Source organism: Enterococcus sp. DIV1375a (assembly GCF_051712205.1).
GTDB lineage: Bacteria > Bacillota > Bacilli > Lactobacillales > Enterococcaceae > Enterococcus > Enterococcus faecalis.
The window spans coordinates 1,661,620-1,776,962 of record NZ_JBIOOM010000001.1 but is presented as its reverse complement, the minus strand read 5'-3'; the positions used below and the strand labels follow the sequence as shown (position 1 = coordinate 1,776,962).

Genomic DNA, 115,343 nt, shown 5'->3' with positions numbered 1-115,343 from the left:
TGCCACCAACACCTGGTCGGGGGTTTAATACACCGATTTATCGAAGCGTTCATAGAGGAGAACTTTTTTCAACGGGAAATACCAACTTAAAAATTGCGAATGAAAATACGGGGGCTGCGCAAACATTTTTAAACACACGAGGAGCAAGTAGTGGTTATGCAATTAACAATTTTCCTTTAGAATTTGCAGATGTTGACAATGATCCAAATACGTATAACTCTAGTCGGGCTTATATTGATTTAAATGGTGCAAAAGAGATTGCTTGGGCGGGCTTATTTTGGAGTGCCTCTAGATATAAAGGCCCTGCTTACGGAACAAATCTTTCTGATGAAGAAATTAGTGCACCAGTTCAATTTACAACACCAAATGGAACCGTACAGCGTGTTTCGCCCCAAAGGTACCATCGTATCGATCAAGATGCAACAAACCCAGGACAACGTTTCGGATACAATAATACTGGATTTTCTAATTATGCAGATGTAACTTCAATTTTACAAGGGGATAAAAGTGCGACAGGAAGTTATACGTTAGCAGATATTCCTATGACAAGTAGTTTAAATGGTCAATATCAATATTATAACTTTAGTGGTTGGAGTTTGTTTGTTGTTACAAAGGATCAGGCAAGTAAGTCAAGAGCTTTTAGTATTTACTATGGAGCACGTGGCAATGCTGCTGGAACTAATAATGAATTTACTATGAGCAACTTTTTAACAGCAAAACAAGGAAAGCTTGATCCAATTGTGACCTGGTTTACTGTTCAAGGAGATAAATACTGGACTGGAGACAACGCACAAATTAAAAATAGCGCAGGAACTTGGGTAAATATTTCGAACACGCTCAATCCAGTTAACAATGCTATGAACGCAACTGTGACAGATAACGATGAACATATGGTAGACAAGTATCCAGGGAAATTTGCGCCGGATCATCCTAATTTTTTAGATATTGATATCGATCGTATGGCAATTCCCGAAGGTGTTTTAAATGCTGGACAAAACCAAATTAATTTTAGAACAACAAGTAGTGGTGACGATTATTCTACGAATGCGATTGGTTTTGCTGTAAACGCAGAAACACCTGAATTTGAAATTAAGAAAGAAATTGTGGAACCAAAAGAAACTTACAAAGTTGGTGAAACAATCACGTATCGTGTCTCACTAAAAAATACAAAAGCTGATTCAGAAGCGATAAATTCAGTTTCGAAGGATGCACTAGATGGTCGCTTAAATTATTTGCCAGGCTCTTTAAAAATTATTAGTGGACCAAATTCTGGTGAAAAAACGGATGCTTCAGGCGATGATCAAGCAGAATATGATGCAACCAATAAACAAATTATAGTCCGTGTTGGCAATGGTGCAACTGCTACACAAGGAGGTAGCTACAAAGCTGATACAGCTGAAACAATTTACGAATTTAAAGCGCAGATAAATGAACGAGCAAAAGCAAATGAATTAGTGCCTAATAGCGCAACCGTTGAGGCAGTAGATATTTTAACATCTGCAAAAGTCAACGAAACTTCTAATATAGTAGAAGCAAAAATTGCGGACGAACAAGTAACTGGCAAATTAACCGCAACAAAAACCGTTAATAACGCCAAACCCAAACTAGGGGAAGCAATCGAATACACCATTAGCTTCCGCAACACTGTCGAAAATGGCGTCTTAAACAAAGTGGTTGTCACAGACCAACTACCAAAAGGACTAACGTATGTCAAAGATAGCCTAACAAGTGTCGGTGATGAACCCAAGCCAACCAGCTTGAAAGAAGCCAACGGCACAATCACAGCGGAATACCCAAGTATCACCGATACGAAAGAGCGGAGTATTCGTTTCAAAGTGATCGTTAACGAAGAAGCCAAAGCAGGCGAAACAATTCTCAACAAAGCCAAAGTAGATGACACAGTTAATCCGCCCGAAGAACCAGAGGTGCCTGTGGTACCAGAAGCGAACGCAGGCAAATTAACCGCAACAAAAACCGTTAATAACGCCAAACCCAAACTAGGGGAAGAAATCGAATATACCATCAGCTTCCGCAACACCATCGAAAATGGCGTCCTAAACAAAGTGGTTATCACAGACCAACTACCAAAAGGATTGACGTATGTCAAAGATAGCCTAACAAGTGTCGGTGATGAACCAAAACCAACCAGCTTGAAAGAAGCCAACGGCACAATCACAGCGGAATACCCAAGTCTCACCGATACGAAAGAACGGAGTATTCGTTTCAAAGTGATCGTTAATGAAGAAGCCAAAGCGGGCGAAACAATTCTCAACAAAGCCAAAGTAGATGACACAGTTAATCCGCCCGAAGAACCAGAGGTGCCTGTGGTACCAGAAGCGAACGCAGGCAAACTAACCGCAACAAAAACCGTTAATAACGCTAAACCAAAACTAGGCGAAACTATCGAGTACACCATTAGCTTCCGCAACACTGTCGAAAATGGCGTCTTAAACAAAGTGGTTATCACAGACCAACTACCAAAAGGACTGACGTATGTCAAAGATAGCCTAACAAGTGTCGGCGATGAACCAAAACCGATCAGCTTGAAAGAAGCCAACGGCACAATCACAGCGGAATACCCAAGTCTCACCGATACAAAAGAGCGGAGTATTCGTTTCAAAGTGATCGTTAACGAAGAAGCGAAGGCAGGCGAAACAATTCTCAATAAAGCCAAAGTAGATGACACAGTTAATCCACCCGAAGAACCAGAGGTGCCTATTACACCCGAAGAACCAGCGAAAAATAAAAAGGAAACAAAAAAAGTTGTTACAGACCAGAACAAACCTACAAAAAATAGTAAAAATGAAATTGCCATAAACAAGAAAGAAACGTCTAAATCATCCTATTTACCAAAAACAGGAGAAAAAGTCCAAAAAATATTTGCATATCTGGGTGTAGGACTGATCTTAATTGTATTAATTCTCTATGTTATAAAGAGAAACAAAGAAAAAGAGGAGTAAACAAAATCGATTGTTTTAGAACGACTAATTAGCTGAAAATTTAAGAGTTGGCAACATAAGTCAAAATGACCTATGTCGCCAACTCTTTTTGATTTATAACAAGAAACCCAACATATTATTAACAATATGAATAGCCATAACAAATACAAGTGAACGATTTGATTTTAAGTAAGCTGCAGATAATAAAATAGCTCCTGGCAGATAAATGAGAAAATCAAGGGGCTGTTGTGTGTGCATAAAGGTGAATAAAAAAATTGAAATTATAGTCGCACTGGCTATACCAATTGTTTCCGATAAACAATTCATTAATACTTGCCGAAAAACTAGTTCTTCAGCAATTGGCCCCACGATTGCTAAGAAAAATAGAGTAACAAGCAATGGGACTTGTGCACCAAATGAGAGAACATCTTGTTGATTAGCAATTGGATTATTACTCATGATTTTTTGAATAATAACATCGACTAAAAAAATCAGCCCCACCCATAAGAAAATGCTAAAAATACGCCAAAGAGTCTCTTCTTTAAAATAGTCGAACCCAGCAACGATTTCTTTCCAAAATAAAACTATTCCCACAATAGCAGTAATAGTTAAACCTGTTACGAGATTTGCAAAAGATGATTCTACTAAATTATTATCAAATAACAGTGAAATAGCTAATAATAATAAAGAACCAGCTTGCATTAAAACTGTGAAAAAATATACCACAATTAAACTAATTGCTCTAGTGTTTTTACGGATAAAATTCAAAAATAGTCCTTCTCAAAAATAATTAGATAATATCCTTTGTGAAAATAACAAGTTCTCAGCTTTTATACAACAAATACGCACTAGCGAAACCGCTTTATGAGTGAGATTTATCCAATTATTTTTTAAGTTCTTAAATAGTTATTAAAAAATATCAGATAAACGTTTTCACAAAGAACGGTCAATTCGGTAAATTTTTACCTTAAAATGATACAAAATCTATAATTTGTTTCTCAAATCCTATAATTTGTTCCTTAAAAAGATATTATGAAAACGCTATTATATTTATGAAAGGAGCGAAATGAATGAAGAAGAAAAACGGGTTTTTTCAAAATGTATGGCGTTATAAGGCCTTAATTCTTATGGCGTTACCAGGATTTATCTGGTTTATATTTTTCTTCTATATACCAGTCTTAGCCAATGTGGTCGCATTTAAAGATTTTCATATTTCACCAGATGGTTTCTTAGCTAGTCTAAGAGAAAGTCCTTGGGTTGGTTTTGAAAACTTTAAATTTTTATTTGCGTCAAAAGATGCTTGGTTAATTACTAGAAATACCATTTTGTACAATGTCGTCTTTTTAGCCTTTAACTTATTCTTCGCGATTGCTTTTGCTATTATTATGAGTGAATTAAGAAATCGTCGCTTGGTTAAAGTTTATCACACGATGTCATTGCTACCATATTTCTTATCTTGGATGGTTATTAACTATTTTGTTTATGCCTTTTTAAGTCCAGATAAAGGGATTTTGAATCAATGGATTACTGGTAATGGCGGCACAATGATTAACTGGTATGCAGATCCACGTTGGTGGCCAGTAATTTTTGTCTTCCTAAATGTTTGGAAGAGTCTAGGATACAACAGTATTATCTACTATGCTTCTGTGATGGGGATTGATCCGACATACTATGAAGCAGCGATGGTAGATGGTGCCAACAAATGGCAACAAATAAAAAATGTTACGATTCCACAAATTTTACCAATGATGTCTGTTTTATTAATTTTAAACATCGGCGGTATCTTCAGAGCAGACTTTGGTTTGTTCTACATCGTACCAAGAAATTCAGGTGCGCTTTACAACGTGACAAGTGTGTTAGATACCTATATTTACAATGGCTTAACGGCTACTGGTGATGTAGGCATGACGGCAGCTGCAGCGTTATATCAATCTGTCGTTGGGGCATGTTTATTATTAATTGCGAATTTAGTTGTTCGTCGAATTGAACCAGATTCAGCACTATTTTAGGAGGAAGGATTATGAAAAAGAAAAAAGTCACTAGCGTTAACGTTCGATCCTTCAACCCGACAGCGAATTTGATTTTCAATATTGTCATTGCTATTTTTGCTATTTCCTGTGTGGTTCCGTTTTTCTTTGTTATTATGATTTCATTGACAAGTGAAGGATCATTAGCAGCAAACGGCTACCGGTTTTGGCCAAAAGAATTTTCATTGGAGGCCTATCGTTACATTTTCCAAGGGGCAATGAGTCAACGCATTATTCATGCCTTAGGGGTAACGGTCTTCATTACGGTGACAGGGACGATTGTCAATGCAACAATGACGTCATTATATGCCTATGTCATTTCTCGTTCCAACTTTCCATTTAAAAAATTCTTTACATTGTTTGCTTTAATTACAATGTTATTTTCACCAGGGATGGTTGCGAACTATTTAGTAATGACAAACTTATTGCAATTGAAAGATACAATTTGGGCGTTAATTTTGCCTTTAGCTTTAGGACCATTTAATATTTTAGTGATGCGAACGTTTTTCAAGAAAACCGTGCCTGACAGTATTATTGAATCGGCACGTATTGATGGCGCAAGTGAAATGCGCATTTTTGTCAGCATTGTGCTACCACTAGCAGTTCCAGGGATTGCCACAATTAGTTTATTTGCGGCTTTGGGTTATTGGAACGATTGGTTCAATGCATTACTTTACATTCAAAAAGATACCTTGGTACCATTACAGTATTTATTGATGAAAATTCAAAACAACTTAGAGTTCTTATCAAGAAGTACGGATATGGGTGCAGCAGCACAAGAAGGGTTAGGCGTTCTACCAAGTGAATCGGCTCGAATGGCGATTGTTGTCTTATCTACGTTACCAATTGCGTTAACTTACCCATTCTTCCAAAAATATTTCGTGGGTGGTTTAACAATCGGCGGCGTGAAAGAATAAAATTGTACAGGAGGAAATAAGGAATGAAAAAATGGCAAAAAGGATTAGCCGTAGCTGGCGCAGCAGCTTTAGCTGTAGGACTAAGCGCGTGCGGTAAATCTTCAAAAGATGCAGCGTCAAAAGGTGATGATAGTACACCAACGTTATTAATGTATCGTGTTGGGGACAAACCAGATAATTATGACCAATTAATCGATAATGCGAATAAAATTATCGAGAAAAAAATTGGGGCAAAATTAAAAATGGAATTTGTTGGTTGGGGCGATTGGGACCAAAAAATGTCAACAATTGTTGCTTCTGGTGAAAGCTATGATATTTCATTAGCACAAAATTATGCAACGAATGCACAAAAAGGCGCCTATGCTGATTTAACTGATTTAGCACCTAAATATGCAAAAGAAGCCTATGATCAATTGCCAGATAACTATATTAAAGGAAATACGATCAATGGAAAACTGTATGCGTTCCCAATTTTAGGTAACTCTTACGGTCAACAAGTTTTAACTTTTAATAAAGAATATGTCGATAAATACAATTTAGATATTAGTAAAGTCGATGGTAGTTATGAAAGTGCAACGGAAGTTCTAAAAGAATTCCATAAAAAAGAACCAAATATTGCTGCTTTTGCTATCGGCCAAACATTTTTTGCAACAGGTAATTATGACTTCCCTATTGGTAACCAATATCCATTTGCAGTAAAAACAACTGATACTGGTTCACCAAAAATTATTAACCAATATGCCGACAAAGACATGATTAATAACTTAAAAGTCTTACATCAATGGTATAAAGATGGCTTGATTCCAACAGATGCTGCTACAAGTACAACACCATATGACTTAAATACCAATACTTGGTTCATGCGTCAAGAAACACAAGGTCCTATGGATTATGGTGATACAATCTTAACACAAGCTGCTGGCAAACCACTTGTTTCTCGTCCACTAACAGAACCATTAAAAACAACAGCACAAGCGCAAATGGCTAACTATGTTGTTGCAAATACGTCTAAAAACAAAGAAAAAGCTGTTGAATTGCTAGGTTTATTAAACAGCAATCCAGAATTGCTAAACGGACTTGTTTATGGTGAAGAAGGCAAACAATATGAAAAAGTTGGCGATGATCGTGTGAAATTATTGAAAGATTACACACCAACAACTCATTTGAGTGCTTGGAACACAGGAAACAACTTAATCATTTGGCCAGAAGAATCTGTCACTGAAGACATGGTTAAAGAACGTGATAAGAGCATCGAAGAAGCAAAAGATTCACCAATTCTTGGTTTTACTTTTGTAAATGATAAAGTGAAAACTGAAATCACTAACGTTGCTACAGTTATGAACCGTTACGCAGCAAGCTTAAATACAGGAACTGTTGATCCAGAAGAAACACTTCCAAAATTAATGGATGACCTAAAAACAGCTGGCTGGGATAAAGTTCAAAAAGAAATGCAAACACAATTAGACGAATATATCCAATCTCAAAAATAATCACAGGAGGCTGAGGCATTAGTTGAGCGCTTTTGGCTCAGCCTTTTACATAATAGAAAGGAAGAGGAAGATGGAAAGTACAGGGATTCAGCGGTTGTTTTACCTTTCCTGGACAGTAATCAAACTAAATTTACTGTTTGTTTTATTTAGTTTAGCTGGAGGGATTATTTTTGGTGTTGGTCCAGCACTCCAAATGATGACTGATTTCATTTTGGAAGAGGGCATGAATTATCAAGCAATCACCGTTAAACGAGCATTTGAATCATGGAAAGCACATTTTAAAAGAAGTAACTGTTATTTTTTACTTTTTCTCTTCACTTTAGGATTTGTTTTTTATAATATTTATTTAGCCGTTCAATTTACCGGAATAATGTGGTTAATTATTACATTTATTTTATTTTTTGTTTCCCTAATACTCGTTATTTTTTACATTTATATGCTACTATATGAAGGAAGCTATTTTATCTCAACTATTGATTTAATGAAGCTTTCATTTATCAGTATCTTTTTAAACCTCGGTGTATTTTTTAAAGTCTTATTCGGTGTAATTAGTATCGTTGCTTTAACTTGGAAAATGAAAGGACTGCTACTATTTGCTTCGTTTGCCTTAATTATGATGTGGTGTGCCTATGTCACGCGTAAAAATCGCCAGTTTATTGATGGAAAGTTGGAACAAAATGAAGCGAATCTTCAAAAAACTGTTTAAAAAAAAATATTTATTAAATCGATTAGTACAAAAATACAGTCTACTGTTAACAAGTATTATTTTGTTAACGGTGGCTGCTTTGTGCGTTTATGTTACTTATACAATTAACTTATCAATTGATTCACAAAAAAATAATGCCATTTCCCAAATTGACAGCTATGTAACGAATAAAAATAATGCGGCGACAAATATGATTAATGAATTAGCTGGCTCTGCAAGTAAAATTGAAAACATGCGAAAATATATGGAACTTTCTCCTCCTGAGTATTTTGACTATACTTACAGTCAATGGTCGGAAGATCGGGTCAGTACCCACTTTGGAAATAATTTAAGTACATTATTTAGCACCTTTCCTGACTTAGAAGAAGTGATTATTCGCTTAGATGAATTTGATCAGGTTTTGTTCGCCAATCGCACAGCTACAAATGGGAAAAAAATGGATATGTCATCAATTAAAAAACATGGCTTTCAACTAATGCGAATTATCTCCGATCCTTATACAGGACAACCACTGGGAGAATTGTACACTGTGTTTTCAAGTCAAGAATTGCTAGGCAACCAAGCAGACTTATTGAAAAAATCAGGTATTAATGCGTTTATCTATGATAGTGCTGGAAATCAAATTTTTTCTGAAAAAGCACAATTTACCAAAGAAGAAGAGCGGCAACTAGATAAAAGAATGCACACCGATAGTGACATTCAACAGGTTTTTCATAATCGCTACGATATTACGGAAATAGAAAGCAGTGGCCGGAGTACCATTCTCTTATTAACAAGCCGCCGAGTCTTATTTCAGCAATTGTTTATGAATTATGCGGCCATTTTAGGGATTGGGTTACTTTTGATTGTTATTTTATTAGTGGGCTTAAACCGCCTGTTTAAACGCTATTCTCAACAAGTCCAATTAATTTTAGAAGCGACACGAGCCATTGGCGATGGCAATTTAAAAGAACGAATTGACACGAATCAAGTTCAGGAAGAGTTGAATGATATTGCTTCCGCGATTAATTTTATGGTAGACAGTTTAGATCAATACATTCACGATATTTATACTTTAGAAATTAAGCAACGCGATGCTCACATGAGAGCGTTACAGTCGCAAATTAATCCTCATTTTCTTTATAATACGTTGGAATATATTCGTATGTATGCCTTGAGTCGGCAACAAGAAGAACTAGCTGATGTTGTCTATGCTTTTTCAACGTTACTTAGGAATAATATTAACCAAGAAAAAACCACGACCTTGGCAGAGGAAATCTCATTTTGCGAAAAATATGTGTATTTGTATCAAATGCGTTATCCCGACCAATTTGCCTATAAGTTCGAAATAGAAGAAACAATTGCTGATGTTGAAATTCCTAAGTTCATCATTCAGCCGCTTGTCGAAAATTATTTTGTGCATGGAATTGACTATCAACGACAAGACAATGCTATCAAGGTCCACGCCTACCGAGAAGGCGAAAAAATTATTGTGGCTGTTGTGGATAATGGAAAAGGAATTACCGCCAATCGGTTAGAGGAAATTCGCGAACGTTTAAATCAAACAGAAATAGAAACGGAACAATCCATTGGATTAAGAAATGTTCATGAACGTTTACAACGCTTTTTTGGGGAGAGTTATGGTTTAACCATTGAAGGGAAAGAAGGAGAAGGGACGACAATTCGTCTTTCGTTTGTAGCATAAGGGGTGAAAAGATGTATCGAGTGATGTTTGTTGATGATGAATATATGATTTTAGAAGGCTTAAAATGGATTATTCCTTGGCAAGAGTTAGGCTTTGAAATTGTTAAAACAGCGCGTAGTGCGCAAGAAGCATTGGCTTTTTTAGAAACAGAATCCATTGATGTTTTATTAACAGATATTACGATGCCGGAAATGAGTGGGATCGAATTAATTGAGCAAGCAAAGAAAAAAGGACATCAATTTATTAGTTTAATTTTATCAGGTTATCAAGAGTTTGATTACGTCAAAAAAGGCATGGCTTTGCAGGTCCAAGATTATCTTTTGAAACCAGTCAATAAGCAAGAACTATTAGCCAATATCCAAAGAATCAAAACAGAATTGGACCAACAAAAAAAATCCCATGCTCGCGTGCGTCTATATTTAGAAAATGGCTTGATGCGTTGGCTTAATGATGAAATCAGCGAAGGGGAATACGAAGAGTTAATGCAGCAATTTACGACTATAAAACCAGGTGATTTTACCGTTTTATTGGTTGAAGCTGAGATGCCATTTTTAGAAACAATCAAGGAACTATTTATGAAAAAAGGTCAACTGTTATTCATTGAAAGTTGGATGAGTACGTACCACCAATTGTTACTTATCTATAAAGGGGCTAGACAAGAAGCGTTCTTATTTATTCGTGAAATTGAAGCGATTCTAGCTGGTCAAGGTCAGATTTTTGTAGGGGAATCTGTCAATGAATGGGAAACGGTTTATGAAAGTTATGAGAAAGTAAAACAGTTGCAAGCAATTGAAACGTTCTATCAAGAATTTCTGCCAAATAATCAAAAAGAACAAATGAATCGTTCGGCAGAAGATTTTACTTTTCTAGCGTTTAACCAAGCCTTGATGATTGGGGATATGCAGACCATTCAACGGGAATTAGATGCCATTTTCAATCAGTTAAGTCAACAACACGCTACGCCAGAATATGTACGCTATGTAGTCTTCTTACTTTTTTCAGATATTTCCCGTCAGTATCCAACTGTGTTAGAAGAAAACTATGAAAAAATCGTGGAAGAAATTCGAGCTAGCAACAATCTTAATACACTGTATGCGTTAATGCAGCAAGTCTTGGCAGAAGTGAAAAATAAACCTAAAATAAAAAAATATTCAGAAAGTGTTAGCCAAGCTGTAGAAAGAATTGAACAAGGCTATTTAGAAGAATTAAACTTAAAAACGGTGGCGGATGAGCTTCATTTGAATCCTAGTTATTTAGGCCAAATTTTCAAAAAAGAAACCAAGCGGAGTTTTTCTCAATATTTGAATCAAGTGCGTACCAAGCATGCCCAGAAATTATTATTGTACACGGATGATACAATCAACGAAATTTCAGAAAAAGTAGGATTTAACAATACCAACTATTTTTCAAAAATGTTTAAAAAATTAAATGGAATTACCCCAAAAGAATTTCGAGAGCAATACCAATCAAATTACGCAGGTGTCGAAGAATAAAAAGAAAGATGTTCAATTTTTATGAACATCTTTCTTTTTATTATTTTTCTGTACTTAATGAAAACGGTCGTTCTGCTGTGTTTTGTGGATTCGGGACAATCCCTAATTGATAATCTAAAGTCCCGCCGTTTAATAGTTCTTGATGAGTAAAATAAGGCGTAGTATGTTTTTCTTGGTTTAACTGAATTTCATGAATAAATTGTTGTTGGACTTTGTTTGGTGATGTCTGAATGGTTAATTGTTTACCATTTGACAGTTTTACTTCCGCCGTCTGGACTAAAGGCATCCCGATTACATATTCACCAGTTCCTGGTGTGACGGGATAAAAGCCTAAGCTATTAAAAATATACCAAGCAGACATGCTACCATTGTCTTCATCACCTGGATAGCCAGTTGGTGAAGCATCAAATGTTTGCATTAGTTGTTTTAAAAGTGGTTGAGCCATCTCTGGTTTGCCGATGTAGCTGAATAGAAACGGATAATGGAAACTTGGTTGATTTGAGATGGCTAATTGACCAAAATCAATTGCCGCCATTTCACTCATTTCATGAATTTCAAAACCATAGCCTTCAACGTTAAAGTTAGGCGCTTGATTGCAGAGCTGAATTAATTTTTTTTCGAAAGCTAACTCGCTACCATATAGCTTAATCAAACCTGCAAAATCTTGATAAACCGCAAAACTTGATTGCCAAGCACTTCCTTCGGCGTAATCTTTGCCCCAACGAATATCTAAAAAGTCAGGACGGAAATTGCCTTCAGTATCCTTTGCTTGCATAAAGCCAGTTTCAGGATTAAAAAGTTGTTGATAATTCAAGGCTTGTTGACGATAAAACGTTGCGGTCTCTGAATCATTCAGTGTTTTTGCAACTTGCGAAATACAGAAATCGCTGTACGCATAGTCTAAGGTATGATTGACAGATTCATGATAGGTTGAAGGAACATAGCCATATTTTAGATAATCCAGAGTTCCTTGACGTCCATAATTTTCTCGTTCGCTTTGTTGTGTGGCGCCTTTTTTCATCGCTTCTAGGAACTGAGACATCAAGTCAGGACGAATCTTTTTCACGGCGGCATCAGCAATGACAGCGTCAATCAAGGTGCCGGGCATTAAACCACGCTCATCTGGAGATAACCATTTTGGCAAGAAACCTGTTTCGTTGTAACTATTTAAAAAGCCTTCTAGCATCTCTTCGTATTTTTCTTGAGCAATTAGTGAGAACAATGGGTAGACCGTTTTATAAGTATCCCAAAAGCCATTATTGGTATATAGTACACCAGGACGAACCGTTTGCGAGAACGTATCATAATGAATCGGCTGCTGATTTTCGTCCAATTCATAAAAGGTTTGCGGAAATAGGAATGTTCGATACAGTGTATGATAAAACGTTTTAGTATGTTCAGGATTTTCATGCGTTACTTTAAGGCGATCGAAATAATTATGCCAATCTGCGATTCCTTGTTGCAGCATCTCAGTAGAACGCAAAGAGATTTCTCGCGCTAAATTTAACTGCGCTTGTTTTTCAGAAATAAATGAACTACTAAAATGAACAACTTGTTGAGCAATATTTCCAAAAGAAAGAAGGATTTTGCCATCTTCACCTGAAGAAGGGGCAAACCATTTGGTTAAAGGCTGTTCAAAATGAAGCACAAAATAAAAACTAAAATCTGGATCTTCACAACCAGAATAGTTGATGACTTTTACAGCCACTTGATGGTCATCTAATTGTTTTACTTGATAACGTCCAGGCAGAGTTAGCAGTAAGTGATTATCTTTTTGTTGATAATCAATGGTTAAGATACCACCATACATGCTTGGGATTAATTGAGAAGTTATTTGATAGCGTAATTGAGTTAAGTTAATTTCGACAGGAGAAAAAAGGCTTTCTTCTGGACGATAAGAACTTTGGGCATGGAATAAAGAAAGTTCCGACAATGAACCACTGACAGGGGTCATTAATAAATGGCTAAAATCACCCATCCAAGGACTTGGTTGATGCGTTACTCGATAGCCTTGAAATGTTCGATCTTCTGGATGAAACCACCAGCTGCCTTTTTGGTCAGTTGTTTGCGGGGCGTAAAAATTCATCCCAAATGGCACGCCAGTATAGGGTAGACAATTCCCATTTGAAAAACTATGTTGGTTGGCAGTTCCGTGTCGCGTATCAATCGCTTGAATATTCATGAAAGTAGCTCCTTTGTTTTAAATGATATATCATATAGGCTGATTATAGCACAAAAAACGAGAAATGAAAGCGTATTTATTTGCTTTTTTATTTATTTTTAACGAATTGGTATATTCAATTTGGAAAGGGAATTGACAAGCATGTTACAATGGATAAGGAATCGATATTGGAGTGATTGTTATTTATTTTCTTAGTACAAAAAGTCAGCAATTTTTTGCGTATGTTTGGGCCATTTTCCCAGTCATCTCCTTTTTTTTGGTTAGTTTTTATACATTGGATTTTTTATTTTCCCCAAGCTATTTAATTATGGTGCCTGTATTTACTATTATGTTTAAAATTAACTATAAAAAAGATTATTCGTTTGTAGCGCTGCTCAAAATGAGTATCAGGCAATTTGTGATCAGTTTTTTAGCATTTATAGCCAGTAGTTCCTTTAGCTGGTCTATTATTTTAAATAGTAGTGTGACATTTTTAATTGTTTATTTATTTTATTCATCTGCGACACCGATGCGGTATCATAGTTATTTGATGATGTTTACGTTTTGTCAGTTAATCCAGGTTAAAGGAAATACATTTTTGATGCAATCTCAAGTTGTGGCCTTTTTAATTGGTCTTTTTTTATTGGCTTTAACATTAAACGCTTGGTGGCAAACAGGATTAAGTCAGCTAACCAGCTTAAAGAGTAGAGGCCATGTTCGCTTTTTTAAAAGCATTCAATTAAATATGAAACAACAAAAATTGGCGGTTATTAATTTCTGGCACGACTTACAACAGACTTTTTTTGGGATCACAAGTTTCAAACAATTTTTAGAAAGTCCTGACGAAAGTGTGCAACGATTTCGTTTAGCTATTCGTATGAGTTTCACCATTACGCTGAGTTTTATTTTAATGTGGAGTGTAGGAGGCATTAAAATAATTTGGATTCCGATGAATGTTTTTCTACTCTTGCATCCAGTGAAAGCAGAAATGAACACGCGTATTAAGACACGTTTTTGGGGGACTCTTTTAGGATGTTTCCTTAGTCTGTTTGTTGTCAATTGGCTTCAATTGCCACTGACACACCTCGTTGTTTCTAGTTTGATTGGCATTTTTGTTTATGCCCTAAAACCAGGAACCGTGTTACAAGTGACAATGGCAACGATTTTTGGGTTATGTTTGGCAACAATTAGTTTACGAGGGATGTACGCTGCAGAGTTGCGGGTCTCTTTTGTATTATTGGCAATTTTTGTTGTTTGCTTAATTGATTTAGGTTTATTTGTTTATCAGCGTATCTTACGTTTTTAAAAAGTGTGGCACAAAGGGTTATTTACCCGTTGTGCCACACTTTTTAATTTTCTAAATTCGTTAATTTTTCCAAGTAATGATTTTCTATTTGCGGAAAATCTATTTTTTCTGGTGCTGCATCAGGGGTTTCAACTACTTGCTTCAAGCGGTTGAGAACAATTGACCAACCAGCGATATCTTTATGGCGAGGTGTTGTAAAATTTTCTGGGAGAGATTCTGAAAAGACTAACAGGGTCTGATGAGGTGCTTGTTCTTTTAAGTCAAAATAGATGATACCAGTATCCCAAGTCACGCCCAGATATTTTTCCTCTGCATAATCAGTGAAAGGCATTGTTTCTTCAAAATCGGGCAGAATAAACCGCCAAAACCCGTTAACACCTAATTCACCAATCTCTAATTCTGGAAACCATTGTTTTAGCTTGTCTGTCTCAGTGAGGTAGCGCCAAATCGTTTGAGGGCTGGCTGAAATTGCCCGTTCTGTACCAAAATAAATCGTCTGGTTTTCTAAGCGAAAGGTATCTTTCATTTTGTTTCTCTCCTTTATTTATTATTCATGAAGTTCTAAAGGTAGTCCATCTGGATCAAAAAAGAAGGTCATTTTTTCACCCGTAAAATCATCTACTCGTAGCGGTTCTGTTTCAATTCCTTGCTCATTTAAAAAAGCAATCACTTCTTCAATATGTTCAACTTTAAAAGCTAAATGACGTAATCCTAAAGCTTCAGGATAAGAGGGGCGAGCGGGAAATTGATCAGAAATGAAAATTTCCAATTCTTGGCTGCCTAATTTTAAATCTAATTTAATATCGTTTTTTTCGGGACGATGATTTTCGCGAAGAACTTCAAAGCCCAACTTTTCGACATAAAAATTTTTAGTTGCTTGATAATTTGAGGCATTGATTGCCACATGATGAATTTCTTTAAAAAACATTTTTCATACTCCTTTTCGTTTTTTCCCTCTGTAGTATAGCAATAAAGAAGCAGCTAAAAAAGCGTTCTGTTTGACTCTTTAAGAAAAGACAAGGGATTTGTAAAAAAATAAAATTATTTTTTCGAAAGAAAGCGCTTGCCAAAAAAAGAATAATCGAGTATGATGTATATACAACTTAATTGTATATACAAGTTTGAGAGGAGAATGTAAAATGGGTAAGTTTCAAAGCGATGCACAACAGTTGTTGAAAGCAGTAGGAGGCAAAGAAAATATTTCAGCTGTTTCTCATTGTGCAACTCGAATGCGTTTTGTATTAAAAGATCCAAAAAAAGCGGATGTACCTGTGATTGAAGATATTCCTTCTGTAAAAGGAACCTTTACCAATGCTGGACAGTTTCAAGTAATTATTGGGAATGAAGTCCCACAATTTTATAATGATTTTTCTGCAATTTCCGGTTTAGAAGGGGTTTCAAAAGAAGAAGGGAAAGCAGCTGCCAAAAGTAATTTGAGTCCTGTTCAACGAGTTGTTTCTGTTTTAGCTGAGATTTTTACACCATTGATTCCTGCGCTTGTTATCGGGGGATTGATTTTAGGGTTCCGCAATATTTTGGAAGGGGTTCCATTTGGCTTTCTTGATGGTCAAACAATCGTGGAAGTTTCTCAATTTTGGAATGGAGTCAATTCATTCTTATGGTTAATCGGCGAAGCAATTTTCCACTTCTTGCCAGTTGGGATTACGTGGAGTATTACGAAGAAAATGGGAACCACACAAATTTTGGGGATTGTCCTAGGGATTACATTAGTCTCACCACAACTTCTGAATGCTTATTCAGTTGCGACGACTAAAGCAGCAGAAATTCCTTTCTGGGATTTTGGGTTTGCTCAAGTTAACATGATTGGTTATCAAGCGCAAGTTATCCCAGCTATGTTAGCCGGCTTCTTGCTTGCCTATCTTGAAATTTTCTTTAGAAAAGTGATTCCTCAAGCAATTTCAATGATTTTTGTCCCATTGTTTGCTTTAGTACCAACAGTATTGGCTGCACATGTCATTTTAGGACCAATCGGTTGGACGATTGGTAGTTGGGTTTCTGATATCGTAAATGCAGGATTAACGTCAACATTTAATTGGTTATTTGGCGCCGTCTTTGGCTTTATGTACGCACCATTAGTCATCACTGGGTTGCATCATATGAGTAATGCGATTGATTTACAGTTGATTGCTGACTTTCAGTCAACCAACTTATGGCCAATGATTGCTCTATCAAATATTGCACAAGGTTCAGCGGTTTTAGCAGTTATCTTTATGCATCGTGGAAACAAAAAAGAAGAACAAGTTTCGATTCCAGCGATGATTTCTTGTTACCTAGGTGTGACTGAACCAGCGATGTTTGGGATCAACTTAAAATATGTTTATCCATTTGTTGCGGGCATGATTGGTTCGGCAATGGCCGGAATGTTTGTCACTTTAATGGGCGTTCGTGCGACAAGTATCGGCGTCGGTGGCTTGCCAGGAATTTTATCTATTGTGCCACAATATTACTTGCCGTTTTTAGTCGCAATGGTGATTGCGATTATCGTACCAATGGGCTTAACTTATATTTTCAGAAAGAAAGGCATCTTTAATAAAGTCGATCCAGTTGATGAAGCAACAGGGATGTTATACAGCGAAGAAGGGTAATCGCTTTTTGAAGTTAAGAAGAATTCGTAGACATTTGTCTACGAATTCTTCTTCTTTTTATAGAAACTATTGGCTTTTTTCTCTCTTTCAGTTAGACTAAAAAGGTTGAGAAAAGGAGAGCGTAAAAATGGATATTTATTTAAAAAAAGCAATTTTACACATTATTGATCGAGAAACTGGGACGCCGGTTTTCTCTGAAAAGGAACTAGATTTAACCACTGAGTATATTCGAACGTATTTAACTGCAAAAATTTCAAAACTTTCGACTGCAAAAACAAAGACTGGAACATTGGCGGAAAATAGTTCCTTTGTTGACTCCTTACGTGGGATTCCTAGTGATTTTGTGAAGAAAAGCCAAGAAGTTACCCAACATTGGTATGATGTTTATTCAGGAAGCGAAGATGCGCCTAGTGCTGATATTTTGTTCATTTTATATGAATTAGATACGGTGTTACATGTCGCAATGATTAAATTAAACTATAAAGAAAGTTACACGCATTACGTCGACTATGAAGAAGAATCCGTTTATAACAAACTGATTATCAACCGAGCAATTTTGTCTTCAAAATCACAAAAACCAGATGAAGGGATTACGGTTGACTTAGATACATTAGCGTTTGAATTACTAGAGAAAAGATATGAATTTTCAGAAGAAAAAATCTGGTATTTCTCTGAAAAAGTGATTGAGACGCAAGCGGCACCTTCCATGGAAGAAAATATCAAAGAAATTAAAAAAGCAGTCAAACGCATTGGAAAGAAATTTAACGAAGATGAGTTTGAACTAATGGCTTCTGTAAAAGAAGCGGTATATGATAGCATTGAGGAAACGGGAACGATTGACAATGAGCAGATTGCTGAGCAAGTGTTTAAAGAAAATGTATCAGCTAAATTAGCTTACCAAGAAGAAGTGAATGAGTCGAAGTTTGTCGATAAAACACCGCCAGTCAGAGAATCTCGCGAAATTTCTGAAAAGAAATTTGGCAAACAAAAGTTAAAAATGGATAACGGTATTGAATTAATTGTTCCGTTAGATGTTTACCGCAATGGCGATTTAATTGAATTTGTTAATAATCCAGATGGTACAGTGTCCATCATGCTAAAAAATATCGAAAAAATTAGTAATCAATTATAAAGAAAAAACCGTTGGTCGCTTGCCAACGGTTTTTTCTTTATTTTAATTTTTCTAAAGCTTTTTCAGGGACTTCTTTTTCTGTCACTTCATTCCAGCTGATCACGCCTTTACGGGGATTAACTTTCAATTTTAGATAGGCTTTCATACGCAAAGGTTGATCACGGGATTCGTTTAATTCCACGGTTTTTTCTTCACCGTTTTTATTAAACGCAGATTGTTGATAGTAATAAATGGTCATTGCTTCACCAGAATTTGTTTTTTCATCTTTCTTTTCACCAGATGTTGTGATTTGTGTATAATAGGCTTCTCCACCGTAATAGTAATTATAAACGCCCCAGCTACCACCGGCTAAAATGACTATGGGAATTAATATTTTTAGTAATGTTTTCATTTTCCTCACCTCAAGGAATAGTATGCCTTTTTTTTAGGAAATTCGCCATATTTTTTTCCGTTAATTGAGTGACAATTTTGTTAGTTTTGGTACTTTCTTGAAAAATTCATCATTTTTTTAAACAAAAGACAACGTTTGTCGCTCCCTTTTTTTCACTATCATGCTACAATAAAGAAAAAAAGATGGAGGTAGAGGACAATGATGCCCTTTTATTTTGGAATCGATCCAACCTATATATTGGTAATTATTGGAATTGCGATTTCTGGTGCGGCCTCCGCATATGTTAACAGTACCTTTCGTAAATATGATCAAGTACGAAGCAGTAAACATGTTACAGGCACGCAGGCAGCACAATATATTTTACAAAAAGAACAAATTAATGATGTTGGAGTTCAGCAAATTGCGGGTGATTTAACCGACAATTATAATTCTGGAAACAAAATGTTGAGCTTATCCGAAGCCACTGCTCAATCGACATCGGTCGCGGCTATTGGCGTGGCGGCTCATGAATGCGGACATGCGGTACAAGATCATACGAACTATGTGCCTTTACGTCTTCGTGCAGCCATTGTTCCAGTTGCCAACATTGGCTCAACCATCTCCTTTCCACTAATTTTGATTGGTGTATTATTTAGTTGGAATCAAACGTTAATCAACATTGGAATTTTGGCTTTTTCATTAGCCTTGATTTTTCAATTGGTGACCTTACCGGTGGAGTTTAATGCGTCTAGACGTGCATTAAGTATTCTTTCTGAAGGTGGGTTATTAACAGAAGAAGAAGTCCCTATGGCCAGAAAAGTTCTTTTTGCAGCTGCACTTACCTACGTAGCAGCGGCGCTTTCGACCTTTTTACAACTTTTACGTTTGGTTATTTTATTTGGTGGCAATAACCGACGAGACTAAGTGCTAGTAAAGGTCTTTCTATTACGCATAAAAGTAATAATATGTTATGATTAAAGTAGAAAATAACAGAGGAGCTGAAGGAAATGAAAGCATCAACAAAAATTGGTATCGGTTTAAGCATTGCTGCAGTTGCAAGTGTCTCTGTTGCAGTCATCGCTTCTGAAAAAATTATTAAGAAGGTATCTCATGTTTCCAATCGTTATAAAGTTAAAAAGTTTGTAGACGATAAATTTGATGGAAACCAAAAATTATTATCGATTGTCGATGATTTATCCGATGATGAATTAGATTCTGTTTTAAATGTTGTTGATCGTGTGAAAGATGGCGGTTCAAAATTAGCTGAATATGGCGAAAAAGTTAAAGACAATACAGATTCTTTAAAAGAACGCTTTTTCACATTTATTGAAGATGCAATGAAGTAAAAAAGATGGCCTAGGCCATCTTTTTTTTATAAAAATAATTCTTTTGTTTCAACATAATAGCCTCTGCCACCAACTAGAACTTGATCAATTGTCTTTTGGGATGTAGTGTTCAAACGCACTAAGACTTCTGAAGGAGCGTTTAAGGTATAACCTTGGGCAAAGGTGTAATTGGTTTTTTGTAAAATTTGGTGATGGTACAGATAACAAGCTAACGCACCGTTTGATGTACCAGTGGCGGCTTCTTCATCGATGTCATAAAGGGGCGCAAAATTCCTACAAATGATATTTTCTTCAGACAAAGCAAAAAGATGCATCCCGATAACTCCGTACTTTTGACTAAGTAACTTAATTTTTTCAAAGTTTGGTTGTAAATCCTGTAATAATTGCGCATTTTTAATGGGAACCAAAATATCTTTTAGACTCGTTGACACAATCTGGATAGGAAAAGCAGTTGCCACTGCGTTTAAATCAAAGCAGCCGCTCAATTCTTCTAAAGTGAGCGTATCATAAAAAGTTGGGACAGTTTGTTCCATAAATAGTTGTTCATCGTTCGCCGTGATTGCGAGCAAACCGCTGTTCGTTTCGATTGTATATGCTGTTTGCAATAATTTATTTAAGTGCTTCATGATGGTGAAAGCGCCAATTGTCGCGTGGCCACATAAGTCGACTTCTTCTTTTGGTGTAAAATATTCAAGTCGGAAATCAGCAACCTTTGAGTCTGAAATAAAAGCAGTTTCTGCAAATCCTAGTTCTTTAGCGATGGCCATTTTTTGGGTTCTCGTTAAGGGCTGTGTCATAAAAACAACGCCTGCTTTGTTGCCACCTTCGTGGTTTTTACTAAACGCACTAGCGACATATGCGGTAATTTTCATTGGAACGCCTACTTTCTAATTGGGAATAAAAAACATACGAGTAAAAAACGGATGTACTACTTTCTTAATAACAAATAACAAAAGATTAAATCATCCATTTTTTTTAAAGATAAGCCAGTTTGTTCAAAAAACTTTTCCAAACGATAGTGTAAAGTATTTCGATGCATAAATAAATCTTTTGCAGTGGAGCTAATATTGCCTTGATTTTTCCACAAAGCGCTGATGATTGGCTGAATATCGGTGTCTTTATTTAATAAACGACGATAATACTCAACAAGTACATTTTGGCTCATGGCTTCTTTGGTAAAATAGTGGAGGGCGACATCGGTTAAACTAAAAACAGTCGTCCGACTAGAGGAATTAAGTTCTTCTGAAAAAATACGTTGTTCTTCATGGAAACAACGCCGGAGAATGTCTTCAGAGGAATAAAAATTGCCAACAAATACAGCGCTAGTGCAATCAAAGTCTGTATCTAATGTTAAAAAGATCCCTTGAATTTCTTCTTGTTGAAAGGTATTTTTTGACTGTTCTTCAACTAAAATATACATATTATTACTTGGACTGAAACAATCAACTGTATCTGGAAACATCTTTGTTAAATTAAATTGCCATTCAGCTTGTAATTCTTTTGTGACATTCGTCTGAATTTGCAACATACGAAAGGTCCCTTCGGCAGGTAATTTTGCCTGTTGAAATAAGTAACTGAACCAAGGATGGTTACCAGTAATGGTTGGGTTTTCAGAAATCGGGAAAAGCGCTTCCAACAAATGCTGTTCTTTAATACTTAAGAAAGCTTTATTCACAATGAAAAATTGGTCGTCAACAGGAATTGAATAGGTGGCTTCGGAACCAATTGTTTTTGATAAATAGCCTTTGGGATAAAGCTGAGATAAATTTTCAATAATCATAGACACACCTCACTGATTTATTGTACCATGAAGCAAGACAGAAGTTTAGTGGGAAAAAGCCGAAAGGTGGAAATTAATTGGGAAAAAAAGAAACAACGTTAACACAAGAAGAAAAAGAAATTTTTATGCGAGAAGCCATTGCAGAAGCGAAAAAAGCAGAAGGTTTGGCTGAGGTGCCTATTGGAGCTGTAATTGTTCGGCAAGGGGAAATTATTGGCCGCGGGCATAATCTGAGAGAAGCACGGCAAGAAGCAACGGCGCATGCAGAAATGTATGCAATCCAAGAAGCGTGTCGCGGGATAGAAAATTGGCGTCTAGAAGAAACCCAATTATTTGTAACTTTAGAGCCTTGTCCAATGTGTAGTGGGGCGATGCTTTTAGCACGAATTCCAGAAGTTTATTATGGCGCAACTGATCCTAAAGCAGGCACTGCTGGGACTTTGATGAATTTATTAGAAGATGAACGCTTCAATCATGTGGCCTATGTCGAAGCAGGCGTTTTAGAAGAAGAGTGTCGCTTATTGCTAGTTCAGTTCTTTAAAAAGTTACGGGCAAAGAAAAAAGAAGAGAAACTTTTAAAAAATCAAAAGAAAGACTAGTCAAAAGAATAAAAATACGTTATACTAGGTTTTGCCGAAAGGCTAGGACAATGGCGGGCTAGTGAATTGTGTCAGATCCGGAAGGAAGCAGCACTAAGCAAGTGCCGCCATGTGTCTGAATTATAGTTGATACCAAAGGCTTTAAGCCTTTTTTTATTTGTTTTGAATTAAAAAGGGGCAATATTACTTGCCATATTTATTTAGAACTTCTATAAGATTTGTTTTAACTTTTTTTGTTACATGAGTATAAATTTTTAAAGTTGTGTCCGTGTCAACGTGGCCTACACGTTCCATTATTGTTTTAGCGGGTACATTTAATTCTGCAAGTAATGAAATATGTGAATATCTAAAAATATGGCTTGATATAGTTTTGTTTATTTTTACCTAGCCTTTCATTAGCTTTCTTTAGAGAGGCATTAAATGAATTCACTTGAATTGGTTTGCCCGTTTTGCCAACAAATAGATAATTTGTTGGCTCTTTGAATTTTATTTCTTTTTCTAAAATTAACTCTTCGATTATTTCGACTGCTCCGTAAATACCACTAGCATTATGGTATTTGTGGAGCAGTATACATAAAAAACATAAGTAATATGTTCTACTCTCTAAGGGAAGCATGCGCTCAGCTACATTTGGTAAGATACATTCGGGAGTATGGATATTGTTAAAATGACAATGGATTATTTTTTGCTGCGCATTCAAATATCTAAAAATTATGTTGTTGCATTAGACTTTGAATATGGAGTTTTAGCAAATGTTTCAGATGGTTATAAGTTCAGGTTTCGAAAATGGAACAAATATAGAAACAATTTTGAACGCTATGCGCCTAGCTAAACCAGTATGATGTAACATTAGAATTATTGGATGATTGTAGGTGGTATCTCAATTTGTCAATCCACATCCACTAGATGGCAAAGTAGACTTAACAGTTTTATTTGTAATAGTTATACAGATACTGATAAACTAGAATCTAATAAAGTATTGATAGATACAGAAACCGAAAAAACATCGAATTCCTATATAAAAGTTGGTGATATAATCAAAATGAAATTTAATATTGATGTATAGGTTACTGGTAAATTTATTCCAGAGTAGATAAAAGAGAATAGTTACGAGGTACAAGAAGTAACAAAAAGTAACAAAAAGTAACAAGAGGCACGGAGTATTGCTTGAAGGTACCTTATCATAGATTGGTAAAAGTGACGTTGAATTGTTGTCAGACGTAATAACCACCTAGACAAACAATTAGAAGCAATGTTTTTGGTTGAATACGGCGTAAAATTATCCGATATTGCATATTAATGTAGTGCAGATTATAAATACTTAATTTAATTAAATGGATTAGCAAATCCTAATTCCAAGCATTGCAGCATTAAAAGTATTCCCTTAATTTTGGAATGCATATAAGCATGAAAAAATCCCAAACTTGTCTTAAGTAAATCTTAAAATTATGATATACTTTGTTGGGGAATACGGGAAGGAGTTAAAAAATTGAATAAACGTGCGAGGAAAACAACAAATAATAAAGAATTGATTTTGCTTCTTATAGGGGTTTGGAGTGCCTTTTTCTTTTTTAATATGTATATGCCGACTGTGAGAGCTGATGACTTAGTTTATGTAAATAGATTAGATAAATTAGGTTATTTTGGGGCTTCTATAGAGCATTACAAAACATGGAGTTCAAGAGTTATTATTGAACTATTTTTGATGTTCTTCTCTAAACATTTTATGTTATGGAAGTTACTAAATTCGACAATAATGACGGGAAATATAGTATTGCTATGCAAATATGTTTTCAAGAATTTATATTTCAAAAATTTGTTATTAGTTTTTTCTATATATTGTCTAATTCCGTTAACAATAATGGGGGAAACTGGTTGGATAGCTACTACTTTAAATTATCACTGGCCAGTAGCATTCGGTTTACTAGCTTTTTATCCTTTTTTTCAGCTATTAAGTGGCAAAGAAATAGATAAAAGAATATATTGGGTAAGCATTCCTTTATTAATATTCTCAGCTAATCAAGAACAAGTTAATGTATGCTTTTTTGTTTTAACAAGCCTTGTAAGTCTATATTTATTATTTAGAAGAAAGTATGATTATAAGTTATCAGCGCTTTCGGTAATAAGTTTAGTGGAATTAACTTTTTCTTTGACAGCCCCAGGAAACACATTAAGGGCTGCAAATGAAATCAATAAATGGTTTCCTGAATATAAAAATTTTAACTTTTTGAACAAGTTGGATCTTGGTATTTCATCATTTGGAAAGCCATTTTTTCTAGACACGAATATTTTATTTTTAGTACTTTTTTTTATAATATTCCTTCTATCTTATAAGAAATGTCAGAACTATTATGTACGTATACTAACTTCATTGCCTTTTTTTCTAAATCTGGTTATTTTTTTCGGTAATACAATGAAACAAAACTTTACTTATGTCAATGGAAATAAACGATCGATGATTTGGGCTAGCAGTAATCTGGACAACCATTTTACAAAACTAGGAACGAAACTATCAATTTTTTACCCTGGAACTTGGATAATTACTTTTATAATTTTAGGATTATTATTATGTTTAATTATTGGAATTTATTTAAGTTTTGATGATAAAAAAACCGCTATCTTTTTAGCGATATTGATGATAATGGGTTTTTGCTCAAGGGTAATCATGGGTTTTTCTCCTACGGTTTGGGCTTCAGGCATGCGAACATATTATATACTTTTCATTGTTGTCGCTATAATAGTCCTAACAGCCATTAAAGAAATAATGAAAAATATAAGTCCACAAAAGAAAGATTTATTGTCATTTAATTTGACCATGTTAGGTATTAGTACCTTCATATTAACGGTGATAAACAGATAAAATAATAAAGAGATCGAAACAGAAGTGTTTAACTCCGAGAACCAAGTAGGTACTGTTTAACATCTATTTGCTTTGCAAATAGTGTTTCTCAGCAATAAGAAGTAATTTCCGAAAATTGCCATAAAACACAACGAGGAACGAGTTGATGTTGCATGAAACCTACCTGGTGTTCTTTAATTTTTGGAGACCAAGTAGGTATTGTTCATCATCGAAACACTACGTTCTTCGTGATTCTCAACAATTTCGGCTTATTGTTTTCTCGCCAAAGGCTCGTCAAAGTTTTATCCTTGTAAGTTCCGAAGGACCTTCACCAAGTAGGTACGATGATTTCATCTGTTCATGCTTCACAGTGAAACATCGCAACTCTTAGAGCTGTAGCTCTTTTGAAGGCTGTACTGTGACGAGACGCATGTCGAGAAAACACCTTAGAAGTTGTTGAGATCGGAGTAACGCGTAGTGTTGCTTCTGTTCCCGTCGTTTATCAATTTTTAAGCCTGGGACAAAAATCCAAAGTGATTTTTGTCCCAGGCTCTTTATTTGGCTACTTGTCAATAAGGAATGATGAGCTGTGCAGAATCAATTCTGATTTGTCAGTTTCATAAATTATAGAGCCAATAATAACGGCTTGCTTCTTTTTAAATTTATGCCCAATCACCATTTCTAAAAACAGGAACAATCGTCCCGTCTTCTTTAATGCCGTCAATATTCATTTTGTCAGATCCTACCATAAAGTCCACATGTGTTTGGCTACGATTTAAACCAGCTGCAGCTAATTCTTCTTCGCTCATCTCCGTGCCGCCTTGTAAGTTGAAGGCATAGGCCGAACCAAAGGCTAAATGATTAGAGGCGTTTTCATCGAACAATGTATTATAAAAAATCAAACCGGATTGTGAAATTGGTGAAGGGTCGGGTACTAAAGCAACTTCTCCTAAGTGTTTGGCACCTTCATCAATAGCTAAGAGATTTTTCAATGCTTCTTCACCTTGTTCAGCTGAGAAGTCAACAACTTTTCCATCTTTAAATGTAAATTTCATGCCCGAAATGATTGTGCCAGCATAACTTAGTGGTTTTGTACTAGAGACATAACCATCAACGCGGCGACTATCTGGAGCGGTGAAAACTTCTTCTGTTGGCATATTAGCCATGAATTCTTCTCCACGCGCGTTATAACTACCAGCGCCTTCCCATAAATGGTTTTTAGGCAAACCAATCGTTAAATCTGTCCCAGGAGCTGTGTAGTGTAAAGCAGTAAATTGTTGTTCGTTTAATTCAGCCGCTTTTTCTTGTAATTTTTTATCATGGATATCCCAAGCAATGACTGGGTTTTCTTCATAAATTCGTGTTGTTTTAAAAATTTCATTCCAAAGTGCATCAACTTGTTCTTCACTTGTTGCTAATTCTGGAAAGACTTTAGCTGCCCAGCCTTCACTAGCAGCAGCTACAACAGTCCAACTTACTTTGTTGGCTTGCGTTGCTTTTCGTAGGTTGACCAATGCTTTCCCATTAGCCGCTTGGAAAGCTGCTACACGTTGTGCATCCACGCCAGCTAATGCATCAGGATTAGAAGAAACCACGCTAATTCGGCTTGCGCCTTTGGCAATCCAATCATCGGTTTGATCAATTTTATATTGAGGAACATTTTCAATACGATCAGTTGCAGCATGAGCTAAAAATTCACGTTGAATGGTTTCGTCGCTCCATTGAACAATTACTTCGGCCGCGCCTAAGCGATAAGCTTCTTCCGTAATTAAGCGGGCAAGGGGCGCTTGATCGACACTGATTTGTAAAACAACCGTATGATTGTCCTGAACATTGACACCCGTTTCAGCAATTAAACGTGCATATTTCTTTAGATTTTCATTAAAATTCTCTAAGGTCATTCGTGATTCCTCCTTCATTTTGATGGGTAATGACTGCTCATATCATAACACGGAAGAGCAGGGAACTCAACGAAATAAAGCCTTTATCAACTGTTATTTTAAGTCGGGGTAAAAGTTGTCGTGCTCCCGCTCAGTGAACTTTTGTACAAAGAGTTGTTCTAATTTTGCATAATAGAAAAATCGTGTTACAATAACCATAAGCATTTATTTGGAAGCGTTGTATATGAATGAATAAAGGGGATAGGGAATTATGGCAAGAAAAAAAACCATTACGAAAGAGCAGATTTTAACAGCTGCCTATGAAGTAGTCGCCACTGAAGGATTTTCGAAGTTCACTGCACGTAATATTGCTAATAAAATGAAATGTTCCACCCAACCGATTTATTTGGAATTTAAAAACATGGATGATTTACGCGATGCTTTATTCCAAAAAATTCATAAATACTTAGCGAAAGAAGTATTTCCAGTAAAACATACCGGGAATACAATTGTTGATTTGGCTTTAAACTATATTCATTTTGCGACAAGTGAAAGTAAGTTATACCGTGCGCTTTATTTAGAAGAATATGGTGGCGGCAAAAAAATGCAAGAATTCTCTTATCACTATTTTACTGAAGCGGTAAAAGCTGATCCTGAGTATGCTAATTTAAACGATGTTCAAATTGACTCTTTACACATGGGAACATGGGTGGTCGCTACTGGTGTGGCTGCATTGATGACTTCTGGAATTATCCATCCTTCAGAAGAACAAATCATTCATTTAATGAAAGATAGTATTGAAGCAATTCTTGAACGAGATGAACCAATTGATATTGACCTATAAAAATTAAAAAAAGTGTAACCTCATGCTGATAACTTCTGTGAGGTTACAGCAAAAGACTGTTTCTTAAAAGAACGGTCTTTTTTTGTTAAGTGTATTAATGGTAGATTATTCGCAACCATGCTACAGTAAAGAAGAGAAATAGAAAGGGGCAAAAAACATGAACCGAGTGAAAGATAAGCGTTTATGGCTAAGTATTGTAGGAATTACCGGACTAGGGCTCTTGTCGGGCTTATTTTCAGTAAATGCGAGAGAATATTATCAAGCGTTGAGATTACCAAGTTTTGCTCCGCCAGGCTGGTTATTTGGACCGGTATGGTTGGTGTTGTATATTTTTATGGGCATTACTTTTTATTTCATCTTAGTTCATCCAAATAAACAACAGAAAAAACGGATGATTACGCTATTTATTTTACAATTTATTGCGAACTTTTTCTGGACATTTTTCTTTTTTTCTTTACAAAATAATTTAGTATCTGTGATTGATATCTCTTTTTTATGGCTATTATTAATAGTTCAACAGTGGGACTACTTGCGTTATAAATTAATAACGCGTGGCTGGTTGATGATTCCTTATATTCTTTGGGTTACTTTTGCGGCAGCTTTAAATTACAGTATTTTATTTTTAAATTAGGAATATCAAAACACCAGAGAAAAATGGAAAATCGCCATTTTCTGAGCCGACCCCCAAAAGTTAGACCTAGAAATCTAACTTTTGGGGGTTTTTTTGTATGGCAAAATACAGTTTTGAATTTAAACTTAAACTTAAACTTGTTCATGACTACTTATCTGGTCAAGGAGGTCTAAGGTTTCTCGCAAAGAAGTATGGGTTTAAAGATAGTTCTCAAATAAGCAAATGGATAAATGCCTATAAAGAACTTGGTGAAGAAGGCCTACTTCGCAGTCAAAAAAATAAGAATTACTCTGTTCAATTTAAGCTAGATGCGATAGAGTTATATTTAACAACAGAGTTGTCCTATCAAGAAGTAGCTAATCTTCTAAAAATGAACAATCCATCATTGATTGCGAATTGGCTTAGAACGTATCAGAAGTTTGGTATAGAAGGACTCTCTAAACAGAAAGGACGTCCACCTACCATGCCTAAGAAGAAACAAAAGGAAAGCCAACCATTACCAAGTGAACGATCTCAAGTAGAGAAACTAGAAAAAGAAAATAGAATGTTAAAAATTGAGAATGCCTATTTAAAAGAATTGAGGAGACTGCGTTTAGAGGACGAACAAAAAATGAACGAATCGCACGAATCATTCACAGTCTCCGAAGACACTTTCGATTAAAAGATATTTTGGAAACCCTAAGGTTTCCAAAATCTACTTACATGTACTGGCAAAAACGCCTCGACAGAACAGCTTCAACACAAATCATTGAAGAAGAAATTCAAGCGATTCGTAAAAAACATCAACATTATGGCTATAGAAGGATGACCCAAGAATTGAAACGACGTGGATTTCAAGTGAATAAAAAGAAAGTCCAGCGATTAATACAAAAGTTAAAGTTACAAGTCAAAGCTTTTACTAAGAAATCCAGAAAATATAATTCCTATAAAGGAACCGTTGGTAAAATCGCTAAAAATTTGATTCGTCGCCGATTTAAAACCTCTGTTCCTCATCAAAAAATTACAACTGATACAACTGAATTTAAGTACTTTGAAGCAGATAACGCAGGCATCTTTCGTCAGAAAAAACTATACTTAGATCCATTTATGGATATGTATAATAGTGAAATTCTAAGCTATAGCCTTTCTACTCAACCAAATGGTAAAACAGTTATGGAAGGTCTGAAAGAAGCAATTTCTCAAACAAATGATTGTCCCTATCGGCGCACCTTTCACTCTGATCAAGGCTGGGCTTATCAAATGAATGTCTATATACAAACATTAAAGGACAATAATATCTTTCAAAGTATGTCTCGAAAAGGAACCTGTTTAGATAATTCTCCTATGGAGAATTTCTTCAGTATCCTAAAACAAGAAGTGTACTATGGAAAAATCTATCAAAGTCAAAATGAATTGAGAGAAGCAATTGAGAACTACATTTATTATTACAATCATCACCGAATCAAAGAAAAACTTAACTGGAAAAGCCCAGTAGAATTTCGACAATTCAATCAAAAAACTGCATAAAAAATAGAGTGGAAAAATCCACTCTATAAAAAGTCTAACTTTTTGGGGTCGCTACATTCTCTGGTGTTTTTTTTGTTTATTTTAACGTAGTTATTCTGCGGCAGTTGCTAATTTTTTCGCAAATTCTTCTAAACGTTGGATGTCGTCTTCTTCAGCGGCTAAATCAACTTTAACGCTGTCGGCGCCTTTTTTTGCCCCAATTTGAGTAAAGACTGCTTCGAAGTCGTCCACCGATTTACAAAAATCATCATAAAACGTGTCTCCTGAACCACAAACGCCGAAGATTTTTCCTGATAAATCAATCTCTTGTAAGTCTTCATAAAAGTCGACAATTTCATCAGGTAAATCGCCATCGCCATACGTATATGTAGCTACTACACAGATATCGGCCTCTTCAAAATCAGCGGCATCGACTTGCGTACACTCATCAATTTCGACCTCTAATTCTAAATCTTCAAATGCTTCTGCAACAATGTCGGCAATTTCTTCTGTATTCCCAGTCATGCTTGCATACACAATTTTAGCTAACGTCATAAACTTTCTTCCCCCTCATACAATTCTGTCACTTATTATAGCAGATGCGCATTTCTTATAAAAGACTAGCGAGTGCTTTTATTAAGGGACTTTTTGAAAATTGGTGTTTGAACAATCTTTTTTGCAAAAAATGTGATAAAATAATTTGAATGAAACAAGTTTAGGAGAGATAGTATGATTACATTAAAATCACCACGAGAAATTGAAATGATGGATGAATCAGGGGAATTATTAGCGGATGTTCACCGTCATTTACGGACGTTTATTAAACCTGGCATTACAAGCTGGGATATTGAAGTATTTGTGAGAGACTTTATTGAAAGTCATGGTGGCGTGGCGGCTCAAATTGGCTATGAAGGCTACAAATATGCTACCTGTTGTAGTATCAACGACGAAATCTGCCACGGATTTCCTCGTAAAAAAGTATTAAAAGATGGCGACCTAATCAAAGTAGATATGTGTGTCGACTTAAAAGGCGCAATCTCTGATTCATGCTGGTCTTATGTCGTGGGTGAATCAACACCTGAAATTGATCGCTTGATGGAAGTAACCAAAAAAGCGCTATATCTTGGGATTGAACAAGCACAAGTAGGAAATAGAATTGGCGACATTGGTCATGCAATTCAAACGTATGTAGAAGGAGAAGGCTACGGGGTAGTTCGCGACTTTGTAGGTCACGGTATTGGCCCAACTATCCATGAAAGTCCAATGATTCCTCACTATGGTGAAGCAGGTAAAGGACTACGTTTAAAAGAGGGAATGGTTATTACCATTGAGCCAATGGTTAACACAGGAACTTGGCGCATGAAAATGGACCCAAATGGTTGGACTGCTTATACTGAAGATGGCGGTCTAAGTTGTCAATATGAACATTCATTAGCGATTACGAAAGAAGGTCCAAGAATCTTAACGTCACAAGGCGAAGAATTGACTTATTAATAAGGAGAGTGTGTGATGAAGTTTCTCGACAACATCAAAAAGAATCAATCTTTGATGCGTTTTATTGAGACAACGCAAAGTCACATGGTCACAGCCGAAATAGGCAACAGCTCAGTGGTTGTTGCCTATTATTTATTACTCTCGCTGTTTCCATTACTGATTGCGGTAGGTAATGTCTTACCTTATTTAAGAATCGACCCTAATTCTGTGTTGCCTTATATTGCAGAGGCCATTCCGAAAGATGTTTATATGAACTTAGAACCAGCGATTCGTTCACTATTGACTCAACGTTCAGGCGGGTTGCTTTCTGTTTCCGCTTTAGCAGCATTTTGGAGTGCCAGTCAAAGCATTAATGCACTACAAAATGCGATGAATAAAGCTTTTGGTGTCGAACAAAGGAAAAATTTTATTCTCGTAAGAGTGGTCTCATTTTTAGTTATTTTGTTATTTATGGTAGCGATTGTTGGTGTAGTAGTAATTTTAGGTTTGGGTCAGTACATTATTGAATTACTGCAACCAATTTTCCACTACTCAACATCTGTGATCGATACTTTCCAAGCGTTAAAATGGCCGTTAACGACCGTTGTTTTATTAGTGATTATGTGTTTGATTTATGCGGTCGTTCCTAATCGGAAATTATCGTTACGTTCTATTTTGCCAGGGGCTATTTTTTCGACAGTCGGTTGGATGCTATTATCACAAATTTTTGGTTTGTACGTAAAATATTTTAGTTCTAGAATCGCAAGTTATCAAATCATCGGGAGTTTTATCATCTTGATGTTATGGCTGAATTTTGCTGCCACGATTATTATTTTAGGAGCAATTGTCAACGCTGTCGTTGATGAATACTTATCTGGAGATAAAGAAAAAAAACAACCAAGTTTTGAACAACGCTTGTTTAGATGGTTTAAAAAGAAAAAATAAATGGATTTCTTTAAAAAAGTCTAAACCGTTGCCAGAACACATGTTTCAGCTTGTAAATGCTTCAGTTTACGGTATAATATACCCTGAACGAGAAGAAAGTGGGTTCGACTATGTCACTATTTATTTATGAAGTTTTGATACGTTTATTTATGACATTTATCTTATCTTTGCTATTAACACCACTTGTTAAGCTTCTAGCGTTTCGGATTGGCGCCTATGATGCACCAGGAGAGCGACGAATCAATACCAAAAATATGCCTACAGCAGGAGGACTTGCAATCTATATTGCTTTTGCTAGTTCATGTTTATTGATTTTTCGTTCGATTATCCCACAAGATTATATTTGGCCGATTATTTTGGCTGGTGGAATGGTTGTTTTGACAGGCCTCATTGATGATATTAAAGAGATTACTCCAATGAAAAAAACAATCGGTATTTTGTTAGCAGCATTAGTTATTTATTTTGTTGCTGGAATTCGGATAGATTTTGTGACGTTGCCAGTCGTTGGAATGATTGATTTGCGCTGGTTTAGTTTACCACTAACTTTATTGTGGATTTTAGCGATTACGAATGCAGTAAATTTAATTGATGGTTTGGATGGTTTAGCATCAGGCGTATCCATTATTGGATTAACCACGATTGGTATTACAGGGTATTTTTTCCTACATGCTAAAACGGTCTATATTCCAATTGTTATTTTTATTTTAGTTGCGAGCATTGCGGGATTTTTCCCATACAATTTTTATCCGGCTAAAATATTTCTAGGAGATACCGGGGCGTTATTCCTCGGGTTTATGATTGCAGTAATGTCGTTACAGGGCTTGAAAAATGCTACGTTTATCACGGTAATTACGCCAATGGTGATTTTAGGTGTGCCTATTACGGATACGGTTTATGCAATTATTCGACGGCTATTGAACAAGAAGCCCATTTCCTCAGCAGATAAAATGCATTTGCATCACCGCTTGTTATCTTTAGGTTTTACCCATAAAGGGGCGGTCATGACTATTTATGCGTTAGCGTTAGTTTTTTCCTTTGTTTCTTTATTGTTCAGCTATTCAAGTACAGTAGCATCAATTTTATTAATTGTCTTTTGTTTAATTGGCTTAGAATTATTTATTGAATTAATCGGTCTAGTTGGCGAAGGACATCAACCGTTGATGTATTTGTTACGGATTTTAGGGAATCGTGAATATCGTCAGGAGCAAATGAAAAAGCGACTTGGCAAGCATTCTAAGAGAAAGTAAAGAAATCTTTAGGTTGCTTTGCGAGAGCGTAAACCTATGATATAATTCCATTAAACTTAAAAAAGTATATGTGTGAAACATATGCTTTTTTTTTAAGACGATGTTTCAGTAGTAAGGAGAAATGAGCATGCAAGAAATGGTAACAATCTCGATTGTCACTTATAATAGTCGTTACATTTTTAATGTATTAGACCAATTAAAAGCCGAACTAGGTACTAATAGTATCTATGATATTCATATCTATGACAATCATTCTGAAACAGCGTATCTTGAAAAATTAACAACATATGAACCATTTATTACTATCCATCGCGCTGAAGAAAATCAAGGGTTTGGTCATGGTCATAATCAAGTGTTATTCAATGCTTCGACAAAGTATGCAATTATTTTTAATCCCGATGTTTTGGTTACTAAAGACGTGCTTGATCGTCTATTAGACCGTATCAAAATAGATAAGAACATTGCAGTCGTTAGCCCTAAAGTGTTAAATGAAGATGGCACGACGCAATATTTAGTTCGTCAAAAATTAGATGTCTTCGATTATATGTTACGTTTTATTCCCTTTCAATTTGTAAAGAAAATTTTTGATAAACGTTTGAGTATTTATGAATGTCGCGATTTGTCGGATACAGAAACAACGAATATTAAAATGGGCTCAGGCTGTTTTATGTTGATTGATCGTGAAAAATTCGTTGAAATTGGTGGGTTCGATGAACGTTTCTTCATGTACTTCGAAGACAACGATTTATGTTTACGCTTTGGCAAAGCAGGCTATCGGATTCTCTATACGCCTTTTGAAACGGTTGTTCACATGTATGAAAAGGGCGCCCATAAAAGTCGAAAATTGTTTAAAATCTTTATGCAATCAATGGGGAAATTTTTTAACAAATGGGGCTGGAGGTTCTTTTAATGAGTCAAAGATTAGCGGTAGTCATCGTCTTATATCAAATGAAAATGGTTGATACGCCGAATTATTTGTTATTAAAAGAAGTGGTAGATCACCCCCAATTGCACTTATTTATTTATGACAACAGTCCACTTCCTCAAGAAGATGCATTATTTTTACAACAAAATGTTACTTATCGACATAATCCTGATAATCCAGGACTTGCGACCGCTTATAATGAAGCGATTGCTTTTAGTCAAGCGAATCAATGTGAATTATTGTTGCTCCTTGACCAAGACACAGAAGTGCCAGCCTCTTATTTTGATACGTTGATCATCATGCCATTAGATCCGACTGTGGCAGTCTATGTTCCAATTGTAGAAGCAAATGGACAACAAATTTCGCCAATATATAGTGATCAATATGTTGGACTTAAAGGAGCAAAGCCAACAGCAGGGATAGCCAACCAACCGTTGATGGCTATCAATTCTGGTACAGTTATTACGGCAGAAACGCTACGCTGGTTGGAAGGATTTTCGGAAGAATTTCCTTTGGACTATTTAGACCATTGGTTCTTTTATCAATTAAATCAAGCCAATAAAAAGATTGAAGTCTTACCAATCCACCTAAAACAAGAATTGTCTGTTTTAGATTATCGTACAATGAGTCCTCAACGTTATCGCTCTATTATTGAAGCAGAAACGTTATTTTATCGTCGATATGATCAAGAAAAGTTTTCCCATCATCGACGCCATTTATTTTTACGTAGTAGTAAGCAATTTTTAACTGTCAAAAATCGCCAAATTTGGCGGCAAACATTGGCAGAATTTCTCAAGTTAATGAAAGGATAATCTATGATCTCAGTTTGTATTGCGACATATAATGGAGAAAAATATCTCGCGGAACAATTAGATAGTATTCTTTTACAAGTCAGTGAAGAAGATGAACTAATTATTTCAGATGATGGTTCTACTGATCATACGTTGGAAATTTTGAGGACGTATGCAGCGAATTATCCCCAAATTCAATTGTTACAAGGTCCAGGGCAAGGAGTGATTGCTAATTTTGCATTTGCGCTTACGCATACGAATGGCGAAGTAATATTTTTAGCAGATCAAGATGATGTTTGGTTGCCAAATAAAGTAACGACGGTGACAGAATATTTTGAAGCGCACCCTGACATCCAAGTGGTTATTAGTGACTTGAAAATTGTTGATGCGGATTTACAAGTTACCAATCCCTCTTATTTTAAGTTTCGAAAAGTCAAACCAGGGTTTTGGCGAAATGCGATAAAAAGTGGCTATATTGGGGCAGGTATGGCCTTTCGTCAAGAAATGAAAAACGTCATTTTACCCATTCCGCCAGAAGTTCCTATGCATGATATGTGGATTGGCTTATTAGCTGCACGGAAGAAGCAAACGGGTCTCATTAAAGAACCATTAGTGCTTTACCGAAGACATGGAGCGAATGTCAGCCCCATTATTACCAAAACAAGTTTCCAACAAAAATTAAATTGGCGTGTGAATTTATTAAAAGCTTTACATCAGCGTTTAAAGGAACAGCGCTAAACTTTTACAGATTTGTAAAATTTACGTAAAAAACATGACAAACCCTATGCTTAATGCGATAATAGGAAAGGGTATTTGGTTTTATAGAAACTAAAAATAGAAGTTATTTAAGGAGATTGTTCATGAAAGGAATTATTTTAGCAGGCGGAAGCGGGACACGCTTATATCCGTTAACAAAAGCAACATCAAAACAATTAATGCCAATTTACGACAAACCAATGATTTATTACCCAATGTCAACGTTAATGTTGGCGGGAATTAATGAAATTTTGATTATCTCTACACCAGAAGATACACCACGTTTTGAAAGCTTATTCGGCGATGGCCATGATTTAGGCATTCATATCGAATACGCGGTGCAAGAAAGCCCAGATGGTTTGGCGCAAGCATTTATTATTGGTGAAGAATTTATTGGTGATGATAGTGTCTGCTTAGTTTTAGGGGACAATATTTATTATGGTGGTGGCTTATCAAAAATGTTGCAACGAGCGGCTTCTAAAGAGTCAGGGGCAACAGTCTTTGGTTACCATGTAAATGATCCAGAGCGTTTCGGCGTGGTAGAATTTGATGAAGAGATGCGGGCGCTTTCTATTGAAGAAAAACCAGCACAACCGAAGTCAAATTACGCAGTGACAGGTTTGTATTTTTACGACAATGAAGTGGTTGAAATTGCGAAAGGGATCAAACCGTCAGAACGTGGGGAATTAGAAATAACAGACGTTAATAAAGTCTACCTTGAAAAAAATAAACTTTCTGTTGAGGTAATGGGCCGTGGCTTTGCTTGGTTAGATACAGGCACACACGAATCCTTATTAGAAGCGTCAACATTTATTGAAACAATTGAAAAACGTCAAAATTTAAAAGTCGCTTGTTTGGAAGAAATTGCTTATCGAATGGGCTATATTACAAAAGAACAATTGGTAGAATTGGCACAACCATTGAAGAAAAATGGCTACGGCCAATACTTGCTACGTTTAGCAGCAGAATAGGAGCGAAGAAACGTGAAAGTTATTGATACAAAATTACAAGATGTCAAAATTATCGAAATGGATGTTTTCGGTGATCATCGTGGCTTTTTTACAGAAAGTTATTCCAAAGCTAAATTTGCAGAACATGGATTAGACTTTGATTTTGTCCAAGATAATCATTCATTATCAACAGAAGCAGGTGTCTTGCGTGGATTGCATTTTCAAAAAGGCGAAGCTGCGCAAACAAAACTAATTCGTGTTGTAACAGGTGCGGTATTAGATGTGATTGTTGATATTCGTAAAGGGAGTCCAACCTATGGTCAATGGGAAGGCTACATTTTATCAGAACATAATCACCGTCAGCTTTTAGTACCAAAAGGTTTTGCCCATGGTTTTGTCACTTTGACACCGAACGTGAACTTTATGTACAAGTGTGACAATTACTACAATGCGGCAGCAGACGGCGGTATTGCTTTTAACGATCCAGCGTTAGCTATTGATTGGCCAATTGCGCCAGAAAAAGCGATTACGTCAGAAAAGGATCAAAAACATCCAACCTTAAAAGAATTTGAAGCGGAAAATCCGTTTATCTATGGCGAAATTTAAGAAAAAAGTAGGAGAGTTTCAATTATGAAAAAAATCATCGTAACAGGTGGAGCTGGTTTTATCGGCTCAAATTTTGTTCATTATGTTGTAAAGAATCATCCAGAAGTTCATGTAACTGTATTAGATAAATTAACGTATGCAGGAAATGAAAAAAATCTTGAAGGTCTACCAAGTGATCGCGTGGAATTAGTCGTAGGAGATATCGCTGATGCTGAATTAGTTAATCGTTTAGTCGCTGAAACAGATGCGGTCGTTCACTATGCTGCTGAATCGCATAACGACAACTCATTAAACGACCCATTCCCATTTGTACAAACCAATCTGATTGGGACGTACACATTGATCGAAGCTTGCCGTAAAAATAATGTTCGTTACCACCATGTATCGACTGATGAAGTTTATGGCGATTTACCTTTAAGAGAAGATTTACCAGGACATGGAGAAGGCGAAGGGGAAAAATTCACTGCCGAAACGCCTTACAATCCTTCAAGTCCTTATTCTTCAACAAAAGCAGGATCTGACTTGTTAGTCAAAGCGTGGGTTCGTTCTTTCAACTTACAAGCAACAATTTCAAATTGTTCAAATAACTATGGTCCATATCAACATATTGAAAAATTTATTCCCCGTCAAATTACCAATGTCTTAAGTGGCATTACACCAAAACTTTATGGTGCTGGTAAAAATGTTCGTGACTGGATTCATACAAACGACCATTCTTCGGCTGTTTGGGCAATTTTAACAAAAGGGCAAATTGGCGAAACATATTTAATCGGAGCCGATGGTGAAGAAGACAATAAAACAGTGATGGAATTAATTTTAGAATTAATGGGACAACCTGTTGATGCCTATGAGCATGTCAACGATCGTGCAGGACATGACTTACGTTATGCGATTGATTCAACCAGATTACGCGAAGAATTAGGTTGGGAACCAGAATTCACGAATTTCCGTGAAGGCTTGGCAGAAACAATCAAGTGGTATACAGAAAATGAAGACTGGTGGCGTGCAGATAAAGAAGCTGTTGAAGCAAAATATGCACAAAATGGTCAGTAATTTTTTCTGACATGTGAGATAACAGTCGAAAGGCGATGGCAAAGTACAAAAGCTACTTTGCCCTGCCTTTTTTTCAAGAAGGAGTGAAAAAAATGATTTTAATTACTGGTGGAAATGGCCAATTGGGCACAGAATTACGTCACCTATTAGATGAACAAGGAATTGAGTATGTTTCAACGGATTCAACAGAATTAGATATTACTGATGCGGATAGTACGTTGGCAAAAGTGAAAGAAATTCAACCAAGCGTCATTTATCATTGTGCTGCTTATACAGCTGTTGATAAAGCAGAAGACGAAGGCAAGGAATTAGATGAAAAAGTGAATGTAGATGGCACACGTCATATTGCAGAAGCTGCTAAAGCAGTGGGGGCGACACTTGTTTACGTAAGTACAGATTATATTTTTGATGGAACTAAAAAAGAAGGTGTCTATGCAATTGATGATCAACCGAATCCTTTAAATGAGTATGGTCGGACGAAGTTATTAGGTGAACAAGCGGTACAAGAAATCCTGGACGACTATTATATTATTCGAACATCATGGGTATTTGGTCAATACGGTCATAACTTTGTCTTTACCATGCAAAAATTAGCGGAAACAAGAGACCAACTAACGGTAGTGGACGATCAATTTGGCCGCCCAACTTGGACAAGAACGTTAGCGGAATTTATGGCATTTGTTATTGCAGAAAAAGCGCCATTTGGTGTTTATCATTTGTCTAATGAAAACAGCTGTAGCTGGTATCAATTTGCTAAAGAAATTTTAAAAGATACTGAAGTGGAAGTACTGCCAGTGGATTCAACTCAATTTCCACAAAAGGCGCAAAGACCACAATATTCTGTCATGGATTTAAGTAAAACAGAAGCGTTAGGCTTTAAAATTCCTACTTGGCAAGAAGTCTTAGCGCAAATGTTAGAAAATGTTCAACAATAAAAACTTAACTAAAGAGTTTTTTGGTGGAGAGAAAGTGGAAAGGTGTTCTTCTATGAAAGTTCTTTTAATCATTCCTGCTTACAATGAGGAAGAAAACATTTTGCGGACGATTGCTTCCATTGAAACATTTAAACAGGAAGTTACGCATTTTCAACATGAATTGGATTATGTGGTAATCAATGATGGCTCGACAGATAGAACCAAACAAATTTTAGAAGCCAACCAAATTAATGCCATTCATTTAGTGTTGAATTTAGGTATTGGCGGGGCAGTACAGACAGGCTATAAATATGCCTTAGAAAATGAGTATGATGTGGCGGTTCAGTTTGATGGTGATGGTCAACATGATATCAATAGTTTACCTGTCTTACTGGCACCATTAGCAGAGGGTAAATGCGATTTTTCGATTGGCTCTCGTTTCCTTCCTGGAAACGAAGCGGCTTTTCAAAGTACGAAAATGCGCCGTTTTGGTATTCGTTTGTTATCTTTTTGCATTCGAATGGCTTCTGGTAAAACAATTTATGATGTGACTTCGGGGTATCGAGCGGGAAATCGGAAAGTGATTGCTTTTTTTGCAAAGCGCTATCCGACAAACTATCCCGAACCAGAATCGATTGTTCACTTAATCAAAAAACGCTTTGTGATTGTTGAAAGACCTGTCAATATGATGGAACGGCTTGGTGGTGTTTCTTCGATTCGTGCATTGGCTTCTGTGAAGTATATGCTGGAAGTCGGCTCAGCAATTCTGATTGCGGCCTTTATGAAGGAGGGAGATTGATGTTACCAACCGTGTTATGGTTTGTTTTATCTTTATTTGCAATTGGCTTTTTCTTATACATTATTCGAGGGATTAATAAAAATATTTTTCTCCTAAAAAATGCCTTGATTTGGTTATTAATCTCAATTGTTTTAATTATTTTTGCTATTTTCCCGCATGTGGCAGAATGGTTAGCAATGGCCTTTGGGTTTGAAACAACGTCAAACTTCTTATTATCAGCTGCAGTGATTGTCCTTTTAATTATGGAAATTAAAAATTCTGTGTTGATTTCAAAACACGAAAATCGCATTAAAACATTATTGCAGGAATTATCTATCATGAAATCTGAAGAAAATAAAAAAGATCGCTAATGTGTAGTGACCCTTAAAAGTTGGACCTGAAAGTCTAATTTTTAAGGGTCAGCTCAATGAATAGCGATCTTTTTTATTTAAGATTCATAATCACAATGCCGACAATAATAACCACAGCACCAATAAGGGCATTCGTTGTAATTGTCTCTTTTAGAATAAGATTTGAAGCGATTAAAATAGCGATGTTTGTACAGGCAACGCCTAAAGGAACAATGTAAGAAACATCGGAACGACTAATAATTAACATCCATAAAATAAAACTAATTAAATAACAAAATAAACCTAATAAAGAAATAAGTGAGATATTCATTGAAAAGATTGTTTGTTGGAGTTGGATGTTCAAACTGCTAGAACCTAGTTTAAATAAGACTAGACCAGCAGAAGACAGAAATACGTAAATAATAAAAAGAACCATAATTTCCCTTCTCTCAAAAATAGTTTCCGTGCAAAAAATGCAAGACCTCCATTATTGTAGCATAATCTCCTAAAAATTGGACAAGATTTTTTAATATAGCGAAATCAGTTAAATTTTTCTTTATAAAAAGGGGTCTACTATTGAAAAGCTAGGCGTTTATCGATAAAATAGAAATGTTGTTTAAAATGGCATTTTTGTATCCAAAAATTTTAGTTAAAAATAGTTTATTACGGAAGGAATAAGTATATGTTTAAAGAAACATTTTCAATTTTCAAGAATATTTTTCAGAACAAAAAATTGTTATTACAATTTTCATTTAATGATTTTAAGGCCAAGTATGCTGGTTCAGCACTAGGAATTGTCTGGGCATTTTTAACGCCATTAGTAACTGTTTTGACGTATTGGTTTGTCTTTTCTGTAGGCCTTCGTTCTAGAGCTGGCGACAATATGCCGTTCATTGTCTATTTAGTAACAGGGATGGTACCTTGGTTCTTCTTTTCAGATTCGTTATTATCAGCCACGAATGTGTTTCGTGAATATAGTTATTTAGTTAAAAAAGTCGTGTTTAATGTACAAATTTTACCAACGTCTAAAATTTTATCGAACTTGTACACCCACTTGTTTTTCATTCTAATTGGTTTTGTAATTACTACAGCTAACGGTTATTATCCAAGTTTGTACAGTTTGCAATTAATTTACTACTTAGCTTGTTTATTAGTCTTTTTAACAGCAATTACGTGGATTACTGCTTCAACACAACCATTTTTACCTGATATTATGCAATTTATCAATATCATTATGCAAACAGTTATGTGGACATTACCAATTTTATGGCAACCAACTGGAATGATTGCGACAATCTTAAAAATCAATCCATTATATTATATTGTTCAAGGATACCGCGAATCTTATTTAGGCGGTGCATGGTTCTGGGAACATTGGCAATATAGCTTATATTTCTGGGGAGTTACTATTGTTTTACTATTAATTGGCTCAACCGTGTTTAGACGCTTAAAGCCACATTTTTCAGATGTACTATAAGGAGAGAACGACATGTCAGAATATGCAATCGATATCCAACATATTACCAAAACATACAACATGTATAAAAAGCCGTCCGATCGGTTTAAAGAAGCGCTTAGTCCAACAAAAAAATCTTACCACGATTTGTTTTATGCGTTAGACGATGTCACGATGCAAATTAAAAAAGGCGAGATGATTGGTTTTGTCGGCGAAAATGGCTCTGGAAAATCAACCATGTTAAAAATTATTACAGGAGTACTAACACCAACCTCCGGGTCTATGGTGATTAATGGGAAAATTTCAGCGTTACTTGAATTAGGTTCAGGTTTTAACCCAGAATATTCAGGGTATGAAAACATTTTCTTAAATGGAATGGTCTTGGGTTTTTCCCGAGAAGAGATGGAAGAGCGTGTCCAAGATGTCATTGATTTTGCTGACATCGGCGATCATTTGTATCAACCTGTTAAAACGTACTCTAGTGGTATGTTTGTCCGCTTGGCTTTTGCGGTAGCTATTAACGTGGATCCCGATATTTTAATTGTCGATGAAGCATTGGCTGTTGGGGATTTAGAGTTTCAATTAAAATGTATGGAAAAATTTACGGAAATTAAAAATTCTGGTAAAACAATTTTATTTGTTTCTCACGATGTAAACTCCATCCGCCGTTTTTGTGACAGAACTTTTTGGTTGCAACACGGGAAAGTCGTTGAATATGGAGATACGATGGACGTGACTACCAATTACGAAAACTTTTTGAAAAAGAAATCAATTAAAACAGTTGACCGCGAAGCGACCATGAAAGATGAAACCCCAACGCCAGATATTATTGAAGTGGATCATGCGGAACTTTTAAACGCGGATTATGAACCATTAGAAATGGTAACGCAAGATGAAAAAGTGATTGTAAAAATTGAATATACTGTCAAAAACGACCAAATTAAGAAGCCTGTTTGTGGGGTCGCTATTCGAACAGTGGACAATCATTATGTCTGTGGCTTAAATACGTTGTTAGATGGCGTGCAAATTCCTTGGAAAAAAGGACGGAATGTTTTTTATTTAGAATATGAAAAAATGTCATTATTAACAGGTGAATATTATTTTGATATTGCTTTCTTTGAGGAACATGCAACAGTCCCATTAGTCTACAAAACAAAATACGTGACGATGTTTATTACCGGTCGTTATGCCGGAGAAGGAATTGTCATCTTAGATCATAAATGGAAGGATACGACAAAAGATGAAGTATGATTTTGAAATGGAAACAGACGAGAGTACCAGTGTTGGGAAAATCGTAGCACAAATCAAAGAAAATAGTGATGTCTTGGAATTTGGTCCAGGTAATGGGCGGATGACTAGCTATTTGATGGAAGAAAAAAAGTGCCGGGTCTCAATTGTTGAATTAGACAAAGAACTTTATGATCATGTCAGTCAATTTTCAACAGATGCCTTTTATGGCAATATTGATGAAAATGATTGGGTCGAATACTTTGCTGGTAAGACGTTTGATTATATCGTTTTTGCGGATGTGTTGGAACATTTAATGAATCCTCAAAGCGCCTTAGCAAAAGTCAAACCGTTTTTAAAACCAGGCGGTCAAATCTTAATCACTTTCCCTAATTTGGCGCATAATTCGGTCTTAATTGATTTATTTAATAATCGTTTAACATGGAATGAAACTGGGCTGTTAGATGCTACGCATAAATCATTCTATTTACAAGAAGGATTTGAAAAAGTTTTTGCAGAAGTTGGTTTATACATTGCCAAAGAAGATTTTACATTTAATCAAGTTGGCTACAACGAAATTCCTACGACGTATGAAGCGTTACCTGTAGAAGTACAAGCAGCTTTTAAAGCGCGTCCCTTTGGCGAAGTGTATCAGTACTTTTTTGCCTTGACTGCTGAACCTGTAGAACAGCCAGAGCGAGTGACACCTGTAAATTCATACAATGAAAAAAACGTTCATATTTTAATTAATTGCGGCGAAGAAAAAGAGACTGAGTTGGATCAACCAGTTGATTTACAAAAACCTGAAACAAAACAGTTCCAACTGAAGATACCAGAAGACGTCCAACTGATAAAATTATTCCCAAGTTTAACGGGGGCAATTGTCAAATTATCCATGACGATAGACGGCCAGACAGTCCCAGTCGCAGCCACGAATGCTTTTCTGGTACAAGAGAATGTCTATTATTTCTTAGATACGCAAGTACCTGTAATCGAAGTAACCGATGCACAAATGGCAGGCAAAGACCTGACAGTAGACATTGATTATTTCTTTGAAGGCAACTATTCAGAACGTGAAAATACCTTTATTCATGCATTGTTAGATGAAAGAAATCAATTTTTAGAAGAAATGAATAAACAGACGGAGACAGCCCCTATGCCTACTGGAAAATATAAACGAATCACGTTAACTAAATTTGATAAAATGATTAACTTAACCATCGATGATATTGCTCGCGATGTAGAAAATAACGTTTCTGTTATCAGAGGGTGGGCGTATGACAAACAAACAAATTATCCGCTAAGATTCAGTATTGCAGAAGCTAGTGAATCAGTCACTTATACGGTGGAAACAGAATATCGTCGGGATGTTATTGATATGTTTGAATTAGAAGGCGATCAAGATTATGGTTTTGTCATTACGATTAAAGATCCAGAAGATTTACCAGCCTACACGTTAAACATTGATACCAAATCAGGCCAGAAGGTTCAATACGTGGTGGAGCGTCCAAACATGGTTCAACCGGGCACGAAATTTGATCGAGCATGGCGTTCGATTCAGACACGTGGTTTGATGGGCTCAGTGAAGTGGTACTTTAAACGACAAGAAAAAGCAGAATCCCCTGTTGACGTGGAGGCAGTTTTAGCGGAAATTAAAACGTTCCAATTTCAGCCTAAAATTTCTGTCGCTGTGCCTGTTTATAATGTCGAAGAAAAATGGCTTGCAGCATGTGTCTCTTCTTTACAAAATCAGTACTATGAAAATTGGGAGTTATGTTTAGCAGATGATGCATCGCCAAGCGAACATATTAAGCCCATGCTAGAAAAATATAAAGAACTAGATCAACGAATCAAAGTTATTTATCGCGAAGAAAACGGACATATTTCAGAAGCAACTAACTCAGCTTTGTCGATTGCTACTGGCGATTTTGTTGGTTTCATGGATAACGATGATGAATTAGCGCCACAAGCATTATATGAAGTGGTCAAAGCTTTAAATACAGACCCAACGATTGATTTTCTTTATACTGATGAAGATAAAATTACAGAAAATGGTCGTCGCTTCAACGCGTTTTACAAATCGGACTGGAATCCAGAACTGATTTTAAACCATAATTACATTACACACTTTGTTGTTGTGAAACGTGATTTATTAGAAAAAGTAGGCGGATTGAACTCAGCATATAACGGCGCTCAAGACTATGATTTCGTATTACGAGCAACGGAACAAGCAACGAAAATCAAGCATATTCCTGGTATGATGTATCATTGGCGTGCCATTGAATCATCGACTGCTCTAAACCCTGAAAGCAAAGGTTACGCCTATGTAGCTGGTCAAAAAGCGGTCCAAGCGGCAACGGAACGCCGTGGCTTAAAAGCACAAGTAGAGATTGCCGAATTTTATGGTTCCTATAAAATTAACTATCTTTATGATCATGTGCCGATGGTATCATTGATTATTACGAATGATACAGAGAATATGAGTAGTTACTTACGTCAATTATTAGAAAAAACTGCCTATACAAATTATGAAATTCTATTGCCTGCACGCTTCGAGAATCAAATAAATATCCAAAATGACCGTCTTCGTTATGTTTCAACAGAAACTCGTCATGGCATGATTCAAGCTGCTAAGGGAGAATATGTGGCTTTATTAAATGCTGGATTGGTACCAACGAAAAATGATTGGTTAAAAGAGTTAATGAACATTGGTCAACAAGAGACCTCTGGTTTAGTGACTGGCCGCGTAGTTGACGCACGCTATCGCGTGGAAACGGTGGGAGTATCAGTTGATACAGACAAAGGTCGATTACTTTATCCCGAAAAAGGCACCCCTGGTAAAAGCTTAGGTTACTATTACAGAATTGCTTTACCAAGAAATATTCAAGCAGCAACTGAAGACTGCTTACTATTCAACAAACAACTTTACCTAAATTTAGAAGGAATTAACGAAAGCTTAGGAAAAGAGTGGATGGGTGTCGATTTATCGTTACAATTTGCTAGCGCTGGTAAACGAAATGTATATGTGTCCTATGCAATTTTGAAAGCAGACGAAAAAATGCAAAACCATGATAAAAAAGGATCTTATAAAGAACTTGCGGAAAAATGGACCGCGGAAACTTTAGTTGATCCCTACCGAAATCCGAAACATCTATAAGGAGAATGCACATGAATGAAGACATTAAGGTGATCTTTGATAGTATCTATCGCGACAAAACAACAAATAATTTAACCATTACAGGTTGGGCGTTGGATACAATCACTAAAGAAAGCCCAACTTTCACAATTAATAATGAAAACCAAGTGTCCGCTTATAACATTCAGCGCGTTTTACGTGAAGATGTTAATCAAATTTATCAAACAGAGCCTGCGATTGAAGCTGGCTTTGTTGTTACACTTGAAGGAATTAAACAAAAAAAAGTACTCCCTTTTCATTTTCAATCATCAGCACATGTTGTAACGGTGGATTTTCCCTTGAATAAAAAATATCCAGTGATTCCAGGGACAGAAGATAAAGTGACTCGTCTCTGGATAAAAGCCAAAAAAGGATTTAAATATATGGCTAAAAATGGTATTTCTCATACCATTCAACGAGCGAAAATTGAGAAACTGAGAAATCAAGCTTCGTACCCTAACTGGTTAGCTAGAAATGAAGTGCTAGACATAGAAGCAATGACACAAGAAATCGCAACATTTCATTATCAACCTAAAATTTCCATTGCGATGCCAGTGTATAATGTTGAAGAAAAATGGCTTCGGTTGTGCATTGATTCTATTTTGAATCAAGTCTATACTAATTGGGAATTATGTATGGCCGATGACGCCTCAACAGATCCCAATGTCAAAAAGATTTTAACAGAGTACCAGCAATTGGATGAGCGAATTCGGGTCGTCTTTCGTGAACAAAATGGTCATATTTCCGAAGCAACCAACTCTGCTTTAGCGATTGCTACCGGAGAATTTGTCGCCTTACTAGACAACGATGATGAATTAGCGATCAATGCTTTTTATGAAGTGGTTAAAGTGCTTAATGAAAACCCAGAACTGGATTTAATTTATAGTGATGAAGATAAGATTGACATGGATGGAAATCGTTCTGATCCAGCCTTTAAACCAGATTGGTCACCTGATTTACTTTTAGGAACCAATTACATTTCGCATTTAGGCGTGTATCGTCGGAGTATTCTAGAAGAAATTGGTGGCTTTCGAAAAGGTTACGAAGGTTCTCAAGACTACGATTTAGTCTTAAGATTTACTGAAAAAACGACAAAAGAACGCATCAAACATATTCCAAAAGTTCTTTACTATTGGCGGATGCTACCGACCTCAACAGCAGTGGACCAGGGTTCCAAAGGTTATGCTTTTGAAGCGGGACTAAGAGCCGTGCAAGATGCGCTTGTTCGTCGAGAAATTAATGGCCATGTAACGCATGGGGCGGCGAATGGCTTATACGATGTTTATTATGACATTGAATCTGAAAAGTTAGTCTCAATTATTATTCCAACTAAAAATGGCTATAAAGACGTACAACGTTGTGTTTCATCGATTATTGAAAAAACAACCTACCAAAATTACGAGATTATTATGGCTGACAATGGAAGTACAGATCCAAAAATGCACGAATTATATGCAGAATTTGAAAAACAATTGCCTGGCCGCTTTTTCGTTGAATCAATCGATATTCCATTCAATTTCTCAACTATTAACAATCGTGCAGCGAAAAAAGCGCACGGAGAGTATTTGTTATTTTTAAATAATGATACCGAAGTGATTACAGAGAATTGGTTAACTTTGATGGTTTCATTTGCTCAGCAAGAACGGATTGGCTGTGTAGGTGCGAAATTATTGTATCCAAATAATACGGTTCAACATGCAGGTGTTATTTTAGGATTAGGTGGTGTCGCTGGGCATGGCCATTATGGGTATCCCCATGGTGACTTAGGCTATTTTGGCCGGTTAGCTATTAATGTCAATTATTCAGCAGTAACTGCCGCATGCTTACTTATGAAAAAAGCAGATTTTGATGCAGTTGGTGGTTTTGAAGAAGCGTTTACCGTAGCTTTCAATGATGTTGATTTATGCCTGAAAGTCCAAGCTTTAGGACGTGACAATGTTTGGCTTCATGAAGCAGAGCTTTATCATTTTGAATCTCAAACTCGTGGATATGATGATAAAGGCAAAAAGAAAAAACGTTTTGAACAAGAAAAAGTGATGATGGAAGAAAAATGGGGACCTTTAATTGAAAATGATCCATTTTATAATCCTAATCTGACAAGGGATATTCCCAACTTTTCATTACGAATTGACTAGATGCAATTGCGGATGACGAAATGGAGCGAAAAGATGGAACAACAACTAACTACAAGAAAAGAAAAACAACCATTAAGCAACCAAGCTGAGCACAGCGCTCGCTTGGTTGATCATTTGTTACGCTGGCGCTATCTGCTAGCGGCAGTCATTTTTATTTTACTGGTCGCCTTTAAAGTCCATGGGAGTTCATTAAACATGTGGGATGCGTATGTTTCTGAATATGCGGATGGACAAAAAAGTTCATTAATTGCTGGTGAACCAAGAGGTGTTCGTTCGGATGAATGGCTCGTTCAAACCCCATTTAGTCTCTCTCAAACACAAACGGGTTTGAAAACACATAATGATGTGATTACGTTAAATGGGCAAGACATGGTGGTAGGCTATAATTCGCCAGCGTGGAATTTGGCCACGTTAGCGAAACCTTTTACGTGGGGCTACGTGCTGCTGGGTAAAGAATATGGATTATCTTGGTATTGGAATCTTAAATTAATTGGTTTGATTTTATTCTCTTTTGAAATTGGTTTGATCGTCACGCGGCGGAATAAATATTTAGCTTTGTTAGCAAGTGTTTGGATTCCGTTTTCTTCGGCCCTTCAATGGTGGTTTGTCTCGCCAGTTGGAGATTTAGTATTTTTTGGCTTAGGTTTTTTAGTGGGAATTTATAATTATTTCTATTATCATAGTAGTGTTCGACGTCGTGTCATTTGTGCGATAACGGCTGTTATTATGGCCTCAGGATTTGTTTTAGTTATTTATCCTGCGTTACAAGTACCACTTGGTTATTTGATTTTATTATTTTTAATTTTATTCTTTTTAGAGTTTCGTAAAAAAATTAAGTTGGATAAGTGGGATGGGGTCCTGATAGGTGGGGCACTCTTGATGACGGCGATTATTGTTGGCGGATCGCTATATGGCTCATTGGATTCCTTAAAAGCAGTAATGGATACCGCTTATCCAGGAAAACGGGTAAGTTTAGGTGGCGATATACCCAAACGAGATATTTTGTTATTTTTAACAAACTGGAAATTACCGTTTCAAGACGTTCCATATTCCAATAATTCGGAAATCAGTAGTTTTTATCATTTATTTTTTGTTATTTTGCCGCTCTCACCATTTATTTTTTATAAAAAAATAAAAGAAAACATTTACGGTTTTGTCTTATTCGTGTATTGTTTATTTAACTTAGTTTGGATGAGCGTTCAATTTCCAACAATTTTTGCTAAGTTGACATTGTGGTCTTATGTGCCAGAACAACGGGCGATGTTATCCTTTGGGTTTGCCGCTGTGTTGTTGAGTTTATGGTTCATCGATTATTTATGGAATCGTCAAGCAAAAATTCCAATGATGGCCTGGTTAGGGGCGCTAGGATTAAATGTTGTTCTGTATTTCTTTGTTTTATATACGGGCAATTTACGGTTATATGTTACACGAATGGACATCATTGGTGTCTTGGTTGTCGCTACCGTTTTAATTGTTGCTTTATTTAAACGTTGGCGCACGTTATTTGTCCTTGTCTTATTAGGAATCATTATGGTTTCTGGAGCCTTTGTAAATCCAATTTCTCGTGGCGTTTCTGCTGTCTATGGAAAAAAATTAGCGGTAGAAGTGGAAGAAATTAACAAAAAAGACCCCAACCAATTGTGGGTGGGCGAACGCTTGATGTATGGCTATTTGCCAATGTTAGGTGTGCATACCTTTAACGGTGTCGCTTTTACACCTGACTTAGAGGCTTGGAAACCATTAGATCCAAAAGGAAAAGACACATTTATTTATAATCGCTATGCGCACATCAATGTTGAAGTAGGAAATCAGACTCCTGTTTTAGAGTTGATGCAAAAAGACGCGATTATTGCTCGTTTATCTCCAGAAAAATTAAAAGAATATGGGATTAAATATGCGGTCGTTTATAAACCATTAGAACCGTTAGACACACCAACGATTCATTTTGAAAAATTATATGGACCTGATCAGAACGGGGCATATATTTATCGAATAAACGACTAGTGATTCATTCATGGAATGAGGTTTGAATATGGGAAAAGTATTGAATAGAATCGGTCGACTTATTTTATTAGTTACAATGATCGGCTCGTATACGATGTGGGTCGTAGGAATTGATGCGCCAGTCACAAAATATATGTATGCCAATAGTTCAATTTTATTATTAATAGCAGTAATACTTGTACTGCTATTAAATTGTACGAAATTAAAATTTATTGACTGGCTGACCGTAGCGTTGGCGCTAGCCACCTGGCTCTTGTTTCACTTTACGGAATCAATCCGTCATAGCACGATGCAAACAGATACAATGATTCCTTTAATTATTTTGTTGGTCCTTTGTTTTAAAGTTTGTGTCTTTGATCGTTTGGATCAAACGCTTTTATTAATTGTCTCTTTAGTTGCTTTGAGTGCGACTTTGTATCGGATGTCCGTGGAGTTGCCTCAGTTGATTCCAGTAGACGAAATTTTTAAAGAATCAAATAAACTAGAAAGTATTTGGATTAATACCAATACGATTGGTGCAACGTTGATGTTTTCAACAATGATGGCCAGTAGTTTGATCAAAGCATATAGAAATAAGGTTTTTAACCTGCTGCTTTTACCTGTATACATTGGTGGTGTTTTAGGTACATGGGTCAGTCAATCAAAAACCTCTTTTGCCATTTTAGTTGGTTTTATTCTGGTGGATAATCTTTTACCAAAACGTTTCTTGCAACGTTCGAAAGTTTGGCTGTTTGGTTTTGTCGGAGTAGCTGCATTGGGACCATTGTTATTTTACTTATGTGCGGAATCGGATACTGTTGATTTATTTACAGGAAGAGAACGAATTTGGCATGAGTTTTTTGCTAAATGGTTATCTAATCCTCAACATATTAAAGTCGGTATGGAGCCTTTTGTGGCCTCATGGAAACCGCTAGGGACACATAATGCTTTTCTATTTACGTTAAGTAATTTTGGTGTCATTGGCTATCTGATTTTATTTGGTTTTTTAGTCAGTATGATTTTATTGATTGGTTTCCGCAAAAAAACATTGGATCGTTTGCAAGTTAGTTTACTTTTAGGCTTCCTTTTAATCTGGATTCATTCATTTATGGAAGATATTTTATTAGCGCCTCATTGGATGCCGATTGTTTATAGTTTCCTTGGGCTAGCCTTCTACTTCCGGCCAGAGAAAAAACGAGGAAGACATGAAAGACCAACGACGCCTAAAAGAAGAAAACGAATGAAACAAACAAGTCCTGTTAGCAATGAAGAGCGCCCAATAACACCTGTTGACGAAGAGGGCTGGGATCAACCTGAAGAATTAAGTCGTGTCCAAAGACATCGCAGATAATTTTCATCCTATAGAACTTTCTTGTCTGCTGACATTATGGTAATATAGGGATTGCATGTTATTACAAATAATGTAATTACTGGAAGTGAAGAGAGGAAGTTTTTAATGACATCAAAAAGTGAATGGAGTAATGCAAGACGAATTGTAATTATTTTAGCAGACGTTTTGCTCTATAATTTATCAATCATCTTAGGGTTTATGGTGAAATTTGGCCGAGAAATTCCTTCATTTAACTTTGTGGCTTATGAAAAATCTGCAATTTACATTTCAATCTTTTTTATCTTTTTGAATTTGTTGTTAGGTGCGTATATTTTTTATAATCGCAAAATTAGTGACATCATTTTTGTCACGGTGATTGGTCAAATTTTAATGACTTTAACGATTATGATTGTGACATTTGCCGGACGTTGGTTTACGTTCCCGCGTTCTGTTTTAGGATATTCCTTTATAATCGGAATTATTGTTCTAAGTCTTTGGCGAATTCTTGTTTATTATCTTTACTTAAAGGTCAGCAATGAGCGAAAAGTTGTTTTACTAGGTAAAGAAAATCAAGTTATGCGGTCAATTCAAAACTTTATGTCTGATAAAAATAACAAGCATAAAGTAACGAGCGTTGTTGTCAGCAATTACTATGAAAACTTAAAAAAAATTATCGATGAAATCGATATTGTTTATATTTCAAGTAATGTTGATGAGAACGAAAAAGTAAAATTGTATCAATTAATTGTCAAACACAAGAAAAAAATCTTTTTAGATACAAGTTTTGAAAATCTAATTATGCTAAAACCAAACATGATGAACTTTGAAGATGAAAGTATTATCGAAGTCTCAAATTTTGAAATCCAACCAGAAGAGAATTTTATTAAACGTTTATTCGATATTTTAGTCTCTGTTTGCCTATTTGTGATTACCTCCCCCTTAATGCTTATTGCAGCAATTTTAGTCAAAGCAACCTCACCGGGACCAGTGATTTACAAACAAACTCGGATTACATTAGATCAACGTGAGTTCTCGATTTTAAAATTTAGAACGATGTCGGCAACAGCGGAAGCAAAATCAGGTCCAGTCTTATCTACAAGTAACGACAGTCGCGTCACTACAGTTGGTAAATACTTGCGCGCTTTACGTATTGATGAGTTGCCACAACTAATCAACGTTATTCGCGGAGATATGTCTATTGTCGGACCACGTCCTGAACGACCATTCTTTGTTAATCAATTTAATCAGGAAAACCCGAATTACTATTTACGTCACAATGTACGTGCGGGGATTACCGGCTATGCCCAAGTTTATGGGAAGTATGCTTCTGACTACAATAGTAAATTGAACTTTGATTTACTGTACATCAAGAATTATTCATTACTATTGGATATGAAAATTCTGCTTCAAACCATCAAAATTCTCTTTGATAAAGTATCATCAAGAGGATTGGATGAGTCTGAAGAACGTGAAGAATTGACGATGGATTATTGTAAAGAGAATGCTATTAGAATTTACCGTTAAAAGTTTGAGACATAAGTTATTTAAGCTTATGTCTCAAACTTTTTTTGGAAACAAGGAACGTTGAAATAATAAAAGAGCTATGCGATAATATAAACTGTTACATTCTTACATAAAATGCAACGAGGAGTGAACAAATGGAAACAGCACTTGTTTCAATTATTATGCCTATGTACAATGCAGGCAAATTTTTATCAAAATCTATTGAAAGCGTTCTGGAACAAACCTATCAGAATTGGGAATTATTACTCATTGATGATGGAAGTAAAGATGATTCTATTGATATTGCACTTGCCTTTATGGAAAAAGATTCAAGAATCTTTTTACTGAAAAATGAACAGAACATGGGCATTGCAAAGACCAGAAATAAAGGAATTGAAGCTTCAAAGGGACAATATATTGCCTTTTTAGATAGTGATGATTTATGGCTTCCTAATAAATTAGAAGTTCAAATCAAGTGGATGGAAGAAAAAAAACTTTTATTTACATGTAGTTCTTATTTTGTATGTAATGAAGGGGGCAAAATTACTCATGAGCGTAATTTTAGTGAGGGACCACAAACCTATCAAGATCTTTTAAAAACAAATACTATCGGCTGTTTAACGGTCGTGGTTGAGTCTAAGCTGCTTAAACGCCATTTAATGCCGGATTTAAAACATGAAGACTATGCTACTTGGTTAAACATTTTGAAAGAAATAAATACGGTTTATTTTATTAACGAAAAATTAGCCATTTATCGTAAGCTAACCACCTCTACATCTTCTAACAAATGGAATACAATCAGTTGGGTTTGGAAAATTTTGCGTCAAAATGAACAGTTTTCAGTTATTAAGAGTTCATTCTACTTAATGCGTTTTTTATTCTATACAACATTTAAATATGCAAAGAATGAATAGGGAGGAAAAGGAGAAGTGGAACAAACAACACAGACGCAATTAGTAGAAATTCAACAAGTTGTTTTACGCATGTCAAAATATTTTGTAGCTTTTTGTGAAGAACATAATCTAACCTGTTATTTTTGTGGAGGCGGTTGTATTGGAGCAATCCGCAGTCAAGGCTTTATTCCATGGGATGATGACTTAGATTTCTTTATGCCAAGACCAGATTATGAAAAATTAAAAGTGCTTTGGCCTAAATATGCAGATGCAGAGCGGTATCCATTGTTAGTTGCTTCAAAAACGTATAATGATCATAATTCATTTATGACAATTAGGGATGCACAGACAACGTTTATTAAAACCTATCAAGATGGATTGGCAATTCCTCATGGTATTCCTATCGATATTTTTCCTTTAGATGGTGCGCCAAAAGGAAATTTTCAAAGGAAGAAACAAAAAATTTGGGCATTAATTTATGCTTTATTCTGTTCACAAGTGGTACCAGAAAAACATGGTGGCATTTTAGCAACGGGGAGTCGAGTATTATTGAATATTTTTCCATCGAAAAAGGTTCGCTATCATATTTGGCGCTTTGCTGAAAAAAGAATGACCAAATATTCCTTTGGCTCAACTCCTTATGTCACAGAATTATGTGTCGGACCACGCTACATGGGTAATATTTATCATTTGGAAGATTTTAAATCTGCTATTTTTGTTCCGTTTGAAGATACAAAAATGCCAATACCAGTGGGCTACAAGCGCTACTTAACAGAGGTTTTTGGGGATTATATGCAATTGCCACCAGAGGAAGATCGCCAACCCCATCATGAAGCGCTAATTGTTGATACTAAGAAATCATACACAGAATATCTTAAAAAATAAATAAAAGATGAAAACAATCGATTAAAGATCTGTTTTCATCTTTTTACCATTTAAAAGTAAAAAATTGATATAGGAATGTTAAAAAAGCGTAATTGAATTTGAAATAAAGGTATGAGATAATAATTGGTGTTAGTTTTAAAATGTGAAAACAATTAGTTGAAGGTTATAGGATGCACATTTTTTTAAGGATTAATGGCGAGTATTTAAGAAAGATACATATTATTAAATATATAAGGAGAGTTTCATGAAAAAAATCATTTCAGGTATGTTAATTTGTACCGTATTATTAAATAGTTTTAGTGTGATTGCATCAGGAGAAGAGCTTGTAAAAACAGAAACAACGGGGGAGACTGGCTTGGTCACTCAAGCTACGTCAGAAAAAACGACTAATTCAACGGAGGATACATCTTCTGTTACAGAAGAAAATACCTCTGAAAGCGATAGTTCTGCTTCAAGCACAAAAGAAGAGCCTCTTGATTCTTCAACAAATAGTACAACCGAAGAACATTCTTCTGTTTCAGAAACAAGCACAACAGATGGTAAAACAGAAGCATCACAAAGCTCTGAAGTAGAAAAAAAGAACATTGACCAAGATGAAGCGGATTATCAAGAAGCAGCACGTGAAGGAACGAACCATAAAAAAGGAACATATGCTATGAAAAACGGCATTTCTTCTAGGGTAGCGCGAGCAACAGTTGCGAACGTCTATGCGAATGATCCTAATTTGCCTGGCAAGAATTTTATTGACGTTTCTAGTTGGAATGGCGACATTTCAGTAGCTGAATATCAAAAAATTAAAAGTTATGGTGTAACAGGCGTCTCGGTTAAATTGACAGAAGGAACTTGGTATGTTAACCCATATGCTGCTGGCCAAATTAGAAATGCCAAAGCTGCTGGCTTAAAAGTTTCAGCATATCACTATAGTATGTATGTCTCTGCTGCGACAGCACAAGATGAAGCAAGATATTTTGCTCAGGCGGCGGCTAACTCTGGCTTAGATAAAAATACCATAATGTTTAATGATGCGGAAGATCCAACGCTTACAAACAATGGACGAAACGCCCATGCTAATTCTATTGCATTTAACCAGCAATTAAAGGCACTGGGGTATAAAAATGATGCGTTGTATGTCGGCAAATGGTGGTTAACAGCTGGTTATATCGATACCTCCGCCTTCGGAAGAGACAGAGTATGGGTAGCGCAATATCCATATACTCCTGATAGTTCCATGCAGTGGAATAATGACCATGGTGCTTGGCAATGGTCTTCGCAAATGTATTTCCCTGGCTTAGCTAACTATGAAGGGCGTCCATTTGATATTTCCATGACCTATAGTAATTTTTTAAATATGGGTAATAGTAGTGGCCCTGACTTAAGTAAGTATTACACAACTAATCCAGGTCGAGTAATCATGAAAAATGACGATACTTTTTACCAAGATGTGGCGTTTAGAATTCCTGGTTGGCAAGTTAAAAAAAATACACTAGTTACCATTAAGGGAATTGAATATAGTTCAGCAGGAATTCCTCGATTGGTCACAGACCAAGGTTATTTAACAGCAAATAAAGATTATGTATTGGCAGCACAAAGCAATATTGATTTGTATTTTACGACAAATCCTAAAAAAGTTCGTTTGAAAAGCGATGATTATTTCTATGCTGACCCAGAATTTAAGCAAAGATTGTCTAAGGTTTCGAAGGGAACAATAGTAGAAGTTGAAGATTTAGCTTATACTCAAAGTGGTATATTTCGATTGAAAACAGCGAAAGGATATTTGACTGCAAATAAAAATATAGTTGAACAATATAAAGGATTAGAAGATATTTACTACACATCTAATCCTGGACAAGTAATTACTAGAAATGAAGATACCTATTACAAAGATGTAGAATTTAAGACAAAAGCAAATAAAGTAACTGCAGGCAGTGTTTTAACCGTAACTGCTATTGAGAAAACAAAATCAGGAATTCCTAGATTGAAGACGGCGAATGGGTATTATTTCACGGCTAACAAGAACTATGTAGTAGCTACTGGATCTTGGATTGCCAACTATCATACGGTTAATCCGGGGCAAATTATTATGAAAAATAATGATAATTTTTATGGGGATCCAGACTTCTTATATAAAGGAGCAGCTGTTTCCAAGGGAAGTTTAGTTCCTGTCGTGGGAATCGAGTACCGTGAAAATCAAGTTCCTCGTTTGATTACCCCAAATGGTTATTTAACGGCTAATAAAAGTTATGCCCAAAAAGTTGTGCCAAACATCAAAGATTATCTATATGATTATCCAGAGTATGTAGTTATGAAAACAAATGATTATTATTATCAAGATGTAAATTTCAGTAAAAAAGGTGAGTTTGTTTCCAAAGATACATTAATCAAAGTTTTAAGTGTTGATTATACCGAAAACGGATTGCCTAGATTAAAGACTGCCAAAGGTTATATAACTGCTAACAAATCATATGTTACAAAATTGGTATCAAATTCAGATAATTACTTCACTGAAAATCCGCACCAAATTATTATGCGAGTGTCAGATAAACTATATACTGATGTAGAGTTTCGTAATGCTAGCAGAACCTTATCATCTGGGACTGTCGTTCCAGTTAAGGGCATTGAGTATTCCTCTAAAGGTGTTCCTCGCTTGAAGACAGAAGAAGGATATCTTACTGCAAATAAAAACTATGTGACAGCTGCTGGAAATACCAATAACAATTACTTTGTCACTAATCCAAAAAAAGTTAAGCTCTTAATTGATGATTGCTTCTACAATAATGTTGAATTTACTAAAAAAGGACAGGCCGTTAAGAAGAATACGATTGTTGAAGTTGAAGCAATCGAATATACAAATAATGGCATACCAAGGTTAAAGACGAAACATGGGTATTTAACTGCTAATAAGTGGTATGTAGCAAAAGTTGATTAAGCTATCCGCCAATAAACAGCCTTATTGATTAAAGTAAAGAGAATATTTGAAAGGTTAAATATATATTGACATCTTTGTTGAACTTATTTTTGTACGAGTTCGACAAAGGTGTTTTTTTAAAGAGAAAAAGATTTTATTGGTCAAAAAATTTCGCTATTTATAAAGGGGCTAAAAGTGTTGTTGAAATTGATGAAAAGCATAACAATCATTTTTTATTCAATCAATATCGAAATAAAAAAAGTAATAAGATAAAACCTAAGACTATTAAAATATATAAAATACCGCCAATATTTACAGTTCGATTAAGGTCTAAGATAAATTATTGAAACTTACTGATAGTTATGAGAAAATGTAAAAGATTGAATGCAGTTTTGGCTGTATTGATGAATATATAAGTTAAACAAAATTGAAATAAAACTAGTTGTTGACTAGTTAGGGAAAGGATTTTGTATCAAATGATTACAGCTTTAATTATTGCCGGTGGAGTCGGTAAACGAATGGGGCAGGATATTCCTAAACAGTTTATTATGATTGAGGAAAAGCCAATCATTATTTACACATTGGAATCTTTTCAAAAGCATCCACTCATTGATCGAATCTTAGTTGTGTGTAAAAAAGGTTGGGAACAAACACTAGATGCCTATGCAAAAGAGTACCATATTGACAAATTACAATGGATTATCCCAGGGGGAAATTCTGGTCAAGAATCAATTAACAATGGGGTTAATTTCTTAAAAGAACATTCAAACCCAGAAGATACTATTGTTATCCATGACGGAATTCGTCCATTAGTTGATGAATTAGTTTTATCTGATGTAATTGTTAAGTGTCAAGAATACGGCAATGCAGTGACTTCGTTGCCATATAATGAACAAATTTTTGTAAAAGAAACTGAGGAAACAACTCGACAATATATTAATCGTGAAACATTACGTCGCGTGTCAACGCCACAAGCCTATAAATTTGAAAAATTAACTTGGGCTTACGAAAAAGCATTCCGTGAGAATATTGGTATTTCTGAATCGTCATATACGAATACTATGATGGTGGATTTAGGCGAAACATTGTATTTTGCTTTAGGCTCAGATAAAAACATTAAGTTAACCACACAAGATGACTTACAGTTATTTAAAGGCTTCTTGAAAATGAAAGAAGAGTAGTGGAGGGGATACCATGTTATTTACAGATGATAATTATTTATCAGACGTTGAACGAGTTTTAGAGAAGACACCAGATTGGACGAAAGTAACAAATAAATCTGTTTTTATAACTGGTGCTTCAGGCATGATTGGGACCTTTTTAATTGATGTACTTATGTACCAAAACAAAACGAGAAATGCGAATATTTCAATCTGGGCGATGGGACGAACATTGTCGCGTTTGGAAGAGCGATTTACTAGTTATTTAGAAGATCCGTTATTCCATATAGTTATCGGAGATGTGACAGAAGAAATTCAGATAGCAGAAGCATGTGACTATGTGTTGCATTGTGCTAGTAATACACATCCTAAATCATATGCCAGTGATCCAATTGGAACGATTATGACCAATATTGCTGGTACGCAGCATATTTTAGATTATGCGGTTAAAGCGAATAGTGAAAAAGTGTTATTTTTATCAACTGTTGAAATCTATGGAGAAAATCGTGGAGATGTTGATAAATTTACAGAAGACTATTGCGGTTATATTGACTGTAACACGCTACGGGCCGGTTATCCTGAAGGAAAACGAGCAAGTGAATCATTATGTCAAGCCTATATTCAAAAATATGGTATTGATGTTGTTATTCCAAGAATTAGTCGTACGTTTGGACCTACGATGTTACTTTCGGATAGTAAAGCTTCTTCTCAATTTATTATGAATGCAGTCCATAAAGAAAACATTGTGCTAAAAAGTGCAGGGACCCAACTATACTCTTATGCATACGTTGCAGATATTGCATCTGCTCTTCTGTTTTTATTAGTTAAAGGGCAAAAAGGGGAAGCTTACAATGTTTCAAACGAACATTGCGATATTACGTTACGCACTTTTGCGGAAACATTAGCCAATGTGGCTGGAACAAAAGTGATTCATGGGGAAGCCACCGCCCAAGAAAAACAAGGATTTTCTAAAGCAACAAAAGCATTACTAGACAATCAAAAAATTTACGCGTTAGGCTGGCGGCCACTGTTTGACAGTATGGAAGAACCATTAAAACATACAATTAAAATTTTAGAAGGTAGCGGAAATTGATATGCCCAAAATTAGTATTATTGTTCCTGTATACAATGTAGAAAAATATTTAGAAAAATGCGTACGCTCTATTTTAGCTCAAACGTTTACTGACTTTGAATTGATTCTTGTAGACGATGGCTCTCCAGATAGTTCCGGAGCAATGTGTGATCAGTTTGCTGAACAAGATCAACGAGTAAAAGTTATCCATAAAGAAAATGGAGGGCTCAGCGATGCTCGTAATGCTGGAATTGAAATAGCAACAGGTGAGTATTTAGGTTTCGTAGATAGTGATGATTACATTGCAGATGATATGTATGAACTATTATATACAAATATCGTAAAAGAAGATGCCGATTTATCAATCTGTGGTATTTATGATGTCTATGAGGGGAAAGAGCCAATTGTAAAAAGTTTAATACAGGGAACTTTTTCCAGAGAAGAAGCATTATTGTTAATTTTACAAGGAAATATTATCTCCGTACATGCTGTAAATAAGTTATATAAACGAAAACTCTTTGCGGATCTAAGATATCCTAAAGGAAAGTATCATGAAGATTCATTTATTATAGTAGATTTGTTGTCTGAATGTCAGAAAGTTTCTATTGATTCAACACAAAAATATTACTATTATCATCGAATGGGCAGCATTAATACAGAAACATTTTCAGATAAACAATTTGAGTTTATAGAAGCTTGGGAGAAGAATGAACTTAAATTGAAAGGTAAGGGAGCAGTTATAGAAGAAGCTGCCCATCAAAGAGTTTGTTTTGCGAATTTTTTAGTATTAGATAAAATTTTGATTAGTAATGCTTCGAAGGAAAAAGAAACGAAACAAATTGTTCGCTATCTTCGGAAAAACTTTATTTTTATTATGAAAAATAAAGTTTTTACAAAAAGTCGTAAACTATCAATGATTTTACTTATGTTTGGTCTTCCTTTTTATAAAATACCAATTAAATTGAAAAGAAAATATATAGAAAAAACAATAGATTAACAAGTTGTAATCTAAAAGTTGTTTTAAATAATTGGAGGATATGATGATTATTAATTTATCACAGCAGATGCAAAAAATAGAAAAAAGGATAGCTATACCATATATTGTTTTTTTTGAGTTAGTTCTAATTTGTCGAATGGTTAGCATTTATTCGACTTTACCAACAAAAATAGATTCATTATTTACCTTGATAATTATGCTATTGTCAGGTGTTTACTTCATATGTCACTTCTTGCCAATTTTTATAGAAAAAAAACAAAGAAGAATAGAATACTGGCTAATTGCTTTTATAGGAATTTTATTTTTAACAACATTTATTAATCATACGTATGCTTTTTCAGAGAACATTAAGTTGATCATTTGGCAATGTATCTTTTTCTTTTCCGTTTACGAAGTAGGACGTTCGAATGATAAATCTGTTTTTAAAGCTTTTGAGTATGTACTTTTAATTGTTTGGACTGCATTAGTCATCGTTGGGTTATACTTATTTTTTGCGCGAATCAGCTTTTCAAAACCAGTAGAGTCTTTGTATTACGGAATGAGAATCGGTTTTTTTGAAAATCGATTATATGGTGTTTTTGTGGAGCCTAACTATGCATGTACCATCTCATTAGTTTGTATTTTGGTTGGCGTGCGGAATTTTATTAATACCAATAGCAAATGGTTAAAAGTGGTTTGTGCAATGGTGATTTTTCTACAATTTAGTTATGTAGCATTGTCTGGATCAAGATCAGGAGTTATTCAGTTGATTTCAATGGTAATTTTCGGGATGTTCTTTACAATTTGGTTCTTTCAAAAAAATACATCCAAAGCAGTTATAAAAAAAGTTGTGCAAGCAGTATTAGTTTCTTTTTTCTGTGGTGCTATTGTTTTCGGGGGCTTACAGTTAATAGAAAAAGGGTATATTGCTGCTGCAAATTCAGTGAATATTGAAGTACCAAAAGTTTTAGATAATAAAGAAAATGAAATTCTAGGAAATAAGAAAATTACTACTAAGAGACCAGATGTTGAGGGGAAAGACGATATTTCAAATAGTCGATTTGCTCTTTGGCAAAGTGCGATAGATTTAATGAAATTAAATCCTATATTTGGCACTTCTCCAAAAGGTTTTGCAGATATAGCTAAAGATAAATTGCCTCAATCTCATATTGCTAAGACAGCTCAAACACCGCATAGTTTTTTCTTCTATTTATTAGCAGCTACAGGGATTTCAGGTACAATTGTATTTCTAATTTTCTTGCTATCTAAAATGTTTAACTCTGCTAAATTGCTGTTTAGCGTTCGAATTAAAAATTATATGGATTTTGTGTTAGATAACCAAATTGTGTTAGTCATTTTAATTTCTGGATTACTGATAACTGAAGTCATTTTAACAAGACGTTTTGCAACAGTTATCTTTTGGTTATACTTAGGTAAAATTCAGTATCGTACTGACATGGAAAATGATTTGATTAGAGGAAATGAGCAATGATGCTCATTTTTTCTACTATACAATTGATTATTATATAAGTGGGAGAGTAATATCATGCAAAAACTTACGTTAAACGAAGTTCAGGCGAAGGCTGTTGAAATATTAGTGTATATCGATAATATTTGTCGATCTAACAACTTGCATTATACATTATTTTATGGAACCTTGATTGGTGTAGAACGTCATAAAGGTTTTATTCCTTGGGATGATGATATTGATATAGTTATGCCAAGACCAGATTATGAAGTGTTAATTAAAATCCTTGAAAACGACTCTAACTATCAATTACTTTCTTTTGAAACAAGGAAACATTTTCGTTATCCTTTTGCAAAGTTAGTTGATCCTAATACTGTAGCTCATTCAAAACAATATTTTGGTGGAGAAGATAAGGACTTAGGAGTTTTTGTAGATATTTTTCCAATTGATGGCATCCCTGATAGTCAAAAGGAGAGAAATGAACTGAGAAATAAAACGGAACAGTATCGGTTAAACTTAATGGATACTTTAGGCTTAAGCTATGCGCGAAGTTTTTATCTTAGTAAGGCTTTAATAAAATTAATAACACGTTATCCTCATCATTTTAAAACAAAAAAAACAGGAAACGATCAATATTGGCGTGATTTATATCAAACGGAGGCAAAAAAAATCCCATTTGGAACAACAAATCATTGTGGTTATCTCGAATGGATTCATATAGATTGGGGTGTGTTTCCTAATGAGTGGTTTTTGGAATATGAAGATGTAGAGTTTGAAGGACATCAATTTATGGCCATTAAAAAGCGAAAACAATTTTTGACTTTACGCTATGGAGATTATATGAAAATGCCTCCGGTAGAAGAAAGAATCACTCATCATCCCTATGATTTTTACCAAAAATAAAGATTATTTATAGGCTTTTTAGAAAGAGGGCGTACTTAAATGGACCAACAATATACAGCAACTGTTGTTATGGCTACCTATAATGGAGAAAAAAACATCTTAGAACAGTTGGATTCTTTAAAAAATCAATCGAAAAAAATTGATGAAGTATTGATTTGGGATGATTGTTCTACAGATTCTACAGTTAAAATAATTGAAAAATTTATCTCTGAAAATAAATTAGGTGAAACGTGGCATTTGAAAATCAATAAGGAAAATTTAGGTTGGCGCAAAAATTTCTTTAATCTATTGAATGCTGCTACAAAAGAAATTGTTTTTACTTGTGATCAAGACGATATTTGGGATGTATCTAAAATTGAAGTGATGTGTAACGCTTTTGTAAACACTGATGTCAAAGTTTTAGTAAGCGATTATACTGAATTAGTAGAACCGGGAGGATTAGCAGAGGAATTAAAAAAAATTGATTCAGTTAAACTGCCTAATCAAAAAGAAGAACAGGTTGTATTTAATGAAAACAATTTATTTTTACGTCGACCAGGTTGTGTATATGCAATTAGAAAGAGTTTTATTGCAAACGTTAATCTATACGCATCTGAAATGGAAAATCCTGTACATGATATGGCGATGTGGGGAAGTTCTTTACTAAGTGATGGGCTCTATATCGTTAGGGAAGAATTAATTAGATGGCGTAAACATGGACAAAGTTCCTTTAAAAAAGAAATTGATTTAGCTAAGAGACAAAACCACTTTGAAGAAAGATTGAATACTTTACGCCGGAGATTACAGCGTACAAAGGCTGCAAAGAATTATTTAAATAATCAACCACATGTTGAAGAATTTGAATATAAAGACAAAGTTCTTTCAAACTTGATTAAAGAGTTGAATATGCGAGTATCTTTATTAGAACGAAAAAAAATTATTCCGATTCTATGTGCCTTTTTTAAGTATCATCATAAGTTTTATTTTAGCACAGATATGTACCATATCATGAAATATAAAATTAGAAAGTGAGCATAATGCTATGAATTCAAAAGCAAAAATGGTGGCTAAAAACCTTTATTATACTGTGGCTGCAAATTTTGCAACGTTGGGTATTTCGGTTCTCTTAAATTTATTTGTTCCTAAGTTGCTAGGCGTTACAGAATACAGTTATTGGCAACTTTATGTTTTTTATTCTTCATATGTTGGATTTCTCCACTTAGGCTGGATTGATGGTATCTATTTAAAAATCGGGGGAGAAGAATACGAAAATTTAGATAAAAGAAATCTCGGTTCTCAATTCTGGTATTTAGCGATTTTTGAATGTTGTATTTCTGCTTTTGTCATTCTTTGGGCTTACTTTTTCATGCCGAAAGAATATCAAGGGATTATTTTGATATTGACGGCCATTGTTTCAGTAATTACAATTGCAAAAACGTTTATTCTGTATGTTTTTCAGTCAACAAATCGTATTAAGGAATATGCTCAATTATCCAGAAATGATCGCTATTTATATGTCCTGTTCATTGCAATTTACTTTGCATTAGGAGGACGAGATTTTTATTGGCTAATCATTATGGATATACTTTCTAAACTGATTATTACGGTTTGGGGAATGTTTAGAGTTAAAGACATGTTGCGTGTGAACATGATGAGTTTGAAGGAAGTTACTCCTGAAATAGTTGATAATATTAACATAGGTAGTAAACTAATGCTCAGTAGTATAGCAAGTATGCTAATAATGGGAACCATTCGCTTTTTTGTTCAACAGCGTTGGACTATCGAAACCTTTGGTAAATTGTCCTTTACTTTAAGTTTATCAAATATGTTTTTAACTTTTATTAATGCTGTTGGAATTGTAATGTTTCCGTTGTTAAGACGGACAAATAAAGAGCGATTGCCGTCTTTATTTGTCACATTAAGAGGTGTTTTTGTTCCGTTGACGTATGCAATTCTGCTGTTATATGTACCCGTCAAATTTGTTTTAGGTATGTGGTTACCCGAATATAGCGAGAGTTTGAAATTTATGGGAATTCTATTTCCTATAGTTATTTATGAAGGTCGGATGTCTTTACTAATTAATACGTATTTAAAAACGTTGAGAAAAGAAAAAACAATTTTATTTGTTAACGTATTGACACTTGCCTTGTCGTTAATCCTGTCGCTGTTTGTGATTTTCGTTGTTGGGAACTTGAATTTAACTGTTGGGTTGATATTAGTAAGTTTAGCATTTCGTTGTAATTTAGCGGAAATTTTTCTATGCAAAGATATGAACGTTAAAATAGGTAATAGTACTGTATTGGAAACGTTGGTTACATTATTGTTTATCTTTAGTAATCTTTGGTTTGGCGGTAGTATTTATAGTTTCATTTCTTATGGAATTGTGTACATTATCTATTTCTTATTCATTCATAAGAGTTTTGTGAATAACGCAAAGAATTTAAAATATTTAGTAAAAGGTTGAGAAAGTTATTTTCTCTCCTTTTTTATTGAAAAAAACAAACTGTAGTCTTTGACACCTAAAAATGGTAAAATTAATGTATTATTTTAATTGGAGTGGGAAACTTGAGGAACTTTTTAATCACAGGCGGCGCCGGCTTTATCGGCTCAACCTTAGCAAATTATTATAGTAAAGACAATCAAGTTGTGGTCATTGATGATTTATCAATGGGCCAAACTGAAAATTTAAACGCATCTGAAAACATCACGTTCATTGAAGGTAGCGTGACTGATCAACAATTAATGGAAAAAGTACTACAAGAGTATCAGTTCGATTACATTTTTCACTTAGCCGCGATTGCTAGTGTAGCAGACTCAGTAGCACGTCCAGTGGAAACACACCAAGTCAATTTTGAGAGTGTGTTACAATTACTGGAATTAATTCGGAAATACCAGAAAGATTTAAAACGTTTGGTGTTTGCTTCTTCTGCAGCAGTTTACGGCGATGAGCCAACTTTACCAAAACAGGAAGAATCAGTAATTCGTCCGTTAACGCCTTATGCGGTGGATAAATTTGCTTCTGAAAAATATGTGTTAAACTATTGTCATTTATATGATGTTCCAACAAGCGCTGTTCGCTTCTTTAACGTTTACGGGCCAAACCAAAATCCTAATTCGCCTTATTCTGGCGTTATTTCGATTGTGATGGACTCTTACAAACGCTTATTAGCCAATCAAGAAGTGACATTCAATATCTTTGGTGATGGAAAACAATCTCGTGATTTTGTCTTTGTTGAGGACGTGGTTCAAGCGTTGAATCTTGTCGCTCATTCTGACCAATCACTTGGGGAAGTATATAATGTCGGAACAGGGAAAGCAACCGATTTAAATGAGTTAATTTCTTCTCTAAATGATATTATGAAAGTCACTTTACCAGTTGAATACAAAGAAGCGCGAGCTGGGGACATCAAAGATTCCTTAGCGGATATATCTAAATTACGTGCCATTGGTTATGAACCAAAATATAGTATCCAATCTGGTTTAGATAAATACGTTAATTATGAATTAAAAGATTAAGAGAATAAAAAGACCGATTTGAGACTAAATTGTTTATAAGACTTAGAGAGTAGAACATCAGTCGCTTTGATTGATGTCCTACTCTTTCTTTTCGTTTTTCCTATATTTGAACCCACCTCACTCCAATGGTACAATAAACAAGATTGGAGTGAGGGCATGACAGATATTATTGCACATCGAGGAAGTAAGGGCACCCATCCTGAAAATACGTGTATTGCTTTCAGAGAGGCTGTTCGTGTTGGTGCTGAAGGAATTGAATTAGACGTTCACCTATCTAAAGATGGTTATTTAATCGTTATGCATGATGAAACGGTGGATCGTACGACAGATGGTCATGGTGAAATTCAACAGTTAACATTAAACGAATTAAAACAACTAGACGCTGGAAGCTGGTTTCAGAAAAATCCTTCTGTTCAATGTGTTCCAACATTGGAAGATGGTTTAAATTGTCTTGTAGAAGAACAATTCAATGGTTTTTTGAATATTGAACTTAAAACGGATATTATCCATTATGAAGGAATTGAGAAAAAAGTCGTCCAACAAATGAATCAAAAAAACTGGCCGTTTCGTTATTTATATTCCAGTTTTTATTTTCCAAGTTTAGTTAAATTAAAAAAAGCTGATCCTAAGACAGAAATTGCCTTTATTTATGAATCTGCAGAGGATTTAAGTCAAGCGGGACCGGCATTTGCGCTTGTCGATAGTTTACATCCAAAATTGTCATGGGTGTTGGCTCATAAAAAAGAACTTATCACAATTGGCAAACCGCTGCGGCCATGGACTGTTAATCGGATGGAAGAAATGGAAAATTGTTTTCAGCTAAAATTGGCGGGTGTTCATACGGATTTTCCTGAAGAAGCAAAATTTGCTCGTCAAAATTGGCAAGAAGAAGGAGAAACATAATTGGAGAAAGTATTAGTTATTGTAGGACCCACCGCGGTGGGGAAAACAGCATTAAGTATTGCTTTAGCAAAAAAATTTAATGGTGAAATTATTAGCGGTGACTCCATGCAAGTTTATCGCTCGTTAGACATTGGCACCGCTAAAGTCACAGAAACAGAAAAAGAAGGGATTCCTCACTATTTAATTGATTGCCGTGAAGTCAGCGAGACTTATTCTGCTGCTGATTTTCAGAGAGAGGGTCGTCAAAAAATCAAAGAAATTACTGAAAAAGGGAAACTATCAATTATCGTTGGAGGAACAGGTTTGTATATTCAATCACTTCTTTATGATTTTCAACTAGGAAGTCGTGAGATAGATGACTCGCCTGAAATTAGAGAAACGTACAATTTATTTGCGGAAGAAAAAGGGAATCAAGCCTTATGGCAGTTATTAAAACAAAAGGATCCTCTAGCGGCTAACAGCATCCATTTTAATAATCGCAAAAAAGTGATTCGTGCGTTAGAGGTCTTTGATAAAACCGGTTATAGTATTTTGACCCCGAAGGAAAAACCAGCTCGTCTCTATGATTATTATTTATTAGGTTTGGAAACAGATCGCGCTTTATTGTATGAGCGTATTAATCAGCGGGTGGATCAAATGATGACAAAAGGACTGTTGGAAGAAGCAAAACAGATGTTTCAGCAACCACATGCACAAGCAGCTCAAGGCATTGGCTATAAAGAATTTTTTCCGTATTTTTCCGGTGAACAATCATTAGAGATGGCGGTTGAAACAGTCAAACAGCAATCACGGCGATATGCCAAACGTCAATTGACTTGGTTTAGAAATCGAATGGCTGCGCATTGGTGGGATTTGGTTCAACAGCCAACAGATTTGCCCAAGTTGGAAAAAGAAGTAGCGGAATGGCTACAACAGAAGGAGAGTGAGTAGGCGATGACCACTCATGAAAAAGTTATTTTAGTAGGAGTTGAGACGGAAAAAAATTATCAGACATTTTCTGCATCAATGGAGGAACTGGCGAATTTAACGGAAACTGCTAATGGAGAAGTGGTGTTTGTTTTAACGCAAAAACGACCACAAGTTGATCGACAAACCGTAATCGGTAAAGGGAAATTGGAAGAATTAATTCAATTAACAGATGCCTATGAAGCGGATCTTGTGATTTTTAATCACGAGCTCACACCGCGTCAAAATCAACTGTTATCTGAAGCGTTAGCTGTACGAGTAATTGATCGTGTACAATTAATTTTGGATATCTTTGCTTTGCGTGCGCGCTCCAAAGAAGGAAAGTTACAAGTTGAATTAGCACAATTGGATTATTTATTGCCTCGCTTGGCTGGTCAAGGAAAACAGTTGTCCCGACTTGGAGGAGGTATTGGGACACGCGGGCCTGGTGAAACAAAATTAGAGTCGGACCGCCGACACATTCGGAATAAAATCTTAGGCATCCGTCGTGAGTTAAAAGAAGTCACTGCTCATCGTGAACGAAGCCGCCAAAAAAGACAAAATTCAGAACTATTTCAAATTGGCTTGATTGGTTATACCAATGCTGGCAAATCAACCATTCTCAACATGTTGACGACAGCAGGAACTTATTCAGAGGATCAATTGTTTGCAACGTTAGATCCTTTAACCAAAAAATGGCAATTGCCTCAAGGCATGGAAGTTACTCTGACAGATACGGTCGGCTTCATTCAAGATTTACCAACACAACTGATTGAAGCCTTTCAGTCGACATTGGAAGAAAGTCGGACGATGGATTTACTGCTCCATGTAGTGGATGCAAGTGCGCCAGATCGGTTACAACATGAACGCACAGTTCAAACATTGATGAAAGAATTAGCGTTGGAAAATATTCCGTGCTTGACGGTTTATAATAAAAGAGATCAAGTGGACAGTAAAGAATTTGTCCCAACCTTATTTCCCAATGTATTGATCTCAACTAAAATTTCTGAAGATAAAGAACGACTGGTTCAAGCTATCCGTGCCCAAATGATGGAATTACTCGAGCCTTATCAATTAGAAATTAGCCCAACTGATGGACAACTATTAAGTGAACTTCGCCGGATGACACTAATGGTTTCAGAAGAATATGCTGAAAATGAAAATCGGTATATCGTGAAAGGATTTGCGAAAAAAGAGTCTAAATGGTTGGCTGAATCCGAAAAAGAATAAAAAATGGTAAGTTGATTAGAAATGATTTGTAAAAACAAATCATTTCTATTTTTTTGATTAGTAGTAGAAAATTAGCCGTGAAAAGATGGAAAAGTCCATATTTATCAGGTTTTTTGTTTTATGTTAGAAAATCTAACATAAGTTCTTGACAATTTGTCATTCTATTGTTATTCTAAGAAATAACTAAGAGAGGAGGATGGAGATGAGAGAAAAAGAGTTACGCCGTTCCATGTCAGTTTTTCCAATTGGTACAGTTATGAAACTAACGGATTTGACCGCTCGACAAATTCGCTACTATGAAGAACAGGGATTGATTCATCCAGAACGTAGTGAGGGCAACCGACGCATGTATTCTTTAAATGATATTGATGTTTTGTTAGAAATTAAAGATTATTTATCTGATGGATTGAACATGGCAGGGATTAAGCGTGTGTATGAAATGAAATTAGAAGAACAAAAAAACACCGCCGAGGCAACTCGTCCGTTAACTGATGCAGATGTTCGTCAGATTTTATACGACGAAATTCTTTCGCAAGGAGGACTTACTCAGCAAAATCCGTTCCAATCGAATGTACCAAGGCTTTAACGTTTCAGCAGCCAATAAAAATGAAGGATGGGGATCAGACCGATGACAAGAAAAGCCAAAACGGCAGAAGAGATTAAACATATTGCAGAAGAAGAAAACGTACGTTTTTTACGACTAATGTTTACCGACATTATGGGAACAATTAAAAATGTTGAAGTTCCTGTGAGTCAGCTAGATAAAGTATTAGATAATAAAATGATGTTTGATGGGTCATCCATTGAAGGATTCGTTCGTATCGAAGAAAGTGACATGTATTTATACCCTGATCTATCTACATGGATGATTTTTCCGTGGGAAAGCGACCATGGAAAAGTTGCGCGCTTAATTTGCGATATTTACAATCCTGATGGTACCCCTTTTGCTGGAGATCCCCGCGGTAATTTAAAACGCGCCTTAGCAGATATGAAAGAATTAGGCTTTACTTCTTTTAACTTAGGACCAGAACCAGAATTTTTTCTATTTAAATTAGATGAGAATGGTGAAATTACCACTGATTTGAATGATAAAGGTGGCTATTTTGATTTTGCGCCAACCGATTTAGGTGAAAATTGTCGCCGTGATATTGTTTTAGAGTTAGAAAGTTTAGGCTTTGAAGTGGAAGCTTCGCATCATGAAGTAGCACCTGGTCAACATGAAATTGACTTTAAATATGCTGATGTAGTTGATGCTTGCGACAATATTCAAACGTTCAAATTAGTTGTGAAAACTATTGCGCGCAAACATGGCTTGCATGCAACATTTATGCCAAAACCTTTGTTTGGAATTAATGGTTCTGGTATGCACTGCAATATGTCATTATTTAATGAAGAAGGTAATGTTTTTTATGACGAGTCAGGAGAGATGGGCTTAAGCCAAACTGCGTATCATTTCTTAGGTGGTTTATTAAAACATGCCCGTGCCTATACTGCGGTATGTAACCCAACAGTGAACTCTTATAAACGCTTGGTACCAGGTTATGAAGCACCTGTTTATGTAGCTTGGAGCGGCAGAAATCGTTCACCACTCATTCGAGTTCCTGAGTCTCGTGGTTTATCGACTCGTTTAGAGTTACGTTCTGTCGATCCTTCAGCGAATCCGTATTTAACAATGGCTGTCTTATTACAAGCAGGTTTGGATGGTATTCGTAATGAACTTACGCCACCGCCAGCAGTTGATCGTAACATTTATGTGATGAATGAGGAAGAACGTCAACATGCACAAATTGAAGATTTGCCATCAACCTTACACAATGCCATCAAAGAATTACGTAAAGATCAAGTAATGATTGATGCATTAGGTCGTCACATTTTTGCCAATTTTGTAGAAGCAAAACGAATGGAATGGGCAGCCTTCCGTCAAACCGTTTCTGAATGGGAAAGAGAACAATATTTGGAGTTGTACTAAAAGCCGTTACTTTTAATAATCTTAATGTTTAGAAAGAGGGAGATAAGTCGAAACGCTTATCTCCCTCTTTCATTCTTTAGTTTGTGAACGAATAGATAATTTCTATTTCACAAAATAAAGTAATTTTAATTCAGTGAAATAGTTTGTTTATAGGGGATAAAGTGGTTTTTTCTCAATTTCTCTTTTATTTTTAAGCAAAAAAATTGACAAAATCTTTCATAATTTGTGAAATTCCGCTATAATAAACAAGAATATGCGTGCAACTATTCTATTTTTTAGATATAAAGGATGAGAAAAACATGCGGAAAATGAAAACAATGGATGGGAATGCTGCAGCAGCTTATATTTCCTACGCCTTTACAGAATTAGCAGCCATTTATCCAATAACACCAAGTTCAACAATGGCTGAGCTTGTTGATCAGTGGTCGGCCGAAGGTAAGAAAAATATCTTTGGTCAACCTGTGAAAGTAGTCGAAATGCAATCGGAAGCTGGTGCTGCCGGGGTGGTCCATGGCTCTTTAAAAACAGGCGCGCTTACCACGACCTATACGGCTTCACAAGGGTTACTTTTAATGATTCCTAATATGTACAAAATAGCTGGAGAACTATTACCATCTGTTTTTCATGTGGCGAGCCGAGCTTTAACTACGAATGCTTTAAATATTTTTGGTGATCAAGGAGACGTAATGGCCGCACGCCAAACAGGCTTTGCTATGTTGTCAGAAAGCAGTGTACAAGAAGTGATGGATTTGGCACCAGTGGCTCACTTGGCTTCGATTGAAGCGAGTGTTCCATTTATGAACTTTTTTGATGGCTTTAGAACAAGTCATGAAATTCAAAAAGTGGCAGTTCTTGACTATGAAGAATTAGCACCCTTAGTGAATCAAGAGAAATTAGCCGAATTTCGTCGTCGAAGCATGAACCCGAATCACCCTTCCGTTAGTGGAATGAACCAAAATCCAGATATTCACTTTCAACAACGAGAAACAATAAATCCTTATTATGAAAAATTACCTGGTATTGTTCAAAAATATATGACAGAAATAAACCGGTTACGGGGAACCAATTATGATTTGGTGACGTATTATGGCGCAGAAGATGCAGAAGAAGTGATCGTTACAATGGGTTCAGTTGCGCAAACAATTGAACAGACTGTTGATTATTTACAAGAACAAGGAAGAAAAGTTGGTTTCCTTAATGTCCATCTTTATCGACCATTTCCAGTTGAAACATTTCTCGAAAAAATACCACAATCAGTTAAAGCAATTGCTGTTTTGGATCGGACGAAAGAGCCTGGTGCTGGTGGTGAACCGTTATTATTGGATGTTCAAAGTGCGATGTATGAAGCGGACATTCGCCCAACAATTATTGGTGGGCGCTATGGTTTAGGTTCTAAAGATGTACTGCCAAATCAGATTGTTGCGGTTTTTGATGAATTAATGAAAGAACGTTCTGCCATGAAGAAGCGTTTTACAATTGGGATTGATGATGATTTAACTTATACTTCATTAGAAGTTGGCAAACCACTTGATTTGACGAATCCGAAAACCTATCAAGCTAAATTTTGGGGCTTTGGTTCTGATGGCACAGTAGGGGCGAACAAGTCAGCAATTAAGATTATCGGTGATCATACAGACAAGTTTGCGCAAGGCTTTTTCTATTATGATTCAAAAAAATCAGGCGGGTTGACCGTTTCTCATTTACGTTTTGGCGAGACGCCTATTCGTTCAACGTACCTCATTGAACATTCTGATTTTGTAGCCTGTCATACAGCCGCTTATTTGCATACCTATGATTTAGTAAAAGGGTTAAAAAAAGGCGGTACTTTCCTCTTAAATACCATTTGGAATGATGAACAACTAGCACGATTTTTACCAAATCAATTAAAACGGTATCTAGCTGAAAATGAGATTCAGTTTTATACAATCAATGCAGTAAAATTAGCTAGTGAAGTCGGACTAGGCGGCCGAATTAATACCGCAATGGAAACAGCTTTCTTCAAATTAGCGGAAATCATGCCTTTTGAGCAAGTGTTACCAATTTTAAAAGAAGAAGCACTGAAAAGTTATGGTCATAAGTCCATGAAAGTTGTCGAAAAAAATATTCAAGCAATCGATAAGACCGTTGAATTGTTGCATCAGGTACCTGTTCCAGAAGAGTGGAGAACGCTTGAAGTTCAACCGCGAAAACGTTCAGAAAATGTTAGTGATTTTGTTCATGAAATTGTTGAACCGATTAATCGTCAAGAAGGCAATGCGTTATCTGTTGCGACACTAGCGAAAAATGGGATGACAGATGGGCGGATGCCTTTGGGAACTGCGGCAGTTGAAAAACGTGGGGTGGCATTAGAAGTACCTGAATGGATTAGCGATCGATGTACCATGTGTAATGAGTGTGCCTTTGTATGTCCCCATGCGGCGATACGACCATTCTTAGCCGATGAAGAAGAAATGACTGAAGCTCCAGAAGGATTCATTGTGCGTGATCTACGTGGTGCCGACGGCTTGAAGTATCGTATCCAAGTCTCAGTCAAAGATTGTACTGGCTGTGGTCTTTGTGTTGAAGCCTGTCCAGCTAAAGGCAAAGCTTTAGTAATGAAACCTTATGAAGAAGAAAAAGAGCAGGCTATGAACTGGGCGTTTGCTATGACGTTACGTCAAAAGGAAAACCCAGCAAAACCGAATACTGTTTTAGGTTCACAATTTAATAAACCTTTATTAGAGTTTTCTGGTGCTTGTTCTGGTTGCGGCGAAACGCCTTATGTTAAATTATTGACGCAAATGTTTGGTGACCGAATGCTGATTGCTAATGCCACAGGTTGCTCATCGATTTGGGGTGCTGCAGCGGGTGTGACACCTTACACTACGAATGAACAAGGACAAGGTCCAGCCTGGTCAAATTCTCTTTTAGAGGATAATGCCGAGTTTGGTTACGGCATGTTGTTAGCAACGCAAGCGCGTCGCGAACGTTTAGCTAGTAAAATGACCAAAGCTTTTTCTGTAGCCAGTGACTCATTGCGTCTATTGATGGAAGATTGGATAGCACATCTGTCCGAAAGTGAAGGTACGCAACAACGTGCAGCTAAATTACGTGCAGCTTTGCTTGAAGAAAAAACGAATCAACCTTTATTGGAAGCAATTTATGACGATCAAGATCTTTTTGTCAAACCAAGTCAGTGGATGATTGGTGGGGACGGCTGGGCCTACGATATTGGCTACGGCGGGATTGACCACGTGTTAGCCAGTGGCGCGGATGTAAATATGTTAGTTCTAGATAATGAAGTCTATTCCAACACAGGTGGCCAAACTTCCAAAGCAACTCCTGCATCAGCGATTGCGAAATTTGCTGCCAGTGGGAAATATGCTTCTAAAAAAGATTTAGGGATGATGGCAATGACTTATGAAAATGTCTATGTCGCTCAAATTGCCTCAGGTGCAAACCAAATGCAGACGATTAAAGCTTTTGAAGAAGCAGAAAAATTCCCTGGACCATCGATTATTATTGCTTATACACCATGTATTACACATGGTTTAGCAGGTGGGATGAGTCAAACGTTGAAAGAAGCGAAAGATGCAGTTCATTCAGGTTACTGGTCTTTATATCGCTATAATCCATTATTGCGAGAAAAGGGCAAAGAACCAATGACATTGGATTTCAAAAAACCAGATTTTTCATTAATGAAAGAGTTTATGCGCCAACAAGTTCGCTTTGCATCCTTAGAATCTAGTCAACCAGATACAGCGGAATTGTTATTTAATAAAACAATTAATGATGCTAAGAGACGGTTCTATAATTATGCTCGTTTAGCTGGTCAAGAAGAAAAAATTCGAGCAAAACTTGAAAAACAAAGTGAACCAGAAATAACTGCGCCAGAGAACGAGAAGCCACGAGTGAAAAAGGAACGCGTAGTTGATCCGGAAGCGGAAGCAAGAAGGGCTGCCCGCCGCGCAGAACGAGCAGCCAAGAGAAAACAACGTGAGCAAGATTAAATAGAAATCAAAAAAACGTGTCTGAGCTTTTTGCTTGGACACGTTTTTTAGTTAGAAATGCGATTTTTTGATGAAAAATTTCAAGTTATTTGAAAAAGTTCCTAAATTTTTTTGATGTTTCCGCTTGCGTTCTGTGATGAAAGAAAATAATGTGGTATACTTGTTAGGAAATCTTGAGAGAGAAGTGAGGGGTATGATGTCGTTTCAATTGAATCAATTATTAGATTTGAATTATTGGCAGCAAGTCATCTCAACGGATTTCTTATCTAAGGATTTTGTTATCAATATCATAGATATCCTAGTCGTATGGTACCTCGTTTACAAATTAATCATGCTTGTTCGTGGAACAAAAGCAGTTCAACTATTAAAAGGTGTCGCTGTTTTTATCATTATCCGCATTCTAAGTGAGATAATTGGTCTACATACATTATCTTGGTTAATGAATCAAGTCATCATGTATGGTGTAATCGCCGCGGTTGTTATTTTTCAACCAGAAGTGCGAAGAGGGCTGGAACATCTAGGGAGAAGTTCGTTTTTCCGCCCGAATAAAGGTGCGCAACAAGAAGATGAGCGTATTATTCAGGCCTTTGACAAAGCCATTCAGTACATGTCAAAACGGAAAATTGGTGCTTTGATAACCATTGAGCGCAATACTGGTTTAGATGAATACATTGAGACAGGTATTGATTTGGATGCCGATATTACTGGTGAATTACTGATTAATATTTTCATTCCAAATACACCACTACATGATGGTGCAGTGATTATCAAAAATGAAAAAATTGCTGTTGCTAGTGCGTATTTACCGCTATCAGAAAGCAATTTAATTCCAAAAGAATTTGGAACGCGCCATAGAGCCGCAGTCGGTATCAGTGAAGTCAGTGACGCCATTACGATTGTTGTTTCTGAAGAAACTGGTGACGTTAGTTTGACGTTGAACAATGAATTAATTCCTGGCCTAACGCAAGAAGAGTATTTAACAATTTTGCGTAAGGAGTTAATTTCGGAATCATCGGAAGATAAAAAAAGTGCTTTACAGCATTTTATCGATGATGTAACAAAGGGGGTTAAACGCAAATGAGAAAAGCCTCCCAAAAAAGCTGGTTTAATGGTTTGCTTTCATTGCTGTTTGCATTGTTGTTATTTTTTAATGCCAATGCAACAGGCAATAATCCCTCCAATTCAGGTTCAAGCCAAACGTATAGTGAAACACTGAATAATATTCCGGTCCAAGTCCAATACGATAAAGACAAATATTATGTCTCTGGATTTGAAGAGAGTGTAAATGTTCATTTACGTAGTGCGAACCGCATTCAATTAAACATGGAATCAAATGCTGACACACGAAATTTCCAAGTGGTCGCAGACTTAACCAAATTGCCATTAGGAACTTCGGAAGTGCCTTTGACAGTTCGGGGACTAAGTTCAGCTGTTACAGCTGAAATTGAACCGAAAACAGTGACTGTAACGATTGAAAAGAGAGTAACAAAAAAATTCGATGTAGAAGCACAACTTTCTGATAACATTGAAAAAGAAGGGTACAAAGTAAAAAATATTTCTGTAGATCCAAAAACTGTAGAAGTAACAACTGGAGAAGAAACAGCAAAAGCAATTGACAAAGTGATTGCGCCAGTCTCAAGTGCCAAACAAACAATTGATACGATTAAACAAACGGTAAATGTCCAAGCGCTAGATGCTAAAGGTCAAGTCCTAAGTATCGAAAATCCAGCACCACAAGTCAAAGTAACAGTAGGCTTAACTGCGCCAACGAAAGATGTACCACTGAATGTTAGTATGACAGGTACGCCACCTGCTGGGATCGCTCATTACAATTATAGTTTATCAACGTACCAAGTTAGAGTCAGTGGCCCGCAATCAATTTTAGATACGCTAGAATCAATTGAAGTACCGGTAGATATTTCTGATATTCGCAAAGAAACAAAACAATCAGTGACTATTCCCGTTAATGGAGAATACGTAGTTACACCAGATGAGGTTGACGTTTCTTTAAGCCCCGTGTACAATCAACAACAGTCATCAAATACAAATGAAACTTCAGGGGAACCTGCAAGTTCAACAACGGTTGGCTCAGGTAGCCAAGCAGTACAACCAAGTACATCCAGTCAAGTAGAATCAAATACTTCTGAAACAACAAGTGAGGGATCAACAGTAGAAAGTACAACTGCTGGTTCAACTGAAAATACAGAGAATCAAGTGACTAAGGAGAATCAAAATGGGTAAATATTTTGGAACAGATGGTGTAAGAGGAATTGCAAATAAGGAGTTAACACCTGAATTAGCTTTTAAATTAGGGCGTTACGGTGGTTATGTGTTGAGTCAACATGAAGATAGTTCAAGAAAACCTCGTGTTCTCGTAGGCCGCGATACACGTATTTCAGGTGAGATGTTGGAACAAGCATTGATTGCTGGGTTATTATCAGTCGGGATTGAAGTTTTCCAATTAGGGGTGATTTCAACACCTGGTGTAGCATATCTTACTCGTTTACAAAAAGCATCCGCTGGCGTAATGATTTCAGCTTCACATAATCCTGCGGAAGACAATGGGATTAAGTTTTTTGGGGCAGACGGCTTCAAATTAGTAGACGATCAAGAAGCAGAAATTGAAGCATTGTTAGACGCAGAAGAAGACACCTTACCAAGACCTTCTGCAGAAGGCTTAGGCTCGTTAGATGAATTTCCAGAAGGCTTACTAAAATATTCGCAATTTTTAGTTCAAAGTATTCCTGGCGATTTAGCAGATATGACTGTTTGTTTAGATGCTGCCAACGGAGCAACCGCAACAGCAGTCAATCGTGTCTTCGCGGATTTAGAGACAGATTTCTATACAATGGGAACAAGTCCTAATGGATTGAATATCAATGATGGTGTGGGTTCCACTCATCCTGAAGCTTTGGCAGAAATGGTTGTTGAAAAAGGCGCAGATGCTGGTTTGGCTTTCGATGGCGACGGCGATAGAATTATTGCGGTCGATGAATTAGGACGAATTATCGATGGTGATAAAATCATGTATATTTGTGCCAAGTATTTAGCTGAGAAAAAACGTTTGAAAAAAGATACAATCGTTACAACAGTGATGAGTAATCTAGGTTTCCATAAAGCTGTAGAAGAAATTGGCTTAAAAGATGTGGTAACGCAAGTGGGTGATCGTTATGTTGTAGAAGAAATGCGTAAAAATGATTACAATTTTGGTGGCGAACAATCTGGTCACATGATCTTTTTAGACTACAATACAACAGGTGATGGCATGCTTTCAGGGATTCAATTGTTGAATGTTATGAAGCAAACGGGCAAAAAATTATCTGAATTAGCGGATGAAGTGACGATTTATCCACAAAAATTAGTCAATATTCGTGTCACAGATAAAAATGGTGCAATGGAAGTTCCAGCAATCAAAGCAGTTGTCGAACAAGCAGAAGCAGAAATGAATGGCGAAGGTCGTATTTTAGTTCGTCCTTCTGGAACAGAACCATTGTTACGTGTGATGGCCGAAGCGCCAACACAAGAAAAAGTTGATTATTACGTTGATAAAATTGCTGAAGTAGTACGTGCAGAAATCGGCGTTGAATAAGAACCAATTAGAAACCAGACACTTAATGCTAGCTTGCGTTAAGTGTCTGGTTTCTTTGTTGGAAATCAAAAAAAGAAAATAGCTAATAAGCTCCGTCTATCATTGACATAGAGCGGTTAAAAGGGTACTATTTTAGAAGTAAGATGCACCGTGTATCTTCTTTTTTTATTCGATAAAATCAAGAAGGGAGCGGCTGTAAATCAATGGAGTTATAGAATGGAGGAGCGAAATGAAAGAAAAAATGTCCGTCAAGACAATTGTAGCAATTGGAATTGGCTCTGCAGTTTTTGTTATTTTAGGTCGATTCGTTGTGATTCCAACTGGGATTCCTAATACGAACTTAGAAACGTCGTATCCATTTCTTGCTTTAATGTCAGTTGTTTTTGGACCAGTAGCTGGAGGGCTAATTGGTTTGATTGGTCACACATTAAAAGATTTTACCACGTATGGTAGCGCTTGGTGGAGCTGGATTATTTGTTCAGGAATTATTGGTATTATTTTTGGCTTCGCTGGTCGTAAAATGGATCTTCAACATGGTGAATTTACAACAAATGACATGGTGCGTTTCAATATTTTCCAAGCCTTTGGCAATATCGTCGTTTGGGGCTTAATCGCGCCTAGCTTGGATATTTTGATTTATAGTGAACCCGCAAGTAAAGTGTTTACACAAGGAGTATTCGCGACTGTTTCAAATATTGTCGCTGTGGGGATTATTGGAACATTGTTGATGAAAGCTTATGCATCAACAAGAACAAAGAAAGGCAGTTTATCAAAAGATTAAGAAACTGTCGAAATAATTTAAATGGTTAGGAGTCTGCCCTAGTAATTACTTTGCTAATGCTCAGACCCTTTCTTTTATGGAGAAACTGAGGTGAGGCCGAATGAAAAAACCAATCATTACTTTTAATAATTTTTCCTTTCAATATCATAGCCAATCTGAACCGACATTAAAGGGGATTCAATTAACCATCTATGAAGGAGAAAAGGTTTTAATCGTTGGGCCTAGTGGTAGTGGTAAATCAACATTGGCGCAATGTATCAACGGGTTAATTCCCAATATTTATGAAGGTGAGATTCAAGGAACAGCTACGGTTGCTGGTAAAAATATCCAAGAAACAAGTCTATTTGATTTGTCTTTTGATGTAGGAACTGTTTTGCAAGATACCGATGGGCAGTTTATCGGTTTAACGGTTGCTGAGGATATTGCTTTTGCTTTAGAAAACGATGCAGTTGTACAAGCAGAAATGAAAAAGGCGGTCCACAAATGGTCCGAGATTGTTGAGCTGAATCAGTTATTGCAACACCGTCCACAAGATTTGTCAGGTGGTCAAAAACAACGTGTATCTATGGCGGGCGTTCTAATTAACCAATCAAAAATTTTACTTTTTGATGAACCTTTGGCTAATCTTGACCCACGAGCGGGACAAGAAACAATGACTTTGATTGACACCATTCAACAAGAAACAAAAGCGACTGTTTTAATAATAGAACATCGCTTAGAGGACGTTCTTTGCGAATCAGTTGATCGAATTATTGTCATGAATGAGGGCGCAATTATTTCTGATACAACGCCAGATGAATTGTTACGTCAAGATACGTTGACCCAACAAGGGATTCGTGAACCTTTGTACGTTACAGCCATGAAATATGCTGGGATTGATTTAACACAAGTTAGTCATTTAGACAAATTAGCCGAAGTATCAGGCGAAACAGTTTTGTCCAAAATGACACAGTGGTCTGTCCAACCTAGTTCAGTTAGTGCAGTCAAAGGAGCTGAACTATTACGTTTGGAACAAGTGTCCTATCAATATGATCGTCACGGTGAAAAAGTGTTAGATGACTTCTCAGTAACTATTCATCATGGAGAAATGATCAGCATTGTAGGAAAAAATGGTGCCGGGAAGTCTACACTTTCTAAAATAATTTGCGGGTTCATCACGCCTCAATCGGGCAAAATTTTATGGGAAGGCCAGGATTTTTCCAATTATTCAATCAAAGAACGTGCAGATAAAATTGGTTATGTGATGCAAAATCCCAATCAAATGATTTCTAAAAAAATGATTTTTGAAGAAGTAGCTTTAGGATTAGTTTTACGAGATGTGCCACAAGCAGAAATTGAGGAACGTGTGACGAATATTTTACATATTTGTGGGCTGTATCCCTTCCGGAACTGGCCGATTTCTGCGTTGAGTTTTGGGCAGAAAAAACGGGTAACTATTGCATCAATCTTAGTTTTAGAACCTGAATTATTAATTTTAGATGAACCAACAGCTGGGCAAGATTTTAAACATTATACAGAAATGATGACATTTTTAGAAGAATTGAACCGCTTAGGTGTGACTATTTTAATGATCACTCACGATATGCACTTAATGTTGGAATATACAACACGTGCGTTAGTAGTTTGTGATGGACGTTTACTAGCAGATGCGACTCCAGTTGCTGTTTTAACAGATGAAAAATTAATTCAAGCAGCTTCTTTAAAAGAAACGAGCTTGTTTACCTTTGCTAAAGCGTTAGGCTTGGAAAATCCCTTGCTATTTACGGAAAAATTTGTTGCTTACGATCGTGAGGTGCGTTTTGGATGAGTGAACGACAAATGTTAGGCTATCATCCTGATTCAACCTGGATTCATCGCTTAAACGGCACAAGCAAATTAGTCTTTTTAATCGTTGTCTCTGTGGCTTGTATGACCACGTATGATACTCGTTATCTGTTAGGAATGTCTGTGGTTTCGCTTGTTTTGTTAAAATTATCAAATATTAAATGGCATCAAATATCTTTTGTTATTAAATTTATTGCTATTTTTTCTTTGTTAAATATCTTAACGGTTTACCTTTTTGCACCTGAATATGGGGTTGATTTATATCAATCACGTACCGTGATTTGGGAAGGAATCGGACGGTTTACTTTGACACAAGAAGAATTATTTTATGAATTTAATTTAGTTTTAAAATATTTCTGTACGATTCCGTTGGCATTAATCTTTTTATTAACAACAAATCCTAGTGAATTTGCCTCCAGCTTGAATCGAATTGGTGTGAGTTATCGGATTAGTTATGCAGTAGCGCTGGCTATTCGTTATATTCCCGATATCCAAGAAGATTTTTTTAATATTTCTTTAGCACAACAAGCGCGAGGTTATGAGATGTCTAAAAAGGGACGGTTAGGCCAACGAATCAAAGGCGTAGCACAAATCGTTTTACCCTTAATCCTATCTAGTTTAGATCGAATTGAAACTGTGAGTACCGCTATGGAATTAAGGCGTTTTGGTCAAAAGAAAAATCGAACGTGGTATGCGCAACAACCTTTTCATCTGCGTGATTTTTCGGTAATGATACTTGCCTTGTGCTTATTAGGAATCAGTTTCTGGTTGTTCCATGTGAATGGTGGACGGTTTTATAATCCATTCCAATAAATAACAAATTGATAAGGTTCTATAAATAGAACGGATATTTTTTTATTATTAAGAATCTAGTACTTTCTCTTACTATGAGTTTACTAGATTCTTTTTTTACAACTTTAAAGAACTAGACCAATTTTAGTTTTTTAGATTTTTGTTGACAAGCACCTACTTTTAATTGTATTATTGTTTATGTTTCTACGGAATATATTTGCAAAGGAGGTATATAGACCAATATTGGATAGCGCCAGACCTGAACGTTCAGGTGACGAGGAGAGAGCTTATCGAAGATTCGGCGGGTGGCTCTAGGGACTGCACTCTACAGATAACAAAGAAAAACTAATTGTGAAGTTAGAACAAAGCGGTTATCACGCAGGTAGAAACATATAATGGGATTTGCTAGTTAAACAGGACCTAGTAAATACAGAATTTCAATTGGAAAGTAGGAATTAGCATTATGTGTGGAATTGTCGGAATGATTGGGAAAGAAAATGTCACGGAAAGTTTGATTCAAGGATTAACAAAATTGGAATATAGAGGTTATGATTCTGCTGGGATTTGTGTGAATGATCAAAGCCAACAGCCCCATGTAGTTAAGGCAGTTGGGGGCATTGCCGATTTAGCAGCAAAATTAACGCCAGAAATCGATGGAACAGTTGGTATTGGTCATACTCGTTGGGCCACTCATGGCGAACCAACTGTCGCCAATGCACATCCCCATGTTTCAAGCGATCAACGCTTTGCATTAGTGCATAATGGTGTCATTGAAAACTTTGAAGAATTAAAAGAACAATTTTTAAGTGGTGCTCACTTAATTGGTGATACAGATACTGAAATCGTCGTTCAATTAATTGCTCATTTTGCTGAAAATGGTTTTTCAACAAAAGATGCTTTTAAAGCGGCTTTAGCCGAAATTAAAGGTTCATACGCTTTTGCTTTAATGGATAAAATGGACCCCAATACTATCTACGTAGCGAAAAATAAAAGCCCGTTACTTATCGGTCTAGGTGAAGGCTTTAATGTTATTTGTAGTGACGCGATGGCGATGATTAAAGAAACCAATCAATTTGTTGAGATTGTTGATGGTGAAATTGTAACTGTTACAGCGGACAAAGTAGTAATCGAAACGCCAGAAGGACAAGTAATCAACCGAGAACCTTTTGAAGCGCAATTAGATTTAAATGACATTGAAAAAGGAACATATCCGTTTTATATGCTCAAAGAAATTGATGAACAACCTGCAGTGATGCGCAAAATTGTTCAAGCGTATACTCAAGGTGAAAAAGTGACTTTAGATGAGGCGTTACTTGGAAAAATTAATCAATGTGATCGAATTTACATTATTGCTTGTGGAACAAGTTATAATGCAGGTTGGGTCGGAAAATCTTTAATTGAAACGATTGCCAGTATTCCTGTGGAAGTTCATTTATCAAGCGAATTTGGCTACAACATGCCTATTTTATCTGAAAAACCGTTCTTCATTTTCTTAAGTCAAAGTGGTGAAACGGCAGATAGTCGCCAAGTACTGGTACAGGTTAATGAATTAGGGCATCCATCACTTACATTAACAAATGTTGCTGGCTCAACATTATCACGTGAAGCGGACGATACCTTGTTATTACACGCAGGACCAGAAATTGCTGTCGCTTCCACCAAGGCTTATACTGCTCAAATCGCTGTCTTAGCTATTTTAGCAAAAGCAATTGGCGAAGAACGCCAAACATTAGCAGCCGTCTCATTTGATGTGGCTCACGAATTGAGCGTGGTAGCAGCTGTCATGGAAACCTTGATTGATGAAAAACAACAAATGAAAGCCTTAGTGGAAGATTATCTGACGTATACTCGAAATGCCTTCTATATCGGGCGAGGAGTCGACTATTATGTGTCGATGGAAGCGGCCTTGAAGTTGAAAGAAATTTCCTACATTCAAGCAGAAGGCTTTGCGGCAGGTGAATTGAAGCATGGAACGATTGCCTTAATTGAAGAAGGAACACCTGTGATTGGGATTGTGACAGATGCCAAAGTCGCAGCGCATACAAGAGGCAATTTAAAGGAAGTTGAAAGTCGTGGAGCAAGAAATATTGTGATTGCCTTGGAATCCTTGGCAAAACCACAGGACCAACTGATTATTCCAGATGTTCATCCGTTACTTTCTGCCTTAGTTAGCATTGTTCCAGGCCAATTATTAGCGTACTATGCAACTTTACAAAGAGGCTACGATGTTGATAAACCAAGGAACTTAGCCAAAAGTGTAACTGTTGAGTAAATCAAGAACCTGAGAGAGATGTTTAACGGGTTCTCATAAGTTTTTGAGCGTGGAGCAAAAATCCAAAGTGATTTTTGTCCCACGCTCAAATATTTTTTATAAAAGAAAGATATTCAGTCAAAAATGAAAGATTCCAAAGAAATTCTTTTTTTCCGTTGAAAACTGTTTGCATTTTAGCAAAATTAGATATAATTAATAAGAACCGAAAAATAAGAATTAGCCAGTGAGGTAACTTTGTTTGAAAGAAAGCAAAAAGTAGGTTAAGCTGAAAAGTGCTAATTTATTTAACAAAAAAAGATTGTGAGTTGTTTGATATGGATCAGTTTAGTACATTAACTGAACAAGAATTTACTACCTTTGCAATGACACATCCTGCAGGTAACTTTTTAGAAACACCCGAAATGAAACATTTATTGGAACGACGTGGCTGGCGTTGTGAATACGTTGGCGTCAAACGAGAAGGTCAACTAATTGCTGCGTGTATCCTAAGCAAGAAAAAAGTCAAAATTGGTTATGCTTTCGACATTGACGGCGGGATTTTGATGGATTATACAGATAAAAAATGTGTAGAAGCCTTTTTCACAGGCTTAAAAAAATATGTGAAAAAAAATGATGGCCTTTATTTAACCTTTACTCCAAATAAACAAATTTGTTTACGTGATTTTAATGGCAGTGAAGTTGAAAAGGTCAATCAAGAAACATTTGACTATTTCACATCAATTGGTTTTGAACACCAAGGGTTTGATGTGCACAATTTTGATGGCGCGCCACGTTGGCTGTTTGTCAAAGATATGACTAGATTAACAGAAGAAGAGCTTTGGAAATCTTATGGAAAAGATGCTAAATATGACATCAAGAAAACATGGGAATATGGAGTAACAACCCGAGAACTTCGTTACGAAGAGCTACCTCTCTTTAAGAAATTAACGGAAGAAACAAGTGCACGGCGTAATTTTGAAGATAAGGATTTAGCTTATTACCAAGCTGTTTATGAAGAGTTTGGCGAACGAGCGAAATTTATGGTGGCGGAACTAAACTTTGCTACTTATTTAGAAAATCTTCATGAGAAATTACGCAAATTACAAGAGACGCTCAACGAAGTCAATGAAGCGTTAATTGCCAATCCTAAAAGCCGTAAAAAAAATAACCAGAAACGTGAATTTGAAGATGAAGTTCGTACCGTGCGCAAACGGATTGACGAAGCTAAAGAAATGAAAACATCAGATGAACCTGAAATTTTAGCAGGCGCCTTATTCATTGTTCATCCACAAGAAGTGGTTTACTTGTTTAGTGGTACGTATGAAAAATATAAACAATACTATGCACCGTATTTAATTCAACATAAAATGTTAACTTACACAGTAGAAAATAACATTCCCAAATATAATTTTTATGGCGTTGACGGTGTCTTTGATGGAAGTGATGGGGTTCTTAAATTCAAACAATCCTTTGGCGGTCATGTCGAAGAATTAATGGGCAATTTCCAATGGAAAGCCAAACCAATGAAATATGCCTTATATCACGCATTAAAAACAATTAAAGAAAAAGTCTAAAATTAAAACCTAATCCTTAAAAAGGAATGGCAAAGTGAGGCGTTTAAATGGAAAATCAAGTCGAGGTTATGACGTATGCAAAGTTAAAAGAAATTATGCAGGCGTTAGAAGCAAACGAAGCGATTACAGAAGATACAAAGGTCTTTATTGATACAGGCTGGGATAGCGTGCAAGAAGTAGCCCCAGATGCGGTCAGTATTGAAAAAGTTGCTAAATTTACAGTAGCAGATGTTTTAACAAACGAAAGTTTTGCTGGGTATAGTTTAGAAGAAAAGGCGGAGAAGATGAACGCTGAGGGCGACCTAGAAACGGCAATTATTATTCGTAATCTTTACTAAAAAAGTCCGTTTGAATAGTTAAAATCGAGGTCGGGACAGAAGTGTATAGCTCCGAGCAACGCGTAGTGTTGGTTCTGTTCCCGCTGTTTATCAGGTTTTGAGCCTGGAGCAAAAATCCAAAGGGATTTTTGTCCCAGGCTCATCTGCTTTAAATAAGAAATAAAGGAGGTTAGATATGAGTACCATTCATGAATTTCCCAAAAACTATGAACGTTTTATTGCGCAAGGAGAAGAAGCACTTGTAGAACATAATCAGATCGCCGCTTTAGAAAATTTTCAACAAGCCTATCAGCTACAACAAACGCCGCCAGTAAATCAAAAAATTGTCCAATTATTGTTGGAAATGGGCGAAGCTGACGAAGCACTAGCATTGGCAGAAGCGTTCCAAGAGTCTTATTTTGAGAACCTTGAAACAGCGGCAATTTATATGCAAATTTATAGTCAGAGCCGTCGCTTTATTGAAGGATATATTTTATTGAAGCAACTACTTCAAACTAAAAAAATAACGCTAGCACAACAAAAAACGTTAGAACAGCAATTAATGCAAGTGGAAGAGGCGTATCAACAATTAGAAACGCAGCAAATTCAAGCAATTAAAAGGAACTTGTTAGTAAGCGATCAATTGCCCGTTTATCAACAATTAGCAAACATTAAAACCAGTTTATATTTGCCTAAACCAGTATTTGTGGAAGTCGCAAAAGATTTAGTTATGAACCAAGCACTTAGTTATTTTGCTCGGGAATGGTTCATTGAAGAATTAGCACTGTTGCAATTTTCAGAACCACTGACCTTTCTTTGGTATGACAATCAGCCTCAGACAGTCTTACTAGAAGGAAAAAATGGACCGTTAAATACGCCGATCTATTCCGAAATTTGTACTGAACTTAGGAATCGTTTAGAAAATGATGATCCAATTATGCTACAGCATTTGGAAGAAGAAATTCGATTGCATCTTGCCTATTTGTATCCATTAGCAGAGACGGTTATTTCAAATCCAACTATCTGGGTCTTGGGTTATTTGGCAACCTATTATCCTGAATATATTGAAAAAGAATTGACTGAAGCAAAAGGCCATCAAATCGATGCTGTTCAAAATGTTCAACAGGCGATACGAACGGCATTTACACAAATAATGCTTTAAAAAATGGCACGTCCTAAAAGCGAGGACGTGCCATTTTTTCGGTTTCAGAAATTTGCTGAATCTGCTCTAATTGCTTTTCTTGACTGATTATTGCGGATAATAGAAAAAAGCAAGACAGAAATAAGTAAAAAGAATTCCTTGAATCAAGCAAATCACAACGAACAATGGCGTTGCTCCTGGAAAAGAATCAGAAATCCGTGTAATTAAAAATTCAACTAACCATAAAATCATTGAAAATAAAAATAATTTTTTCTGACGAGTTCTCATAGTCCGCAACAACCTTTCTGGTGATTTTCACTTCTCTATCATAACATAGAAAACGAGCTGTTTTTTCTCAAAAATTTTGTTACTTCATAAGAAAAATGGGAAATAAACAAGTTTCAGGAAGTAATAAATGTACCCGAAAAGAATACTTAATCCATCTTAATCAAACCATACAGTCACGTTTATTGCAAAAGAAGTGTTTTTGGATGGAACAAATTATTTCATAAACACAAATATTTCTTTGTTGTTTGTATAAATGTCATAAAAGTGATTACTTACTACTTTTTGATTTTTAGACATATCCGTATCGGTCAGTGGTGCCATCTCTACTCCTAAATTCGATGAAGTATTGAACCAAACGTAATTAGGGAAGTATAGACCGTCATTTGGTGGCACAATCTTTGAAAGAATTGGGTAGTTTCGACTTGTATTAGCATAAACAGTTGAATTTTTGAAAAACGTATTTAAATAAACTTTTTTTCGTTCGTTTGTTACAACATTTTTTAAATCATCTGTTAAAACAGCTTCTTGGCGATTGAATGCTTCTTTTTGATAGTTTAATGTGGAAGAATACACCAAAACAAACGATAAAATATAATAAGAAAACAAGCTGGCCACAAGTAACGAAGTTAGATAAATTGCTTTCACTTGTCGATTGTTAAATAAACTTAACATGCTGATTGTAACGAAAACAGCAAATCCGTAAATATAGCGAGGCGCATCACCTGCGATATTTCTTGAATAGACAATAAAAATACCAAAACTTAAGAGAGAAGCAAGTCCTAAATACAAGATACAATAAAGGAAACTTAAGCCCAAGTTGATTTTGCTATTTGATAGATGACTAATAAAAAATAAAACAAGCAGTAGGAGCAGTAATAAAAGCCATAAACGATTACTTTGGTTCAATAGCTCTGAAAAATAATGGTAACTATTTTGATAAGCCACACTGGGAATATCGTGCAAACTTGGTAAGGCCTGACTGCCCCCAATGTTGTTTGTTGCGGAAGGTACAAATTTTAACTCGATAAGGTAGCTGACTATAGAAAGTAGATAAGCGATAGCAGCAAGTGCGACTTTTTTACAAAGAGCAATGAAATTTTCTCCAGCAAGTAACTGCTTGAAAGTAAGGAATAAGACCATAACTATATAAATTCCTGACGAGGCTTGGTAAGTATTAAACATAACAAACAGTGAAAAGAAAGAAACCAAGAAAAACGTAAAAGAATTACACTGCCACCAATAAAAAGGAAGAAACGAACAAAAAATACTCAATGCCATATAGGGACTATCAAACCTGAAACTAAGACATTGGAGGAACCAAGGATTGAGGCCAATTAAAGTAGCTACTAAAGAGGAACCCCAACTAATTTTTTGGTCATTGATGATATAAATAGCTAGTATGCTTGTGAGAGATAAGATAAGACCTGTCAGAATCGGTGTGGTCAAGCCCAGATCTGTCAAATGACGACTTCCTTGAACAAACCATGAGAGAAATTCACTGCCCCAACGTGCGTAAGTCGTACCAAAATCTGTCATTCCAGCGACTTGGCGAGCATTATCATCTAAATAAGGGAAATTGATAATGCCGATGGATAAAACTGCCACTTGATAAATTAAAATGATCAATAGAAGATAGGTTTTATTTTCAATACACCAATTCTTTAAATCAATTTTTTTTGATTTTGTAGGTAATTGTTTCATCATTGTACTCCACTCCAATAATTATTTAACAATTAAAATATACCATAACGAGTGGAATGAAGAAATTGCTTTTGTTATTTTCTCATCCTGACAGAACACTAAGGATAGGCAAAACAAAAAAATCCCAACTCTTTATTAAAGAGTTGGGATTTTACCAAAAAGCCACCTGCCGGGCTTGAACCGGCGACCCCCACCTTACCATGGTGGTGCTCTACCAACTGAGCTAAGGCGGCACTTTCAAAGGCTAAACTAACTCGAGGATTGCAACGAAGTGAAACCCATAGAGTTCACTTTCAAAGGCTACACTGCGACGAGTAATCGTCAAAGTTCCTTTTGAAAAATCGTACAAATCTCGTGCACAAGAAATAGAATAACGTATAGACGAAAGTTTGTCAATTGCTCTTTCGTAAAAAAAGAAAAATGATTTTTTTCTAAGAAAAACTGTTGACAATCTCTTTTTTCTCTAGTAAAGTGTAAATCAACATCACAGATAACTATTCATTCGTTGAAGAGAAGAGTAAATTTTGATGACCTTCAAAAGAGAGTCCTGATTGGTGAAAAGGGACAAGGTTCAGAAAAGTTGAAGATGGCCTCTGAGAATAAATTGCTGATAAGTAAGCAATTTCGGCTAAGCACCCGTTACCATGTGCACCAAGTTAATAAAGACTTGGATAAGAGATGAGATATAAAGAATCAGTTATATTTCGAAAAAAGGTGGTACCGCGAATCATTCGCCCTTTACTAGCAAAATGCTAGTGAAGGGCTTTTTGCTGTGAATCACTACGACTGGCGCGAAGCGACAGAGTAGATGATGAACAGTACAAGGTGACCGAAGGGCAAGTTGTGTCATTTGCACGAATCACTACGACTGGCGCGAAGCGACAGAGTAGATGATGAACAGTACAAGGTGACCGAAGGGCAAGTTGTGTCATTTGCACGAATCACTACGACTGGCGCGAAGCGACAGAGTAGATGCTGTCTGCGGTTACTCGACGCAGTATGGCCTTTGTAAGTGATGAACAGTACAAGATGTTCGAAGAGAACATTAACTCTAGTCTGTTTGATTTTGAAAATAAAAGAAAATCAGTTTAGAATGAATAGAAATAAAAAAGCAGTGATATAGTAAGTACAAGACTTTATTTGTCTAACAGAGAGCCTAGGTAGCTGAGAATAGGTGACAAAGACGTTTTGGAAAATGGCTATTGAGCAAGCGCTCCGAGTGTTAAACACAAGGCGGCGACGGGGGCTCCCGTTATCGAGCTAGGGTATCGAACATATTGTTCCGTACTTGAAAAGGGAATTTGTGTGAGCAAATTCTGAACATGAGGTGGTAACACGCAAAAAAGCGTCCTCAACGATACAACTCGAGTTGTGTCGTTGAGGATGCTTTTTTCTTTTTTATGAAAAAATGCAGGTTGGTAAGAATGAAGGGGGATAAAGAATGATTGAACTAAAAAATATCAGTGTGACATTTCAACAAAAAAAACAAGAAATTCAGGCTGTCCAAGATGTTTCTTTGACGATTGATAAAGGGGATATCTACGGAATCGTTGGGTATTCCGGTGCTGGAAAAAGTACGTTAGTACGGGTAATTAATTTATTGCAACGACCAACAGCGGGCACCGTTATTATTAACAAAGAAAATATTTTAACTTTTTCTAAAAAGGAATTACGACAACAACGAAAAAAGATTGGAATGATTTTTCAACATTTTAATTTGATGAAAGAGCGGACCATATTTAGTAATATCGATTTTTCATTAAAATATTCTGGGCTAAGTAAAAGTGAACGGCGTCAAAAAATCAGCCATTTATTAGAGCTAGTTGGACTAAGTGAAAAACGGGATGCTTATCCCAGTCAACTATCAGGAGGGCAAAAACAGCGGGTTGCGATTGCCCGCGCTTTAGCAAATGATCCTGAAATTTTACTTTGTGATGAAGCGACGAGTGCGTTAGATCCAAAAACAACAGGACAGATTTTAGCTTTGTTAAAAAAGTTAAATCAAGAACTGAACTTGACGATTGTCTTAATCACCCATGAAATGCAAGTGGTTAAAGAAATTTGTAATAAAGTCGCGGTGATGGAAAATGGCTGCGTTGTCGAATCAAACGATATTGTTTCGATTTTTAGTCAACCCCAACAACCTTTAACCAAAGATTTTATTCGGACAGCAACTCATATTGACCAAGCATTAACCACGATTCTTGAACATCCTAAATTAGCTGATTTAGATAAAAATCAAGAATTAATTGAATTTTCTTATGTGGGAGATCAAACGAACGAGCCATTAATTGCACAATTGTATAGCCAATATCAGGTGTATACGAATATCCTTTATGGCAATGTCGAAATTGTTCAAAACGTTCCTATTGGTCATTTAATTGTGGTGCTTTCTGGTGATGAGGCCCAGCGTCAACAAGCCCTTACTTATTTAGCGAAACAAGGCGTGCGAACCAATGTTTTGAAAACCTATCAGCAAACGAAGAAAAAGCAGAATTTACAGGTGATTTAAAAAGGGAGTGAACTGAGAATGTATCAATTATTTGAGAAATATTTTCCGAATGTTGTCCAATTAAAACAAGAGTTTCTTCAAAGTACATGGGAAACAGTATACATGGTTTTTTGGACAGCCTTGATTGCTGGTGTGTTAGGAGTCTTGTTGGGTGTCGTGCTTGTCAGTACTGGCCCCAGTGGTGTTTTGAAAAATCCACCCCTGTATAGTGTCTTAGAAAAAATTATTAATGTTTGCCGCTCTATTCCTTTCATCATTATGCTCGCACTGATTCAACCATTAACACGAATTTTGGCAGGAACGACAATTGGTACAACCGCAGCGTTAGTCCCATTAGTTATTGGCGTAATCCCGTTCTTCGCGCGCCAGATTGAAAATGCGTTATTAGAAGTGGATCCTGGCGTTATCGAAGCAGCAGAAGCTATGGGGACGAGTCCCTTAGGGATTATTTTTCGGGTTTATCTAATTGAAGGGTTACCAAGTATTATTCGTGTTTCAGCAGTGACAATTATTAATTTAATTGGATTAACAGCCATGGCAGGAGCTATTGGGGCCGGTGGTCTGGGCAACTTAGCGATTACTCGAGGCTACAATCGGTTTCAAACCGATGTGACATTTATGGCCACGTTAATTATTTTAATTATGGTATTTATCAGTCAAGCCATTAGTAATCAATTAATCAAAAAAACATCACATTAGAAAAAGGAGAAATGACAAATGAAAAAATTTAGTAAATTAATTGGACTTATTGGGGTATTAGCTTTTACGATTGCAGGTTGTGCATCGGGGTCTGCGAAGGATACTAAGACAGAAACCGTTAAACTAGGGGTTGTAGGAACAAAAAATGATGAATGGGAATCGGTCAAAGACCGTTTGAAAAAGAAAAATATTAATCTACAATTGGTAGAATTTACAGACTATACGCAACCAAATGCAGCATTAGCAGAAAAAGAAATTGATTTAAATGCCTTTCAGCATCAAATCTTTTTAGACAATTACAATAAAGAGCATGGGACGAAATTAGTATCAATTGGCAATACAGTCAATGCACCATTGGGAATTTACGCTAATAAATTGAAAGATATCACGAAAATTAAAGAAGGCGGAGAAATTGCTATTCCTAATGACCCAACGAATGGCGGGCGGGCGTTAATTTTATTACAAACTGCGGGACTGATAAAAGTTGATCCTGCGAAACAGCAACTACCGACTGTCAGTGATATTACTGAAAATAAACGCCAATTGAAAATAACTGAATTAGATGCTACGCAAACAGCGCGTGCTTTACAAGATGTCGATGCTTCAGTGATTAATAGCGGCATGGCTGTCGATGCTGGGTATACACCAGATAAAGATGCTATTTTCTTAGAACCTGTAAACGAAAAAGCGAAACCTTATGTGAACATTGTCGTGGCTCGAGAAGAAGATCAAGAGAATAAACTTTATCAAAAAGTTGTAGAAGAATATCAACAAGAAGAAACGAAAAAGGTCATTACAGAAACATCAAAGGGCGCCAATGTTCCAGCCTGGGAAACATTTGGTAAAAAATAAAGGAGGTATTTATAATGAGTATAACAACGATTCAAACAATCCAAGAAGCTATTGCTACGGAAAAGGAATGGATAATCCATTTAAGACGTCATTTTCGTCAATACCCTGAAGCAAGTTTAAAAGAATATGAAACGATTAAACGAATTAAAGAAGAACTACTAGCCTTAGCTATTCCTTTTGTAGAAGTAGGGGAAACGGGTGTTTTAGCAACCATTGAAGGAGGTCTTGGCGCTGGCAAAACGATTTTGTTACGTGCAGATATTGATGCGTTGGAATTGCCAGATGCAACAGGCGCTGCCTATGCTTCTAAAAATCCAGGACTCAATCATGCTTGTGGACACGATGGTCATGCGGCAGCATTGCTAGGTGCAGCTAAAGTGCTCAAAAAACATCAGGATACCTTTTCAGGAACGGTTAAACTGGCCTTCCAGCCAGCTGAAGAAATTGGTGCAGGCGCTCGACAATTTGTGGAAGGAAATTATTTAGAAGCAATCGACCAAGTGTTTGGGATTCATTTAGATTCCAGTGTGCCAGTCGGAAAATTAGTTGCTACCAAAGGCGCCACCAACGCCTCTTGTGATATTTTTAAAATTGAAGTCAGTGGTCAAAGTAGTCACGTCGCCCAACCACAGAATGGCCGGGATGCTGTTTTAGCAGCGGCCAGTATCGTTGTGGAATTACAAAAAATTGTAGCGCGCGAGATTGATCCTTTAGATTCTGTCGTAGTAGGAATTGGCGTTTTACAAGCAGGAACACGCTATAATATTGTAGCAAACCATGCAACCATTGAAGGCACTGTTCGAACATTTAGTCAGGAAACGCGCCAATTTGTTTTACAACGAGTCGAAGAAATTGCCCATGAAATTGCCCAGTCTCATCGCACAGAAATTGCTGATTTTTCTGTTTATGCGGCAGCGAATCCATTAATTAATGAAGAACAAGCAACCAACCGTGCACAGCAGGTAGCCAGTGAGATTGTTGGTTTTGAAAATGTTGTGACCGATCATCCTAAAAGTTTAGGGGCGGATGATTTTGCTGATTACTTAGCGGTAATTCCTGGTATCTATGGACGGGTCGGTTCACGAAACCCTGAAAATCCTGCTACTCATTTTGGACACCATCATGAACAATTTGATATTGATGAACGTGCCTTACTTTTAGCAGCAGAGTACCACGTACGCTATGCATTAAACTATTTATCAGAATAACAGGGATAGGGAGCCGACAAAATGATGGTTTGTGGGCTCCTTTCGTTATAAACCAACGTGGCTTGCTTTCTTGTCATTCTATGGTAGAATACAAGCATAAGAAAGGTGATTCACATGTTTTTTGTTTTAACTGATAAATTAACAAGAAAAGTAGCTCCCGATAGTTTAAGAACAGATGAAGCACTGTTGTGGAGCCGAGCAATTAATTTCTTCATCGCTTGATAGCACATTTTTTGACTAGAAAAGCTAGTCTTATTTGAGTGTACGTACAAGCGGTTGTCGGGATTTCTGTCAGGATGGACGACGTGCAGACGTGGTTCTTTTTTTGTTGTCCCAAAATAATCAGTTAACAAGAAAGAAGTGACGAAAATGAGTATTTTAACTATTGAACATTTAACGCATCGATTTGGCGAAAAGGTCTTGTATGAAGAGGCTTCATTGCAAGTGAATAAAGGGGATCATTTAGGCTTAACTGGCCAAAATGGTGTCGGCAAATCCACCTTAATTAAAATTTTAACGGGGGAAGTATTGCCAGACGAAGGAACGATTCAGTGGCAAAAAAATTGCAAGATTGGGTACTTGGATCAGCATGTTTCTGTAGAACAATCACTAACGATGGTTGATTTTTTGAAACAAGCCTTTCAAGAACTTTTTGATAAAGAAGCGAAACTGACAAAACTTTATGAAGAATACAGTCAAACGGCTTCGGAAAAACTTTTAGAACAAGCAGGCAAATTACAAACAGATTTAGATGAAAGTAATTTTTACCAAATCGACACGATTATTCAGGATTTAGCCAACGGGTTAGGACTACAAGCAATTGGTTTGGATAAAAAGTTAGGGGAGCTAAGCGGTGGTCAACGTTCAAAAGTGATTTTAGCAAAATTATTGTTAGAGGCCCCTGATGTGTTACTTTTAGATGAACCCACCAACTATTTAGATGATACACATATTCAATGGCTTGTTCGCTATCTGAATAATTTTGAAGGAAGCTTTCTATTAGTCTCCCATGATTATCAATTTTTAAATGAAGTGACGAATTGCATCGCAGACATTGAGTTTGGCAAGTTAACCAAATATACTGGAAATGTAGAAAAATCTTTTGCACAAAAAGAGCAGAATAAACAAACCTATTTGAAACAGTATCAGGCCCAACAAGAAAAAATTGAAAAAATGGAAGCCTATATTCGTAAATACAAAGCTGGAAATCGAGCAACGATGGCTAAAAGTCGACAAAAACAATTGGACCGGTTGGAACGATTGACTCCGCCAGGTTCCTTGACTAAGCCAGCGATTGAATTTCCTTATCAAGGGTTAGTTGCAACGCAAGCACTAACGACCCAGAAGTTAGTTGTCGGCTATCGGGAACCTTTGTTAGAACCGTTAGATTTAATGGTTCATGTCGGTGAAAAAGTCGCATTGAAAGGTTTCAATGGGATTGGCAAATCAACATTAATTAAAACGTTGACGAAAGTGATTCCTTCATTAGATGGAGAATTTCATTATCCGCTGAATACAAAAATTGCTTATTTTACCCAAGACTTGGCGTGGCCTAATGAGCAGTTAACGCCGCTAGACTATTTATCAGATCGTTTTCCAGATACAACGATTAAAGAGCGAAGAAGTCATTTGGCTAGAGCAGGTTTACCAGATAAGTTAGCAATGCAGTCGTTAGCCCTGTTAAGTGGTGGTGAGCAAACAAAAGTAAAACTAGCGGAACTAATGATGCAAACAAGTAATTTGTTATTTTTAGATGAGCCAACCAATCATATTGATGAAGCGGCCAAAAAAAGTTTACAAGAAGCAATTCACGTTTACCCAGGAACGGTTTTTCTGGTTTCCCATGAAGCAGATTTTTATGAGAAAATTGTGGATCGAGTAATTGATATTGAGGAATTAGTTAAATAAAGAAGAAAGAACCAAGTTGAGGGGGAGTCAACTTGGTTCTTTCTTCTTTATTATTTATTTACTCATTAAGCCATCATGGATTTTTGTTAAATTCCAGTTCATCATGCTGTAGTACGTATCGCCTTCTGTTCCTTCTTTGGCAAGAGAGTCTGTGAAAAGTGTATCGTAAATTGGTCGTTTCACTTCTTTTGAGACCCGTTCCATACTACGTTTATCGACACTGGTTTCAACAAATAACACAGGTGCTTTTGATTTCTTAATGGTATCAATAATCGTGGTCATTTGTTCAGGTGTTCCTTGACTTTCTGTGTTAATTTCCCAAATATAAGCGGCATTTAAATCATAAGCTTTGGAGAAATATTTAAAGGCACCTTCACTTGTAACTAATAATTTTTTATCATCAGGAATATCAGCAAATTTAGCTTTGGCTTCCTCATGTAGTTTGCTAAGTTTTTCGGTATAATTTTTCGCGTTTTCTGTATAGAAATCTTTATTTTTTGGATCTTTTTCTACTAACACGTCACGAATGTTTTCTACATATTTAATGCCATTTTCAATGTCTAACCAAGCATGCGGATCTTCTGTTTGTTCTTGACCGGCACTTGTTAAATATTGTGGCGTAACATTTTTGCTTGTAGAAAAGTAATCTTTATTCTCAACTTTTTTGGCCGTTTTCATTAATTTGTTAAACCAGCCATTTCCGCCTGTTTCTAAGTTCAAGCCGTTAAAGAATAAAATGTCCGCTTCAGAAGCTTTCGCAATGTCTTCTGGTAACGGTTCATATTCGTGAGGGTCTGTCCCGATTGGCACAATACTATGCAGCTCAATTTTGTCTTGCCCAACATTTTTCACTAAATCGGATAAGATCGAGTTCGTTGTCACAATTGCTAATTTTTCTTTCTTTTCAGCGGCTTGATTCCCGCAAGCAGCTAACGTTAACCCTGCTAAAAGTGTTAAAAAAAATAAACTAAATTTTTTCATTCGTTGATTCCTCCATTTCTTTCTGACGGTTTACAAATACTAGGCCTTTCTTTGGTGAGAAAAAGAAAGCCAATAAAAAGAATAAGGCGGCGGTTAAAACAATCGTCGCACCAGAAGCTAAGTTATAAGAATAACTAAAGAATAGGCCAATCACTGAACTTAAAATCCCAAAAGTAGAGGCTAAGCCAATCATTGTCGGTAAGTGATTTGTTAATAGATAAGCTGTTGCCGCTGGCGTAATCAGCATGGCAATGACTAAAATAGTTCCGACGGTTTGCAAAGAAGAAACAGCGACTAATGTTAGTAAAAACATCAATGCATAGTGGAAAAATTGAATATTTAAACCATAGGCCTGAGCCATTGTGGGATCAAAAGAAGTGAGTTGCAACTCTTTATAAAACAATGCCACAAAAATCAAAACAATCACGCCGACGACACAAGTAATTAAAATATCGGTATCTGCGACCGCTAATACATTTCCAAACAGAATATGATATAAATCGGTGGAACTTTTTGCAAAAGAGATAAAAATAATCCCTAAAGCAAAAAAAGAACTAAAGACAACACCAATGGCAGTATCATTTTTTAGTGGACTTTTTTGGGTAATAAAGCCGATCGATAATGCAGCTAGTAAGCCAAAAATAGAAGCGCCAAAAATATAATTGAAACCAAACATATAAGAAACAGCGACCCCTGGTAAAACAGCATGGGAAATCGCATCACCCATCAAAGACATCCCACGTAAAATAATGAATGAACCAATTACCCCTGAAATGAGTCCGACAATTACAGACGTCAAAAGGGCATTTTGTAAAAATTGATAACGGAATAAACCATCAATAAATGCAGCAATCATTTTGCAACCCCCTGTATTAATAAATCACCTAACAAATCACCGTATGCTTCTTGGAGCGTTTCTGCAGTAAACGTTTGTTCAACAGGACCCGCAGCAATTAGCCGGTTTTTCAAAACGATTAATTCATCAAAATAGTGGGATACTTTGTGCAAATCATGGTGAACAATGATAATCATTTTACCTTGACTTTTTAATGATTTGAGAATATCCATAATCACTTTTTCACTAGACATATCAATGCCGACGAAAGGTTCATCTAAAAAAATCACCTCAGCACCTTGGGCCAAAACACGGGCGATAAACACACGTTGTAATTGGCCACCAGAAAGTTCGCCAATCTGGCGTTGCGCATAGTCTTCTAATTGCACCATTTTTAATGCAGCCATGGCTGCTTGCTTTTCTTTCTTTCCTGGGCGTTTTAATAGTTCCAAGTTTGGATAGGTTCCTAGCAAGACCGTTTCAAAAACGCTAATTGGGAAACTAAGATCCAAGGCGCTACGTTGTTCTACATAGGCAATGGTTGTTTTTTGTTGGTCAATCGCTTGATTATTTAACAAAACATCACGTTCCTTTGTTTTAATCAAGCCTAATAACCCTTTAATAAATGTTGACTTTCCAGCACCATTTGGTCCGATAATTCCAGTAATTTTACCAGAGGGAATAGTAACGTGGATATTATTTAAAGCGGTCCGTCCTTGATATTGAACGGTTAACGCTTGAACAGCTAAGTTAAAGCTTTTTCTCATGAAATTCCTCCTTTTTAGGTTTGCCTTAAAATCAGTATAAGGGATAGTTTAAGAAAATGCAAATAATTTTTAGGCGCACCTAAATACAAGTGCTTTTTTCACAAAGAAAACCGTTTCTTTCAATAAATTAAGGAGGATCCCATGATTTTTATGACAAAAAATGGTAGAATATAAATGAAAACGACTATTATTTTATATTGACGGAGGATATCATGACCGAAAACTATCAAGATGACACCTTACGCATCTTCAGTTTAAATGCAAATCGACCACTTGCTGAAAAAATCGCAGCATCAGTAGGAACAGAATTAGGAAAAAGCACCGTGCGCCAATTTAGTGATGGCGAAATTCAAATTAATATTGAAGAAAGTATTCGTGGCGATCATGTCTACATCATCCAAGCAACGAATGCCCCTGTAAATGATCATTTGATGGAATTACTTATTTTAATTGATGCATTAAAACGTGCTAGCGCAAAAACAATTAATGTTATTTTGCCTTACTATGGTTATGCTCGCCAAGACCGCACAGCGAAACCAAGAGAACCCATTACTGCGAAATTAGTTGCTAATATGTTAGTAGAGGCAGGCGCAACACGTTTGTTAACATTAGACTTGCATACTGTTCAAGTCCAAGGATTTTTTGATATCCCAGTAGATAATTTATTTACAATGCCTTTGTTTGCTCATTATTATCGTCAACAAGCATTAGTAGGGGAAGAAATTGTGATTGTTTCGCCTAAAAACAGTGGCGTTCAACGCGCACGTAGTTTATCGGAGTACTTAGATGCGACCTTAGCAATTGTCGACCATGAAGAGATTGATGGGGTGCGTCAAGAAGGTTACGTTATTGGGAATGTCGCTGGGAAAAAATGTATTCTTGTTGATGACATTTTGAATACTGGTCAAACGTTAGCCACAGCGGCGGAAGTTTTAATGAAAAATGGTGCGCAAGAAGTGTATGCTTGCGCCTCGCATGGTTTGTTATCAGAAGGCGCAAAAGCAACCTTAGAAAATGCGCCAATTAAGGAAATTAGTATTACTGACTCTGTTTATACGACAGCAGACCGCCAACCAGCAACCTTGAATATTATTTCTTGCGCTGAGTTAATGGGGGAAGCGTTACTTCGTATTCATGAAAATAAACCAATGAGTCCATTATTCCGTTTAGAACCAAAAGGAGAATAAGTGATTCCTTAAACTAGAAATAGGTCTAACAACTTTAACAGTGTTGGACCTATTTTTCTTATCTCTTTTATAAATAGAAGAGAAAGTATTCTGATTTTGTGTTTTAAGCTTTTTATGCTAGAATAACGCCAGAACATAAGGAAAGGGACGAGTCATTTGGAACCCATTTATTTAGATCATGCGGCAACAACACCGCTTCATCCAACGGTCATTCAAGCGATGACTGAAAATATGCAAACGACTTTTGGCAATCCATCAAGTATTCATCAGTTTGGACGAAAGGCACACGGTCTTCTGGAAGAAGTGCGTCAAACGATTGCCGAGAGCTTACAAGCCAAACCCCACGAAATTATTTTTAATAGTGGTGGCACAGAAGGGGATAACACAGCCATCTTGGCAGTTGCTTTTTCTCGTCAAAAGGAAGGAAAACATATTATTACTACGGCAATTGAACATCCCGCTGTATTACGAACGATGGAATACTTAGAAACGTTAGGCTTTGAAGTGACTTACTTGCCTGTGAATGAAAATGGTCAGATTTCAATGGATCAATTCAAAAAGTCTTTACGCGAAGAAACGATCTTGGTTTCAATGATGTATGGCAATAATGAAATTGGAAATCGATTACCAATTGCTGAAGTTGGTGCAATTCTTAAAAATCATTCGGCGATTTTTCATACAGATGCCGTCCAAGCTTATGGAAGTGAAGTCATTTTACCTCATGAATTAGGGATCGACTTATTAAGTATTTCCGCTCATAAAATCAATGGTCCAAAAGGCGTAGGGTTTTTATTTAAAAGCGATGCAATCCAATTACCACCTCTTTTACATGGTGGGGAACAAGAAGAAAAACGACGTGCGGGCACGGAAAACTTAGCTGGAATTATTGGCATGGGTACTGCCGTTTCATTACTAACTTCTACAGAAAAGCAAGCAAGAAAAACAGCTTATCAAAGTTTTCAAACGATTATTTTAAAAGCGTTAGAAGAAGCCAATATTGATTTTTCAATTAATGGTGAACCAACCAATCGTTTAGCGCATGTCTTAAATCTTCATTTAAAAGGAATTCCCAGTGATTTGCTCTTAATGCATTTGGACTTAAGAGGTATTGCGATTTCAACAGGCTCGGCTTGTACAGCGGGAACTGTGGATCCTTCGCACGTGTTGACAGCGATGTATGGAGAAAATTCCTCAGCTATTAAAGAATCAATCCGGATTAGTTTTGGCTACGGGAACACACCAGAAGAAATTGCGACTTTTTCTGAAGTACTAGTTGCAGTGATTCAACAATTGAAAAAATAATCTGATTGCGGCAGCTAAAGGTTTTCGCTATAATGAAGATAACAATGAAAATAACGAGGTGGAACCCATGGCATTTACAACAACGGCTGCTGTTGAAGGCTCAACAGTTTTTTACAAAGTACATCCTAGTGCAAAACGCTATACATTAAAAGATAACGGCTTTACTGAAACAAAATCAGGGAACTTTCAATTGATTCGTTCCTTAGATCCAACGCCTCAGAGAAATGAAGGCTTCAAATTGAAAATTACGATCACTGCTGATCTAAAAGAGTTGAAAATGTCCATTACAACGGCAAATGGTTTAAAACCAATGAATATTTTCAAGAATGAACAACATGAAATGAGTAAAGAAAAATACTTTTTCTTAATGGATGGCTTAATTAGTCGTGGTGTATTAGAGAAAGTAGAATAATTTAGAGAAACCTGAAGAAACAAGTGAAAGTAGCTCGTTCCTTCAGGTTTTCTGTTTCTTTGAAAGCAACAGCTTGTTGGCTGTGTCTTTGTTCCAAGTATTTTCTCATTATACACCCGGCTTGCTTTACTTATTTCAAAAAAATAGTATAATGAAAAGCACTGAAAAGTTACGACCTTCAAATCGTGGATGATTTCAGAATCTAATTGAAATGATGGTGATAAAATGGCAGATAACAGCAAAACGCGTGTCGTGGTAGGCATGAGTGGCGGTGTCGATTCATCTGTCACAGCGTTGCTTTTAAAAGAGCAAGGCTATGATGTAATTGGGATCTTTATGAAAAATTGGGACGATACAGACGAAAATGGTGTCTGTACCGCAACTGAGGATTATAAAGATGTCGCAAAAGTAGCGGATCAAATTGGGATTCCGTATTATTCGGTTAATTTTGAAAAAGAATATTGGGACCGTGTGTTTGAATATTTTTTAGCAGAATATCGGTTAGGACGGACACCAAATCCAGATGTCATGTGTAATAAAGAAATTAAATTTAAAGCATTCCTAGATTATGCTATGCAACTAGGCGCTGACTATGTTGCAACTGGCCACTATGCGCAAGTAGAAACGGATGAAAATGGCGTAGTGCATATGTTACGTGGAATTGATAATAATAAAGACCAAACCTATTTTTTAAGCCAATTATCACAAGCCCAATTAGCAAAAACAATGTTTCCATTGGGGGGCATGGAAAAATCAGAAGTTCGTGCAATTGCTGAACGTGCTGGATTAGCCACAGCCAAGAAAAAAGACTCAACGGGCGTTTGTTTTATTGGTGAAAAGAATTTCAAAGAATTTTTGAGTAATTATTTACCAGCTAAAAAAGGCAACATGGTGACAGAAGATGGCGAAATCAAAGGACAACATGATGGTCTGATGTATTATACTATCGGTCAACGCCAAGGCTTAGGAATTGGTGGCGGCGGTAAAACACAAGAACCATGGTTTGTGATTGGGAAAGATTTAACTACCAATACATTATATGTGGGACAAGGATTTCACCATGAAAAACTATATGCAACACATTTAGAAGCTAGTGAGGTTCATTTTACTGTTGATACACCAATGCCAAAAGAGTTTGACTGTACGGCTAAATTCCGTTATCGTCAAGCAGATATTCCAGTGCATGTTTCCTTATCTGAAGATGGCACAAAAGCAACCGTTACGTTTAAGGAACCAGCGCGCGCAGTCACTCCAGGTCAAGCTGTTGTTTTTTATGATGGGATGGAATGCTTAGGGGGCGGCTTAATTGATCGCGCCTACCAAGATGAAAAAGAACTACAATACGTCTAAAAAGTTTCACGAGTTGTGAAACAAAAAGGATGAAGTTAACCAAAAGAAAAGCGGATATGCTGGTCATAAAACCAGTAAATATCCGCTTTTCTTTTTTGTTTTATATGCCTATTTTTTTTAAAATAAGAAAAAGAGAAAAATTAAAAATTCAAATTGTGGATAACTTTTCTGTGTATAACTTAGTCATCATTTTTCTCTTTTTTTAATTCGGCGGTGCTTCGACGAACCCATAGAAGGTTAATGAGAACCAGACAAGAAGTGGAAATAAAGACCCCACGATAACCGAAAGCGGCAGATACGCTTGAACCAATCATAGGACCAATCACATTTCCTGTCGCTTGGAAAGATTGATTGTAACTGAAAATACGACCTGCAGCGTCACTTGGGGAATAACGAGTGATCAACGTTTGAACAGCTGGTAGTAAACAGGCATCGGAAATCCCAACTAAGAAACGAAGCATGGCAAGCTGCCAGACATTTTGAACAAAGGCCATTGGTAGATAAACGAAAATGGCTAAAATTAAGCCAATTGTCAAGATGCGTTCACTGCCAATACGATCGCCTAACCGGCCGAAACGAGGGGCGGCTATTAACGTTGCAATCCCTGGAATAGAAGCAATGACTCCGCTGATTAAGGTGACATTTCGGTGACCACCCAACAATTGTTGAATATATAAACTGATGATGGGACTAATTGAATTATTGGAAGCTTGAATGATTAATGTCGTAATAAACATTCCAAGAATCACGTGGGGATGTTCTAGTTTTTTTAAAATTTGTTTCCCAGATGCGGCTTGATTTTTTTCAATTGGCACAAACTCTTCATGGACAAAGACGAGACTCAAAACAAAAACGAGTAATAAAATCGTACCAGTAATAAAAAAGGTTGGCCGATAACCGAAAATAGACGCAGTGACACCGCCCAAAAGAGGACCAAGCAACGTGCCGGTAACAGAACCAGTGGCTAAAGTACCAAGCACTTGGCCGCTTTTTTCCTTAGGTGTGCCTGTAGCAACTAACGCAGTCGCATTACTGATATAACCAGAAAAAACACCTTGTAATAAGCGTAAGCCAATCAATTGATAAACACTTGTGACTGCGCCCATTAAACTAATGACGATAGCCATCCCTAATGAAGCGCGTAATAACATTAACTTGCGTCCTTTTCGGTCGGCTAAACGGCCCCACCAAGGAGAAACAATGGTCGTGACTAAAAAAGTGGAGGAGAACGTGATTCCGCTCCAAAAATTCAATTGTTGGTGGGTAAAAGTACCTAATGTGTTGATATAAAGAGGCATGAATGGCATCACTAAGCTAAAGCCAATACCAGCCATAAATGTGCCAAACCATAAAACAAGCAGATTTTTTTCCCAAGGTTGTCTTGGACGGAAAATTTTACTTTTAATTAATTCATACATTCTATTTCCTCACTTTCTAGTAAAGAAATTCAAATTTGGCTTTGGCGAGTCGTTGATCATTCAATGCTTGATGCAATTCATTCGCAAAAAAGCCTTCTTTTAAATTTAGTGGATTTTTTGTAGCGTATACATATAACGTATAGGTGTGCACACCAGAGCGAGGACTTAACCCCAGATAACGTTCGGTTAACTCAGGTAACGTTTCAGTGGCAAGCGCAGGAATCATCTGTTTCCCCAAAGGAGAAGCAAGACTATTTTTTCCTTGAATGGTAGGCTTGAGTGCTGTTCGACTAAAGTCTTCAGGAATCTCATTGGTTACAGGAACATTGGCAGTTAACCAATGAATAAAAGGGAAACCGATTAGAGGAATCGTGTCATAATCAATTAATTCCCAGGATAAATAACGGGCTTCTTTAGGAATGGCCGCTAAAGAAATAGGAAAAGATAAAATAGGACGTTCGTGTAATAAAAATTCTGCACTGGTTCGTTTGCCATAACGATCGGCCAAATGAGAACGGTTGGTAATATGCATGCCAAACAGCCTTCTTTCAAAAATGATGTTTACAAATTATTATTATAAACTATAATTTATAGTTTAAAAAGAGTCAATAGATATGATAAACTAATAATTGTCCAAAATTTAAGAATTGGAGGCGTCAGAAAGATGGCAAAAAAACGGAATTTAACGAAAGCCAAAATCCTTGAAAGTGCCCGCAACCTAGCGGAAGAATTGGGCGTTCAACAATTAACCTTTCAAAATTTAGCCGTTGATTTAGGCATCAAGTATCCTTCACTCTATAATCACTTTAAAAATATTGCTGAAGTAAAAAATGCTCTAGTGGACTTGTTAATTCAAGAATTAAATGATGCATTGCGACGAGCCTTAGTGGGTAAGAGTGGCGCAGAAGCAATTCGGATATATGCTGAAACGTACCAACAATTTGCTTTTGAAAATTCTGCAGTCTATGAATTACTTATCAGTGTGCCGAAAACGCAAAACCAACAATTAATTGAAGGCATCCATGAAACCAATCAAATTATCTTACAACTTTTAGCTTTTTATCCATTTAATAATGAAGAACGACTGCATAAAAGCCGAGAATTACGTAGCTTAATCCATGGCTATATTACCTTACGTTTTTTAGGTTATTTTCAACGCGAAGAAGCCACGCCGGAAGAAAGTTATCGTCGCATGATTGAAGATTTTATTGCTTCTTTAGAAGTAGCAGGATAAAATAAATTTCAAAAATTTCTCAGTCCGAAACCAAATCCTTGCAACTTTTTCAGAAAGTGGCTATGATACCTACAGTAGCAAAAAAAGGAGCGGTTCAATGTATCAAGTAATTACAATGTATGGCGACAATGAACCTTGGTGGTTTTTTGATGATTGGCAAGAGGACATTGTTCAAGAAAAAACCTTCGATAACTTGACCGATGCAGAGACATATTATGTGGAAGTTTGGCAAAAACTTTCTCAGAATTATACATACGTCAACACAAAGCCTAATTATTTAACGGCTTTCTGGAATGATGGGGAAGAACGCTGGTGTGAAGAATGCGATGAAGATTTACAACAATACTTCGGTTTAGCATTACTAGAAAATCATCATGCAGTTACTTTTGAAAATAAAGCTGAGTTTACCACAATATCCAATCATTTTGGCAAAACAAAATTCTGCAAACGGAAAGTTATTTGAAACGCATGAGTTTAAAGAAAAACCTCAGGGAATTTTCTTTAAACTCTTTTTCTATTCTCGGAATTTAGAGAAAATCGAGCTAATATTTGGTATAATACGAAAAGATAGCACTCAAAAAGGAGCGAAACTAGTGGTTGCAAAACAATTAATTATTGCCGAAAAACCTAGCGTAGCAAAAGATTTAAGCCGCGTTTTAGGAGCAAATCAAAAAAATAAGAATTATTATGAAGGACCCAACGTGATTGTCACCTGGGCTTTAGGCCATCTCTTAGGACTAAAAATGCCAGAAGATTTAAACAAAGAATGGCAAACGTGGCAAATGGAAACTTTACCGATGATTCCTAAGAATTTAGGGATTAAACCGTTACCGAAAACGGGACATCAATTAAAAGCGATTAAACAATTAGCCAATCGTAAAGATGTTTCTGAAGCCGTGATTGCCACCGATGCTGGTCGTGAAGGTGAATTAGTGGCCCGCTGGATTTTAGAATATGTCCGTTTTAACAAACCAGTCAAACGCTTATGGATTTCATCTCAAACAGACAAATCCATTAAAGACGGGTTTAAGAAAATTCGCCCAGCGAAAGACTACGATAATTTGTATTACTCTGCCTTGGCGCGCGCAAAAGCTGACTGGTTAGTTGGGCTAAACGTCACACGGGCCTTGACAGTGAAATATCAAGATAACTTATCCGCAGGTCGTGTTCAAACACCAACTTTAGCAATGGTACGCCAACAAGAAAAAACGATTGAACAATTTAAGCCTCAAACTTATTTTACTATCTCGTTATCTGTTGAATCAGAAAAAGCAAAGATGACCCAAAAAAATCCATACGCTTTAAAAGAACGGCAGGAAGCAGAACAATTAGTCAAAGAACTCTCAAAACAAAAGGGCTTAGTTACCGATATCCAAGAAAAAGTTAAAACAGAAAATGCGCCGTTACCATATGATTTAACCGAAATCCAGCGTGAAGCCAATCAGCGATTCCAATTTTCTGCAAAGAAAACGTTGTCTCTTGTACAAAGTTTATACGAAACCCATAAAATTGTTTCCTATCCTCGAACTGACAGCAAATATCTAACGACGGATATGAAAGGAACGATGAAAGAACGACTTCAAGCCATTGCTGATTTTTCACCAGAAGTGAAAGGCTACCTTAAAAATGGGGCCGTTGTTAAACAACAAAAAGTTTTCCAAAATGCAAAAGTCACGGATCACCATGGGTTGATTCCAACTGAACAACGTCCTCGTTATGAAAAGCTAAGTAATGATGAACAAAAAATCTATCAAATGATTGTTCAACGATTCTTAGGTTTGTTTGCTGAGCCAAACCAAACAAAACAAACAAAAGTTACAGTCGCTTTTGGAAAAGAAACATTTGTCTTTCATCAAAATAAAGTAGTTGTTGCTGGCTGGAAAACAACAGCCGAACAGCCGCTGTCCATTGTCCAATGGCAAAAAGGCATGACCGTTGCGCCAAACTTTACCATTAACAAAGAATTAACGTCGCCGCCAAAACCATTAACCGAAGGAACGTTGTTAGGAAAAATGGAGAAACACAGTTTAGGCACACCGGCAACGCGAGCTGAAATCATTGAAAAACTGATTAAATCAGAATTGATGGAACGAACCAATAGCGGTTTAAGTGTCTCTGCCAAAGGAAAGCAACTATTAGACTTGGTGAATCCATCACTTGTGACACCTGAACTAACGGAAAAATGGGAAAAATCGCTCGAAGCAATCGCTTCGGGTCAACAAAAGAGTCAACTTTTCTTAAAGGATATTGAAGAGGATACGAAAAAATTAGTCCGTGAAATTAAACAAAGCGAGAAAAAATATCAAGATTTTTCCATTACGCAAAAAAAATGTCCAGATTGTGGCTCAAACTTACGGGAAAAAAATACAAAAGATGGGAAGATTTACGTTTGTACAAACCAAGAATGTTCTTATCGTCGGCGAAAAGATCCTAAAGTATCCAATCACCGTTGCCCACAATGCCATAAAAAAATGGTCATCATAGAAGGAAAAAATGGTCGTTCTTTCAAATGTAAATTCTGTTCGATTACTGAAAAAATTCCCGATAAAAAAGAACGAAAACAAAAAATGACTAAACATGAAGAACGTCGTTTGATGAAAAAATATTCACAACCAGACGAACCAGAAGAAAGTGCTTTAGCACAGGCCTTAAAAGCCGCTATGAACCAAGAGTAGCGATTTGACGAATGTTGGCTCTAAATAATCAAGTCATCCTTGTTGGTCTTTAGTAAACTTTCAAATAGAAAGAGAGGGACACGGATGCTCGCAAATTTAAATCAAGCAATGGATTATATTGAAGAACATTTAACGGAAGAAGTATCCTTCGATGAATTGGCGAAAAAGACAGGGATTTCTGTTTACCATTTTAAACGAACTTTTTCGTTTATTGCGGGGATGAGTCTGGCTGAGTATATTAAAAAGAGACGTTTGGCGGAAGCAAATTTAGCATTACTTGCTGGTGAAAAAGTGACAGATGTAGCTTTTAAATATGGTTATCAAAGTATTGAAGGATTCTCAAGAGCCTTTCGCGATTGGTCAGGACAAGCCCCTTCTGAAGTAATGAAAACACAAATCCAAAAAACGTTCCCTAAATTCTCTTTCTATATTGATATTAAAGGAGGACAATCAATGGATGTTAAATTGATTGAAAAACCAGCGTTTCAAATAGTCGGAGTTAGTCAGAAGGTTCCCTTGCAGTATCAAGGGGAAAATCAAGCAATCATGGAATTAGCACAGCGCATTACACCACAACAACGAGCGGAAATGCATACATTTGATGATGTATATCCTCATCAAGTAGTAAATGCTTCTTTTGACTTTCAAGAGGGACGAACAACAGAAGGTGGAGAAATGACACACATGATTGGCTTTGCCACTTTGCAAGAAAATATCTATGAAGATTTGGAGCAACTAAGCGTACCTGCTCATACATGGGCGGTTTTTCCTAATGAAGGTCCTTTCCCACAAACATTACAAGAAACCTGGGCAAGGATATTCTCTGAATGGTTGCCTTCATCTGGTTACCAAGTCGTTGCAGCACCAGAAATTTCGTTTACGCAATATCAAGGACCAGCAGAAGCTAAGTACAGTGAAATCTGGCTCGCTGTTACGGCTACTAAATAAAGAAAACCCACCATTGAAAAATGGTGGGTTTTTCCGCCAAGAAGGAGAAAGTTTGGTATAATAAACGTGAAGAAAAAAATCAGACCTTCTAAACTGAAATCTAGCTATGGATAAGTGATGCGACTACGGAATCATGGAGAAAAAATAATTCTCCGAGGTTTTAGAGTCATGTTGTTTAGAATGGTACCAAAACCTGCCAGATTTCAGAGCGGATGAGCTGCCTGTTTTATAGCCATGTTGTTAAAAAACAAACTATCACCTCAAGCAATCCGTAATTTTCATCACAAGATTAGAATTTTTATCATCAAAGACGAGCTGCTTCAATTTTCGAAAACTAATCAAGTGATAAGTCAAAATGTTGATAGATTGAGATTAGTTCTTCCTTTTTTTAGGAAGGGCTTTTTTTATTGATAGAAGAAAGGGAAGAAATCTTGGTAGCACCTAAAAAAATTGTGAGAAATGCTTCTGTATTGTTTGGTTTCTGCATCAGAAAGTTGTATACTTAGATTGGAATTATTCTATATTACATGCATTTTCACACTTTTTGGAAAAGTTCACTTGAATTTTCTTTTAGTTTCGTAGATAAAAGGAGTCATCGCTAATGGAAATGAACAATTCAGGTAAGCTTGTTTCTTTGTGTGGAGGCAAATCAGGGAGGAAATAATATGTTTGATATTGTAACATTGGCGAGAATCCAATTTGCGATGACAACAGTTTTCCACTTTTTCTTCGTACCGTTTTCAATAGGATTAGCACTTGTTGTAGCAATTATGGAAACAATGTACGTTGTGAAAAAAGAGGAACGTTATCGTAAAATGGCCAAGTTTTGGGGAAATATATTCCTATTAAGCTTCGCTGTTGGGGTTGTAACCGGGATTATTCAAGAATTTCAGTTTGGGATGAACTGGTCTGATTACTCTCGATTCGTCGGAGATATTTTTGGTGCACCGTTGGCGGTAGAAGCGCTCTTAGCTTTCTTCTTAGAGTCAACATTCTTAGGTTTGTGGATCTTTACTTGGGATAAAATGAATCCGAAAGTTCACGTAACCTTTATCTGGTTAGTCGTATTCGGTTCAATGATGTCTGCTTTCTGGATTTTAGTTGCCAATAGTTTTATGCAACATCCAGTAGGTTATGTCATCAATAATGGCCGTGCTGAAATGGTGGACTTTGTAGCTGTCATCAGCAATCCAAAAGTTTGGTATGAATTTTCACACGTTATCATGGGCGCCTTTACATTGGGCGGCATGGCAGTAGCTGGTATGGCTGCTTTCCAATTGTTGAAAAAACGGGATATTTCATTCCACAAAGCATCTATGCGCATTGGCTTATGGGTTACTTTGTTCGGTTCAATCGGCGTTTTATTAGCTGGCGACTTGCAAATGAAAGCTCTAATTGAAGGACAACCAATGAAATTTGCGGCGATGGAGGGGGCCTATGAAGACTCTGATGATCCTGCTGCTTGGACATTGATTGCTTGGGCAGATGAACGAGAACATAAACAAGTTTTTGGTATCGATATTCCATATATGCTAAGTATTTTATCGTATAACAAATTATCAGGTTCGGTTGATGGAATGGATACAGTCAACAAGCGTTTGGTAGAAAAATATGGGGATGATAAAAATTATTATCCACCAGTTAACACTTTATTCTGGAGCTTCCGTATCATGGCTGGTTTTGGTGCCTTAATGTTATTGGTTGCTGCCTTAGGACTATTCTTTACAAGGAAGAAAAAACCATCTCTGTACGAGAAGAAATGGATGCTGTGGATTGTTGCTTTATGTACGTTCGCGCCATTCCTTGCGAATACAACAGGTTGGTTAGTCACTGAATTAGGTCGTTATCCGTGGACTGTTTATGGACTATTTACGATTGAACAAAGTGTTTCACCAAATGTATCGGTTGCTTCATTAATTACGTCAAATGTCATTTATTTCTTATTATTTGCTGGTTTAGGTAGTGTCATGGTTTACTTGGTTATTTTAGAATTACGTAAAGGACCAGACTATGAAGCGAAAAAATTAGCGAAAGAAAATGAACCAGCGTTGGATCCATTTGATAAGGGGGTATTTGGCGAATGAGTACACTACAATTATTATGGTTTGTCCTTATCGGCGTCTTGTTCTCAGGTTTCTTCTTCTTAGAAGGATTTGACTTTGGTGTTGGAATGGCCGTTCAAACGTTGGCACACAATGACGACGAAAAAGATCAAGTCGTTGCAACAATTGGACCTGTTTGGGATGGAAATGAAGTTTGGCTATTAACAGCGGGTGGCGCAATGTTTGCCTCTTTCCCATATTGGTATGCTTCATTATTTAGTGGCTACTATTTAATTCTATTTACGATTTTATTTGGCTTAATTATTCGCGGAGTTTCCTTTGAATTCCGCCACAAAATGCCGGAAGGTAAACGTCGTCGGATGTGGAACTGGACGCTATCAATTGGTAGTTTCCTTGTACCGTTCTTCTTTGGTATTTTGTTTATCAGCTTAGTCCAAGGAATGCCTTTAGATGCAAACGGCAATATGCATGCGCAATTTACGGATTATTTTAATCTGTTTTCAATTGTTGGTGGAGTAGCCTTAACATTACTTTGCTACTTACACGGTATGAACTATATTGCTTTAAAAACAGAAGGCCCAATTCGCGAACGTGCTCGAAATTATGCAGAAATCTTATACGGCGTTTTATATGTCGGTTTAGTTGTTTTTGCAGTGTTGATGTACTTCAAAACGGACTTTTATGAAAAGAACTTTACGGTCACTTTAATTTTAACGTTAGCAATTGTGGTCTTAACGGTCATTGCCAATGTTGGGGTGTTTAAACGCAAAGAGATGTTAGCTTTTCTAGCGAGTGGTTTAACGTTAGTTGTACTAGTTGCTCTCTTGTTCAGTGGCTTGTTCCCACGTGTTATGATTGGTAGTGAAGGTTTTGATTTGTTGATTAAAGATGCAACAAGCACACCATATACACTAAAAATTATGACGTGGATTTCTTTAAGCATTTTACCATTCGTGTTAGCTTATACTGCTTGGTCCTATTATATTTTTAGAAAACGTATTTCACAGACAGCCGTACCAGAGGGGTATTAAAACTATGATTGATAAAGACATCTTACAGATGCCTAAAATCAAAAAAATTCTTGTCTTGCTTGCAGGTTTTTCTTTCCTGCAAGCAGTCTTTATAATTGGGCAAGCTTTTTTTCTTTCAAAAGCCATTGTCGGCCTTTGGAGTGGCGGGCATCTTAACCAACAACTACAGAGTATTTTACTCTTTTTTATTTTTTATCTTGGTCGACATGTTATTACGTATTTTCGTGAGAGAATGCTCGATACATTTAGTTATGAACGCTCAAAAGAATTACGCGAACAATTGTTAACCAAAATTTTCCGTTTGGGGCCAAATGTTGTTCAAAAAAATGGGACTGGAAATATGGTTACCATGGCTTTAGAAGGCATCAGTCAAACCGAAAATTATTTACAATTGATTTTGACAAAAATGATGAATATGATGATTATTCCTTGGATTATTTTGGCCTTTGTTTTTACACAAGATATTCGTTCAGGCGTAACATTGCTGATTGTTTTTCCGATTATTATTATTTTTATGATTGTGTTAGGTTATGCAGCACAAAGTAAAGCGGACAAGCAATATGCTGCGTTTCAAATGCTTTCCAATCATTTTATTGATTCCTTGCGAGGAATTGACACGCTTAAACTGTTTGGGTTGAGTAAAAAATATGCTGGGAGTATTTACCATACAAGTGAACGATTCAGAAAAGCGACCATGAGTACGTTGAAAATTGCTATTTTATCAACTTTTGCGTTAGACTTTTTTACGACATTATCGGTAGCTGTTGTGGCAGTTTTCCTTGGATTAAGTTTATTAAACGGCACGATTTTATTATTTCCTGCCTTGGTTACTTTAATTTTAGCACCCGAGTACTTTTTACCGATTCGTGATTTTTCAAGTGATTATCACGCAACCTTAGATGGAAAAAACTCTTTTCAAGCGATCCAAGCGGTATTAGCATTGCCAGAAGCAGAACAGACCGATGTGCTCACGTTAGATGATTGGCATCAAGAAAGTCAGTTGTCAGTCACAGCGTTAAATTTTTCCTATGAAGATGCAACGCAAGAAGCAATTCAATCGTTGCAATTCTCTGTTGAT

Annotated in this window: 95 protein-coding genes, 1 tRNA gene, 1 other RNA gene, 2 pseudogenes and 2 other annotated features (2 of these 101 only partly in view); of the genes and pseudogenes, 80 read left to right on the top strand and 19 right to left on the bottom strand. The window is 36.4% G+C overall.

Features of this window, described 5'->3' with window-relative positions; all coding sequences use genetic code 11:
- Positions 1-2,960, top strand: a pseudogene (locus IGJ63_RS08710) (isopeptide-forming domain-containing fimbrial protein); its annotated part reaches 373 nt to the left of the window's first position; the annotation flags it as partial.
- Positions 2,961-3,053: 93 nt separating this feature from the next.
- Here IGJ63_RS08710 and IGJ63_RS08705 read toward each other — a convergent pair.
- Positions 3,054-3,641, bottom strand: a complete 588-nt coding sequence (locus IGJ63_RS08705; protein WP_002419528.1) for a CPBP family intramembrane glutamic endopeptidase — start codon at positions 3,639-3,641, stop codon at positions 3,054-3,056.
- A 368-nt stretch (positions 3,642-4,009) separates the two neighbouring features.
- On the opposite strand from IGJ63_RS08705, the gene IGJ63_RS08700 reads away from it, so the two are divergent.
- The 6 genes from IGJ63_RS08700 (at position 4,010) to IGJ63_RS08675 (ending at position 11,256) form a co-directional block, all read left to right on the top strand.
- On the top strand, positions 4,010-4,948 hold the full coding sequence (locus IGJ63_RS08700) for an ABC transporter permease (RefSeq protein WP_002389270.1): 939 nt from the start codon (positions 4,010-4,012) through the stop codon (positions 4,946-4,948).
- Between the two features lie 11 nt (positions 4,949-4,959).
- A complete protein-coding gene (locus tag IGJ63_RS08695) occupies positions 4,960-5,883 on the top strand; it encodes a carbohydrate ABC transporter permease (RefSeq protein WP_002359877.1) in 924 nt (307 codons plus the stop codon).
- A gap of 23 nt (positions 5,884-5,906) precedes the next feature.
- Entirely contained in the window at positions 5,907-7,373 is a 1,467-nt protein-coding gene (locus tag IGJ63_RS08690) for an ABC transporter substrate-binding protein (protein WP_002369012.1), read from the top strand.
- A 70-nt stretch (positions 7,374-7,443) separates the two neighbouring features.
- A complete protein-coding gene (locus tag IGJ63_RS08685; protein WP_002362905.1) occupies positions 7,444-8,079 on the top strand; it encodes a YesL family protein in 636 nt (211 codons plus the stop codon).
- The gene (locus IGJ63_RS08680) at positions 8,033-9,763 is read left to right on the top strand and encodes a sensor histidine kinase (RefSeq protein ID WP_002425984.1); all 1,731 of its coding nucleotides are present in this window, start codon (positions 8,033-8,035) and stop codon (positions 9,761-9,763) included. The genes IGJ63_RS08685 and IGJ63_RS08680 overlap by 47 nt, the downstream gene beginning before the upstream one ends.
- An 11-nt stretch (positions 9,764-9,774) precedes the next feature.
- Positions 9,775-11,256: a response regulator transcription factor gene (locus IGJ63_RS08675; RefSeq protein WP_002356858.1), complete on the top strand. Its 1,482-nt coding sequence runs from the start codon at positions 9,775-9,777 to the stop codon at positions 11,254-11,256.
- Positions 11,257-11,296: 40 nt separating this feature from the next.
- Here IGJ63_RS08675 and IGJ63_RS08670 read toward each other — a convergent pair whose 3' ends face one another.
- Positions 11,297-13,438: a GH92 family glycosyl hydrolase gene (locus IGJ63_RS08670; RefSeq protein ID WP_101732285.1), complete on the bottom strand. Its 2,142-nt coding sequence runs from the start codon at positions 13,436-13,438 to the stop codon at positions 11,297-11,299.
- A 172-nt stretch (positions 13,439-13,610) separates the two neighbouring features.
- Here IGJ63_RS08670 and IGJ63_RS08665 point away from each other — a divergent pair, with 172 nt between their 5' ends.
- Positions 13,611-14,723 carry an FUSC family protein gene (locus tag IGJ63_RS08665; protein WP_101732286.1) on the top strand — a complete coding sequence of 371 codons (1,113 nt, stop codon included), beginning with the start codon at positions 13,611-13,613 and terminating at the stop codon, positions 14,721-14,723.
- 43 nt (positions 14,724-14,766) lie between these two features.
- On the opposite strand, the gene IGJ63_RS08660 is transcribed toward IGJ63_RS08665, so the two are convergent.
- Both IGJ63_RS08660 and gloA2 read right to left on the bottom strand, forming a co-directional pair.
- The gene (locus IGJ63_RS08660) at positions 14,767-15,249 is read right to left on the bottom strand and encodes an SRPBCC family protein (protein ID WP_002356863.1); all 483 of its coding nucleotides are present in this window, start codon (positions 15,247-15,249) and stop codon (positions 14,767-14,769) included.
- A 21-nt stretch (positions 15,250-15,270) separates the two neighbouring features.
- Positions 15,271-15,651 (bottom strand): SMU1112c/YaeR family gloxylase I-like metalloprotein, encoded by a 381-nt coding sequence (gene gloA2 / locus IGJ63_RS08655; RefSeq protein WP_002356864.1) that lies wholly within the window; start codon positions 15,649-15,651, stop codon positions 15,271-15,273.
- A gap of 211 nt (positions 15,652-15,862) precedes the next feature.
- Here gloA2 and treP point away from each other — a divergent pair, with 211 nt between their 5' ends.
- Complete coding sequence (treP, locus tag IGJ63_RS08650) at positions 15,863-17,329, top strand: PTS system trehalose-specific EIIBC component (RefSeq protein WP_101732288.1); 1,467 nt, start codon at positions 15,863-15,865, stop codon at positions 17,327-17,329.
- Positions 17,330-17,456: 127 nt separating this feature from the next.
- Positions 17,457-18,461, top strand: a complete 1,005-nt coding sequence (locus IGJ63_RS08645) for a nucleoid-associated protein (protein ID WP_101732289.1) — start codon at positions 17,457-17,459, stop codon at positions 18,459-18,461.
- A 37-nt stretch (positions 18,462-18,498) separates the two neighbouring features.
- Here IGJ63_RS08645 and IGJ63_RS08640 read toward each other — a convergent pair whose 3' ends face one another.
- A complete protein-coding gene (locus tag IGJ63_RS08640; RefSeq protein WP_010822997.1) occupies positions 18,499-18,852 on the bottom strand; it encodes a YxeA family protein in 354 nt (117 codons plus the stop codon).
- Positions 18,853-19,050: 198 nt separating this feature from the next.
- Between IGJ63_RS08640 and IGJ63_RS08635 the strand changes: the two genes are divergently transcribed.
- Positions 19,051-19,755 carry a zinc metallopeptidase gene (locus IGJ63_RS08635; RefSeq protein ID WP_002384290.1) on the top strand — a complete coding sequence of 235 codons (705 nt, stop codon included), beginning with the start codon at positions 19,051-19,053 and terminating at the stop codon, positions 19,753-19,755.
- Between the two features lie 83 nt (positions 19,756-19,838).
- Positions 19,839-20,177 (top strand): hypothetical protein, encoded by a 339-nt coding sequence (locus IGJ63_RS08630; protein ID WP_002356871.1) that lies wholly within the window; start codon positions 19,839-19,841, stop codon positions 20,175-20,177.
- 26 nt (positions 20,178-20,203) lie between these two features.
- On the opposite strand, the gene IGJ63_RS08625 is transcribed toward IGJ63_RS08630, so the two are convergent.
- Positions 20,204-21,049, bottom strand: coding sequence for a PhzF family phenazine biosynthesis protein (locus IGJ63_RS08625; RefSeq protein WP_438746290.1), 846 nt, complete (start codon positions 21,047-21,049; stop codon positions 20,204-20,206).
- Between the two features lie 56 nt (positions 21,050-21,105).
- Positions 21,106-21,957, bottom strand: coding sequence for a PucR family transcriptional regulator (locus IGJ63_RS08620; RefSeq protein WP_002383772.1), 852 nt, complete (start codon positions 21,955-21,957; stop codon positions 21,106-21,108).
- Between the two features lie 77 nt (positions 21,958-22,034).
- On the opposite strand from IGJ63_RS08620, the gene tadA reads away from it, so the two are divergent.
- The gene (gene tadA / locus IGJ63_RS08615) at positions 22,035-22,556 is read left to right on the top strand and encodes a tRNA adenosine(34) deaminase TadA (RefSeq protein ID WP_002369024.1); all 522 of its coding nucleotides are present in this window, start codon (positions 22,035-22,037) and stop codon (positions 22,554-22,556) included.
- A gap of 37 nt (positions 22,557-22,593) precedes the next feature.
- Positions 22,594-22,690, top strand: an RNA gene (ffs, locus tag IGJ63_RS08610) — signal recognition particle sRNA small type.
- A 49-nt stretch (positions 22,691-22,739) separates the two neighbouring features.
- Here the strand turns inward: ffs and IGJ63_RS08605 are convergent.
- Positions 22,740-22,892, bottom strand: coding sequence for a hypothetical protein (locus IGJ63_RS08605; RefSeq protein WP_229202735.1), 153 nt, complete (start codon positions 22,890-22,892; stop codon positions 22,740-22,742).
- A gap of 1,153 nt (positions 22,893-24,045) precedes the next feature.
- Here IGJ63_RS08605 and IGJ63_RS08600 point away from each other — a divergent pair.
- On the top strand, positions 24,046-25,416 hold the full coding sequence (locus IGJ63_RS08600) for a DUF6056 family protein (RefSeq protein WP_438746288.1): 1,371 nt from the start codon (positions 24,046-24,048) through the stop codon (positions 25,414-25,416).
- A gap of 641 nt (positions 25,417-26,057) precedes the next feature.
- On the opposite strand, the gene IGJ63_RS08595 is transcribed toward IGJ63_RS08600, so the two are convergent.
- Positions 26,058-27,296, bottom strand: a complete 1,239-nt coding sequence (locus tag IGJ63_RS08595; RefSeq protein ID WP_010713248.1) for an aminopeptidase — start codon at positions 27,294-27,296, stop codon at positions 26,058-26,060.
- A gap of 250 nt (positions 27,297-27,546) precedes the next feature.
- Between IGJ63_RS08595 and IGJ63_RS08590 the strand changes: the two genes are divergently transcribed.
- From IGJ63_RS08590 to IGJ63_RS08580, 3 genes and pseudogenes are all read left to right on the top strand, one after another.
- Entirely contained in the window at positions 27,547-28,119 is a 573-nt protein-coding gene (locus IGJ63_RS08590; RefSeq protein ID WP_002356883.1) for a TetR/AcrR family transcriptional regulator, read from the top strand.
- Positions 28,120-28,276: 157 nt separating this feature from the next.
- Positions 28,277-28,750 carry a TspO/MBR family protein gene (locus tag IGJ63_RS08585; RefSeq protein WP_438746285.1) on the top strand — a complete coding sequence of 158 codons (474 nt, stop codon included), beginning with the start codon at positions 28,277-28,279 and terminating at the stop codon, positions 28,748-28,750.
- Between the two features lie 97 nt (positions 28,751-28,847).
- Positions 28,848-30,256 (top strand): annotated as a pseudogene (locus IGJ63_RS08580) (IS3 family transposase).
- A 90-nt stretch (positions 30,257-30,346) separates the two neighbouring features.
- Here IGJ63_RS08580 and IGJ63_RS08575 read toward each other — a convergent pair.
- Positions 30,347-30,790, bottom strand: a complete 444-nt coding sequence (locus IGJ63_RS08575; protein WP_002356885.1) for a flavodoxin — start codon at positions 30,788-30,790, stop codon at positions 30,347-30,349.
- 174 nt (positions 30,791-30,964) lie between these two features.
- Between IGJ63_RS08575 and map the strand changes: the two genes are divergently transcribed.
- The 12 genes from map (at position 30,965) to IGJ63_RS08515 (ending at position 41,044) form a co-directional block, all read left to right on the top strand.
- Positions 30,965-31,729: a type I methionyl aminopeptidase gene (gene map / locus IGJ63_RS08570; protein WP_002356886.1), complete on the top strand. Its 765-nt coding sequence runs from the start codon at positions 30,965-30,967 to the stop codon at positions 31,727-31,729.
- 15 nt (positions 31,730-31,744) lie between these two features.
- The gene (locus IGJ63_RS08565; RefSeq protein WP_002419751.1) at positions 31,745-32,653 is read left to right on the top strand and encodes a YihY/virulence factor BrkB family protein; all 909 of its coding nucleotides are present in this window, start codon (positions 31,745-31,747) and stop codon (positions 32,651-32,653) included.
- Positions 32,654-32,763: 110 nt separating this feature from the next.
- A complete protein-coding gene (locus IGJ63_RS08560; RefSeq protein ID WP_002366956.1) occupies positions 32,764-33,900 on the top strand; it encodes an MraY family glycosyltransferase in 1,137 nt (378 codons plus the stop codon).
- A 121-nt stretch (positions 33,901-34,021) separates the two neighbouring features.
- Positions 34,022-34,810 (top strand): glycosyltransferase family 2 protein, encoded by a 789-nt coding sequence (locus IGJ63_RS08555; protein ID WP_080279967.1) that lies wholly within the window; start codon positions 34,022-34,024, stop codon positions 34,808-34,810.
- Positions 34,810-35,637: a glycosyltransferase gene (locus IGJ63_RS08550; RefSeq protein ID WP_438746282.1), complete on the top strand. Its 828-nt coding sequence runs from the start codon at positions 34,810-34,812 to the stop codon at positions 35,635-35,637. The genes IGJ63_RS08555 and IGJ63_RS08550 overlap by 1 nt, the downstream gene beginning before the upstream one ends.
- 3 nt (positions 35,638-35,640) lie before the next feature.
- Positions 35,641-36,354 carry a glycosyltransferase family 2 protein gene (locus IGJ63_RS08545; protein ID WP_002419749.1) on the top strand — a complete coding sequence of 238 codons (714 nt, stop codon included), beginning with the start codon at positions 35,641-35,643 and terminating at the stop codon, positions 36,352-36,354.
- 122 nt (positions 36,355-36,476) lie between these two features.
- Complete coding sequence (rfbA, locus tag IGJ63_RS08540; protein ID WP_002364387.1) at positions 36,477-37,343, top strand: glucose-1-phosphate thymidylyltransferase RfbA; 867 nt, start codon at positions 36,477-36,479, stop codon at positions 37,341-37,343.
- Positions 37,344-37,355: 12 nt separating this feature from the next.
- Positions 37,356-37,928 (top strand): dTDP-4-dehydrorhamnose 3,5-epimerase, encoded by a 573-nt coding sequence (gene rfbC, locus IGJ63_RS08535; protein WP_002356893.1) that lies wholly within the window; start codon positions 37,356-37,358, stop codon positions 37,926-37,928.
- A 24-nt stretch (positions 37,929-37,952) separates the two neighbouring features.
- A complete protein-coding gene (gene rfbB, locus IGJ63_RS08530; protein WP_002359895.1) occupies positions 37,953-38,981 on the top strand; it encodes a dTDP-glucose 4,6-dehydratase in 1,029 nt (342 codons plus the stop codon).
- 92 nt (positions 38,982-39,073) lie between these two features.
- Positions 39,074-39,916 (top strand): dTDP-4-dehydrorhamnose reductase, encoded by an 843-nt coding sequence (gene rfbD, locus IGJ63_RS08525; protein ID WP_438746279.1) that lies wholly within the window; start codon positions 39,074-39,076, stop codon positions 39,914-39,916.
- A 52-nt stretch (positions 39,917-39,968) separates the two neighbouring features.
- Positions 39,969-40,694 (top strand): glycosyltransferase family 2 protein, encoded by a 726-nt coding sequence (locus IGJ63_RS08520; RefSeq protein WP_010715343.1) that lies wholly within the window; start codon positions 39,969-39,971, stop codon positions 40,692-40,694.
- Positions 40,694-41,044, top strand: a complete 351-nt coding sequence (locus tag IGJ63_RS08515; protein WP_002419746.1) for a DUF2304 domain-containing protein — start codon at positions 40,694-40,696, stop codon at positions 41,042-41,044. The genes IGJ63_RS08520 and IGJ63_RS08515 overlap by 1 nt, the downstream gene beginning before the upstream one ends.
- Before the next feature lie 73 nt (positions 41,045-41,117).
- On the opposite strand, the gene IGJ63_RS08510 is transcribed toward IGJ63_RS08515, so the two are convergent.
- Complete coding sequence (locus IGJ63_RS08510) at positions 41,118-41,459, bottom strand: EamA family transporter (RefSeq protein WP_002356899.1); 342 nt, start codon at positions 41,457-41,459, stop codon at positions 41,118-41,120.
- Positions 41,460-41,705: 246 nt separating this feature from the next.
- Between IGJ63_RS08510 and IGJ63_RS08505 the strand changes: the two genes are divergently transcribed.
- The 34 genes from IGJ63_RS08505 to IGJ63_RS08340 all read left to right on the top strand — a co-directional run bounded on the left by IGJ63_RS08505 (position 41,706) and on the right by IGJ63_RS08340 (position 88,915).
- On the top strand, positions 41,706-42,500 hold the full coding sequence (locus IGJ63_RS08505) for an ABC transporter permease (RefSeq protein ID WP_002356900.1): 795 nt from the start codon (positions 41,706-41,708) through the stop codon (positions 42,498-42,500).
- Positions 42,501-42,512: 12 nt separating this feature from the next.
- On the top strand, positions 42,513-43,730 hold the full coding sequence (locus tag IGJ63_RS08500; RefSeq protein ID WP_002356901.1) for an ABC transporter ATP-binding protein: 1,218 nt from the start codon (positions 42,513-42,515) through the stop codon (positions 43,728-43,730).
- Positions 43,720-46,863 carry a glycosyltransferase gene (locus IGJ63_RS08495; RefSeq protein WP_438746276.1) on the top strand — a complete coding sequence of 1,048 codons (3,144 nt, stop codon included), beginning with the start codon at positions 43,720-43,722 and terminating at the stop codon, positions 46,861-46,863. Before IGJ63_RS08500 ends, IGJ63_RS08495 begins: the two co-directional genes overlap by 11 nt.
- 11 nt (positions 46,864-46,874) lie before the next feature.
- On the top strand, positions 46,875-49,016 hold the full coding sequence (locus IGJ63_RS08490; protein ID WP_438746274.1) for a glycosyltransferase family 2 protein: 2,142 nt from the start codon (positions 46,875-46,877) through the stop codon (positions 49,014-49,016).
- Positions 49,017-51,020: a DUF7657 domain-containing protein gene (locus tag IGJ63_RS08485; RefSeq protein WP_438746272.1), complete on the top strand. Its 2,004-nt coding sequence runs from the start codon at positions 49,017-49,019 to the stop codon at positions 51,018-51,020.
- A gap of 28 nt (positions 51,021-51,048) precedes the next feature.
- Positions 51,049-52,350, top strand: a complete 1,302-nt coding sequence (locus IGJ63_RS08480) for an EpaQ family protein (protein ID WP_438746270.1) — start codon at positions 51,049-51,051, stop codon at positions 52,348-52,350.
- Positions 52,351-52,455: 105 nt separating this feature from the next.
- Complete coding sequence (locus tag IGJ63_RS08475; protein ID WP_025188476.1) at positions 52,456-53,853, top strand: sugar transferase; 1,398 nt, start codon at positions 52,456-52,458, stop codon at positions 53,851-53,853.
- Positions 53,854-53,987: 134 nt separating this feature from the next.
- On the top strand, positions 53,988-54,746 hold the full coding sequence (locus IGJ63_RS08470; RefSeq protein ID WP_438746268.1) for a glycosyltransferase family 2 protein: 759 nt from the start codon (positions 53,988-53,990) through the stop codon (positions 54,744-54,746).
- A 15-nt stretch (positions 54,747-54,761) separates the two neighbouring features.
- Positions 54,762-55,610, top strand: a complete 849-nt coding sequence (locus IGJ63_RS08465) for a LicD family protein (RefSeq protein ID WP_002425972.1) — start codon at positions 54,762-54,764, stop codon at positions 55,608-55,610.
- A 244-nt stretch (positions 55,611-55,854) separates the two neighbouring features.
- Positions 55,855-58,536, top strand: a complete 2,682-nt coding sequence (locus IGJ63_RS08460; RefSeq protein ID WP_002419738.1) for a DUF5776 domain-containing protein — start codon at positions 55,855-55,857, stop codon at positions 58,534-58,536.
- A gap of 455 nt (positions 58,537-58,991) precedes the next feature.
- A complete protein-coding gene (locus IGJ63_RS08455) occupies positions 58,992-59,696 on the top strand; it encodes an IspD/TarI family cytidylyltransferase (protein ID WP_002419736.1) in 705 nt (234 codons plus the stop codon).
- A 13-nt stretch (positions 59,697-59,709) separates the two neighbouring features.
- Positions 59,710-60,768: an NAD-dependent epimerase/dehydratase family protein gene (locus IGJ63_RS08450; RefSeq protein WP_002425968.1), complete on the top strand. Its 1,059-nt coding sequence runs from the start codon at positions 59,710-59,712 to the stop codon at positions 60,766-60,768.
- A 1-nt stretch (position 60,769) separates the two neighbouring features.
- On the top strand, positions 60,770-61,744 hold the full coding sequence (locus IGJ63_RS08445; protein WP_002369106.1) for a glycosyltransferase family 2 protein: 975 nt from the start codon (positions 60,770-60,772) through the stop codon (positions 61,742-61,744).
- 40 nt (positions 61,745-61,784) lie between these two features.
- Positions 61,785-63,215, top strand: a complete 1,431-nt coding sequence (locus tag IGJ63_RS08440) for an O-antigen ligase family protein (protein WP_002369109.1) — start codon at positions 61,785-61,787, stop codon at positions 63,213-63,215.
- A 54-nt stretch (positions 63,216-63,269) separates the two neighbouring features.
- Positions 63,270-64,094: a LicD family protein gene (locus tag IGJ63_RS08435; RefSeq protein WP_002425966.1), complete on the top strand. Its 825-nt coding sequence runs from the start codon at positions 63,270-63,272 to the stop codon at positions 64,092-64,094.
- 39 nt (positions 64,095-64,133) lie between these two features.
- The gene (locus tag IGJ63_RS08430; protein ID WP_002366937.1) at positions 64,134-65,105 is read left to right on the top strand and encodes a glycosyltransferase family 2 protein; all 972 of its coding nucleotides are present in this window, start codon (positions 64,134-64,136) and stop codon (positions 65,103-65,105) included.
- 10 nt (positions 65,106-65,115) lie between these two features.
- Complete coding sequence (locus IGJ63_RS08425; protein ID WP_002366935.1) at positions 65,116-66,537, top strand: lipopolysaccharide biosynthesis protein; 1,422 nt, start codon at positions 65,116-65,118, stop codon at positions 66,535-66,537.
- A 92-nt stretch (positions 66,538-66,629) separates the two neighbouring features.
- A complete protein-coding gene (locus tag IGJ63_RS08420) occupies positions 66,630-67,589 on the top strand; it encodes a GDP-mannose 4,6-dehydratase (RefSeq protein ID WP_029656444.1) in 960 nt (319 codons plus the stop codon).
- Positions 67,590-67,745: 156 nt separating this feature from the next.
- The gene (locus IGJ63_RS08415) at positions 67,746-68,492 is read left to right on the top strand and encodes a glycerophosphodiester phosphodiesterase (RefSeq protein ID WP_438746262.1); all 747 of its coding nucleotides are present in this window, start codon (positions 67,746-67,748) and stop codon (positions 68,490-68,492) included.
- On the top strand, positions 68,493-69,422 hold the full coding sequence (gene miaA / locus IGJ63_RS08410) for a tRNA (adenosine(37)-N6)-dimethylallyltransferase MiaA (protein ID WP_438746260.1): 930 nt from the start codon (positions 68,493-68,495) through the stop codon (positions 69,420-69,422).
- Between the two features lie 3 nt (positions 69,423-69,425).
- Complete coding sequence (gene hflX, locus IGJ63_RS08405; RefSeq protein ID WP_002425963.1) at positions 69,426-70,667, top strand: GTPase HflX; 1,242 nt, start codon at positions 69,426-69,428, stop codon at positions 70,665-70,667.
- 202 nt (positions 70,668-70,869) lie between these two features.
- Positions 70,870-71,253: a MerR family transcriptional regulator gene (locus tag IGJ63_RS08400; RefSeq protein ID WP_002388239.1), complete on the top strand. Its 384-nt coding sequence runs from the start codon at positions 70,870-70,872 to the stop codon at positions 71,251-71,253.
- 42 nt (positions 71,254-71,295) lie between these two features.
- Positions 71,296-72,636: a type I glutamate--ammonia ligase gene (gene glnA, locus IGJ63_RS08395; RefSeq protein WP_002356929.1), complete on the top strand. Its 1,341-nt coding sequence runs from the start codon at positions 71,296-71,298 to the stop codon at positions 72,634-72,636.
- Between the two features lie 257 nt (positions 72,637-72,893).
- Positions 72,894-76,625 (top strand): pyruvate:ferredoxin (flavodoxin) oxidoreductase, encoded by a 3,732-nt coding sequence (nifJ, locus tag IGJ63_RS08390; protein WP_192445111.1) that lies wholly within the window; start codon positions 72,894-72,896, stop codon positions 76,623-76,625.
- Positions 76,626-76,821: 196 nt separating this feature from the next.
- Complete coding sequence (cdaA, locus tag IGJ63_RS08385) at positions 76,822-77,706, top strand: diadenylate cyclase CdaA (RefSeq protein WP_002389035.1); 885 nt, start codon at positions 76,822-76,824, stop codon at positions 77,704-77,706.
- Positions 77,703-78,866, top strand: coding sequence for a CdaR family protein (locus tag IGJ63_RS08380; protein WP_002374494.1), 1,164 nt, complete (start codon positions 77,703-77,705; stop codon positions 78,864-78,866). Before cdaA ends, IGJ63_RS08380 begins: the two co-directional genes overlap by 4 nt.
- Complete coding sequence (gene glmM, locus IGJ63_RS08375) at positions 78,859-80,214, top strand: phosphoglucosamine mutase (RefSeq protein ID WP_002356936.1); 1,356 nt, start codon at positions 78,859-78,861, stop codon at positions 80,212-80,214. Before IGJ63_RS08380 ends, glmM begins: the two co-directional genes overlap by 8 nt.
- A 229-nt stretch (positions 80,215-80,443) precedes the next feature.
- Positions 80,444-80,995, top strand: coding sequence for an ECF-type riboflavin transporter substrate-binding protein (locus tag IGJ63_RS08370; protein WP_002356937.1), 552 nt, complete (start codon positions 80,444-80,446; stop codon positions 80,993-80,995).
- A gap of 100 nt (positions 80,996-81,095) precedes the next feature.
- Positions 81,096-82,802 (top strand): ABC transporter ATP-binding protein, encoded by a 1,707-nt coding sequence (locus tag IGJ63_RS08365; protein WP_002419727.1) that lies wholly within the window; start codon positions 81,096-81,098, stop codon positions 82,800-82,802.
- Positions 82,799-83,632, top strand: coding sequence for an energy-coupling factor transporter transmembrane component T family protein (locus IGJ63_RS08360; RefSeq protein ID WP_002356939.1), 834 nt, complete (start codon positions 82,799-82,801; stop codon positions 83,630-83,632). The genes IGJ63_RS08365 and IGJ63_RS08360 overlap by 4 nt, the downstream gene beginning before the upstream one ends.
- 442 nt (positions 83,633-84,074) lie before the next feature.
- Positions 84,075-85,883 carry a glutamine--fructose-6-phosphate transaminase (isomerizing) gene (glmS, locus tag IGJ63_RS08355; RefSeq protein WP_002419725.1) on the top strand — a complete coding sequence of 603 codons (1,809 nt, stop codon included), beginning with the start codon at positions 84,075-84,077 and terminating at the stop codon, positions 85,881-85,883.
- 272 nt (positions 85,884-86,155) lie between these two features.
- Positions 86,156-87,436, top strand: coding sequence for an aminoacyltransferase (locus IGJ63_RS08350; RefSeq protein ID WP_438746257.1), 1,281 nt, complete (start codon positions 86,156-86,158; stop codon positions 87,434-87,436).
- A 47-nt stretch (positions 87,437-87,483) separates the two neighbouring features.
- On the top strand, positions 87,484-87,774 hold the full coding sequence (locus IGJ63_RS08345; RefSeq protein WP_002419723.1) for a hypothetical protein: 291 nt from the start codon (positions 87,484-87,486) through the stop codon (positions 87,772-87,774).
- A 175-nt stretch (positions 87,775-87,949) separates the two neighbouring features.
- Entirely contained in the window at positions 87,950-88,915 is a 966-nt protein-coding gene (locus tag IGJ63_RS08340) for a hypothetical protein (RefSeq protein WP_438746255.1), read from the top strand.
- A gap of 87 nt (positions 88,916-89,002) precedes the next feature.
- On the opposite strand, the gene IGJ63_RS08335 is transcribed toward IGJ63_RS08340, so the two are convergent.
- The 3 genes from IGJ63_RS08335 to IGJ63_RS08325 form a co-directional block, all read right to left on the bottom strand.
- Positions 89,003-89,182, bottom strand: coding sequence for a hypothetical protein (locus IGJ63_RS08335; protein ID WP_002383739.1), 180 nt, complete (start codon positions 89,180-89,182; stop codon positions 89,003-89,005).
- 213 nt (positions 89,183-89,395) lie between these two features.
- Positions 89,396-90,886, bottom strand: a complete 1,491-nt coding sequence (locus IGJ63_RS08330; RefSeq protein WP_438746253.1) for a glucosyltransferase domain-containing protein — start codon at positions 90,884-90,886, stop codon at positions 89,396-89,398.
- Positions 90,887-91,043: 157 nt separating this feature from the next.
- Positions 91,044-91,116: transfer RNA gene (locus IGJ63_RS08325), tRNA-Thr, on the bottom strand.
- Positions 91,117-91,379: 263 nt separating this feature from the next.
- Positions 91,380-91,625: a binding site (T-box leader), on the top strand.
- 363 nt (positions 91,626-91,988) lie between these two features.
- Positions 91,989-92,239: a binding site (T-box leader), on the top strand.
- Positions 92,240-92,324: 85 nt separating this feature from the next.
- On the opposite strand from IGJ63_RS08325, the gene IGJ63_RS08320 reads away from it, so the two are divergent.
- The 5 genes from IGJ63_RS08320 to IGJ63_RS08300 all read left to right on the top strand — a co-directional run bounded on the left by IGJ63_RS08320 (position 92,325) and on the right by IGJ63_RS08300 (position 98,062).
- Positions 92,325-93,395 (top strand): methionine ABC transporter ATP-binding protein, encoded by a 1,071-nt coding sequence (locus IGJ63_RS08320; protein ID WP_010713268.1) that lies wholly within the window; start codon positions 92,325-92,327, stop codon positions 93,393-93,395.
- Positions 93,396-93,413: 18 nt separating this feature from the next.
- The gene (locus IGJ63_RS08315; protein ID WP_002366918.1) at positions 93,414-94,094 is read left to right on the top strand and encodes a methionine ABC transporter permease; all 681 of its coding nucleotides are present in this window, start codon (positions 93,414-93,416) and stop codon (positions 94,092-94,094) included.
- 18 nt (positions 94,095-94,112) lie between these two features.
- Entirely contained in the window at positions 94,113-94,946 is an 834-nt protein-coding gene (locus IGJ63_RS08310; RefSeq protein WP_101731751.1) for a MetQ/NlpA family ABC transporter substrate-binding protein, read from the top strand.
- Positions 94,947-94,960: 14 nt separating this feature from the next.
- A complete protein-coding gene (locus IGJ63_RS08305) occupies positions 94,961-96,154 on the top strand; it encodes an amidohydrolase (RefSeq protein ID WP_101731750.1) in 1,194 nt (397 codons plus the stop codon).
- A 369-nt stretch (positions 96,155-96,523) separates the two neighbouring features.
- The gene (locus tag IGJ63_RS08300; RefSeq protein WP_101731749.1) at positions 96,524-98,062 is read left to right on the top strand and encodes an ABC-F family ATP-binding cassette domain-containing protein; all 1,539 of its coding nucleotides are present in this window, start codon (positions 96,524-96,526) and stop codon (positions 98,060-98,062) included.
- 54 nt (positions 98,063-98,116) lie between these two features.
- Here the strand turns inward: IGJ63_RS08300 and IGJ63_RS08295 are convergent, their stop codons facing one another.
- Genes IGJ63_RS08295 through IGJ63_RS08285 form a run of 3 tightly spaced genes read right to left on the bottom strand, consistent with a single transcriptional unit; the run spans position 98,117 to position 100,645 of the window.
- Positions 98,117-99,043, bottom strand: coding sequence for a metal ABC transporter substrate-binding protein (locus tag IGJ63_RS08295; RefSeq protein ID WP_002356954.1), 927 nt, complete (start codon positions 99,041-99,043; stop codon positions 98,117-98,119).
- A complete protein-coding gene (locus IGJ63_RS08290) occupies positions 99,030-99,899 on the bottom strand; it encodes a metal ABC transporter permease (RefSeq protein ID WP_002377030.1) in 870 nt (289 codons plus the stop codon). Before IGJ63_RS08290 ends, IGJ63_RS08295 begins: the two co-directional genes overlap by 14 nt.
- Positions 99,896-100,645, bottom strand: coding sequence for a metal ABC transporter ATP-binding protein (locus IGJ63_RS08285; protein ID WP_438746250.1), 750 nt, complete (start codon positions 100,643-100,645; stop codon positions 99,896-99,898). The genes IGJ63_RS08290 and IGJ63_RS08285 overlap by 4 nt, the downstream gene beginning before the upstream one ends.
- A gap of 212 nt (positions 100,646-100,857) precedes the next feature.
- Between IGJ63_RS08285 and IGJ63_RS08280 the strand changes: the two genes are divergently transcribed.
- The 4 genes from IGJ63_RS08280 (at position 100,858) to mnmA (ending at position 104,896) form a co-directional block, all read left to right on the top strand.
- Complete coding sequence (locus tag IGJ63_RS08280) at positions 100,858-101,832, top strand: ribose-phosphate diphosphokinase (protein WP_002362076.1); 975 nt, start codon at positions 100,858-100,860, stop codon at positions 101,830-101,832.
- A gap of 156 nt (positions 101,833-101,988) precedes the next feature.
- Positions 101,989-103,134: a cysteine desulfurase family protein gene (locus IGJ63_RS08275; protein ID WP_002366913.1), complete on the top strand. Its 1,146-nt coding sequence runs from the start codon at positions 101,989-101,991 to the stop codon at positions 103,132-103,134.
- Positions 103,135-103,201: 67 nt separating this feature from the next.
- Positions 103,202-103,546 carry a DUF1831 domain-containing protein gene (locus IGJ63_RS08270; RefSeq protein WP_002356959.1) on the top strand — a complete coding sequence of 115 codons (345 nt, stop codon included), beginning with the start codon at positions 103,202-103,204 and terminating at the stop codon, positions 103,544-103,546.
- Positions 103,547-103,771: 225 nt separating this feature from the next.
- A complete protein-coding gene (gene mnmA / locus IGJ63_RS08265) occupies positions 103,772-104,896 on the top strand; it encodes a tRNA 2-thiouridine(34) synthase MnmA (RefSeq protein WP_002362075.1) in 1,125 nt (374 codons plus the stop codon).
- Positions 104,897-105,075: 179 nt separating this feature from the next.
- On the opposite strand, the gene IGJ63_RS08260 is transcribed toward mnmA, so the two are convergent.
- Together IGJ63_RS08260 and IGJ63_RS08255 are read right to left on the bottom strand one after the other, a co-directional pair.
- Positions 105,076-106,314, bottom strand: a complete 1,239-nt coding sequence (locus IGJ63_RS08260; protein WP_438746247.1) for a multidrug efflux MFS transporter — start codon at positions 106,312-106,314, stop codon at positions 105,076-105,078.
- A gap of 16 nt (positions 106,315-106,330) precedes the next feature.
- The gene (locus tag IGJ63_RS08255) at positions 106,331-106,846 is read right to left on the bottom strand and encodes a YbhB/YbcL family Raf kinase inhibitor-like protein (RefSeq protein ID WP_101732243.1); all 516 of its coding nucleotides are present in this window, start codon (positions 106,844-106,846) and stop codon (positions 106,331-106,333) included.
- 132 nt (positions 106,847-106,978) lie between these two features.
- Between IGJ63_RS08255 and IGJ63_RS08250 the strand changes: the two genes are divergently transcribed.
- The 7 genes from IGJ63_RS08250 to cydD all read left to right on the top strand — a co-directional run.
- Positions 106,979-107,548 carry a TetR/AcrR family transcriptional regulator gene (locus IGJ63_RS08250; protein WP_002356965.1) on the top strand — a complete coding sequence of 190 codons (570 nt, stop codon included), beginning with the start codon at positions 106,979-106,981 and terminating at the stop codon, positions 107,546-107,548.
- A 97-nt stretch (positions 107,549-107,645) separates the two neighbouring features.
- On the top strand, positions 107,646-108,011 hold the full coding sequence (locus IGJ63_RS08245; RefSeq protein ID WP_002356966.1) for a DUF1033 family protein: 366 nt from the start codon (positions 107,646-107,648) through the stop codon (positions 108,009-108,011).
- A gap of 130 nt (positions 108,012-108,141) precedes the next feature.
- On the top strand, positions 108,142-110,223 hold the full coding sequence (locus IGJ63_RS08240; protein ID WP_101732242.1) for a DNA topoisomerase III: 2,082 nt from the start codon (positions 108,142-108,144) through the stop codon (positions 110,221-110,223).
- An 84-nt stretch (positions 110,224-110,307) separates the two neighbouring features.
- The gene (locus IGJ63_RS08235) at positions 110,308-111,171 is read left to right on the top strand and encodes an AraC family transcriptional regulator (protein WP_002419711.1); all 864 of its coding nucleotides are present in this window, start codon (positions 110,308-110,310) and stop codon (positions 111,169-111,171) included.
- A gap of 665 nt (positions 111,172-111,836) precedes the next feature.
- On the top strand, positions 111,837-113,255 hold the full coding sequence (locus IGJ63_RS08230) for a cytochrome ubiquinol oxidase subunit I (protein WP_002356974.1): 1,419 nt from the start codon (positions 111,837-111,839) through the stop codon (positions 113,253-113,255).
- A complete protein-coding gene (cydB, locus tag IGJ63_RS08225; RefSeq protein ID WP_101732241.1) occupies positions 113,252-114,265 on the top strand; it encodes a cytochrome d ubiquinol oxidase subunit II in 1,014 nt (337 codons plus the stop codon). Before IGJ63_RS08230 ends, cydB begins: the two co-directional genes overlap by 4 nt.
- A 4-nt stretch (positions 114,266-114,269) precedes the next feature.
- Positions 114,270-115,343: the 5' portion of a thiol reductant ABC exporter subunit CydD gene (gene cydD / locus IGJ63_RS08220; protein WP_101732240.1), read on the top strand. 660 nt of this gene lie beyond the right edge of the window; 1,074 of the gene's 1,734 nt are visible here — the first part of the coding sequence; it begins with the start codon at positions 114,270-114,272; the stop codon falls past the right edge of the window.

Coding starts and splice junctions, on each gene's coding strand:
- IGJ63_RS08705 (WP_002419528.1), bottom strand. CDS start 3,641: ATGCAAGCTGGTTCTTTATTATTATTAGCTATTTCACTGTTATTTGAT.
- IGJ63_RS08700 (WP_002389270.1), top strand. CDS start 4,010: ATGAAGAAGAAAAACGGGTTTTTTCAAAATGTATGGCGTTATAAGGCC.
- IGJ63_RS08695 (WP_002359877.1), top strand. CDS start 4,960: ATGAAAAAGAAAAAAGTCACTAGCGTTAACGTTCGATCCTTCAACCCG.
- IGJ63_RS08690 (WP_002369012.1), top strand. CDS start 5,907: ATGAAAAAATGGCAAAAAGGATTAGCCGTAGCTGGCGCAGCAGCTTTA.
- IGJ63_RS08685 (WP_002362905.1), top strand. CDS start 7,444: ATGGAAAGTACAGGGATTCAGCGGTTGTTTTACCTTTCCTGGACAGTA.
- IGJ63_RS08680 (WP_002425984.1), top strand. CDS start 8,033: ATGGAAAGTTGGAACAAAATGAAGCGAATCTTCAAAAAACTGTTTAAA.
- IGJ63_RS08675 (WP_002356858.1), top strand. CDS start 9,775: ATGTATCGAGTGATGTTTGTTGATGATGAATATATGATTTTAGAAGGC.
- IGJ63_RS08670 (WP_101732285.1), bottom strand. CDS start 13,438: ATGAATATTCAAGCGATTGATACGCGACACGGAACTGCCAACCAACAT.
- IGJ63_RS08660 (WP_002356863.1), bottom strand. CDS start 15,249: ATGAAAGATACCTTTCGCTTAGAAAACCAGACGATTTATTTTGGTACA.
- gloA2 (WP_002356864.1), bottom strand. CDS start 15,651: ATGTTTTTTAAAGAAATTCATCATGTGGCAATCAATGCCTCAAATTAT.
- treP (WP_101732288.1), top strand. CDS start 15,863: ATGGGTAAGTTTCAAAGCGATGCACAACAGTTGTTGAAAGCAGTAGGA.
- IGJ63_RS08645 (WP_101732289.1), top strand. CDS start 17,457: ATGGATATTTATTTAAAAAAAGCAATTTTACACATTATTGATCGAGAA.
- IGJ63_RS08640 (WP_010822997.1), bottom strand. CDS start 18,852: ATGAAAACATTACTAAAAATATTAATTCCCATAGTCATTTTAGCCGGT.
- IGJ63_RS08635 (WP_002384290.1), top strand. CDS start 19,051: ATGATGCCCTTTTATTTTGGAATCGATCCAACCTATATATTGGTAATT.
- IGJ63_RS08630 (WP_002356871.1), top strand. CDS start 19,839: ATGAAAGCATCAACAAAAATTGGTATCGGTTTAAGCATTGCTGCAGTT.
- IGJ63_RS08625 (WP_438746290.1), bottom strand. CDS start 21,049: ATGAAAATTACCGCATATGTCGCTAGTGCGTTTAGTAAAAACCACGAA.
- IGJ63_RS08620 (WP_002383772.1), bottom strand. CDS start 21,957: ATGATTATTGAAAATTTATCTCAGCTTTATCCCAAAGGCTATTTATCA.
- IGJ63_RS08595 (WP_010713248.1), bottom strand. CDS start 27,296: ATGACCTTAGAGAATTTTAATGAAAATCTAAAGAAATATGCACGTTTA.
- IGJ63_RS08590 (WP_002356883.1), top strand. CDS start 27,547: ATGGCAAGAAAAAAAACCATTACGAAAGAGCAGATTTTAACAGCTGCC.
- IGJ63_RS08585 (WP_438746285.1), top strand. CDS start 28,277: ATGAACCGAGTGAAAGATAAGCGTTTATGGCTAAGTATTGTAGGAATT.
- IGJ63_RS08575 (WP_002356885.1), bottom strand. CDS start 30,790: ATGACGTTAGCTAAAATTGTGTATGCAAGCATGACTGGGAATACAGAA.
- map (WP_002356886.1), top strand. CDS start 30,965: ATGATTACATTAAAATCACCACGAGAAATTGAAATGATGGATGAATCA.
- IGJ63_RS08565 (WP_002419751.1), top strand. CDS start 31,745: ATGAAGTTTCTCGACAACATCAAAAAGAATCAATCTTTGATGCGTTTT.
- IGJ63_RS08560 (WP_002366956.1), top strand. CDS start 32,764: ATGTCACTATTTATTTATGAAGTTTTGATACGTTTATTTATGACATTT.
- IGJ63_RS08555 (WP_080279967.1), top strand. CDS start 34,022: ATGAGCATGCAAGAAATGGTAACAATCTCGATTGTCACTTATAATAGT.
- IGJ63_RS08550 (WP_438746282.1), top strand. CDS start 34,810: ATGAGTCAAAGATTAGCGGTAGTCATCGTCTTATATCAAATGAAAATG.
- IGJ63_RS08545 (WP_002419749.1), top strand. CDS start 35,641: ATGATCTCAGTTTGTATTGCGACATATAATGGAGAAAAATATCTCGCG.
- rfbA (WP_002364387.1), top strand. CDS start 36,477: ATGAAAGGAATTATTTTAGCAGGCGGAAGCGGGACACGCTTATATCCG.
- rfbB (WP_002359895.1), top strand. CDS start 37,953: ATGAAAAAAATCATCGTAACAGGTGGAGCTGGTTTTATCGGCTCAAAT.
- rfbD (WP_438746279.1), top strand. CDS start 39,074: ATGATTTTAATTACTGGTGGAAATGGCCAATTGGGCACAGAATTACGT.
- IGJ63_RS08520 (WP_010715343.1), top strand. CDS start 39,969: ATGAAAGTTCTTTTAATCATTCCTGCTTACAATGAGGAAGAAAACATT.
- IGJ63_RS08515 (WP_002419746.1), top strand. CDS start 40,694: ATGTTACCAACCGTGTTATGGTTTGTTTTATCTTTATTTGCAATTGGC.
- IGJ63_RS08510 (WP_002356899.1), bottom strand. CDS start 41,459: ATGGTTCTTTTTATTATTTACGTATTTCTGTCTTCTGCTGGTCTAGTC.
- IGJ63_RS08505 (WP_002356900.1), top strand. CDS start 41,706: ATGTTTAAAGAAACATTTTCAATTTTCAAGAATATTTTTCAGAACAAA.
- IGJ63_RS08500 (WP_002356901.1), top strand. CDS start 42,513: ATGTCAGAATATGCAATCGATATCCAACATATTACCAAAACATACAAC.
- IGJ63_RS08495 (WP_438746276.1), top strand. CDS start 43,720: ATGAAGTATGATTTTGAAATGGAAACAGACGAGAGTACCAGTGTTGGG.
- IGJ63_RS08490 (WP_438746274.1), top strand. CDS start 46,875: ATGAATGAAGACATTAAGGTGATCTTTGATAGTATCTATCGCGACAAA.
- IGJ63_RS08485 (WP_438746272.1), top strand. CDS start 49,017: ATGCAATTGCGGATGACGAAATGGAGCGAAAAGATGGAACAACAACTA.
- IGJ63_RS08480 (WP_438746270.1), top strand. CDS start 51,049: ATGGGAAAAGTATTGAATAGAATCGGTCGACTTATTTTATTAGTTACA.
- IGJ63_RS08475 (WP_025188476.1), top strand. CDS start 52,456: ATGACATCAAAAAGTGAATGGAGTAATGCAAGACGAATTGTAATTATT.
- IGJ63_RS08470 (WP_438746268.1), top strand. CDS start 53,988: ATGGAAACAGCACTTGTTTCAATTATTATGCCTATGTACAATGCAGGC.
- IGJ63_RS08460 (WP_002419738.1), top strand. CDS start 55,855: ATGAAAAAAATCATTTCAGGTATGTTAATTTGTACCGTATTATTAAAT.
- IGJ63_RS08455 (WP_002419736.1), top strand. CDS start 58,992: ATGATTACAGCTTTAATTATTGCCGGTGGAGTCGGTAAACGAATGGGG.
- IGJ63_RS08450 (WP_002425968.1), top strand. CDS start 59,710: ATGTTATTTACAGATGATAATTATTTATCAGACGTTGAACGAGTTTTA.
- IGJ63_RS08445 (WP_002369106.1), top strand. CDS start 60,770: ATGCCCAAAATTAGTATTATTGTTCCTGTATACAATGTAGAAAAATAT.
- IGJ63_RS08440 (WP_002369109.1), top strand. CDS start 61,785: ATGATGATTATTAATTTATCACAGCAGATGCAAAAAATAGAAAAAAGG.
- IGJ63_RS08435 (WP_002425966.1), top strand. CDS start 63,270: ATGCAAAAACTTACGTTAAACGAAGTTCAGGCGAAGGCTGTTGAAATA.
- IGJ63_RS08430 (WP_002366937.1), top strand. CDS start 64,134: ATGGACCAACAATATACAGCAACTGTTGTTATGGCTACCTATAATGGA.
- IGJ63_RS08425 (WP_002366935.1), top strand. CDS start 65,116: ATGAATTCAAAAGCAAAAATGGTGGCTAAAAACCTTTATTATACTGTG.
- IGJ63_RS08415 (WP_438746262.1), top strand. CDS start 67,746: ATGACAGATATTATTGCACATCGAGGAAGTAAGGGCACCCATCCTGAA.
- hflX (WP_002425963.1), top strand. CDS start 69,426: ATGACCACTCATGAAAAAGTTATTTTAGTAGGAGTTGAGACGGAAAAA.
- IGJ63_RS08400 (WP_002388239.1), top strand. CDS start 70,870: ATGAGAGAAAAAGAGTTACGCCGTTCCATGTCAGTTTTTCCAATTGGT.
- glnA (WP_002356929.1), top strand. CDS start 71,296: ATGACAAGAAAAGCCAAAACGGCAGAAGAGATTAAACATATTGCAGAA.
- cdaA (WP_002389035.1), top strand. CDS start 76,822: ATGTCGTTTCAATTGAATCAATTATTAGATTTGAATTATTGGCAGCAA.
- IGJ63_RS08380 (WP_002374494.1), top strand. CDS start 77,703: ATGAGAAAAGCCTCCCAAAAAAGCTGGTTTAATGGTTTGCTTTCATTG.
- glmM (WP_002356936.1), top strand. CDS start 78,859: ATGGGTAAATATTTTGGAACAGATGGTGTAAGAGGAATTGCAAATAAG.
- IGJ63_RS08370 (WP_002356937.1), top strand. CDS start 80,444: ATGAAAGAAAAAATGTCCGTCAAGACAATTGTAGCAATTGGAATTGGC.
- IGJ63_RS08365 (WP_002419727.1), top strand. CDS start 81,096: ATGAAAAAACCAATCATTACTTTTAATAATTTTTCCTTTCAATATCAT.
- IGJ63_RS08360 (WP_002356939.1), top strand. CDS start 82,799: ATGAGTGAACGACAAATGTTAGGCTATCATCCTGATTCAACCTGGATT.
- glmS (WP_002419725.1), top strand. CDS start 84,075: ATGTGTGGAATTGTCGGAATGATTGGGAAAGAAAATGTCACGGAAAGT.
- IGJ63_RS08345 (WP_002419723.1), top strand. CDS start 87,484: ATGGAAAATCAAGTCGAGGTTATGACGTATGCAAAGTTAAAAGAAATT.
- IGJ63_RS08340 (WP_438746255.1), top strand. CDS start 87,950: ATGAGTACCATTCATGAATTTCCCAAAAACTATGAACGTTTTATTGCG.
- IGJ63_RS08335 (WP_002383739.1), bottom strand. CDS start 89,182: ATGAGAACTCGTCAGAAAAAATTATTTTTATTTTCAATGATTTTATGG.
- IGJ63_RS08330 (WP_438746253.1), bottom strand. CDS start 90,886: ATGATGAAACAATTACCTACAAAATCAAAAAAAATTGATTTAAAGAAT.
- IGJ63_RS08320 (WP_010713268.1), top strand. CDS start 92,325: ATGATTGAACTAAAAAATATCAGTGTGACATTTCAACAAAAAAAACAA.
- IGJ63_RS08315 (WP_002366918.1), top strand. CDS start 93,414: ATGTATCAATTATTTGAGAAATATTTTCCGAATGTTGTCCAATTAAAA.
- IGJ63_RS08310 (WP_101731751.1), top strand. CDS start 94,113: ATGAAAAAATTTAGTAAATTAATTGGACTTATTGGGGTATTAGCTTTT.
- IGJ63_RS08305 (WP_101731750.1), top strand. CDS start 94,961: ATGAGTATAACAACGATTCAAACAATCCAAGAAGCTATTGCTACGGAA.
- IGJ63_RS08300 (WP_101731749.1), top strand. CDS start 96,524: ATGAGTATTTTAACTATTGAACATTTAACGCATCGATTTGGCGAAAAG.
- IGJ63_RS08295 (WP_002356954.1), bottom strand. CDS start 99,043: ATGAAAAAATTTAGTTTATTTTTTTTAACACTTTTAGCAGGGTTAACG.
- IGJ63_RS08290 (WP_002377030.1), bottom strand. CDS start 99,899: ATGATTGCTGCATTTATTGATGGTTTATTCCGTTATCAATTTTTACAA.
- IGJ63_RS08285 (WP_438746250.1), bottom strand. CDS start 100,645: ATGAGAAAAAGCTTTAACTTAGCTGTTCAAGCGTTAACCGTTCAATAT.
- IGJ63_RS08280 (WP_002362076.1), top strand. CDS start 100,858: ATGACCGAAAACTATCAAGATGACACCTTACGCATCTTCAGTTTAAAT.
- IGJ63_RS08270 (WP_002356959.1), top strand. CDS start 103,202: ATGGCATTTACAACAACGGCTGCTGTTGAAGGCTCAACAGTTTTTTAC.
- mnmA (WP_002362075.1), top strand. CDS start 103,772: ATGGCAGATAACAGCAAAACGCGTGTCGTGGTAGGCATGAGTGGCGGT.
- IGJ63_RS08260 (WP_438746247.1), bottom strand. CDS start 106,314: ATGTATGAATTAATTAAAAGTAAAATTTTCCGTCCAAGACAACCTTGG.
- IGJ63_RS08255 (WP_101732243.1), bottom strand. CDS start 106,846: ATGCATATTACCAACCGTTCTCATTTGGCCGATCGTTATGGCAAACGA.
- IGJ63_RS08250 (WP_002356965.1), top strand. CDS start 106,979: ATGGCAAAAAAACGGAATTTAACGAAAGCCAAAATCCTTGAAAGTGCC.
- IGJ63_RS08245 (WP_002356966.1), top strand. CDS start 107,646: ATGTATCAAGTAATTACAATGTATGGCGACAATGAACCTTGGTGGTTT.
- IGJ63_RS08235 (WP_002419711.1), top strand. CDS start 110,308: ATGCTCGCAAATTTAAATCAAGCAATGGATTATATTGAAGAACATTTA.
- IGJ63_RS08230 (WP_002356974.1), top strand. CDS start 111,837: ATGTTTGATATTGTAACATTGGCGAGAATCCAATTTGCGATGACAACA.
- cydB (WP_101732241.1), top strand. CDS start 113,252: ATGAGTACACTACAATTATTATGGTTTGTCCTTATCGGCGTCTTGTTC.